Genomic DNA, 114,717 nt, shown 5'->3' on the forward strand with positions numbered 1-114,717 from the left:
CTCCGTGCCCGAGACCAGGCCCCGATCGGCCAGGTACCGGGCGAACACCCGCACCCCGTTGCCGCACATCTCCGCTACGCTTCCGTCGGCGTTGCGGTAGTCCATGAACCACGCGCACTCGGCGGCAGCGGCCGCCGGGCCGGTCAGCGCCTCGCCCAGGGCGGCGGTGCGCACGACCCGCAGCACCCCGTCGGCCCCGATGCCGGCGCGGCGGTCGCACAGCGCCGCCACCGCGGCGGGGTCCAGGTCCAGCACCCCGTCGGGGTCGGGGATGATCACGAAGTCGTTCTCGGTGCCGTGCCCCTTGGCGAATCGCATGGATCTCATCCTACGGCGGCCCGAGCAGGGCGCGGAGCGCATCGCCCTCGACCGCTGCCACACTGGAAGCGGAACCCGCCGGCACCGGCCGGCGGCGCAGTCGGCGACCGCGCGAGGAGGAACAGGCAGTGGAGGGGCGGCAGCACGGTGCCCGCGACCCGGTGATCGCCGTCGTCGGCGCCACCGCCGCCGGCAAGTCCGACCTCGCCGTGGAGCTGGCGCTGCGCCTCGGGGCGGCCTCCGGCGGCGCCGAGATCGTCAACGCCGACTCCATGCAGCTCTACCGCGGCATGGACACCGGCACCGCCAAGCTCACCCCCGGCGAGCGCCGCGGCGTGCCCCACCACCTGCTCGACATCTGGGACGTCACCCGCACCGCCAACGTCGCCGAGTACCAGGAACTGGCGCGCGCCCGCATCGACGAGCTGCGGGACCGCGGCGCGGCGCCCGTCCTGGTGGGCGGGTCCGGGCTGTACGTGCGCGCCGCGCTGGACGAACTGGACTTCCCCGGCACCGACCCGGTGATCCGCGCCCGGCTGGAGGCCGAACTGGCCGAACGCGGCCCGGCGCCGCTGCACGCGCGCCTGGCCGAGCACGATCCCCGCGCAGCCGAGGCGATCCTGCCCGGCAACGGCCGACGTATCGTGCGCGCGCTGGAGGTCGTCGAGCTGACCGGGCGGCCCTTCACCGCCACCCTGCCGGAGCACACCTCGCGCTATCCCTGCGTGCAGATCGGCGTGCACGTCCCCCGCCCCGAACTCGACGCCCGCATCGAGATGCGCGTGGACCGGATGTGGCGCGCCGGCCTGGTCGAGGAGGTGCGCGCCCTGCGCGACCGCGGGCTCGCCGAGGGCCGTACCGCGTCGCGGGCGCTGGGCTACGCCCAGGTGCTGCGCTACCTGCAGGGCGAGTGGGACGAAGAGGAGGCCCGCGTGCAGACGGTGCGCGCCACCCGCCGCTTCGCCCGGCGCCAGGAGTCCTGGTTCCGCCGCGACCCGCGCGTGCACTGGCTCGACCACGACGACCCCGACCTCACCGGGCGCGCGCTGGAACTGGTCCGCGCCGCCCCCTCCGCACCGCAGCCCGGCTGATGCGCCCTCCGGCCGCCGAACCGGTCCGCCCGGCCGCCACCGGCCCCGCGGCCCCGCCGGCGCGGAGTTCGGCCTGTGGCAGGCGGGCACACTGCGCGGCTGCGCGGCGTCCGGGCCCGGAACGCCGGTTCGGAGCGACGTCGCCAGTTCCGACATCCCGGCCACCGGCGCGTTTCTGACCCGGGTTCGGCTACGCGGCCGATCGGGCGGCCGGCTGCGACCACCTCACCCTCAACGGCCGGGATCAGGTCCACAGCGCCGCGAAATAGCCCACACCGTAGGGCGTCTCGTATGCCAGCAGGTCGCCGCGCAGCCCAGCGCCCGCGGCCCCGCCCGCCAGCACCTGCCAGGCCGCCCGTCCCCCGCACATGAGGTCCGCGGCCAGTTCCGGAGCGATCCGCTCCAGCGCCGCCGTGTCGGCAGCGGCCAGCGCCCGCGCCACCGCGGCGTCGAAGCCGGGGGCGCGCTCGTCGGCGGTGCCCGGCGCGTGCTCGCCGTTGCGAGCGCTGCCGTCGCCCATGACCAGCAGCGCCACCCGGTCGGCGGCCGCGGCCAGTTCGGCGCCGCGCCGACCGCACTCCCGGGTTGCGGCCGCGGCCGCAACCTCCGCGTAGCGGTCGGGGCGCAGGCCGACCCGTTCGCACAACCACCGCCCCACCGTCAGCGACAGCGGGAGTTGCGGCGGCCCCGAACCGACCCGCACGGGCACGCCGTAGTCCTGCAGGCTTCCGGCGCTGCCCGGTCCGTGCTCCCGGTCGGCGTCGCCGCATCCCACCACCGCGACGGTGTCGGCGCCGCCGACGGCCAGACCCGCCACGGCCCGCTCACAGGCCGCCCGCAGGCCGGCGATCTCACCGGCGGCGCCCTGGGCGGCCTGCGGCAGGAGCAGAGGCGGATGGGGGCATACGGCCGCGGCGATCAGCACACGCGCGAGGGTACCGCCCGCCGGGGCCGGGTCTGGGCGGATTCTCCGCGCCGAGCGTCCTTGCGGGGCCCCGGTGCGGCGGCTACCGTACGAACATGACTGTGTGACCGGATTTCGAATCCGGTCACACAGTCACCGACAAGCGCCCGTGAGACCAGGAGCAGTACGACGTGCCCCAGCCCGACCGCACCGCGGCCGCCCCGCACGCCCCCGGCGCCGAACGCGACGCGCGCGCCGAGCGCATCCTCGACGCCACGGGCGAGCTCCTCGTCTCCCGGGGCTACCGCCGCGTCACGGTCGATGACGTCGCCAAGCGCGCCGACGTCGGCAAAGGAACCGTCTACCTGCACTTCCACACCAAGGAACTGCTGTTCCTGACCGTGCTGATGCGCGCCCAGGCGGCCATGCTCGAACGGCTCATCCAGGGGTTCCGCGCCGATCCCGAACGGATCCGGCCCAGCGCAGTAGCGCGCACCCACTACCTCATGGTCGCCGACGACCCTGTCGCCCGGGCCATGCTCGTCGGCGACAGCGAAACCCTCGGATCCCTGATCACCAGCGGCGTCCGCGAACTGGGCGCGTTCATGCGGGTCCGCATCACCGTGATGACCGAGTACTTCCACACGCTGCACGAACACGGCCTCCTCCAGCCGGGAACGCCGCCGGACCGGCACATGAGCGCCTACTTCCGGATCCTCTTCGGCTACATCGCCGCCGAACCCGCCACCGACTCCATGCTCACCGGAACCGGCACCGAGGGCGACGCCGCCATGATCGCCCACATCGTCCGCGCCTCCCTGGAAGCCTCCGAGCCCGGCCCCGCCGCGGTCCGCGCGGCCGCACCGCAGGTCGTCGGCCAGTTCGAACACCTCCTCACCCGCCTCCACGAAGAGATCGCCGAACAGAAGCGGACTTGACGCCCCAAGGAGGGCCCAGCCATGAGTACATCCTCCGGCCACGACTCCGCCGCCACCGCCGACGACATCCGCCTGACCGACCCGGCCGTACTCGCCGACCCCTTCACCGCGTTCAACCGGCTGCGCGAAACCGCACCGGTAGCCCGCAGCAGCAACGTCGACGGCACACTCCTGTGGGTCGCCACCCGCCACGACGACGTCCGCACGGTCCTCGACGATCCGCGGCGCTTCGCCAACGATCCGCTGTCCGTACCGGGCAACGACACCGACAAACGCGCCGAACTGCTGGTCGGCTTGGGCCTGCCCGAGGATTACGTCGGCTACGTCGCCGACACCGTCCTCGACACCGACCCGCCCGACCACACCCGCCTGCGCAAGCTGGTCTCCCGCGCCTTCACCGTGCGGCGCGTCAACGGAATGCGGCCCCGCGTCGAGCGGATCACCGCCGACCTGCTCGACGCCCTGCCCGACCACGCCGGCGACGACGGCACCGTCGACCTGATCGAGCACTTCGCCTACCCGCTGCCCATCACCGTCATCTGCGAGATGGTCGGAGTCGACGAACGGGACCGGCCGCTGTGGCGCCGTTGGAGCGACGACCTGGTTCAACTGGAGTCCGCCGAGCGGATGCGCGACGCGCTCGTGGAGATGGTCGACCACATCCGGGGGATGATCGCGCAGCGGCGCGCGGAGCCCGGATCCGACCTGATCGACGCCCTCATCGCCGTCCGCGAGGAGGACGGCGACCGGCTCACCGAACAGGAACTCGTCACGATGGTGCTCACACTGGTGATCGCCGGCCACGAGACCACGGCCAATCTCATCGGCAACGGCACCGCCGCCCTGCTCACCCATCCTGACCAGCTCGCCCGGCTGCGCGGCGACCCCGAACTGGCGCCGCGCGCCGTACACGAGCTGATGCGCTGGTGCGGCCCGGTGCAGTCCACCCGGATCCGGTGGGCGACCGAGGACACCGACCTCGGCGGGCAGCACATCGCCCAAGGCGAGCCGGTCATGGCGATGCCCGTCGGCGCCAACCGCGACCCGCGCCGGTTCGACGACCCCGACCGGCTCGACATCACCCGCACGTACCCGACCCGCGGAGAGCAGCACACCGGGTTCGGCCACGGCATGCACTACTGCCTGGGCGCCGCCCTGGCCCGCCAAGAAGGCGAGGTCGCCTTCACCCGGCTCTTCGAGCGCTACCCCGATCTGACCCTGGCCGCAGCCGAAGACGAGCTGGAGTGGATACCGCGGCCGGGACTGCGGCGGTTGGTGCGGCTGCCGCTGCGCCTCGGCGGCGCCTGAACCGCCGGGCGGCCGCGCCACAGGGGGTGCGTGCGGCGGCCCCGTACCGCGGGGCGGCCCGTACGGCGCCGCGCCCGCGGCCTCAGCCGATTCCGCACCCTCCAGAGGCGGCCGGCTGGGGATCGGCGGGCGCACCGACGGTGGGCATGCCCAGCAGCACATCCGGCTGGGCCGGCTCCCGGCCGTTGCGCGCCGCCCAGGCGTCGCCCGCCGGCGACGGCCGGACCGCGCGCACACCCGAGTCGGCCACCAAGTGGTGCGGTGCGCCGTAAGTCACGCCGACCGTGACGAAATCGCCCGGGCGCAACCGCTCGGCCGTCGCATCGTCCACCGCGAAGTGCACCAGCCGGTTGTCGGGAGCACGCCCCGACAGCCGGCGCCGCTCGCCGTTCTTGCGGCCCTCGCCCTCCGACACCAGCAGCTCGACTTCGCGGCCGACCAGCTTGCGGTTCTCCTCGGCGGCGATCTCCTCCTGCAGCCGGACCAGGCGCTCGTAGCGCTCCTGGATGACCTCCTTGGGCAGGTGGCCCTCCATCTCGGCCGCCGGAGTCCCCGGCCGCTTGGAGTACTGGAACGTGAACGCGTTGGCGAAGCGGGCTTCGCGCACCACGTTCAGGGTCTCCTCGAAGTCCTCCTCGGTCTCGCCGGGGAAGCCCACGATGATGTCGGTGGTGATCGCGGCCTCGGGCATCGCCTCGCGCACCTTGCGCACGATGCCCAGGAAGCGCTCCTGGCGGTAGGAGCGCCGCATCGCCTTCAGTACCCGGCTGGACCCCGACTGCAGCGGCATGTGCAGCTGCGGCATGACGTTGGGGGTCTCGGCCATGGCCTCGATGACGTCGTCGGTGAAGTCGCGCGGGTGCGGCGACGTGAACCGTACACGCTCCAGGCCCTCGACCTCGCCGCAGGCCCGCAGCAGCTTCGAGAACGCCTGCCGGTCGCCGAACTCGCTGCCGTAGGCGTTGACGTTCTGCCCCAGCAGGGTCACCTCGGCCACGCCCTCGCCGACCATGGCGCGCACCTCGGCCAGCACGTCGCCGGGACGGCGGTCCTTCTCCTTGCCCCGCAGCGCCGGCACGATGCAGAACGTGCAGGTGTTGTTGCAGCCCACCGAGATCGACACCCAGGCGGCATACGCCGACTCGCGCCGACTGGGCAGGGTGGAGGGGAAGGTCTCCAGCGACTCCTCGATCTCGACCTGCGCCTCGCGCTGCACCCGGGCGCGCTCCAGCAGTACCGGCAGCGAACCGATGTTGTGGGTGCCGAAGACCACGTCCACCCACGGGGCGCGGCGCACGATCTCGCCCCGGTCCTTCTGCGCCAGGCACCCGCCTACCGCGATCTGCATGCCGGGGTTGGCGTCCTTGGCCGGACGCAGGTGCCCGAGGTTGCCGTAGAGGCGGTTGTCGGCGTTCTCCCGGACCGCGCAGGTGTTGAACACGACGACGTCGGCGGAGGTGTCCTCGGCTGCGCGTTCGTAGCCCGCGTCCTCCAGCAGGCCGGACAGGCGCTCGGAGTCGTGGACGTTCATCTGGCAGCCGTAGGTGCGAACTTGGTAGGTACGACTCTGGCTCACACACCCCAGGCTAGTGCCTGTGCCGCCTTGCACCGTCCCGCCCGGGCGAAGGGACCCCGCCCGTGCCGGACACGGGCGGTGCGCGTCGCCCCGCCGTCCGGCGGGGCGACGCGCACCGCCTACACGACCGCGGGGACCTCACGGCTGCCGGAACCGGAACCGCGCCCCGACCGATACTGCCACCCCACTACGGCGGCAGCCACCAGCAGGCCCGCCAGGTCGCTCTCCCACCCCGCGTTCACCATCGCGAGCCCGGCCACACCCACCACCAGGCGCAGCGACCAGTGCAGCCCGGTGCGCACGAAGCCCACCACCGCGATGCCCACCAGCCACACGCCCAGCAGCGCGGTCGCCACCACACCCAGCCCCGACAGCCACGTCACGTCCTGAAGCAGCAGCTGCGGAGAGAACACGAACATGTACGGCACCAGGAACCCCGAGACCGCGATGCGCACCGCATGCCCACCCGTCCGGATCGGATTCCCGCCCGAGACACCCGTCGCCGCATACGCCGCCAAGCACACCGGCGGCGTGATGTCGGCCATCACACCGAAGTAGTACACGAACATGTGCGCCATCAGCAGCACCGCGACCGTGTACTCCCCCGCCTCCGGCTGGAGGATCGCCATGATCGCCGGCGCCGCCAGCGTGGCCGTGATCACGTAGTTCGCCGTGGTCGGCACCCCGATCCCCAGGATCAGGCAGGCCAGCATCGTCAGCACCAGCGTGCACAGCAGCAGCACCGTGTTCGGATCCATCAGGTCGAACGTGGCCGTCTGCAGCGCGGGAGCCAGCACCGACTCGGCCACACCCACCAGGCCGTCGCTGAGCTTCTGCCCCAGCCCCGTGAGCGTGATCACGCCCGCGATCATGCCCGCCGCCGCACACGCCACGATGATCGGCAGCGCCACCCGCGCCGCGTCGACCAGGCCGTCCAACAGGCTCCACAGCGTCAGCCGGTCCTCCATACCGCGCCAGCGCCGCAGCGCCGCCAGCACCAGCTGGGTGACCAGGTTGACCGCCACCGTCAGTCCGATCGCGCCCATCGCCGAGAAGATCGGCGAATACCCCATCGACAGCAGCGCGAACAAGCCGGCGACGGGCACCAGCAGATACCCCCGGGTGGCCATCAGCAACCGCACGTTCGGCAGCACCCCGCGCGGCATGCCGCGCACGCCCAACCGCTTGGCGTCGTAGTGCACCACCACGAACTGCGCCACGAAGAACAGCACCGCGGGGATGATCGCCGCCTGCAGGATCTGCAGGTACGGGATCCCGGTGAACTCGATCATGATGAACGCCGCAGCGCCCATGATCGGCGGCGCGATCTGGCCGCCGGTCGACGAAGCCGCCTCCACCGCACCCGCGTAGTTGGCCGGATACCCCGACCGCTTCATCATCGGGATCGTGAACGCCCCGTTGCTGACGGTGTTCGCCACCGAGCTTCCCGTGATCGTCCCCGAAAACGCGCTGGTGACGATGCCGACCTTGGCCGTACCGCCCGTCGCGCCGCCGGTCAGCCCCAGCGCCAGATCCGTGAAGAACCGCTCCATCCCCGTACGCGTCAGCATCGCCGCGAAGATCAGAAACAGGAAGATGAACGTCGACGAGATCCCCAGCGGCGTGCCGAACACGCCCTCGGTCCCGACGAACAGCTCCACCACGATCCGGTCGATGGAATAGCCCGAATGGTGCAGGAAACCCGGCAGCCACGGCCCGTAGAAGGCATACGCCACCATCAGCCCCGACAGCACCACCAGCGCCGGACCCAGCGTCCGCTGCGCCGCCACCAGCACCAGCAGGATCCCCACCGTGCCCACCGCCACCTGGGCGGGGTCGATGATCCCCTGGACACTGACGACGTCCTCGTAGAACACGAACAGGTACAGCCCCGAACCCGCGCCCAGCAGCGCCAGCACCACATCGGCCAACGGGATGCCCAGCGGCCGCACCGGCACATACCGCGCCGCCTGCACCAGGACCAGTACCGCGATCGCCGGAGCCAGCACATACCACTCGGCGATGCCCTCGACGATCGTGTAGACCACCGTGCCGATCCCGCCGGCCGTCAGCGCCAACCCGTACATCCGCTGCCGGGGCGTCTCCTGCGGCGTGTGCGGATACAGCAGGAACACCATGCCCAGCCCCAGCGCCAAGTGGAACGAGCGCTGCTGCAGACCCGGCAGCGTCCCGAAATACCCGGTGTAGAGGTGGAACAGGCTCAGCGCCAACCCCACGCCGAAAACCACCCAGCGCCACAGCGGACGCAGCTCGCGCCGGGTCCCCGCCGCCTCGGCGGCGACGTTGTGCCCTTCGAGCTCGGCGACTTCCTTCTGCGCCTCGACGTCCTCGAAACCGGCGCCCTCACCCGGCGGCGCCGCCGGCGGAGAGTCGCTCGTCATCGCCCATCCCCTTACGTCATCGATCGGGCGGCGCTCCCCTCGGTGCGCGCCGCCGGCGTCAGGGCCAGGCCCCCGGCCCGCCCTCCACGCCCAACTCCACCCGTGTGCCGTACTCGGCGAGATCCAGCAGGCGCACCCGCCTACCGTCCGGAAGGAGCAGAACCTGGCCCGAACGGGAGCTGTTGACCATCAGACCGACACGGCCCAGCGGCCGCCCGTGGTGCAGCACCCGGTAACCGTCGCGTTCACGCAGGAACGTGGTCCTCGTCGAACCGATGCGCTCCGACCCCGCCGGCAGATTCGCCCCGAAGGTGTCGAACCGCATCTCCTGCATGCGCAACCCGCCCTCAGCACCGACCGAGAACTCCTCCTCGACCGGGCGCTTGCTCACCGAGTGGGTATAGCGCAGCGTCACCGGGGCACCGGCGGCCACCGGAGCCGACAGCACCACACGGCCGCGGTCCGCGTCGGCGACCACAAAACGCAGCTGGCGCCCCGCCGGCTGCGGCACGGCCGCGAGCCCGCCCAACAGGCCCGCAGCGAGTACTCCGCCTCCCGCACGCACGGCGCGGCGGCGCGCGAGCACCGGCCCGCGCGCCGCCGCGTCCCGTCGCCGCCGGGGCTGCCGGACGCTCCTACTCGAGAACGCCCTCTTCCTCGTAGAAGCGCTGCGCACCCGGGTGGATCTCGACAGACCCGCTGCCGTCGGTCGCCTTCTCCAGGTCGATCTGGCTGCCGACGTCGTGGCCGATGTCGCCGGCACGCTCGTACATCTCCTTCACCAGGCTGTAAGCCGTGTCCTCAGCCAACTCCGACGTTCCGTACAGCGTCGCCCAGTTCGTGACCGTCTCGGCCGGCTCGTCCTGGCCGCTGTAGGTGCCCGCGTCGATCGTCAGCGGACTGTAGCTGGGGTTGTCCGCGGTGAGCTGCTCCAAGCCGTCACCGGTGATGTCGACCAGCCGGACGTCGGTGCTGGTGGCCACCTGCTCGATGCTGCCCGCCGGCAGCGCCAGAATCGCGAACGCCGCATCGGTCTGGCCGTCGCTCAGCTTGGATGCGGCGTCCTCGAACGTCCCGTTGAACGTCTCGACGTCGTCCGTGCTCATCCCGTAGGCCTCGAGAACCGCCTCGGCCGCCACGGCCGTACCGCTGCCGGGCGGACCGATGTCCACCCGCTTGCCCTCCAAGTCCCCGATCGTCTCGATCCCCGAATCCGCGGTCGCCACGATCTGCAGCACCTCGGGATAGACGTTGCCCAGCGTGCGCACCGCGTCCGGGTCCGACAGCGGCTCGTCGGCGAAGTCCGCGCTGCCCCCGACCGCGTTGGCCGCCACCCCGTTGATCGCCATGACCAACTCGTTCTCACCCTGGTCGAGCAGGCGCATGTTCTCCACCGACGCACCGCTCGACTGGGTGCTGACGTCGACGCCCTCGACGTTGTCCGACCAGATCTGAGCGATCTCGCTGCCGAGGGGATAGTACGTACCACCCGTGCTGCCGGTCGCCATGGTCAACTCTCCGCCGGCACCGCCCGAGCCGGAGTCGGAATCGCCGACCCCGCAGCCGGCAAGCGCGATGACCCCGGCGGCGGCGGTCGCGGTGGCGCCCGCCAGTCGCCCGGTCCGAAGTCCCGTCCTCATTGCGCGAGTCCTCCTCGAAGAGTCCGCTGCGACGGTGCTGTAGCACCGGCGCGAGCCCCTGAAACGCCTAGTCTGGTTACCGGCCTTGAAACGCTGGCCCGGACTATAGACAGCACCCGGCCACACAGTCGCGCCCGGCCGATTACAACTGGGGAACGAATGGGCCCGACGGCGAACCCGACCGCCGCACCGTGCGGCACCGCGCACCCGACGCCCCGCCGGAACGGACCGCTCCGACTGCGCCACAGGCCGTGTACCACTAAGGTCGACATGTCATCCATCGACAGACCACCGAGTGCGAAGTGTCCACATGACCGACCGTGTGACGGCCCCCTACGGCGCCTGGCCATCGCCGATCGCAGCCAGTGACGTCGCCCGAGGAGAGCGGCGGATGGCCCACCCCAGCGTCGCCGCCGACGGCATCCGCTGGGAGGAGTCCCGCCCCGACGAAGGCGGACGCACCACCGTGATGCACCGCGACCCCGGCGGCACCCCGACCGAGCTCCTCGGCCCCGCTTGGGACGCGGGCACCCGCGTGCACGAATACGGCGGACGCTCCTACCTGCCCGTCCCCCGCAGCGACGACCAGAATCCCACCCGCCACGGCATCGTCTTCGCCAATCGCGCCGACCAGCGCCTCTACCTGCTGGAGCACGGCGCCGACACCCCGGTGCCGCTCACCCCCGAGCCCGAACACCCCTGTGCCCTGCGCTACGCCGACCTCGCCCTCACCCCCGACGGCGAGCACATCGTCTGCGTCCGGGAACGCCACCCCGCCCCCGGCGACGAGGAACCCGGCCCCGACGACCGCCGCCCCGTCCGCTCGATCGTCTCGCTGCCGCTGTCCGGCCGCGCCGCCGACGACCCCGACGCCGTCACCGAACTGGTCTCCGGCTCCGACTTCTACGCCTCCCCCGTCCCCGCACCCGACGGGCGCCACCTCGCCTGGACCTGCTGGAACCACCCCCGCATGCCCTGGGACGGCACCGAACTGCGCGTGGGCACCCTCGACGGCCCCGACGGCGCTCTCACCGACACCTACACCCTCAAAGGCGGCGTCGCCGAGTCCGTGCTCTCGCCTACCTGGCGCGACGCGAACACCCTGGTCTTCCTCACCGACTGGTCGGGCTGGTGGAACCTCTACGAGATCGGGCTCACCGGGCCGGCCATGCCCCTCCATCCCGCCGAAGAGGAATTCACCCACGGCTTCTTCCCCGGCCTGCAGCCCTACCACGGCCTCGACGACGGACGCACGGTCGCCCTGCACGGCCGCACCGACCTCACCCCCGGCGTCTACACCTCCGCGACCGCGGAGTTCGCCCCCCTCGACACCGGATTCGACTCCTGGACCGCCCTCGCCGGAGACGGCACGACCGTCGTGGGCCTGGCCGCCGGCCACCACACCCCCCAGAGCCTGGTCCGGCTCGACACCGCCACCGGCCGCACCGACGTGCTACGGCGCTCCCGCGACGACGTCCCCGCAACCGACTACCTGCCCGTCCCCCGCCACACCGAGGTCAGCGGGCGCTACGGCCGCACCGTGCACACCACCGTCTACCCGCCCGCCAACCCCGACGCCGCCGCCGACGGCCCCGCCCCCTACATCGTGTGGGTGCACGGCGGCCCGGTCGCCAAGGCCCTGAGCTCCCTCGACCTCGCCAAGGCCTACTTCACCAGCCGCGGCATCGGCGTCGTCGACGTCAACCACGGCGGCTCCACCGGATTCGGACGCGCCTACCGCGAACGCCTCCAAGGCCAGTGGGGCGTCGTCGACGTGGAAGACGCCACCGCCGCCGCCCGCGCCCTGGTCGACGAGGGCGCCGCCGACCCCGAGCGCCTCGCCGTGCGCGGCGGCAGCGCCGGAGGCCTCACCACCCTGCTCGCGCTGTGCGGCGACACCTTCGCCTGCGGCACCTCCTCCTGGGGCGTCACCGACCTCCTGCGACTGGCCGCCGAGACCCACGACTTCGAATCCCGCTACCTCGACGGCCTCGTGGGACCGCTGCCGGGCTATGCCGCCACCTACCGCGAACGCTCCCCCATCAACCGCGCCGCCGACGTCACCGCCCCGGTCCTGATCCTGCAGGGCACCGACGACCCCGTCGTCCCGCCCAATCAGGCCCGCGCGCTGGCGGCAGGCCTGAGCGAGCACGCGGTCCGCCACGCGCTGCTGGAATTCGACGGCGAGGGGCACGGCCTGCGCGCACCCGGCAACCAGCAGCGCGCACTCGAAGCCGAATTGGCCTTCTACGGCGACGTGTTCGGCTTCACCCCGCCCGGCGTGGAACCGATCGAACTGACCACCGAATACACGGGCGACGACCCCCGGACGGGCGACGACGGACAGCAGGCCCGGGACGCATCGGAGGAGCCCGGCACGTCCGCGGAGGGAGCCGAAGGCGACGCGGCAGCGGAACCGCTGCCGCCGCTGGAGGACCGCAGCGCCGCCGACGGCGAACCGGCCGCACAGCAGCCCCGCCGCGCCTGACCGCCGGCTCCGGCCCGGCCCCGCGCACCGAGGGCCGGGCCCTGCCGAGCGAACCCCCGCCGCACGCGGCCGGCGGCACCGCCGTGCCCGCCGCACCGCGCACATGCACAGAACGGAACCCGCGAATGCCTACGACGCGGCTCGTCACCCCCGAGGACGCCCCGGAACTGGCGGAACTGCTGCGCGGCAACCGCGAATTCCTCGCACCCTGGGAACCCGAGCGCGACGACTCCTACTTCACCGCCGCGACCCAGCGCACCCTCCTCGAACGCGCCCGCGCCGAACACGCCGCCGGACGCATGCTCCCCCTCGCCGTCCTCGACGGCACCGACCGCATCGCCGGGCGCATCACCGTCAACGGCATCGTCCGGGGAGCCTTCCTGTCCGCCACCGTCGGCTACTGGGTCAGCCGCTCCCACAACGGCCGCGGTCTGGCCACCGAAGCCGTCGCCGAAACCGTGCGGACCGCCTTCGCCGACCTCGGCCTGCACCGGATCGAAGCCGCGACCCTGCCGCACAACACCGCCTCGCAGCGCGTGCTGCTGCGCAACGGCTTCACCGCCTACGGCCGGGCTCCCCAGTACCTGCGCATCGCCGGCCACTGGCAGGAGCACATCCTCTACCAGGTCCTCAACACGCGGATGTGACCGCCGGCGCCGGAGCCCGCTTCACAGCCCCACGGTGTCGTCCGGCTCGGGATCCCCTTCCTCGCCGACCTCGGGGATCCGCTCGGCCAGCCCTTCGGCGACCCGGGTCGCGGTGCCCAACGGCGCGCCCGACACCGCCGGCTCTCCGTCGTCGAAGGACCGGACACGCACCACCACATTGCGGAGCCGGAAGAACGCGGTGGCGTGGCTGCGGCCGCGCTCGGTCGGGGTCCACTCGCGGTACTCCGTACCCAGCTCCGCCGGCGGCTCGTACAGGGCGACGAACCCGCCGTCGCCGGCCTCGATCTCCTCCACCTCGGCCATGTTGAACGGCCGCTGCTCCTCGGCCCCCGACCGCAGCTGCTCCACGCTCTCGCGGCGACCGGCGATCCGCTCCTCCGCGCCGCTGTAATCCCAGGGTTCCGACCCCGGATCCAGCACCGTGAACACCGCCGACAAGCTGCCGCCCGCGACATCCCCGCACGCGAGTCCGTCCTCCAGGGGCAGCACTCCGGCGTCGCGCTCCAGCTCCTCCACCCGCACCCCGTCCAGGTGCAGCTCCGCCACGAACCCCTCGGTGAACAGGTCCTCGCACTCGCCGACCTCCGCGAACGGCTCACCCGCCATCACAAGCACCGGCAGGATCAGCACCGCAGCCACAGCGGCGACCACCCCGCCCGCGACCGCCGGCGCCGTGTAGCGGCCCGGCCCCGCGCCCGACGACCCCGCCGCCGATCCGCCGGCGGACTCTCCGGCCTCCTGGGGCTCGTGAGAACCCTCGGGCTCCTGGCGCTCCTCGGGCGCATCAGACACGATCCGGCTCCTTCAGGGGGTCGCAAACACGGTTCCGGGACAGCACAGCACCGGGGACCAGTTATATCCCGCTCCGTCTCCGCCACTCCGCCGGACCCCGCCATCACCCGACCGGTACCGGTGCAGCAGGGCCGGCCCGCGAGTACGGTCCGCGCCCGCCGCTAGTCCCCGTCGGGCTCGGGAAGCTCCACCCCGGCCCCCTCGGCTTCCAGCTCCTCGCGGACCACCCGGTAGGCCAAGCCGGCCGAATACCCCTTGCGCGCCAGCATCGCCAGCGCCCGGCGCGCCCGCGCAGCGGAGTCCTGGCGGCGCGACGCGGTGAGCTTGCGCCGCGCCAGCCGACGCGCCGTCTCCTCTTCCTGGTCCGGGCCGAGCTCCTCCACAGCGTCGCGGACCGTGTCCGCATCCACGCCGCGCCGCCGCAGCTCGGCCGCCAGCGCCTTGCGCCCCAGACCGCGCCCGGCGTGCCGGGACTCGACCCAGGCGTCGGCGAAGGCCGCGTCGTCGATCAGCCCGACCTCGCTGAAGCGCCCCAGCACCGACTCGGCCACGTCGTCGTCGACGTCCCGCTGCCGCAGCGCCTGGGCGAGCTGGGCCCGCGTACGCGGAGCCGAGGTCAGCAGGCGCAGACAGACGCCGCGCGCCGCGGCCTCGGGATCCTCCCCGTCCGCGGACCCGCTCACCCCGGAACCGGGCTCGACGTCGGCACCGTCGCCGTCGAGGATCTCGCGCGGATCACGCATCCGCGGGCGGGGTGGGCTCGGTGCCGCTCTGCGCGGCCGAGGAGTCGGCCGAAGAAGCCGCCGCGTCGCCGTCCTTGGCCGCGGAACCGCCGTCCTTGGTCGTCGACGCCTTCGCGCCGGACTTCTTCGCACCCGAGGCCTTGGTCCCGGCCGGCTTGGCGTCGGCGGACTTGGCGTCGGCGGACTTGGCGTCGGTCCCGGTGGACTCCGCGGAGTCGTCGCCGGCACCGGGCACGCCCAGCTTCTCCTTGATCTTCTTCTCGACCTCGTTGGCCATGTCGACGTTCTCACGCAGGAAGTTGCGGGCGTTCTCCTTGCCCTGACCGAGCTGCGTGCCCTCGTAGGTGTACCAGGCGCCCGACTTGCGCACGACGCCCTGCTCCACTCCGAGGTCGATCAGGCCGCCCTCGCGCGAGATGCCGACGCCGTAGAGGATGTCGAACTCCGCCTGCTTGAACGGCGGCGCCACCTTGTTCTTCACGACCTTCGCCCGCGTCCGGTTCCCGACGGCGTCGGTCCCGTCCTTCAGTGTTTCGATCCGCCGGACGTCCAGCCGCACCGAGGAGTAGAACTTCAGCGCCTTACCACCGGTGGTGGTCTCCGGGCTGTTGTGGACCATGACGCCGTCGGCAAAGTAGTTGTGCGAACCCTCCACTTCGATGTCGTAGCGGTGCATGCCGCGGGTGGCGGGTTCGTCGTGGATGTCGAGGATCGGCGCGGCCACAAGCCGCTCCTGCGGCTCGGCGAACTCCGGCTCGACCTCGCACTGGCCGCGGAAGCGCGGCGGCAGCTTGTACTCCATCGACGCGTGCACGTACGGCGCGACGATGCTGTGGAACTCGGTCGTCGCGGCGGTGGCGAAGCGGATGAACGCCGTACGCGCCGACCCGCGGCTGACCAGAGCGACGTCGAGGCCGTGGGTGTCGCGGAGGTATTCGGTGAGCCGCTGCCGCGATCCGGGGCTCATCGCCTCGACGCAGATCTCGATGCGACCGCTGCCGCCCTCGGTGCGGACGTGCCTCCCCTCGGAACGCGGCGTGAAGCAGCCGTCGTCCATGTACCAGACCGCCAGCGCCAACGGCGTCAGCGACTTGAGGAACTCCCATGTGAGGTGTTTCTTGCCGTCTCCGAAGTAGACGACGTCGTGAAGCTCACTCAGTTCGGGGAGCGGCTTGAAGTCGGCGAAGACGGCGCCCTCGGCGTTCGTGGTGCGCGAATAGGAGACGTTGCCCAGCAGCGAGGTCTTCCAGTCGAGATAGCTCTCCTGTTCGCCTCCGCCTCCCATCCGGAACCGCACGCCGGTACGTCCCCCGCGGTCGGGCGCAAGGCTGCCGTCGCCCATCACGGAGCCGTAGACGACCTGGCGCTGCTGCTCGTCGAGGTAATGGGGTTCGCTGGTGAGAACGCGATCGCCCGCCATCAGCTCGCCGGCCTCGCGCCAACCGCCGGGGGTGCGTACCAGATGGTTCGGCGTGACACCGAACCGGGCCCGCCCGTTCTTTCCCGACTTCGCGACGGTGAACTGCAGGAAGAGGTCGGTTTCTCCGTTGTCGAACCAGTTCACCACCCGACGTGGAACCACTTTGTCGAGATCCGGATCATACGAAAGGACTTCGACATCCATCTTCTGGTTCACGATTTTCCCGATGCGTTCACGAGTACCATCGGCCAACGTCACCCACGTATCCCAGGATGCACAGCCGAACATCACACCGACCTTCTCCCTCAGCTGGTTGATGAAAATCGCCGTGGTTCCGGTCTGGTGCAATGCGCCTGCGATTTTCCGCAGGGCCTGGGACATCAGCCGGGCCTGTAGGCCGACGTGGCTGTCGCCCATTTCACCCTCGATCTCGGCGCGCGGCACGAGGGCGGCGACGGAGTCCACGACCAGGACGGAAACGGCCCCGGAGCGGATCAGCATGTCCGTGATCTCCAGCGCCTGCTCGCCCGTGTCGGGCTGGGAAAGCAGCAGATCGTCGGTGTTCACGCCGATCTTCTTCGCGTAATCGGGGTCGAGCGCGTGCTCCGCGTCGATGAATGCGGCGATTCCGCCGGTCTTCTGCGCACTGGCCACGGCGTGCAGAGCGACGGTAGTCTTACCGCTACTCTCCGGCCCGAACACCTCCACGATCCGGCCCCGCGGAATTCCTCCGATCCCCAGGGCGATGTCGAGGGAGATGGATCCACTGGGAAAGGATTCGATCGGTGGGCGGTCGTCATCGCCGAGGCGCATGACGGACCCCTTGCCGAATTGGCGCTCGATCTGTGCGAGCGCGGTTTCGAGAGCCTTCTCTCGATCAGCAGCAGCCACGGGGAACCCCTGTTGGGTCGACGTCTTCTTGTTCATCTTGGGTGTGACGCTACGCGGCGGTGAGGACAAACCTCGACCACGTCGGTGCGCCTGTGGACGCGCGCGGCGTTCGCGGGACGGGCCCGGCGACCGCCGGATGCGTATCCACGCGCAGACGCCCGCCCGAGGGGCGTCGTGGTCCGCCGGAGGCCGATTCGGCACCTGGTCGGCCCCGGATACATCGCAAGCCTACCCGAACCTCTGTTCGACCGCCTGTCGTCCCCCAGAAGCCGGGCGCGCCGCCGGAAGCGGCGCGCGGCGCTACCGCTGCGGGCCGTCCGCTCCGCTCCGCCCCCGGTCGTCGTGGCTGCTCCGGACGCCGCGGACATGGTCAGCGGGCGGTCGCGGGCAGGTCGAAGTCCTCGCAGACGGCTCGCCAGACCTCTTTGGCGCCGATACCGTCGGCGAGCGCCTGTTCGATCGTGCGGGAGCCGAGCGCGTCGATGACGTGGTCGCGGGCGAGGCTTTCGGCGTAGGCCTCGCCGAAGTGCTCGTGCATGCGCTCCCAGAAGTGCGAAAGTCTCATCGCCTCCAGTATCGGCCGCCTCGGGCAGTGCTGTCACCTCCGGCGACGCCGCTCGGGGACGGCACGGGCGGGCGGCACCGGTCGGGGACCGGCCCGGCGCCGGTGCCGGGGGTGCGGGCCGGGTCTGCTGGGTTTCGCCGTCGCCGCGTTGCAGACTGGCCCCATGTCCTCGGTAGGCGGTTCCGGCTCCAGCGGCTCCGGTCCCTCGGGGGGCGACCGGGATCCGCTGGGCCGCTTCTCTCAGGCGACGCGCACGTGGTTCGAGCAGGCGTTCCCGTCGGGGCCGACCCCGGCCCAGACGGGTGCGTGGAACGAGGTCGCGCGGGGCGAGAACACGCTGGTCGTGGCTCCGACAGGATCGGGAAAGACGCTGTCGGCGTTCCTGTGGGCGCTGGACGGCCTGGCGTCGCGGCCCGTTCCCGAGGAGCGGGTGCGGCGGTGCCGGGTGCTGTACGTCTCGCCGCTGAAGGCGCTGGCGGCCGACATCGAGCGCAATCTGCGTGCGCCGCTGTCGGGGATCCGGCGGGCGGCGGAGGCGGCGGGGCTGGACGCGGCGGAGCCGTCGGTGGCGGTGCGTACGGGTGACACTCCGGCGGATCGGCGGCGCCGGTTGGCGGCGTCTCCGCCCGACATCCTGATCACCACGCCGGAGTCGCTGTTTCTGGTGCTGACCTCGCAGGCCCGTGCGGGGCTGGCGGGGGTCGAGACGGTGATCGTGGACGAGGTGCACGCGCTGGCGGGCACGAAGCGCGGTGCGCACTTGGCGCTGAGTCTGGAGCGGTTGGATGCGCTGCTGAAGGCGCCGGCGCAGCGGATCGGGCTGTCGGCGACGGTGCGTCCGCCCGAGGAGGTGGCGGCGTTCCTGGGCGGGCCGCGTCCGGCGTCGGTGGTGGCGCCGCCGCAGGCGCCGTCGCTGGATGTGCGGATCGCGGTGCCGGTCGCGGACATGGCGGAGCCGGAGGCGGCGGTGGCGGCGGAGCGGTCGGACGATCGGGCGTCGAAGGCGCGCACGTCGATCTGGCCGCACGTCGAGGAGCGGGTACTGGATCTGGTGGAGGCGCACCGGTCGTCGATCGTGTTCTGCAATTCCCGGCGGGTGGCCGAGCGGTTGTGCGCGCGGTTGAACGAATTGGCCGACGAGCGGCGTGCGTTCGGCGGGGATGCTGCCGCGTCCGGTGCGTCCGCCTCCCTTCCGGGCGGGTCGTCGGGGGGTTCGCGGTTGTCGCCGGCGGAGGTGATGGCCGAGGCGGGCCAGACCTATGGCGCTGAGGCGGGGGTGGTGGCGCGGGCGCATCACGGATCGGTGTCCAAGGACGAGCGCGCGGTGATCGAGGGGGATCTGAAGGCGGGCCGGCTGCCGTGCGTGGTGGCCACGTCCAGTCTTGAGCTGGGCATCGACATGGGTGCTGTGGACCTGGTGGTGCAGGTGGAGTCGCCGCCGTCGGTGGCGAGCGGTTTGCAGCGGGTGGGGCGTGCGGGCCACAACGTGGGCGACGTTTCGCGGGGGGTGGTGTTTCCGAAGTTCCGGGGGGACCTGCTGGCGGCGTCGGTGGTGGTCGAGCGGATGCGTTCGGGGCGGATCGAGGAGCTGCGCATGCCGCGCAATCCGCTGGATGTGCTGGCGCAGCAGGTGGTGGCGATGGCGGCGATGGACGAGTGGGAGGTGGTGCGGCTGGGGTCGGTGGTGCGGCGGGCGGCGCCGTTCGCGTCCCTTCCGGATTCGTCGTTGTCGGGGGTGCTGGACATGGTGTCGGGGCGCTATCCCTCGGATGAGTTCGCGGAGTTGCGGCCGCGTGTGGTGTGGGATCGCGACGCGGGCGGTGCGGATTCGGGCGGGGCGGTGTCGGGGCGCCCGGGTGCGCAGCGGTTGGCGGTGACCAGCGGCGGGACGATTCCCGATCGGGGCATGTATGCGGTGCATCTGGCGGCGGGCGGCGGCGGTGGGCCGTCGCGGGTGGGTGAGCTGGATGAGGAGATGGTCTACGAGTCGCGGGTGGGCGACGTGTTCGTGCTGGGGGCGAGTGCGTGGCGGATCGAGTCGATCACCGCTGACCGGGTGATGGTTTCGCCTGCGCCGGGGCGGCCGGGGCGGTTGCCGTTCTGGAAGGCCGATGCGCTGGGGCGTCCGGCGGAGTTGGGCCGGGCGATCGGTGCGATGGCGCGGGAGCTTGGGGGGTTGGAGCGGTCTGCGGCGGTGGAGCGGGCGCGCGGAGCGGGTTTGGACGAGTGGGGTGCGGCCAATCTCGTGGATTATCTGGGTGAGCAGGAGGAGTCGACGGGGTGGGTGCCCGACGACCGCACGATCGTGGTGGAGCGGTTCCGCGACGAGTTGGGCGATTGGCGTGCCGTGGTGCATTCGCCGCTGGGTGCGCGGGTGCACGCGCCGTGGGCGCTGGTGGCGGGGGCGCGGTTGCGGGAGCGCTACGGGGTGGATGCGCAGGTGGTGCACGGCGACGACGGGATCGTGGTGCGGCTGCCGGACGTCGAGGAGGACACCGGTGCGGGGGCTGGGCGGCGCCCTCGGGGCGGTGTGGCGGAGTCGCTGATGGTGGCTCCGGACGAGGTGGAGGACGCGGTCACCGCCGAGTTGGGTGGTTCGGCGCTGTTCGCGGCGCGGTTCCGGGAGTGTGCGGCGCGGGCGCTGCTGCTGCCGCGGCGGCATCCGGGGCGGCGGATGCCGTTGTGGCAGCAGCGGCAGCGTTCGGCGCAGTTGCTGTCGGTGGCGGGGCGGTTCGGGTCGTTTCCGATCGTGTCGGAGGCGGCGCGGGAGTGTCTGCGCGACGTGTTCGACGTGGACGGTCTGGCGTCGTTGATGGCCGATGTGCGGGCGCGTCGGGTGCGGGTGGTGGAGGTGGAGACGCAGCGGGCGTCGCCGTTCGCGCAGTCGCTGCTGATGGGGTACACGGCGGCGTTTCTGTACGAGGGGGACGCGCCCGCGGCGGAGGCGCGGGCGCAGGCGCTGACGTTGGATTCGCAACTGCTGGCGGATCTGCTGGGGCATGCGGATCTGCGGGAGTTGCTGGACGGCGGTGTGGTGGCCGAATACGAGTCCGAGTTGCAGCGTCTGGCGCCGCAGCGGCGGGCGGATCCCGCTGCGGGGCGCGAGGGTGCGGCGGATCTGCTGCGTGAGTTGGGGCCGCTGGCGGTGGAGGAGGCGGGTGAGCGCGGTGTCGCCGCGGAGTCCCTGGAGGAGTTGGGGCGTTCCGGGCGGGCGGTTTCGGTGTGTCTGGCCGGCGAGTGGCGGTGGGTGGCGGTCGAGGACGCGGCGCGGTTGCGCGACGGTGCGGGTGTGCGGCTGCCGGAGTGGTTGGCGTCGTCGTCGGGCGGTGCTGCGGGGGTGTTCGCTGGGGCGGCGGAGGCGTTCGCCGCCGGGGTGGAGGATCCGCTGGGGGATCTGGTGTCGCGGTATGCGCGTACGCACGGTCCGTTCACGGCGGGTGCGGTTGCGGCGCGGTTGGGGGTGGATCGCGGTGCCGTGGCGGAGGTGCTGCGGCGCTTGTCGGGGGCGGGGCGTGTCGTCGAGGGGGAGTTCCGGCCGGGCGGCCAGGGCACGGAGTGGTGTGACGCCGATGTGCTGCGGGTGTTGCGGCGGCGGTCGGTGGCGCGGTTGCGGCGCGAGGTCGAGCCGGTGCCGCAGCGGGCCCTGGGGCGGTTCGTGCCCGCGTGGCAGCGTGTGGGTGCGGGGCGGGGGTCGCGTGGTGCCGATGGGGTGTTCGCGGCGGTGGAGTCGCTGCGGGGCGCTCCGGTGCCGGCGTCGGCATTGGAGTCGCTGGTGCTTCCGGCGCGGGTGGAAGGGTATGTGCCGGCGCTGCTGGACGAGTTGACGCATGCGGGTGAGGTGCTGTGGGCGGGTGCGGGGCCGTTGGCGGGCAACGACGGGTGGGTGTGCCTGGTCCCGGCGGACGAGGCCGAGGTGTTGCTGCCGGAGCCCGCGCAGGAGGAGGCCGGGGCCTCGGCGGCGCATGCGGGGGTCGTTGCGGCGCTGCGTGCGGGCGGCGCGTTGTTCTTCCGGGACGTGGCCGATCGTGTGGTGGCGGAACAGGGGGCGGCGTCGGTGTCGGATGCGGCGGTGGTGGCGGCGCTGTGGGATCTGGTGTGGGCGGGTCGGGTCGGCAACGATTCGCTGTCGGGGCTGCGCGCGCTGCTGGGTGCGGGCGGGACGGCGCATCGGCGCCGGTCGCGGCGGCCGGTGCTGCCGAGCCGGGCGGGGCCGCCGACTGCGGCGGGGCGGTGGTGGCTGCTGCCGGAGCGTGAGCCGGAGGCGACGCGGCGGTTGACGGCGGGAGTGTCGGCGCTGCTGGACCGCTATGGGGTCCTGACGCGCGGTTCGGTGGTGGCTGAGCAGGGGCGGCGCGGGGACCGCCGTTCGGGCGGGCGCGGCGCGGGCGGGTTCAGTGCCGTGTATCCGGTGCTGCGGGGGTTCGAGGATGCGGGGCGGGTGCGGCGGGGGTATTTCGTCGAGGGGTTGGGGGCGGCGCAGTTCGCGCTTCCGGGTGCGGTGGACCGGCTGCGGTCGCTGGACGGAGGGGGCGGGGGTGCGAGTGGCCGGGAGGCTCCGGTGGTGCTGGCGGCGGCGGATCCGGCGAACGTCTACGGTGCGGCGCTGCCGTGGCCGGCGGGTCCGGAGCCGGCGGGGCGGCCGGGGCGCAAGGCGGGTGCGCTGGTGGTGGTGGACGACGGTGCGCTGACGCTGTATCTGGAGCGGGGCGGGCGTTCGGCGCTGACGTTCGGTTCGGGCGGCGCGGAGTTGGAGCGGGCTGCGGGGGCGTTGGCGGAGACGGTGCGCGGGGGAGGTGTGGAGTCGCTGACGGTGCAGCGGTGCGACGGCGGCGAGGTGTTCGGTACGCCGTTGGAGGCGGCGCTGCTGGGTGCGGGTTTCCATGCCACGCCGAAGGCGCTGCGGCTGCGGCGGTGAGCGGTGGGACCGGGGCCGCGGTCTGCGGCTCGGAGGGTGTTTCGGGACGCGCCCGCGGCCCTCGCGGCGCCTCGCCGTGGCGGGGAATATCGACTCGCGCGGCGGATCGGCCGGGGAGCAGGATGGGGCCCGGACATCTGCCGCCGATTCCGCCTGTTGTGAGGTCCGCCGATGCCTGCCGACGCCGCTGCCGTGCCGATCCGGGTGATGCGTGAGGAGGATGTCGGCGCCGCCGCCGCGGTGAGCCTGGCGGCCGGCGGTATGTTCGCCGAGGCGGGGCTGGTGCTGCCGCCGGACGACCCGCGGGAAACGCTGGGACAGGCGCGCTGGGTGCTTTTGGCGGACGGGCCGGTGCGCGGGTTGGCTGCGGTGGGGGTGCTGGACGGGGCGGCGCACCTGGAGGAGCTGGCGGTTCATCCCGAGCACGGGCGGCGCGGTGTGGGCGGCGCACTGCTGGAGGCGGCCTGCGACCGGGCGGGCGCAGAGGGGTTCGCGGTGCTGACGCTGACGACGTTCCGCGATGTGGCCTGGAACGCGCCCTGGTATGCGCGGCGCGGCTTCCGCCCGTTCGCGCCGACCGGGTGGGGGCCGCAGCTGCGTGGGCAGTGGCGTCGCGAAGAGGAGGCGGGGATCGCGGTGGCGCCGCGGATCGCGATGGTCCGCCGCCTGGACGGGGAGTGCCCGACCGCCGCGTCGCGCGGTTGCGGCACGGATGCGTCGCCGCCGGGCGGTGCGGGTCGGTGCTGATGCGCCCCGACCGGGCCGGGGCGGTCGGGGCGCCCGGCCGTCAGGTGCCGGTGGCGTGCTTGGAGCGTTTGCACTTTCCGCACATCGGGTCGCTCATGGGGGTGGCCGTGCCGCAGTAGGTGCAGTGCCACTCGTCGGCGTTGTAGCGCCCTGACCGGATGTCGTCGAGCAGGGCCCATTCCACGTGCAGCTCCGTGCGCGAGTTGAAGCGCGTGGGCAGTGGTTTTCCGCAGTTCCAGCAGTCGGCGAGGAATCCCCGGTCCGCGTTCACCGTCGCCTGGCAGTCGGGGCAGTGGGCGAACCAGAGCAGGGCGTGGCCGTCGTCGCCGGCCGGCACGGCGACCCGGACTCCGTGGGCCGATCTGCCTTGCTCAACGTTGTCCATGGCCCTCCAGGCTACACTTCGCGATGCCCGGCCGCCGGGTGGTCGCCGATCCGTTGCGGGCTTGCGGGCTCCGCGGCGTCCGGCCTTCGGAGGAGCCCGCGGCGGACGGCCGGGCCGTCCCGCGGAATCGCGCCGGGCCGCCGGTGCGGTGTGCCGATCCGCCCCGCAGGCCCGGCGCTCGGCGCCGTCCGGCCGCTCGTGTCGCGCCTCTCCCCCTGTCGGCGCTTACTCCACGGTGGATTCGAAGACGTCTTCGCGGGCGTGCTGCAGGGCCGAGAGGAGGGCGCCGCGCAGGACGGGCGATTGGACGCGGCCGACACTGACCCGGGGTGCGTTGGGTCCGATGCGATCGGTGGCGCGGGCGACGCGGCGGGCGAGGTCGTCGCCGCCGCTTTCGGCGACTTCGCCGCCGAGGACGACGAGTCCGGGGTCGAGGACGACGCATACGGCGGCGACGCCGCGGGCGATGCGGTCGGCGAGTTCGTCGAGGAAGCCGTCGCCGGCGTCGTGGGCTTCGGCCGCGGCGGTGAGGATGTCGCCGACGGCCGTGCCGGTGAATCCGTGGGATTCGCCGAGGGTGATGATCTCCTGGGCGCCGACGAGGGCTTGGAAGCCGTGGGCGATGGTGGGTTTATCGCCGGTGCAGCGCAGCGACTGGTAGCCGCCGGGCAGGCCGACGTCTCCAGGCAGGGGTGCGCCGGGGACGGGCAGGTAGCCGATTTCGCCGGCGCCGCCGGTGGTGCCCCAGTGGATGCGGTCGTCGATGACGACGGCCATGCCGACGCCGCCGCCTCCGCCGAGCCAGATGAGGGCGAAGTCTGAGGCGTCCTCACCGGCGCCTTCGGCGTGCTCGGCGAGGGCGGCGAGGTTGACGTCGTTTTCGATGCGGACTGTGGGGCCGAGGTCGTTGCGCAGGGTGTGGAAGGCGTCTTCGAGCCAGCTGTGCAGGTCGAAGGAGAAGCGCACGGCGCCGGTGCGGGGGTCGACGACGCCGGGGGTGCCGATGGTGCAGGCGCTGAGGTGGTCGAGGGGGACTTCGCAGGTGCGCAGGAGGCGCTGTACAGCGCCGCTGACCTGGTCGACGGGGTCGCCGGTGTCGGTGGGGTCGAGGGTGAACTCGCCGGTGACCTGGCCGGTGATGTCGGCGAGGGCGCCGGTGACCTCGGAGGCGCGGATGTCGAGGGCGAGGGCGTAGGCGCTGGAGGGCACGACGGCGTAGAGGGCGGCGTTGGGGCCGCGTCCGCCGGCTTGGCTGCCGACGACGTGGACGAGCTGGCGTTCTTCGAGGCGGGCGAGCAGCTGGGAGGCGGTGACCTTGGACAGGCCGGTCTCCTGGCCGAGTTGGGTGCGGGTGAGAGGGCCCGACGAGAGCAGGAGCTCCAGGGCGGCCCGGTCGTTGAGCTGGCGCAGTAGGCGCGGAGTCCCCGGACGTCGAGACATAACCGTGACACCCCGTTCTCTATCCATTAGGAAAGTTTCTTGTTAGTTTAACGCCCAATCCGCGAAAGGCGCGCACCGGGCGCCTTCCGCAGTCCCTGCCGGGCCCGACGCCCGGCAGGGCGGGGGTTCGCACACCCGCTATCCCAGCACACTCCGAACGACGACGAAGCCCGCATCGCGCTTGCAGCCGACCCAGAGATGTCCGGGGGCGTCTTCTCGACGCAACGTCGCGCGCGGCAACGCGTGGAGGGAGAAACCAGCATGAGATCCCTGAAGACCGCAGCCTTTTCGACGGCGGTCCTGCTCGCCGCCACCGCCTGTGGCGGAGGCGGTTCCGAAAGCGGTGGCTCCGAGGCTCCCGACAGCCTGTCCGTGTGGGTCATGGGTACCGCCCAGGACTCGCTCCAGAAGTACTTCGACGACATCGAGAAGCGCTACCAGGAGGACTACCCCGACACCTCGGTGGAGGTGGAGTTCGTCCCGTGGGCCGACGCCCAGCAGTCCATCACCAACGCGCTGGCGGGCGGCGACGCCCCCGACGTGCTGGAGGTCGGCAACGACCAGGTCGCCAACTGGGCCTCCCAGGGCGCGGTCATGGACATCAGTTCCCGCACCGAGGGGTGGGACGCGGTCGCCGACATGGACCAGGCCGCGGTCGAATACGGCACCTATGACGGCGCCCAGTACGGAATCCCGTGGTTCTCCGGCGTGCGCACCCTCTACTACCGCTCCGACTGGCTCGACGACCTCGGCATGGACGCGCCCCGGAACTGGGACGAGCTGACCGAGGTCGCCACAGCGATCGAGGACGAGCGCGACGTGCCCGGCTTCGCCGCCCCCACCGACTTCACCAACGGCATCGCCAGCTTCATCTGGAGCAACGGCGGCGAGATCGCGGTGCAGGAGGGCGGCGAGTGGCAGGGCCGGCTCACCTCGGCCGAGACCCGGGAGGCCATCGAGTTCTACGCCGGGCTGACCTCCGAGGAGAACATCTCCCCGCAGGCCTACGTGGGCGAGAACGAGCTGGTGCCGCTGGCCGACATGGCCAACGGCGAAGTCGGCATGTACATCGACGGCGGCTGGGCGCTGACCTCCATGGAGGAGCAGGCCGAGGACCCCGCCGTGCTGGAGGAGATCCAGGCGGCGCCCATCCCCGGCGCCGACGGCACCGCCCCGGCCTTCGCCGGCGGTTCGGCCCTGACGCTGTTCTCCACCACCGAGCACCCCGACGCCGCCTGGGACCTGCTGACGACGATGGGCGACAAGACCGGCGGCAAGGACTACGCCGACGCGGGCGGCTTCTTCCCGGCCTACCCGGAGATGCTCGACAACGAGGAGTACCAGTCCGACCCGCTGAAGGCGGCCGCCGCCGAGCAGATGAAGAACACCAAGTTCTTCCCGGCCACCCCGAACTGGAACGCCGCCGACCAGGACGGCAAGATCCTGCCCGGCGCGATGCTGGACATCGTCAAGGGCGAGGACCCCGAAACGGTCCTGGAAGAGGCGAACAAGGAGCTGACCGAGACGCTGAACGAACCGGTCGCCTGACCCGTTTCCGGCCCTCTCGGTGAGCGCCGGGGCGGCGGCCTGCCCCCTCCCGCCGCCCCGGCCCCGACCTGATTGCGAAATCCCATGGCACCAACCGCCGAAGCGGTGCGGGAGCAGAGCCCGCCTGAGCCGCCGCCCCCCGGCGGCGGGCCCAAGCCGCGCCGCCGCCGCTCCCTGTCCACGCCCTACCTGCTGATCGGCCCCGCCCTGGCCATCCTGGTCCTGGTGCTCGTCTGGCCGATCGTGCAGATGGTGTGGAACTCCCTGCACGACTACACCGTCCGCAACCTGCTGCCCAACGCTCCGGCACCGGAGTGGAACGGCTTCGCGCACTACCGCCGGCTGCTGACCGACCCGGAGTTCTGGGCCATCCTGCGCAACACCGTGGTGGTGTGCGTGCTCATGGTGGGCGGCACGATGGCGCTGGGCACGCTGATCGGCATCCTGCTGCACAAGCTGCCGCGCTGGTTCTCCGTGACGGTGTCGGTGGGCATGATGCTGGCCTGGGCCACTCCGGCCATCAGCGCCTCGCTGGTGTTCCGCTGGCTGTTCCTGCCCGAGCGCGGCCTGGTCAACGTGGCGCTGGACGGGCTGCCCGACTGGCTCGTGGGCAGCGGCTGGCTGAACTACAACTGGTTCCTCGAACCGGTCCCGCTGTTCAGCGTGCTGATCGCGGTCATCGTGTGGCAGTCGTTCCCGTTCATCGCCGTGTCGGTGCTGGCCGGGCTCAAAAGCATCCCGCACGAGCTGTACGAAGCCGTCCGGGTCGACGGCGCCGGCGGGTGGCGCTCCTTCTGGAACGTCACCTTCCCGATGCTGCGCCCGCTGTTCGCGCTGCTGCTGGTACTGCAGATCATCTGGGACCTGCGGGTGTTCACCCAGCTCTACATCCTGGCCAACAGCTTCCAGAACAAGTCGGTCTACCTGCTCTCGTACTACATCTACCAGCAGGGGTTCTCGGCCAGCCCGGCCAACTACGGCATGGGCTCGGCGATCGCCGTGGTGATGACCGTGATGATCCTCGTCGTCACCGCCTACTACCTGCGCATCATGATCCGCCAGGGGGAGACCCGATGACCGCGACCGCCTCCGCGACCCCGCGCCGCCGGCGCCGCGCCCCCGTGGGGGTACTGGTGCGCAGGACCGGCCTGTACGCCGCCGGCGTCGCCGTATTCCTGTTCTCGGTGTTTCCCGTCTACTGGATGGTGGCCACCGCGTTCAAACCCGTCGGCGAGATCTTCTCCAAGGACGTGCGGCTGTTCCCGGCGACGCTGACGCTGGAGCACTTCGACCGGGTGCTCAACGACGAGCTGATCCCCGGGGTGAACTTCTGGGAGTTCCTGGTCAACAGCCTGATCGTGACGCTGGGGTCGGTGGCGGCGGGCGCGGTGCTGTCGCTGCTGGCGGCGGTGGCGGTGGCGCGGTTCCGCTTCCGGATGCGCAGCGCCTTCATCATCCTGCTGCTGGTGATCCAGATGGTGCCCGCCGAGGCGCTGATCATCTCGGTCTTCATCAACTTCCGCCGGTTCCAGGACGCCACCGGCGTGCAGATGCTGGGCAACCTCACGGGCATCCTCGTGGTCTACACGGCGGTCGCGCTGCCGATCACCATCATGATGCTGCGCGGATTCGTGGCGTCGGTGCCGCGCGAGTTGGAGGAGGCCGCCGCCATCGACGGCGCGAGCCCGTGGACGGTGTTCTGGCGGATCCTGATGCCGCTGGTGGCGCCGGGCCTGGTGGCCGCCAGCATCTTCGCGTTCATCACCGCGTGGAACGAGTTCATCGTCGCGCTGACGTTCCTGGGCCGCAGCACCGAGGAGTACACGCTGCCGCTGTCGCTGTCCTACTACTTCGGACGCTACGGCACCGAGTGGGGAGCCATCATGGCGGCCTCCACGCTGCTGACCCTGCCGGTGATGGCGTTCTTCCTGTTCGCCCAGCGCCGCATGGTGTCGGGGCTGACCCTGGGAGCGGTCAAGGGCTGACCCCGCCCCTCCCCCTCCCGGCACGGTCCGGCGCCGCCCCGGCGGCGCGGCGCCGGACCGCCGCGCGCCCGCACCGCACACCCCTTCCTTCGTGAACGGAGCACCCATGCCCGCAGATCCGCACTTGGATCGCCTCGCCAACGCCACACTGCTGGTTCCCTTCGAGTCCTACGACGCGCCGCGGTGGGTACTGGAGGGGCTCGCGGACGGGATGGCCGGTGTCTGCCTGTTCCACAACAACATCGCCGATCCCGAGCAGGTGGCGCGGCTCAACTCCCACCTGGCCGAGGCGGCCGAGGCGCCGCTGATCTCGCTGGACGAGGAGGGGGGCGACGTCACCCGCATCGGGCAGCGCAGCGGCAGCGGCTATCCGGGCAACGCGGCCCTGGGAGCGGTCGACGACGCCGACCTGACCCGGGCGGTGCACCGGTCGCTGGGCGCGCAGCTGCGCGAGCTGGGTTTCAGCCTGGACCTGGCGCCGTCGGCCGACGTCAACACCGTGGCCGAGAACCCCGGGATCGGTACGCGCTCCTTCGGCGCCGACGCCGCCCTGGTCGCCCGCCACACCGCGGCCGCGGTCACCGGGCTGCAGGAAGGCGGCGTGGCGGCCTGCGCCAAGCACTTCCCCGGCCACGGCGCCACCCGCCAGGACTCCCACGTGGAGCTTCCGGTGGTGGAAGCCGGCCGCGAACTGCTGTTCGAGCGGGAGCTGCGGCCGTTCCGGGCGGCCGTGGAGGCCGGTGTGCAGAGCATACTGACCGCCCACATCCGGCTTCCGGAGCTGGGGCTGACGGGGCCGGCGACGCTGGCGCCCAGTGTGGTGTCGGGACTGCTGCGCACCGACCTGGGGTTCGAGGGCACCGTGATCACCGACGCGATCGAGATGGAGGGGGTCAGCGCCCGTATCGGCATGCCCGAGGCGGCGGTGCAGGCGCTGATCGCCGGGTGCGACCTGCTGTGCCTGGGCCGGTTCGTCTACGCCGATCAGGTAGCGGCCATCCGCGAGGCCGTCACCGCCGCGGTGGCGCAGGGGCGGTTGGGCGGTGAGCGGCTGGAGGAGGCGGCGGCGCGCACCGCGCGGCTGCGTTCGTGGACGGCCGGCCGGCCCGCCTCCGCGTCCGCGGAGGGTGTCGGTCTGGATTCGGCGCGGCGGGCGGTGCGTGTCGACGGCGACCTGGGAGCCCTGAACGACCCGGTGGTGGTCGAGATCGACGCGCCCGCCGGCATCGCGGCGGGCGAGGTGCCGTGGGGGCTGTCGCCGTGGTTCGCCGGAACGCGGCGGCTGAACCCGGCGTCCGCGCGCCCGCAGGAGGTGCTGGAGGCGGCACGGGGCCGCGACCTGGTCGTGGTGGTACGCGACGCCCATCGCCACGCCGACACCCGGGCGCTGGTGGCAGAGCTGTGCCGGCAGCGCCCGGAACTCGTGGTGGTGGAGATGGGCCTGCCGGTGTGGCGGCCGCAGTGCCGGGCCCACATCAGCACCTACGGGGCGGGGCGCGTCAACGGGCAGAGCGCCGCCGAGGTACTGGGGGCGCCCGCCGCGGCGTCGGTAGGCTGAAGGGGGCGGGCGCGGGTTCCGCACCCGCGGACGGGGCGCCGCAGGGCGCTCCGCGGTCGAGTTCCGCCGAGGAGACATATCAGATGCAGCTCATCGCCGCTTCCCCGCCACACCCGGTCCCCGATGGCGCGCCGGCGCCGGGTCTCGCGGCATAATCGCAGCATGCGCCTTTCTGCCCGGGTCGACTACGCGTTGCGTGCCGCAGCCGAGCTCGCCGCCGCCAGCGGCGGCCCGGTGACGGCCGAACAGCTGGCGCGCTCCCAGGCCATCCCCGGAAAGTTCCTGGAGAACATCCTCACGCAGCTGCGCCGCGCGGGTCTGGTCCGCAGCCAGCGGGGACCGGTGGGCGGGTACTGGCTGGGCCGCTCCCCCGCCGACATCTCGCTGGCCGATGTGATCCGGGCGGTGGACGGCCCGCTGGCCAACGTCCGCGGGGAGCGCCCCGAACACGTCGACTACGACGGCGCCGCGCGCAGCCTGCAGCAGGTGTGGATCGCGCTGCGGGCCAGCGAGCGCTCCATCCTGGAGAGCGTGACGCTGGAGGACGTGTCCACGGGCCGGCTTCCGCCGACGGTGCGGACGCTGTCGGAGGACCCCGACGCCTGGGCCAGTTGAGGCCGCCCGGGCCGGCCCCGCTGCGGTGCGGCGGGGCCGGCCCGGGCGGCGCCGCCTCAGCGCATCGCTTCGAACATCCAGTGCTGCTGCTCGATCTCCTCGGCCGCGGCGATGAGCTGGTCCTGGGTGACCTCGTCGGATTCCCCGGCGGTGGCGATCCGTTCGCGGAAACGCGAAACCACCCTGGTCAGCACGTCGGCGATCAGGGCGATCACCTTGTCGTCCTGGAGATGGCCGGGGTCGGGCTGGGTGTTCTCGGTGTCGCCGGCGACCTTGGCCGAACGGCCGTCGGGAGTGACGCCGATCGCGGCAGCCCGCTCGGCGAGCACGTCGGTGTGCCTGCGTGCGACGTCGACGAGTTCGTCCAGCTGCAGGTGGACCGAGCGGAAGGAGCGCCCGACCACGTTCCAGTGGCACTGCTTGGCCAGCAGCGAGAGGTCGATCAGGTCCACGACCGATGCCTGCAGCACCTCGCCTGTGGTCGTGCGGGCGCCGTCCTCAAGCGGTCCGTGAATCTTGGGCATGTCGCTCAACCCCCGATGCGGCGTTCGGTTCCTGGTTCCTTGCCGGGGTCCGCTGCCCTGCGGGGCGGAGAGGGAAACGCCGATGCGGCGGTCGCCCCGTGCCCCGGCCCGTGACCGCAGACGGCGCGGTCGGGGCGCGCGGTGCCGTGCCCTGCCGCGAGGCCGCGGAGACACGAAAAGGCGCCGACCGCGGGGTCCGCGATCGGCGCCTTCGCCGGTTGCGCGCCGTGGGGCCACGGTGCGGTGGGTTCAGGGGTCAGGCGGGTGTCACACACCCACCATCTCGACGACATCGGGAACACGGTCGGGTACCGGGTCGATGCCGAGGCGCTCGGGGGAGGGCACGGACTCGGCCGGAACCGATCCGCTGAGCAGCGCGGCTTCCTGCAGCTCGGCGAGAGCGAGCTGGTCCGCGACGTCGCGCAACACCTGGGAGAGCGGCACACCCAGGGCACCGCAGATCGACGAGAGCAGTTCGGAGGAGGCCTCCTTCTGACCGCGTTCGACCTCGGAGAGATACCCCAATGACACTCGAGCATCGGCCGACACCTCGCGGAGGGTGCGGCCCTGTCGCTGCCTCAATCGCCGTAGCACGTCACCAGTCAGGTGACGAAGCAGGACCATCATTCGCGCTCCCTCCCACCGGTAGCGACCTTCATGAAAAACACCGTACCTGCCTCTGGCCCGATCGTCGCACCTCACGGCTTCCTGTTCGCTGCAGGGATAACACGATCTTGATGACGGTTTGTTCCCTGGAATCGGGCCTTGGAACTGCCCGAGTGCCGTTATCTGCCCGTAATAGCCGACACTTCGGCGCCGAGCAGACGAAGCGCCTGCTCAACGGTGCGGGCCCGGATCCGGGCCCGGTCGCCGGAGAACGAGAGACCGCTCACCCGCGCACCTCCCCGGGGGCCGCTGACGGCGGCGAAAACGGTGCCGGCGCTGCGGCCGTCCTGGGGATCGGGTCCGGCCACTCCGGTGACGGCGAGCCCGTAGTCGGCCGCCATCCGGTGGCGGGCGCCCTCGGCCATCGCGCCGGCGACGTCGGGGTCGACGGCGCCACGCTCGGCGAGCAGGTCGCGGGGTACGTCCAGCAGCCGGGCTTTGAGGTCGGTGGCGTAGGCGACGGCGCCGCCGCGGTAGACGGCCGAAGCACCGGGGACGCCGGTGACCGCCGCCGAGATCAGTCCGCCGGTCAGCGACTCGGCGGTGGCCAGGGTGGCGCCGGCCGCCTCCAGCGCCCGCAGCGCCTCGGCGGCCGCCTGCGCACCCGGGAGGGCGCCGCCGCCGTCGCCGCTCATCGGGATGCGGTGCCCCGGCTGCGGCCGCCGCGCGTCCGCAGCACCTGGTACACGTAGTCGCCGCCGGTCCACAGGGTCACCGCCAGGGCGGCGCCCATGGCGACATGGGCGAGCAGGTGCAGCGGATCGGGCAAGGGGAAGAGGTAGATCGCGATCGCCACGACCTGCAGCACGGTCTTGAGCTTGCCGCCGCGGCTGGCGGGGATCACGCCGTGGCGGATCACGGCGAAGCGCAGCACGGTGACGCCCAGTTCCCGCACCAGGACGGCGGCGGTGACCCACCACCACAGTTCGCCGAGCATGGACAGCACGATCAGCGCGGCGCCGGTCAGCGCCTTGTCGGCGATGGGGTCGGCGACCTTGCCGAAGTCGGTGACGAGATTGTGCCGCCGGGCGAGTTCGCCGTCGATGCGGTCGGTGACGGCGGCGCCGACGAACAGCGCGAAGGCGGCGAACCGCCAGGCCGGGTGGTCCAGGAACATGAACAGCACGAACAGCGGGACCATCACCAGCCGACTGGCGGTGAGGATGTTGGCGATGTTCCACAGCGGCACACCGCCCTGCGCGGGCGTGGGGGCGGAGTCGTCGGTGCTCATCGCGTTTCCGCGGGGTCGGCGGCCGCGGCGACCAGGTCGACGCCGGTGGCCTCGGTGACGGTTGCGGTGACGACGTCGCCGACGGCCAGGCCCGAGCCGTGTACGACGGTGCTGCCGTCGACCTCGGGCGCCTGGTGGGCGGCGCGGCCCTCGTAGGCGCCGTCGCCCAGCTCGGACTCGATGAGGACCCGCACGGTGGAGCCGACGCGCTCCTCGGCCCGTTGCGCCATCAGCTCCTCCGCGAGCCGGTTGAGCCCGTCGACCCGTTCGGCGACGGTGTCCTCGTCGAGTTTTCCGTCGTGTTGGGCGGCCTCGGTGCCGTCTTCGTCGGAGTAGGCGAAGACGCCGACGGCGTCCAGCCGCGCCTCCTCCAGGAAGGCGGTGAGCTCGGCGACGTCGTCCTCGGTCTCGCCGGGGAACCCGACGATGAAGTTGGAGCGCACTCCGGCCTCGGGTGCGCGCTCGCGCACGGTGGCCAGCAGCTCCAGGAACCGCTCGCGCGAGCCGAAGCGGCGCATCCGCCGCAGCAGCGGACCGCTGGCGTGCTGGAAGGACAGATCGAAGTAGGGCACCACCGCGGGGGTGGAGGCCAGCACGTCGATGAGCTCGGGCCGCATCTCGGCGGGCTGCAGGTAGCTGACGCGCACCAGCTCGATGCCGTCGACCGCGGCGAGGCGGGGCAGCAGCCCTTCCAGGGCGCGCAGGTCCCCGAGGTCCTTGCCGTAGGACGTGGAGTTCTCACTGACCAGGAACAGTTCGCGCACGCCCTGGCCCGCCAGCCATTGGGCTTCGGCGACGACGTCGTCGGGGCGGCGGGAGATGTAGGCGCCGCGGAATGCGGGGATGGCGCAGAAGGTGCAGCGGCGGTCGCACCCCGAGGCGATCTTGAGGTTGGCGACCGGTCCCCCGGTGAGCCGCCGGCGCGGGATGTGCGGGCCCGAAGCCGGGGCGATTCCGTCGGGCAGCGGCTCGACGGTGTCGAAGGGGGCGTGGCCGGGCACGTGGGCTTCCTGGCCCTCGGGCCGTTCGGCCGGCGAGATCGGGAGGAGGGTACGGCGGTCGCGGGGCTCGTGCGGAGTCAGGCCGCGGCCGGCGACGACGTCGTCGAGGCGGTCGGAGATCCCGTCGTAGTCGTCGAACCCGATGACCTCGGCTTCGGGCAGCGCCTCGGACAGCTCGGAGCCGTAGCGCTCGGCCATGCAGCCGGCGGCGACCACCTTGGTGCCGTCTTCGGCCGAAGCGAGCAGCGTGTTGATGGAGTCCTGCTTGGCTGCGTCGATGAAACCGCAGGTGTTGACGACTACGACGTCGGCCTGCTCACCACCGGAGGAGTCGACGAGGTCCCACCCCCCGGATTCGAGGCGTCCGGCGAGCTCTTCTGAGTCGACCTCGTTCCTGGCACAGCCGAGGGTGACGAGCGAGACTTTGCGGCGCGATGACATGGCTTCCAAGGTTAGGGGAGCGGTTCACGGGCGGCGGAACTCCCCGCCCCTCCCAGGGTAGGTCCTTTCGTCCGGGGGTTGGCCCGCCGCGCAGCCGCCGACCCCTCCGGTCGGGCCCGCCGCCCCCGGACACACGCGGGAGAACGGTCGCGCCGGGCGTCGCTCCCGCGTATCGCGGGGCCGCCCACCGGATCCCCGCTCCCCGGCCCCTCGCGGATGTCTGCAGCGGATTCCAAGCACGGGACACTAGGCCAGGTCGGTGGCGGAGAAGGTGTAGCGGTCCACGCGGGCGGCGGTGTCGGGCCTGCCGATGTGCTCGTCATTGACGGTGATGCGCACCGCGGAAGCCTTGCCCACGTGCAGCTCCAGCTCGTCGGGGTGGGTCCAGGCGCGCACGTCGCCCTCCTCCAGGACTCCGGAGAAGCGGTTGTGGCCGTCGCCGTCGATGATGCGCACCCACACGCGGTCGAGCGCGCTGACGGTGAGGTGGACCTGTTCGGCCTTGCGCTCGCTGGTGGTGACCCCGCTCAGGCCGGCGCCCAGGCCGGCCGTGGCGGGGGTGGGGGCGGGCTCGGCCCGCTCCTCGCGCTGGGCGGGGACCGGCACCGCGTCGCCCCTCTCGCCGTCGCCGTCGCCCTCGCCGGGGCGACGGTCGCCCGCGGCCTCCTCGCGCTCCCCGAGGAGACCGTCGCCCGCGGCGTCCTCCCGCTCCACGAAGCGGCCCGCGCCCGCGCTCTGGCCGTCGCGGTCCCCGGGCCAGGCGATCAGGGCGGTGACCACGGCCGCGCCGGCGATGGCGACGAACACCAGCAGTGGCCAGGAACGGCGCGCCGCGGCGATGGTGGCCGCCAGCAGGGAGGGCTTGCGCCCGCGCCGCGGTTCGGGAACGTCGCCGCCATCGGCGGTTCCGGCCGCAGCGGCGGCAGCGGTGGGCGCCCCTTCGTCGGAACGCTCCCGTTCGGATCCGCTGCGCCGGGCATGGCGGGCCGAGTGCGCGCCGCCCGCCGCCGCGCCGCCCGCCGCCTCGGACGGCGGCGCGTCGCCGCTGCCGCCCCGCCGCTCGCGGCCGGTCCCGTCGGCACCGGCCGGTGCAGGCGCCCGACCGGCCTGCTGCGCGGCTCCTGCGGCGGCGTGTGCGTCCGCTGGGCGCTGCGCCGGGGGTGCGGCACCGGAATCCTCCGTTCGGGCACCGGGGATCCCCTCAGCGCCGCTTGCGGCCTCCGGGCGCGCCGTGGCGCCGGAGCCGCGCTCGCCGGAATCCCGCTCGTCCGGGTCCGCGCGCCCGGCGACCGGCCGTCCGGTGAAGGCCGGAACCGTCCGCTCCTGGGCGTGCTCGCGGTCGTAGTGCTCGACCAGTCCGCCCGAGTCGATCCCCAGTTCGCGGCAGACGGACCGGATGTGTCCGCGGGCGTAGAAGTCGCCGCCGCAGGCGCGGAAGTCGTCTCGTTCGATGCCGTCCAGAACCGTGCGGCGGATACAGGTCCGAGCGCTCAGGTCGGCGAGGGTGAAGCCGGCGTTCTCGCGAGCGGCGGCGATGGTCCGGCCGATCGTGCTCATGTCCGCCCCTTCCCAGGGTGGGGGTCCGGTCGCGGTGCCTCGCCCGCCGGGCGACGCGACCCTCGGCCCCGCTCCGGCGCGCGGTCGCGCCCGACTGCGCCGCACCGCAGAGTAGGTCTCTCACCACTCTGCGTACCCACTGCCGGAATGGCACGCTGACACACCCCATGAAGCGGTTAAAACTACGTCAACGGGTCAGAGACGCCGCAGAGCGGGCCCTCCCGGCGGAAGGAACATCCCCGCTGCCCCCGGCCCCGCCGGCGCGCAGGCGCCGGCTCACTCCTCGGGCGTGTCGCCGCGGACCTGCGCCAGGACGCCGGGCAGGCCGTCGGGCTGGACCAGAACGTCGCGCGCCTTGGAGCCCTCGCTGGGGCCGACCACGTCGCGGCTCTCCATCAGGTCCATCAGCCGCCCGGCCTTGGCGAAGCCCACCCGCAGCTTGCGCTGCAGCATCGAGGTCGACCCGAACTGGGTGGTCACCACGAGTTCGATGGCCTGCAGCAGCAGGTCGAGGTCCTCGCCGACCTCTTCGTCGATCTCCTTCTTCTTGGCCTCGGCGGTGCCCACGTCGTCGCGGTAGCTGGGCCCGGCCTGCTGCTTGCAGTGGTCGACGATCCCGCGGATCTCTTTCTCGGTGACCCACGCGTTCTGCAGCCGGATGGGCTTTCCGGCACCCATCGGCAGGAACAGCGCGTCGCCCTTGCCGACGAGCTTCTCGGCGCCGGGCTGGTCGAGGATGACGCGGCTGTCGGAGAGGCTGGAGGTGGCGAAGGCCAGCCGTGAGGGCACGTTGGCCTTGATCAGCCCGGTGACCACGTCGACGCTGGGGCGCTGGGTGGCCAGGACCAGGTGGATGCCCGCGGCGCGGGCGAGCTGGGTGATGCGCACGATGGCGTCTTCGACGTCGCGCGGGGCGACCATCATCAGGTCGGCCAGCTCGTCGACGATGACGACCATGTAGGGGTAGGGCTCGTAGACGCGCTCGCTGCCGGGCGGGGCCGTCAGCTCGCCGGCGCGCACCGCGGCGTTGAAGTCGTCGATGTGGCGGAACCCCGAGGCGGCCAGGTCGTCGTAGCGGCGGTCCATTTCGCCCACGACCCACTGCAGGGCGTCGGCGGCCTTCTTGGGGCTCGTGATGATCGGCGTGATCAGGTGGGGGATGCCCTCGTACATGGTCAGTTCGACCCGCTTGGGGTCGACCAGGATCAACCGGACCTCGTCGGGGGTGGCCCGCATCATGACCGAGGTGATCAGTCCGTTGATGCAGGTCGACTTGCCCGCTCCGGTGGCGCCGGCCACCAGCACGTGGGGCATCTTGGCGAGGTTGGCCACCACGTTGGCGCCCTCGATGTCCTTGCCCAGGCCCACGACCAGCGGGTGCTCGTCGGCGGTGGCCACCGACGAGCGCAGGATGTCGCCGAGGCTGACGATGTCCTTGTCGGCGTTGGGGATCTCCACACCGATGGCCGACTTGCCCGGGATGGGCGACTGGATGCGCACGTCGGCGCTCTTGACGGCCAGGGAGATGTTCTTGGTGAGCGCGGTGACCTTCTCGACCTTCACGGCCGGGCCCAGCTCGATCTCGTAGCGGGTGACCGTCGGCCCGCGGGCGAACCCGGTGATCTCGGCGTCGATGTTGAACTGGTCCATGACGCCGTTGAGCGCTTCGACCACGGTGTCGTTGGCCTGGGTCCGCGGTTTGGGCGGGGTTCCCGGATCGAGCATCGGCGGCGGGGGCAGCTCGTAGTCGCCGTCGACGACGCGCGGCGGCAGGGACAGCTGCTCGGCGGCCTCGGGAGGAGGGGTGTGGTCGGGGACGGACGCGTGGCCGTCCTTGGCCTCCACCACCGGGGTGTCGTAGGGGCGCTCGTTGGCGCCGGCCGCGCCGGCGCCGTTCTCCGCCGCGCGGGGGGCGTCCTCGCGCGGCTTGCGCTTGCGCTTGGGTTTTTCGGCCGTGCCCCCGGTGTCCTTGGGCGTGTCGAGGATGTCCGTCCCGGCGTCGGGGCCGCCCTCGCGCTCCATCAGACCGCCGAAGAGGGCGCTCAGGCGCTCCGGGATCCGGTGCACGGGGGTGGCGGTGACCACCAGCAGCCCGAACAGCAGGACCAGCCCCAGCAGCAGCCCGGTGATCCACGGGGTGATCAGCAGACTGAGGGGGCCGGAGGCGGCGAAGCCGATGATGCCGCCGGCGCGGCGCACCTCTTCGGCTCCGTCGGAGGGCCAGGGGATCCCGTGGCCGATGTGGATGAGCCCGAGCAGGCCCACCAGCAGCGCGGTGGAGCCGATGAACAACCGGCCGACGTCGGTCTCGCCGGAGCCGGGTGTGCGCATCAGCCGCCAGGCGAACGGCAGGAACAGCAGCGGCAGCACCGGGGAGAAAGCGCCGAAGGCGCCGACGACGACGGTGCGGGTGGCTTCGGGCAGCGGACCTTCGGTCTCCCACCACACCGCGGCGGCGATGAGCAGGCCCAGCGCCAGCAGCACCAGGCCCAGCCCGTCGCGGCGCAGGTCGGGGTCCAGTTCGCGGGCGCTGCGGCCGATGGCGCGGGCCAGCCCGCCGACCGTGTGGGCCATCAGCCGCCAGACCAGCAGCAGACCGCGCCCGGTCCACACGAACAGCAGCGAGATGGGGCCGTCGGCGCCGGCCGGAGGGCGCTTGGCCGCGGCGGAGCGGGAGCGCTGGGCGGAGGCCCTCGACGAGGTCGTGCGCGCCGGCGCCTTCTTCTTCGTGCCGCCGCCCCGGGACGCTCCGCCGCCGGATCCTTGGGGGGTCTTGGGCGCACGGGTGGCCATAGTGGGCAGCTTACAGCCGCGCGGCCCGCCGGTCGCCACCCCCCGGACCGGTGTGTCGCCGCCGCCGGGCCGCGACGCTCATGCGGGCGGCCGGCGGGCCGCGGCCGGCGGGCGGACCGCCGACCCGGCCGAGGGCCGACGGGTCAGATCTCCACGATCACCGGGACGATCATCGGCCGGCGGCGGTAGGTCTCGTTGACCCAGCGCCCGACCCCGCGCCGCACGAGCTGGCGCAGCTGGTGGGGGTCGGTGATGCCGTCGGAGGCCGCCTGCTCCAGCGAATCCTGGATCTTGGGGATGATCTCGTCGTAGGCCTCGACGTCGATACCGGCGCCCCGGGTATGGATCTCGGGCTCACCGACGATCTTTCCGGAGGTGGAGTCGACGGCCACGATGACCGATATGAACCCCTCCTCGCCGAGGATGCGCCGGTCCTTGAGCGCGGATTCGGTGACGTCGCCGACCGAGGTGCCGTCGACGTAGACGTAGCCCGCCCGCACCTTGCCGGTGATGCTCGCCCGGCCCTTGTGCAGGTCGACGACCACGCCGTCCTCGGCCAGGCAGATGCGGTCCCGGTCGAGCCCGACGCTCTCGGCGATGCGGGCGTGGGCGCGCATGTGCCGCCACTCGCCGTGCACCGGCATGAAGTTGCGCGGCCGCACCATGTTGTGCACGTACAGCAGTTCGCCCGCGGGGGCGTGGCCGGAGACGTGCACCAGCGCGTTGCCCTTGTGCACCACTTTCGCGCCCCAGCGGGTCAGGCCGTTGATGACGCGGTTGACGGAGTTCTCGTTGCCCGGGATCAGCGAGGAGGCCAGCAGGACGGTGTCGCCCTCGGTGATGCGGATCTGGTGGTCGCGGTTGGCCATCCGGGTCAGCGCCGACATCGGTTCGCCCTGGGAACCGGTGGAGACCAGCACGGCCTCGTTCGGGCGCAGGTCGTCGAGTTGTTTGACGTCGACGAGCAGGTCCTCGGGCACGGTCAGATAGCCCAGATCGCGCGCGATGTTCATGTTGCGCACCATCGAGCGGCCGACGAAGGCGACCTTGCGGCCGTGCGCCTTGGCCGAGTCGAGCACCTGCTGGACGCGGTGCACGTGCGAGGCGAAGCAGGCGACGATGATGCGCTGGTCGGCGTCGTCGAAGACCTTGTCGACGACCGGAGCGATGTCGCGCTCGCTGGTGACGAACCCGGGGACTTCGGCGTTGGTGGAGTCGGCCAGCAGCAGGTCGACGCCTTCGCTGCCCACGCGGGCGAATCCGGCCAGGTCGGTCAGCCGCCCGTCCAGCGGGAGCTGGTCCATCTTGAAGTCGCCGGTGTGCAGCATGGTGCCGGCCTCGGTGCGGATCGCCACGGCGAGCGCATCGGGGATGGAGTGGTTGACCGCGAGGAATTCCAGATCGAAAGGCCCGAAGGAGCGGCGTTCGTCCTCGCCCACCTGCACGGTTTCGGGCTTGATCCGGTGCTCGCCGAGCTTGGCCGACAGCAGCGCCAGCGTCAGGCGCGACCCCACCAGCGGGATGTCGGGGCGCTCGCGCAGCAGGAACGGCACAGCACCGATGTGGTCCTCGTGGCCGTGGGTGAGCACGATGGCCTCGACGTCGTCGAGCCGGTCGCGGACGAAGTCGAAATCGGGCAGGATCAGGTCGACTCCGGGCTGCTCCTCCTCGGGGAAGAGCACGCCGCAGTCGACGATCAGCAGTTTCCCGCGGTACTCGAAGACCGTCATGTTGCGGCCGATCTCGCCCAGGCCGCCCAGCGGAACGACGCGCAGGTCGTCGTCGTTCAGCGGCGGCGGATGGCCGAGTTCGGGATGTGGATGGCTCATGCGGATCCTTCCGTCAGCCGTTCGACGCCGACCACGCTGCCCGGCACCTCCTGGTGGGGCGCCAGTCCGATCGGGCCCTTGACGCCGGCCGCGGCGAGGTCTTCGCGCAGCAGCGCCTGGAGCTCGGGCGAGGCGTCGGCCAGCGGAGTGCGCACCGGGCCGCCGGGGAGGCCGAACATGTTCAGCACGGCCTTGGTGGTGATGACGCCCTGGGTGCGGAAGATCCCGGTGTAGACCGGGGTCAGGCGCCGGTGGATGGCCAGAGCGTGAGCGACGTCGCCCTCCTGGTAGGCGTCGAGCATGTCGTGCAGGTCGGAGCCGACGATGTGGCCCACGACGCTGACGAATCCGGACGCGCCCACCGACAGCAGCGGCAGGTTGAGGATGTCGGAACCGCAGTAGAAGGCCATGTCGGTGCGCTCCATCACCCAGGAGCTGGCGCCGAGGTCGTCCTTGGCGTCCTTGTTGGCCACGATGCGGGGGTTCTCGGCCAGCCGCACCAGGGTCTCGGACGCGATCGGGGTACCGGTGCGCTGGGGGATGTCGTACAGCATCGCCGGCAGCTCGGTGGCGTCGGCGATCGCGGTGAAATGCCGGAGCAGCCCCTCCTGCGGGGGCTTGTTGTAGTACGGGGTGACCAGGAGCAGACCGTGCGCGCCGGCCCGTTCGGCGCTTTGGGCCAGCCTGATGCTGTGCCGGGTGTCGTTGGTTCCGACGCCCGCCACGACCACGGCCCGGTCGCCGACGGCATCCAGCACGGCGCGCAGCAACCGGTCCTTCTCCTCGTCACTGGTGGTCGGCGACTCTCCAGTGGTACCGCTGATGATGAGGCCGTCATTGCGCTGCTCATCGACCAGGTAGGTAGCGAGGCGGGCGGCGCCGTCGTAGTCGACGTCGCCGTCCTCCTGCATGGGTGTGACCATCGCGGTCAACATCTGGCCGAAAGGCGCGCTCGGCGAAGTGCTGCCTGACATAGGGAAAACGTATCGCGCCGCGGCGCCACCTGCGCCCATGCGACCTTCCCCGAAGCTGGATTTTCCGTCTCTTTCACCCATGACCCGACCTGTTGGGCGCCGGGTGCGGCGGGGACCGGAACGCGGCGCTCTCCGGCTCATCAGGCCTGCCGCCCGTACTTCCGCCATAGGGATCCGGCCGGTATCCGCAGCGCAGTGGGCAGCGCCGCCCCGGATCAGCGGCGCCGGGCCGCGCCGGGTACACGGGTTCGCCGCTGTGCATCACCGCCGTGCGCCGACCGCCGGGCGGCCATAGGAAGCGGTGGCCCGGGACGCGTCCCGGGCCACCGCTGTGGACGGTGCAGAGCCGCGGTCGGTCAGTCGTCGTCACCGGGCAGCACGAGGCTGAGCACCCAGCTGACCACGGCCACGACGATCGCGCCGAGCACGGCCGGGACGAACCCGTCGATGGTGAACGACAGGCCCAGCACTCCGGCGATCCATGCGGTCAGCAACAGCAGCAGTGCGTTGACGACCAGGGAGATCAGGCCCAGGGTCAGGATGTAGAAGGCGCATCCGACCGTTTTGACGATCGGCTTGATCACTCCGTTGACCACGCCGAAGATGATGGCGAGGACCAGGTAGACCACGGCCGTCTCGCCCATGGACGCGGTGTCGACGTTGAGCCCGTCGATCAGGTAGACCGCCGCGCCGAGGGCGACGGCGTTGATGAGGATTCTGATGATGATGCTCACCCGCACGATGCTGCCATGCTCGCGGCGCACGGTGAACGCAGCCGCGTCGTAGTGCGGGCAGATCCCGGGTTTTCCCTGAGGCCGGAACGGGGTCCCGGCTTTGCCGGGGGCCGCGACCGGCTGAAAGCATGCGTGGCGCGCCGCCTGCCTGGCCGGGGCGCGCCGACCGGTGGAACGCGAACGAATCGAGGGCGTAGCGGTGTCGACGGAGCGCTTTGTCAGGTCCGCACGGGAGGCGGACGTCGACACCGTGGTCGACGTGCAGGTCGCCGCGTGGCAGGCGATGTACGGGCCGCTGCTGCCGGAACCGGTGCGCCGCGAGATCGGCAGCGACGAGGCCGCCGCACGCTTCCGCGAGCAGTGGCAGGCCGCTCTGACCTCCCCGCCGACTTCCCGGCACCGGCTGCTGGTCGCCACCGACAAGCGCGCCGTGGTGGGATTCGCCGCGATCGGCCCGGCCGCCGACGACGACTGCTGGCCGGGCACCGACGCCGAGGTCTATGCGCTGCACGTGCACCCCGACCACACCCGCCAGGGCAACGGCAGCCGGCTGCTGAACGCCGCGGTGGACCACCTGATCGACGACGGCTTCCACGCCGCGCTGCTGTGGGTGCTGGAGCGGGACAACCCGCTGCGCACCTTCGCCGAAGCGGCCGGATGGCGCGCCGACGGCACCACGCGGGACCTGAACCTGGGGGTGCCGCTTCCTATGGTGCGGATGCACGCCTCCATCAGCGCCTGACCGGGCGTCGTCGGGCACGTCCTGCGTTTCCGCGGTCTCCGGCGGCGCTAACGTGGATCCCCGGCCTCGGGCGCACCGCTCGGGGCGGCCGGTGCGAGGAGGAAGAGCCGACGGTGGCCACGGTCAGCGAATGGGTTGCGGGTGCGCGTCCCCGCACGTTGCCGAATTCGATCGTCCCCGTGGCGGTGGGTACCGGCGCGGCGGTGGGTGCCGGCGGCGCCGTGTGGTGGAAGGCGCTGCTGGCGGCGGGCGTGGCTCTGGCGCTGCAGGTGGGCGTGAACTACGCCAACGATTACAGCGACGGGATCCGCGGCACCGACACCGAGGAGCGGGTGGGCCCCACCCGGCTGACGGCCGCGCGGCTGGCGGCGCCTCGGCGCGTGCTGTCGGCCGCGTGGGCGTGTTTCGCGGCGGCGGCGGTGCTGGGGCTGGTGCTTGCGGTGACCACGGCATGGTGGCTGCTGCTGGTGGGCGCTGTGGCGATCGTGGCGGCGTGGTTCTACACCGGCGGCCGGCGCCCGTACGGGTACCGGGCGCTGGGCGAGCTGTCGGTGTTCGTCTTCTTCGGCCTGGTGGCGGTGGTGGGCACGGTGTTCGTGCAGCTGGAAACGGTTCCGTGGCAGGGGTGGGTGGCGGCGGTCCCGGTGGGGCTGCTGTCGTGCTCGGTGCTGGTGATCAACAACGTGCGCGATCTGGACACCGACGCGCAGACGGGCAAGTACACGCTGGCGGTGCGTCTGGGCGATGCGGGAACGCGCCGGTTGTACGCGGGGTGCGTCGCGGGCGCCTTCGCGGGCGGCCTCGCGACGGCGGCCGCGACCTGGTGGGCGGCGCTGGTGCTGCTGGCCCTGCCGGCGGCGGTGCCGCCGGTGCGCCGGGTACTCGGCGGGCAGGAAGGGGCCGGCCTGGTGGCGGGCCTGGGTGAGACCGGCCGGCTGCAACTGGTGTTCGGAGCCCTGTTCACGGCGGGCCTGGCGTTGGGCGCACTCGGCTGAACCGCGCAGCAGCTGCGCGCGGGGCGCCGCGGCCCGACGCCCCGCGGCGATCCGTCCGTTTACCGCGGGCCGCGAACGGAAATGCCTAGTACGCCCCGGCCTCCGCGGTCCCCGGCACCACCGCCGCCACGACCATTGACATGGAATGTGACTTGAATCACACTCTGTGCAGCGTTCCGCACCGACCCCGGAGTGCGGGCCCACCGCGGCCGCGGGAGGCGACCACACCGCCCGCAGCCGGTTCCGCGTCCCACCCGGCCGCGGCGGCGTCACGGCGGAGGTCATCATGGTGTATCTGGCCGAGTTCGTCGGAACGGCGATCCTGACGCTGCTGGGGTGCGGCGTCGTCGCCGGTGTCACACTGCCGCGTTCCAAGGCCGCCGGCGGCGGCTGGATCGTGGTCACGTTCGGGTGGGGCCTCGCGGTGGCCATGGCCGTCTACACCGTCGGACAGTACAGCGGCGCCCACATCAACCCGGCCGTCACCCTGGGCATGGCCTCCATCGGCGAGCTGCCCTGGAGCCTGGTGCCCGGCTACTTCGCGGCGCAGATCGCCGGCGGCTGCTTCGGCTCGGTGGTGGTCTACCTCTCCTACCTTCCGCACTGGCGCGATACCGACGACGCCGGGGCCAAACTCGGCGTCTTCAGCACGATTCCCGCGGTGCGCAGCATCCCGGCCAACTTCATCACCGAGGTCGTCGGCACCTTCATGCTGATCTTCGGGATCCTGGGCATCAACGCCAACATGAACCCGCTGGGCGCATCCGGCGACGGCACCCTCGCCGACCTGTTCGGGACCGGGGTGGCTCCCCTGCTGGTCGGTTTCCTGGTGCTGGCGATCGGGCTGTCGCTGGGCGGACCGACCGGCTACGCCATCAACCCCGCCCGCGACCTGGGGCCGCGCATCGCGCACCAGCTGCTGCCCATCCCCGGCAAGGGCGGTTCGGACTGGTCCTATGCATGGGTGCCCATCGTGGCGCCGCTCCTCGGCGGGGTGCTGGCCGCCCAGACCTTCGTGCTGCTGGGTTTCGCGGTGTAGACCCCGCTGCCGCGGCCGGGCGGGGCGCCCGGCCGCCGGCTCCGCGGGTTCCTAGTCCAGGCCGAGCAACGGCTCCAACCCCACGGTCACCCGCTCGGGCAGGTCGGCGACCCGGCGGACACCCAGCAGCACACCCGGCATGAACGACTCGCGGTTCATGGAGTCGTGCCGGATGCGCAGCGTCTCGCCGTGGGTGCCGAAGACGACCTCCTGGTGGGCGATCATCCCGGTCATGCGCAGCGCGTGCACCGGCACTCCCGCGACCTCGGCGCCGCGGGCGCCGGCGATCTCGGAGGCGGTGGCGTCGGGCATCGGCTCGGCGCCGGCCCGCTCCCGCGCCTGGGCGACCATCTCGGCGGTGCGGTAGGCGGTCCCGCTGGGCGCGTCGGCCTTGTTGGGATGGTGCAGCTCGACGATCTCGGTGGACTCGAAGTAGGGCGCCGCCTTGGCGGCGAAGTTCATCATCAGCACGGCGGCGATGCCGAAGTTGGGCGCGATCAGCACGTTGGGGCCGGGGTTGGCGGCCAGTGCCTCGCGCACCTCGGCCAGGCGCGCGTCGTCGAAGCCGCTGGTGCCCACGACGGCGTGGATGCCGTTCTCGGCGAGCCAGCGGACGTTGGCCAGGACCTCGCCGGGGTGGGTGAAGTCGACGACGACGTCGGCGCCGCGGACATCGCCGCGTTCGGACGGGTCGTCGACCGCGGCGACCAGCTCGGTGTCGGCCGCCGCTTCGACCGCCTTGACGACTTCGGATCCCATGCGCCCGCGGGCGCCGAACACTCCTACCTTGATCACGGGGATACCGTACCGGAGCCCGCGCCGCCCCGGTCCGCCCGGCGCGCCCCGCCGCCCGGGCCGGGGCCCGGCGCAGCGAGCGGGGCGGGCCGGGGCGGCGCGGGCGCCCTACGGCCGCGCCAGCAGCAGGGCGTAGTCCCCGGCGCTGTCGGTCCACCACCGCTGCAGGGCGAACCCGGCGGCGCCGAGTTCGGCCTCGATGCGCTCGCGGCGGAACTTCGCGGAGATCTCGGTGCGCATCTCCTCGCCCGCGGCGAAGCCGACGGTCAGATCGAGTGCGGCGACGCGGACGCTGTGCCGGGCGCGCGAGCGCAACCGCATCTCGATCCACTCGGCGCCGGGGTCCCACACGGCGACGTGGTCGAAGCCGTCCGGGGCGAAGTCGGCGTCCAGCTCGCGGTCGAGCACGCGCAGGACGTTGCGGTTGAACTCGGCGGTGACGCCGCCGGGGTCGTCGTAGGCGGCGACCAGGCGCGCGGGGTCCTTGACGAGGTCCACCCCCAGCAGCAGGGTGTCGCCTTCGGTGCATCCGCTGTGCAGGTCGCCGAGAAAGGACACCCGGGCTGCGGGCGGCTGGTTGCCCAGGGTGGACCCCAGGACGGCGACCAGCCGCCGGCCGCCGGAGGGCAACAGGTGCAGGTGGCGTTCGAAGTCGGCGACGGCGGCGTGCACCTCCAGGCCCGGGTAGGAACCGCCGATCGCGGCGGCGGCCGCGCCGAGGAATTCGCCGCTGACGTCGACGGGGACGAACCGGCGCAGAGTACCGGCGCCGTCGAGGGCGTCCAGCAGCAGCCGGGTCTTGTCTCCCGACCCCGCTCCCAGTTCCACCAGCGTGTCGGCGCCGGATGCGGCGGCGATCTCGCCGGCGCGCTCGTGCAGGATCCGGCTCTCGGCCCGGGTCGGGTAGTACTCGGCGAGCCGGGTGATCTCCTCGAAGAGTTCGCTTCCGCGCTCGTCGTAGAACCATTTGGGCGGCAGCGACTTGGGACTGGAGGTCAGCCCTTCGGCCGCGTCGCTCCGCAGCGCTTTCGCGAGGTCGTCGGCGGTCAGGTGGTGGTCGATGCGCAGCATGGACCCTCCGTCCTCAGGTGGCTGCGGTGATCGGGCGGGTGTGCAGGCCGCCCCGGTCGGCGGTGACCAGGCAGCCGTCGGGGATCTCCTGCCAGGCGGGATCGTCGTCGAGGGGTTCGGAGGCCAGCCACACGCCGTCGGCGCCGTGGCGGGCGTAGAGGGTGTCGCCGTCGGCCGTCGCGGCCAGGCGGTCGCCGTCGGAGGCGAGCAGGTTGTAGCGCCCGGCCGAGCAGGCGCGGGCCTGGACGACCACCCGTGCCAGGGCCGGCCCCAGGCCGGCGCCGGCGCGCCAGTGGCGCAGCGCCGCAGCGAACAGCGGCGCGGAGTCCACGGGTGTGCGGGCGTCGAGGGCGCCCGGCGGTGCGGGGGTTCCGAGGCCGGCGGCGAGGGCTTCGTCGTCCTCGGCGGCGCCGTTGTGGGAGAACAGCCACGTGTCGCCGCGGAAGGGCTGGGCGCAGGATTCGTCGCTGCCGAATCCGGGGGTGGCGTCGCGTACCGCCGCCACCGCGCAGGCGGCGGTGACGGCGCGGGAGGCGTCGGCGAAGGACGCGTCGGCCCAGATCGGCATCGCGCGGCGGTAGCGCAGCGGCTCGGCGCGGTCCGGGGTGTACCAGCCGGCGCCGAACCCGTCGGCGTTGACGGTGCCGTGGTGCTGCTTGCGCGGCGCGTAGGACTGGGCGTGCAGCGCGTTCGGGTCGGTGTAGAGCAGCGTGTACAGGGTGCGGGGCGCGCCGAGATAGGCGAGGTGGCGGCACATCAGTCCTCCCGGTTTCCGGTGCCGCCTCCGGCGTCGCGGGCGCAGCGGAATCCGGTGAAGATCTGGCGCCGGACGGGGTGGTCCCAGTTGCGGAAGGTGGTGCGCACAGCGGTGGGGTGGGTGGCCCAGGAGCCGCCGCGCAGCACCTTGTAGTCGCCGCCGAAGAACACTTCGGAGTACTCGCGGTAGGGGAAGGCCGCGAATCCGGGGTAGCCCGTGAAGTCGGAGGAGGTCCACTCCCACACGTCGCCGAGCATCTGCAGCGCGCCGCAGGGGGCGGCCCCGGCCGGGTGGGTTCCGGCCGGGGCGGGCCGCAGCAGGCGCTGGCCGAGGTTGGCGTGGCGGGCCTCAGGCTCGTCGGGGCCCCAGGGGAAGCGGCGGCAGTCGCCGGTGGCGGGGTCGAAGCGTGCGGCCTTCTCCCACTCCGCTTCGGTGGGCAGGCGCTTGCCGGCCCAGCGGGAGTAGGCCTCGGCCTCGTAGAAGCTCACGTGCTGCACCGGCTCGTCCAGGGGCAGCGGTTCCACGCGGCCCAGCCGGCGCCGCACCCGGGCGCCGCCGTCGCGGGCCCAGAAGGCGGGCGCGCTCGTGCCCGAACCGGTGCGCCAGTCCCAGCCGCGCTCGCTCCACCAGCGGGGGTCGTCGTAGCCGCCGTCGGCGACGAACTCCAGGTACTGGGCGTTGGTGACGGCGCGGGCGTCGATCCAGAACGGCGGCAGGTCGACGGTATGGGCGGGGCGTTCGTTGTCGTAGGCCCAGGGGTCGGCGGTGGTGCCCATGGTGAAGGGCCCGGCGTCGACGAGCACCTCGCCGGGGCCGGTGTAGGCGCCCGGCGCGGGCGGTGCGGGCGGGTCCTGCAGCGCCGGGGCTCCGCCGCGCAACTGGTGGGTGGCGAGCATGGTCTCGTCGTGCTGGTGCTCGTGCTGGATGACCATGTGGTAGACGAATCCGCCGCCCAGCAGCGGGTCGTCGGAGTGGAGGGCGGCGCGGTCCAGGCTGTCGAGCACGCGGTCGCGCACGCGGGCGTTGTAGTCCTCGGCTTCGCTGGGCGAGAGCAGGGGGAGGGCGACGCGTTCGGCGCGCGGGTTCTCGAACGCGTCGTAGAGGACGTCGATGTCGGGGCGCAGCGCCCGGCCGCCGGCGGCGGCGCGCAGCAGCCACTGCTCCTCGTAGTTGCCGACGTGGGCGAGGTCCCATACCAGCGGTGACATCAGAGGCGAGTGCTGGGTGACGAGCTCGGCCTCGTCGAGGGCCTCCAGGGTGAGGCCGACGCTGCGGGCGCGTCCGGTGTCGAGTTCGGCGGCGATGCGGCTGCGCAGATCCTCGGCTGCGGCACGCTCGGCGGTGGGGTCGGCGGTCATGGCGGTCTCCTCCCTGCCGCGGGCGGCGCCCGGCGCGTCCGGTCCGGGCGCTGGGCGCAGGTCCCGCGGCGGCGGTCGAGATGCGGCGTGGGAATGCGGTGCGGAGAGCGGTGCGGAAACCGGTGTCACGAAGGCGGTGTCAGGCGGCCATGTCCAGGCGCTGCGCGTCGGCGGGACAGCGCCCGCGCTCGATGAAGCGCTCGCGGTACTCGTCGACGACGCCGACCAGGTCGGCTGCGTCCATCCGCCCCAGCGCCTCGGACGCGGCGGCGAAGCAGGTGCGTGCGCATTCGGCGAGGGCGGGATCGGTCAGTGCGGCGCGCGCGGCCCGTTCCCACAGCCGGCGGCCGGGGTCGGCGCCCCCGCCGAGGCGGTCGACGGCTTCAGCGGCGGTCCGGGCGGCCCCCGGATCGTCCAGCAGCGCCGCGGCTACGGCGATGGGCACCGGCCACCAGCGGGCGGGCGGCGCGTCGATCATCCGCAGTTCCAGCCATCCCCGCGGCCGTACCGGCGGGAACAGGGTGCTGAGGTGGTGGACGAGGTCGTCGTGCGTGGGCGGGCGGGGCCGGTGCCGGGCCAGCCATTCGCCGAAGGCGATGCCGGGGTCGACGACCCAGGACCCGGTGTCGTCGCGGATCGACATGATCCGGGCGCGCATGGCGTAGCCGGTCCAGGCGGCGACGGGGTCGCCGGAGGCGACGGGGCTGGTGCGGGTGGGGTCGATGGCGTCCCAGATGGCCCAGCGGGTGGAGCGCCAGCCGGTCGCGCGGCCGCGGTGGATGGGCGAATTGGCGAAGGCCGCGACGAACAGCGGCCCGAGCCGGTTGGCCAGCCGCCAGCGGTGTGCGGCGTCGGCGGTGTCGGCGCCGATGTCCAGGCAGACCTGCAGCGATGCGGTGCTGCACATCATCAGCGGGCCGGTGGCGCATCCGGCGGAGTGGAAGTAGTCCTCCATCGCGGTGTAGCGCGGGAGGGTGAGCTGGCGGACCGGGGGCCGCCGCGGATCCAGGCCGTTTCCGTCGAGGACCAGGCCGGCGGCGTGCAGCCGCGTGCGGATCAGAGCGAGGTCGCGCGCCAGGGCGGTGTGGGCGGCCCCGGGGCCGCGGAGGGGCGGCGAGCTGAGCTCAAGCTGCCCTCCGGGTTCGAAGGTGACGGTGCTGTTGCCGGGGAGTGTCCCGATCGCCTCGACCAGGGACGACAGCCGGGCCAGTGGTACGGGTTCGCGGGGGCGCAGCGGGTCGCGGACGAGCCATTCGGTTTCGGCTCCGACGCGTCCGGGCGGGCCGGTTTTGAAGCAGATGCCGTGGATGTAGTTCTGCACGTCGTTCGCGGTGATGTAGGACATGGCGCATCCTCCGTGTCTCGGACGTGGCACTATCCCTGCCCCCGGTGCGCCGGTTTTCAACATCGCCGGCTCCGCGACGTGTCCGGGCGGGGCCGGTGCGGCGCCGGCCCGGTACCGCACCGGCACGTCGGCCCGCCTCCCCCGCCCTCGGCGGATCCGCACCCGGCGGCCGCTGCGGCACGACGGTCGGAGGCGGTCCACCGGCCGGGCGCGGCGGACTCCCGCTAGAGCGACGCCTGGTAGCGCTCGGAGGCCAGGGTGAGGCCGGAGCGCCACAGGAACGCCTGTTTGGGCGAGTCGTGGCCGCCGGCCTCGACGACGATGCGGGCCGCGCCCAGTGCCCTGAGCCGGGGGCGGGCCTCTTCCAGGAGCGCGGCGCCCGCGCCCCACCAGTCGGCGGGATCGGCGACCCAGAAGTCGTCGATACGGGCGAGTTCGCCGCCGGGGGCGTAGACGTCGGCGGCCGGGCCCAGCACCGCCAGCAGGCACCCGGCCGGCTCCGACCCGCGCGTGGCCACCAGGGCCAGTCCGCTCCGGCGGTCGGCGACGATCGCGCCGACACGGGCGCGGTGGCGTTCGCGGGCGTCGGGGGCAGGGTCCCGGAATCCGGGGGCGTGGCGCCGGTAATCGCGGCGCCACCGGTCGGCGAGGTCGACGATGGCTTCGATGTGGGAGGCGTCGGCCTGTTCCACGTCCGGACGCTGCTGGGTCTCCATCCGCACACCCCCTCGTTCCGACGGCGCCGGACCGCGCGGCCCGGCGCGCCGTGCTCGTCGCCGCCGCATCCGCCGCCCGTCCGGACGCCGGTGCGTCCCGCACACGGGCGGAGAAGGATGATTTCCACGTGGTTCCTACCTTTCCCTCGGGAAGCGGGTTCTACGACATCCCGCCGCATCTTCGTGCGAATCGCCCGACGACGGCGGTGCGCCGCCTGCGCCGGCGGCGGCGTGGCGTGGTACGACGGTGCGGGAGGCCCACGGGCCTCGACCGGCCGCGGAAGGGGGCCCCATGACCGACGCCGACGCACTCACCGGCGACCCCGCGCAGCTGCGCGCCCTGCTGGACGGGCGCTGGCGGCGCGTGCGCGAGCTGGCGCGCGAACGGCTGCGCGGCGAGCGGTTCCGCCCCGTAGCGGGAATGGGCGTGGAGGAGCACCGCGAGCGCGTGCTGGACCAGATCACCGCGATCGCCGGCGGGAAGATGTCGGGCTACGGGTTCTCGGCCGAGTACGGCGGCTCCGACGACGTCGGCGGATCGGTGGTCGCCTTCGAGATGCTGGTGTGCGACCTGTCCCTGATGGTCAAGGTCGGTGTGCAGTGGGGGCTGTTCGGCGGGGCGATCCAGGCGCTGGGCACCGCCCGCCACCATGCCGCCTACCTCCCGCGGGTGATGTCGCTGGATCTTCCGGGCTGCTTCGCCATGACCGAAACCGGACACGGTTCCGACGTTCAGGGGCTGCGCACCACGGCCGAGTACGACCCGGCCACCGAGGAGTTCGTCGTCACCACGCCCGACGACGCCGCCCGCAAGGACTACATCGGCAACGCGGCCCGCGACGGGCGCATGGCCGTCGTCTTCGCCCAGTTGATCACCGAGGGCCGCAGCCACGGCGTGCACGCGCTCCTGGTGCCCATCCGCGACGCCGGCGGCGCTGTGACGCCCGGTGTGCGCATCGGCGACTGCGGCCCCAAGGCCGGACTCAACGGCGTGGACAACGGCCGGCTGTGGTTCGACGGCGTGCGCGTTCCCCGCGAAGCGCTGCTCAACCGCTACGGCGACGTCGCCGCCGACGGCACCTACTCCAGCCCCATCGACAGCGACAACCGCCGCTTCTTCACGATGCTCGGCACGCTGGTGCGCGGCCGCATCAGCGTCGCGGGGGGCGCGGGCAGCGCCACCAAGGCGGCGCTGGAGATCGCGGTCCGGTACGGCGACGTCCGCCGCCAGTTCGACCGGCCCGACACCGGCGAGGAGGTCGCGCTGCTGGACTACCGGGCCCATCAGCGGAGGCTGCTTCCGGCGCTGGCGCGCACCTACGCCCTGCACTTCGCCCAGGAGGAGCTGGTGGGCGCCCTGCACGAACGCCACGGCGGCGGGGCCGGCGACGACGAGCGCGGCCAGCGCGAACTGGAGGCGCGTGCCGCCGGGATCAAGGCGCTGTCGACCTGGCACGCCACCCGCACGATCCAGACCTGCCGTGAGGCCTGCGGCGGCGCGGGCTACCTCCAGGAGAACCGGATCCCCCAGCTCAAGGCCGACACCGACGTCTTCACCACCTTCGAGGGCGACAACACGGTGCTGCTGCAGCTGGTCGCCAAGGGCCTGCTGACCGACTACCGCCAGGAGTTCGGCGAGCTGGACCCGCTGGGCGTGGCGCGTTTCGCCGCCGGGCGGTTCCTGGGTGCGGTGATCGAGCGCACCGCCGCCCGTTCGCTGATCGAGCGGCTGGTCAACGCCGCGCCCGGCCGCGGCGACGAATCCGACCTGTACGACCGCGGGTGGCAGCTGCGGCTGCTGGAAGACCGGGAGAAGCACACCCTGGACGGGCTCGCGCGGCGGCTGCGCCGGGCCGGGCCGTCGTCGGACCCGCAGGCCTGGGAGGTGTTCAACGAGGCCCAGGACCACGTGCTGTCGGCCGCCCGGGCGCACATGGAGCGCGTGGTGCTGGAGGCCTTCGTCGCCGCGATCGACCGGTGCCCCGACGCGTCCACCCGCGAACTGCTGAACGCGGTGTGCGACCTGTTCGTGCTCTCGGCGGTCGAGGAGGACCGCGCCTGGTTCCTGGAGCACGAGCGGCTGACCGCCGCCCGCGCCAAGGCCCTCACCCAGCAGGTCGACCGGCTGTGTGCGCGCCTGCGCCCGCACGCGCAGACGCTCGTGGAGGCGTTCGGGTTCCCCGACGAGTGGCTGGCGGCGCCCATCGCGCTGGGCGAGGAGGAGCGCCGCCAGCGCGAGCAGCGCGAGCGCACCGCGGCCGCGCAGGGCTGAGAGGCACCCGGGCCGGAGCCGGCGCACCGGGGGCGGCGACCGGCCGACAGCAACCCGCGTACGCACGGACGAGGACATCCATACGTAATCGCCCGACCACGTGTCGTTGACACGATCATGGTACTCCCGTGCGTTTCCGAGCACTGGAAAGCGCTTCCCATATCCGTGACGACGGAGATCCGGCCCGCCGGTCGTCAGCTGCGCCCGGCGCGGCCCCCTGGGGACACCCTGCCCGGGGTCACCTGAGGACGGTTCCATCCGAACCGGAACCGGCACGTCCCGCCCGAGCGATCGGGCCGTTCCTCTCCCGCTAGGAGACCCGAAGAATGGAACAGCACCGGGAAACACCGCCCTACCCGCACGCGGGTGCTCACCTCCGCGGGCGCATTCGTCGCCCTCGGCGCGGGCGCCGCGCTGATCGCGGGCACCCTGGCCGCCGGCGACACCGGAACCGAGACCGCGGCGCCCGTGGCGGACACGGCGCAGGCGGCCGATGCGCCGGTGGGGTGGGCGACGGAGAACGGCGGTACGACCGGCGCCGACGACATCCCCGGCATCGTCACCGACGGCGCCGGGCCCGGAAACCTGTAACCGCGTCCCCGCGGAGCGCTCCCCCACGGCGCTCCCGCACTGAGCGCCCGCCCGCGTCACGCGGCACCGCGCCCGCCGGAGCTTCCGGCGGGCGCGGTCGTGTCCGCAGCGGCGCCCGATCCGGCGGGGGCGTCGGGACCCGCCGGATGCCGGTCAGTCCTCGGGGCGCACCACCGGGCGGTGGACGACCTCGTCGATGACCGTGAGGGTCTGGGTGGCGGTGACGCCCGGAAGCGCCTGCAGCCGGGTAAGGATCAGATCGCGCAGCTGGTCGGTGTCGGCCACGCGCACGAGGAGCACGATATCGGCCGATCCCACCACGTACCAGCAGTACTCGACCTCGGGGTAGGAGGAGAGTACTTCGCGGTTGGCCCGCCAGTCGGGCTGACTGCCGGAGATGAGTACCAGCGCGGTGACGCCCAGGCCCATCCGGGCGTGGTCGGCCACCACGGAGTATCCGCGGATGACGCCGTCGTCGGTGAGCCGTTTGATGCGGTTGTAGGCGGTCGCGCGCGACACGTTGGCCATGCCCGCGATCTCGGTGATGCCGGTGCGGGCGTCGTCGGCGAGCGCGCCGATGATGATCTCGTCGGTGGCGTCGGGAAGCCGCCGGGAGCGGCGCCGGGTGCGCTCGCCGTCCGCGCCCGCCGACGAGGGCCGCAGGGACTTCGTGCGTCGGGATTCCGCGGCGTCCTGCGGGCGCCCGCTCTCCTGCGACTGCTGGCCGTCGGCCATTCCCTCAACAACTCCTGGGGTTTCGCCTTGAGCGACGGCCGGGCGGGCGACCATCGGCTTCCCGTCGTTTCCGGTCAATTGTCGCCAACCTCGGGGCGGTTCGGCCACCCTGGCCGCGCGTTCGGTACTCGGCCGCAGAAGGCGGCGCACGTACCATGGTGACAGGACGCGCGGCGTGCGCGCGCGCTGACCGCTAGGAGGCGCCATGCCCATCTCGCCCGAGGTCCGCGAGCGCGCACGGGGCTTCCTGCCGGCCGGTGCCCGCATCCGCTACATCTTCCCCGCGTCGTGGAACGAATCGAGTTTCTTCGTGGTGGTGGTGACCGACTCCGCGGTGACCGTGCTGGTGAACCGGCTGTGGAGCCGGAACCGCCCGAAGGGCGTCTGGCGCGTGTTCCCGCGCCAGGTGCGCATCGGCCCGGTCGACACCCACCTCATTCCCACGTTCCACCTCGGCGGCAGCACGTTCGAGGTCGACGACGAGTACGTCTCGGTCGTCAACGCCTGCGACGCCGAACTGGACGGCGCGGCCGCGCTTCCGCAGGACCCGCTGCCCGACCTGTGACCCGGCGCGGCCGCGGGGCACGCGGGCCGCGCGGACCGTCCCCGCAGGGGCTTCTCGGCACGTCTCGGCGGGGTCCGACTGCGCTCCGCTTGGTTAGACGTATGCGTACGTTGATGCCAAAATAGTCCGCTTCTGTATCCATTTTTCGCGCAAGTCTGGCGCAACTGTCGATGTTCGAAGCACAATCAAGATCGTCGATACCACCGGGGCGCCCCGCCCCGGCACCGCACCAGGGAGGCGCCGCACATGCTGACCCGCGAGGATCCCCCTCGGCTGGACGGCCCCGCGCTGCCGGCCGAGCTGTCGCGCCGCCTGTACCGGACGATGCTCACCGCACGGCTGCTGGACACCGAAGCCGTGGCCCTGCAGCGCCAGGGCGTCTTTCCCGCCTACGTCTCGCTGCGCGGCCAGGAGGCCGCCCAGGTGGGCAGCGCGGCCGCCATGGACCCCCGCCGCGACTTCGCGTTCCCCACCTACCGCGAGATGGCCGTCGCGCTGGCGCTGGGCGTGGACATGGCCGGCTACATGGCCAGCCACCGCGCGCTGTGGCACGGCGGCCTGTACGACCCCGCGGCTTCGCGCTTCGCGCCGGTCAACGCCGTCGTCGGCGGCCCCGTCCCGCACGCCGTGGGCTGGGCGCTGGGCGAGAAGCTGGCCGGGCGCACCGGCTGCGCGGTGTCCTACTTCGGCGACGGCGCCAGCTCCGAGGGCGACGTGCACGAGGCGATGAACCTCGCCGGCGTCATGAGCGCACCCGTGGTGTTCGTGTGCCAGAACAACCGGTGGGCCCTGTCGGTGCCCAACGAGCACCAGATCGCGGGCGGGTCGGTGGCCGCGCGCGCCGCCGGCTACGGCATGCCCGGCACCGCCGTCGACGGCGACGACGCCGCGGCGGTCTACACCGCCGTGCGCGAGGCGCTGGACCGCGCCCGCGCCGGCGGCGGGCCCAGCCTGGTCGAGGCGCTGACCTACCGGGCCGCACCGCACTCCACCTCCGACGACACCTCCCGCTACCGCGACCCCGGCGAAGAGCGCGCCGGAGAGCGGCGCGACCCGCTGCCCCGTGCGCGCGCCGCGCTGGAGGCGGCCGGGCAAGCCGACGCCGCGTTCTTCGAGCGGGCCGAGGCCGAGGGCCGCGCCGAGGCCGAGCGCATCCGCGACGCCGTCAGCACGACTCCCGAGCCGGACGGTTCGGACCTGTTCACCCACGTCTACCGCGAACCCACCGAGGAGCTGGCCCGCCAGCGCCGCGTCTGGCAGGAGGAAGTCGCATGAGCCCGACCGCCGCCGTCGCGTCCGGAGCCGCCGAGGCGCCCGCCGCACCGGCCACCATGCGCGAGGCGCTGAACCTGGCGCTGGACGAAGCGCTGACCGAGGACCCGGCGACCCTGGTCTTCGGCGAGGACGTGGGCCGGCTCGGCGGCGTCTTCCGCGTGACCGAGGGGCTCCAGCGGCGCCACGGCGAGCACCGCGTCTTCGACACCCCGCTGTCCGAGGCGGCGATCGCGGGGATGGCCGTCGGGCTGGCGATGAACGGCCGGCGCCCCGTACCCGAGCTGCAGTTCGACGGGTTCGCTTACCCGGCCATGGATCAGATCGTCAATCAGATCGCGCGGATGAACTACCGCTCGCGCGGTGCCGCCCCGATGCCGATCACGCTGCGGATTCCGAGCTTCGGGGGCATCCAGGCGCCCGAGCACCACGGCGAGAGCCTGGAGGCGGCCTTCGCCCACGTACCCGGGCTGAAGGTGGCCGCGCCCTCCGACGCACCCGACGCCTACCGCCTGCTGCTGCAGTCGGTGCGCAGTGACGACCCGGTGGTGTTCCTGGAACCCAAGGCACGCTACTGGGACCGCAGCCCGGCCCCCGCCGGCGCGGACTCCGGCGGGGACCCGGCGGTGGGCACCGCCCGTGTGGTGCGCTCGGGCCGCCACGCCACGCTGGTCGCCTGGGGTGCGATGGTGCACCGCTGCCTGCAGGCGGCCGAAGCCGCCGCCGAGGACGGTGTGCAGCTGGAGGTTGTGGACCTGCGCTGGCTCAAGCCGATCGACGCGGCCGGTCTGGCGGAGTCGGTGCGCCGCACCCGGCGCGCGGTGGTGGTCCACGAGGCCCCGCTGACGGCGGGTCTGGGCGGCGAGGTCAGCGCGCTGATCACCGAAGGGGCGTTCGCGCGGCTGGCCGCTCCGGTGCAGCGGGTCGCCGGGTTCGACGTGGTCTACCCCGCGGGCCCGCTGGAACCGCAGTACCTGCCCACGGTGGACCGCATCCTGTCGGCGGTGCAGCGGACTTTCGGCTGAGGGGGATTCGAGCGATGACGACGAGCGAGACGACGTTCCACCTTCCCGACCTGGGCGAAGGGCTGGTCGAGGCGACCGTGCTGGAGTGGCTGGTCGGGCCCGGCGAGCGGGTGGAGCGCAACGGGCCGCTGGTGGAGGTCGAGACCACCAAGTCGGCGGCGGAGATCCCTTCTCCGCACAGCGGCGTGGTCGCGCGCCTGCACGCCGAGGAGGGCGAAACGGTGGCCGTGGGGGCGCCGCTGGTCACCTTCGAGATCGAGGAGGAGGCGGCGGGGATCGTCGGCACGGTGCCCGGCGAAGAGGCGCCGGCGCGCCGGCGCGTCCGGCTCACACCGCCCGAGGACGAGCCGGGATCGTGATCCCGCCGCCGACCGAGACGCCCGCCCGGGACCGCGCGCACGCCGCGCCGGCCGCCCGGGGAGACCTGCGAAGGGACCGCCCATGACCCGGCACACGCTGCAGCGCGAGGTTCCGCTGCGCTACACCCCTCCCCCGCCGGACGCCTCGGGCGTGCCGGTGCTGCTGGTGCACGGGTTCGGCTCGGACTACCGGCTGAACTGGGAGAGCACCGGTTGGACGCGCGCGCTGGAAGGCCTGCCGGTCTTCGGCTGCGATCTGCGCGGGCACGGTGGCAGCGGAAAGCCGCACGACCCGGCGGCCTACTCCCTCGACGCCTTCGTCGGCGACCTGGAGGCCCTGCTGGACGCGCTGGGCATGGCCCGCGCCGATGTCGTGGGCTACTCGCTGGGCGCGCGGCTGGCCTGGGAGCTGGCGGTGCGCCGGCCGCAGCGGGTGCGCCGCGCGGTGCTGGCCGGGTTCGGGCCCCGCGACGCGTTCGCCGGCGCCGACCTGGACGATCCGGAGTCCGACACGTCGCCGTTCGGGCAGGTCTATCGCGCCGCGGCCGCACTGCCCGGAGGCGACGCGGCGGCGCTGGCGGCGTGTGCGCGCGGGCAGGCCGCCCGCCCGTTCTCCGCCGCGCCGGCGCCCGCGGGGATCCCGGCGCTGCTGCTGGCCGGCGAACGCGACGAGTTCGCCGACGGCGCCGAGGACCTCGCCCGCGCGGTGGGCGGGACGGCGCTGCGGGCGCCCGGGCGCGACCACCGCACCGCCGTGGCGGCCCGGCGCCTCAAGAACGCCGCGGTGGACTTCCTCGGCGCCGAAGCGGGTGCGCCGTCCCGGACGCCGACGTGACCCGGCCCCGACGGGCCGGGATTCCCGGCCGGATCCGCCGTGGACGTGCCGGCGGCGGCACCGACGCGCCGTCACCCTCGGCGACCGGACAGATGCGGCGGCGTTGGGCAACAATTGCCCGTGCGTACCAGCGGCCGTCCTGGTGACACGGGGAGGGGGCCACAGCAGACCGGCGAATCGGTAACGTCCGTTTCGCTTCGCTCTCGCCTTCATAACAACCGTTCCCTGGTGATTGGTGACATTTCACGGAACGTATATCGTCCGGCAGCAGAACCCGGCGGCTCCCGCGTGGGCCGCTTCAGGGCTGAAGGGGAGTGAAGAGTGAACAAGCGAGCCGCCAAGCTCGCCTCCGCTACCGCGGCAGGCGTGCTGACCCTGGCCTTGACGGCCTGTGACAACCCCGAAGGCGGGGACGCCCAGGGCGACGGCGGAGGCGGAGGCGACGACGGGATCCGCGTCGGCCTCGCTTACGACGTCGGCGGTCGGGGCGACAAGTCGTTCAACGACTCGGCCTACCGGGGCCTGCAGCAGGTCGAGGAGGAGCTGGGCATCAGCTCCGACAACATCCAGGATTTCGAGCCCAGCGAGGGCGAGTCGGACGTCGACAAGGAAGAACGCCTCAAGAACATGGCCGACCAGGGCTTCGATGTGATCATCGGGGTGGGCTTCGCCTACACCCAGCCGATGATCAACGTGGCCGGCGAGGACGCCTACTCCGACGTCGACTTCGCCATCGTCGACTCCGAGATCACCGACCAGGACAACGTCACCAGCCTGGTCTTCGCCGAAGAGGAGGCCTCCTACCTGGTCGGCGCGGCAGCCGCGCTGAAGACCGAGGAGGACCACATCGGCTTCGTCGGCGGTGTCGAGACCCCGCTGATCCACAAGTTCGAGGCCGGATACGTGGCCGGGGCGCAAGAGATCAACCCCGATGTCGAGATCGAGACCGCCTACCTCACCCAGCCGCCGGACATGAGCGGCTTCTCCGACCCGGCGACGGGCCGCAGCACCGCCCAGGGCCAGCTGGACCAGGGCGCCGACGTCATCTACCACGCGGCGGGCGCCTCCGGTAACGGCGTGCTCGAAGCGGTGGCCGGCGCCGAGAAGATGTTCATCGGCGTCGACAGCGACCAGTACAAGACGGCCCCCGAGGATCAGAAGCAGTACGTGATCACCTCGGCGGTCAAGCGCGTGGACACCGCGGTGTTCGAGTTCGTGGAGTCGGTGCAGAACGGCGAGGCGCAGTCGGGTATCCAGCGCTTCGACCTCGCCAGCGGCGGCGTCGGCTACTCCACGTCCAACGAGGACGCGATCTCCGACGTGCAGGACCGTCTCGACGAGCTCAAGCAGCAGATCGTCGACGGCGAGATCGAGGTCCCGAGCGAGCCCTGAGGCGCGAAGGCTAAGGTGGTCCCGCACAGCCGGGCCCGCCCGGCCGCAGACGCCCCGTCACCGGGGTCCGGAAAGGTTTCCGGGCCCCGGTGACGCGATCCACACCTCCCCCAGCTCCGCCGCCGGCGGCCGCGCGTTCGCGCGCAACGGCCGCCGGCGGCCTGATTTTCGCCAGCTAGGAGTCGGATGAGCAGCGCACCGTCCGGCGGCGGGGAGGAACCTCCCGCCGTCGAGCTGCGTGGGATAACCAAGAGGTTCCCGGGGGTCGTGGCCAACCACGACATCGATATCGCCGTGGGCTCCGGAACGGTCCACGCCATCGTGGGTGAGAACGGCGCCGGCAAGTCCACGCTGATGAAGACCCTCTACGGCATGCACCGGCCGGACGAGGGCACCATCGCCGTCCAAGGCGCGGAGGTGCGGCTGGGCTCCCCGTCCGAGGCCATCAAGCACGGCATCGGCATGGTGCACCAGCACTTCATGCTCGCCGACAACCTCACCGTGCTGGAGAACGTGGTGCTGGGCGCCGAGCGCCGCAGCGGCATCGGCCAGGGCGCGCGGGCCCGCATCGGGGCTCTGTCCGAGCAGTACGGGCTGGGTGTGGAGCCCGACCGGCTGATGGAGGAACTGGGGGTCGGCCAGCGCCAGCGCGTCGAGATCCTCAAGGTGCTCTACCGCGGCGCCGGCATCGTCATCCTGGACGAGCCCACCGCGGTGCTGGTGCCCCAGGAGGTCGACGAGCTGTTCGACAACCTGCGCGAGCTCAAGCGGGAGGGCCTGACGGTCATCTTCATCTCGCACAAGCTCGACGAGGTGCTGTCGGTGGCCGACACCATCACCGTCATCCGCCGCGGGACCACGGTGGCCACCGTCGACCCGGGCGGCACGACCGCCCGCGAGCTGGCCACTCTGATGGTCGGCGGCGAGCTCCCCGTGCCCGAGCTGCGCGATTCCACGGTCACCGACCGACCGATGCTGGAGGTCGGCGGCCTGCGGGTGGGCGACCCCGGCGGCCGGCCGGTCGTCGACGACGTGTCGCTGAACATCCGCGAAGGCGAGATCGTGGGCATCGCGGGGGTCGAGGGCAACGGCCAGTCCGAACTGATCGAGGCCGTCATGGGCATGCTGCCGGTGGAGGCCGGGAGCGTGCGGCTGGACGGCGGCGACATCACCGGTTGGGACACGCTGGCGATCCGCGAGGCGGGGGTCGGCTACATCCCCGAGGACCGGACCCGCCACGGGATGCTGCTGGAATCCCCCCTGTGGGAGAACCGCATCCTCGGCCATCAGGGCGAGCGCCCCAACTCCCGCGGCATCTGGGTCGACCGCGCCGGCGCGCGCGCCGACACCGAGCGGATCGTGGCCGACTACGACGTGCGCACCCCCGGCATCGACGTCATCGCCGAGGCGCTCAGCGGCGGCAACCAGCAGAAACTGATCGTGGGGCGCGAGATGAGCGGCGGCCCCAAGGTGCTGGTGGCGGCCCATCCCACCCGGGGCGTGGACGTGGGGGCCCAGGCGGCGATCTGGGAGCACCTGCGGCGGGCGCGCGGCGACGGGCTCGCCGTGCTGCTGGTCTCGGCGGATCTGGACGAGCTGATCGGCATGTCCGACACGCTGCACGTCATTCTGCGCGGCCGACTGGTGGCGGAGGCCGACCCGATGACGGTGACGCCCGAAGAACTGGGTGCGGCGATGACCGGTGCCGGTCTGCGCGACGACGCCGGCGGTACCGGCGGTGAAGGCGAGGGCGGCGAATGAGGATCCCCTACGGCCCGCCGGCGGTTGCCGGTGCGGCGGCCGTGGTCGGCGCGGGCGTCACCGCGGCCGCCGATACGGGCCTGCTCGCGCCCGCTGCGGCGGCACTGGGCGTGGCGGCGGCCTTCGCCGTTGCGGTGCTGACGACCCGGCCCACCACCGACGATGCCGACACGCGCATGCACCGGTTGCTGGTCGCCCCCATCGCGCTGGTACTGGCCGTGGTCCTCGGCCTGCTGGCGGGCGGGATCGTCGACTGGTGGCTGATCGAGCCGGCCGCCTACCCGCTGGGCGGGGCGATCGGCTCGGTGGCGGCGTTCCTGCTGTACCGGCGGCTGTCGACCACGCTGGCGCTGTCGTTCGGTGCCGTGGTGGCGGCCGGCGTGCTGGCGCTGGCGGTGACCGCGCTGGTGCTCCGGATCAGCGGCGTCGCGCCGTTCCACGCGTTCAGCCGGATGCTGGAGTTCGGGCTGCGGCCCGACAGCCTGGTCATCATGGTCAACTCCGGCACGACCTTCTACCTGTCGGCGGTGGCGGTGGCGATCGGCTTCAAGATGAAGCTGTTCAACATCGGCGTGGACGGCCAGTACCGGCTGGCGGCGCTGATGGCCGCGGCGGTGGGCGGCTACTGGGTGATGCCGCCGGTCGTGCACCAGATCGTGGTCATGGCGGTCGCGGTGGCCGTCGGCGGCGTCTGGGCGGGCATCGCCGGATACCTGAAGGTGGCCCGCGGCGTCTCCGAGGTGATCTCCACGATCATGCTGAACTCGGTGGCTACCGGCATCACCGCCTACATGCTCAACACCGACCGGCTGGCCGTGCAGATCAGCACCAACAACATCGGCACACCCGAGATCCCGGAGTCGGGGTGGATCCCCGGCATTCCCGCCGGGTTCATGGGCGCCGACCGCGACATCTTCGGGCTGGTGGTGCTGGCGGCCCTGGTGGGTGTCGGCTACTGGCTCATGCTCAACCGCACCCGGTTCGGCTTCGACCTGCGCGCCACCGGTCAGTCGCCCACCGCGGCACGGGCCAGCGGCATCGACATCAAGCGCATGGTGCTGCTGTCGATGGTCATCTCCGGGATGATCGCCGGGCTGGTGGGCATGCCCCAGCTGCTCGGCCAGTCCCACTACTACGCCCTGGACTTCCCCACCGGCATCGGGTTCACCGGCATCGCGATCGCGCTGCTGGGGCGCAACCACCCGGTGGGCATCGCGTTCGCCGCACTGTTCTGGGCGTTTCTGGACCAGTCCAGCCAGATCCTGGACTTCGAGGGCATTCCCAAGGAGATCGCCGTGGTCACCCAGGCCACCATCGTGCTGACCGTGGTCGTGGTGTACGAGGTCGTGCACCGCTGGGGTCTGCGCTACCAGCAGCAGCAGGTCGGCCGGGAACTGGCCCGCGGCGAGCGTGAGGAGGCGGCGGCGTCATGAGCCAGGATCTGACGGTCACCGAGGCCCCCGCGGCCGCCGGCGGCCGGCGCGGCGGCCGGTCGCGGTGGCGCTTCGTCAGCGTCGCCCTCGCGGCGTTCGTCGCGCTGGCGGGGGTGCGTGCCATCGCCGACCAGCCGATGCTGACCAGCCCCGGCACCATCCAAGCGACGCTGGCGTTCGCGGTGCCGATCGGGTTGGCCGGGCTGGGCGGGGTGTGGGCCGAACGCGCCGGGATCATCAACATCGGCCTCGAAGGCATGATGGTGCTGGGCACCTGGTTCGGCGCCTACTTCGCCTTCACCTTCGACGACCCGTGGGCGGGGCTGGTCGCCGGCGTGCTGGGCGGCATGGCCGGCGGGCTGATCCACGCGGTGGCCACGGTGACGTTCGGCGTGGACCACATCGTCTCGGGCGTGGCGATCAACATCCTCGCCGTGGGCGCGATGCGCTACCTGTCGCTGCTGTTCTTCGTCGACACCCCCGGCGGGGGCGCGGCCCAATCGCCGCAGCTTCCGGAGTTCCCGCAGGTGGGGCTGCCGTTCGTGGCCGATGCGCTGGCACCGGTGCGCGATTCGGGCGTCTTCCTGCTGGCCGACACCGCCTCGCTGGTCACCGGGCTGACGACGGGCATGTCGGTGGTGACGCTGCTGGCGATCCTGCTGGCGCCGCTGACGTTCGCGGTACTGTGGCACACCCCGTTCGGGCTGCGGCTGCGTTCGTGCGGGGAGAACCCTGACGCCGCCGAGTCGCTGGGTGTTCCGGTCTACGCCTACAAGTTCACCGCGGTGGTGTTCTCCGGCGGGTTCGCCGGCATGGGCGGGGTCTTCCTCGCGATGGTGGCCTCGTCGGTGTACCAGGAGGGCCAGACCGGCGGGCGCGGCTACATCGGCCTCGCCGCCATGATCTTCGGCAACTGGCGGCCGGGCGGGCTGGCGATGGGCGCCGGGCTGTTCGGGTTCACCGACGCGCTCCAGGTGCGCGGCGGCGGTGGCGCGGTGCACGCGCTGCTGCTGCTGATCGCGCTGGCGCTGCTGGCGGGCGCGGCCGCCGTGCTGGCGGCGGCGGCCTGGCGCACGCGCGGCACCGCCGGCTTCGCCCGCGTGGCCGGCGTCGGCGGCGTGTTCGCCGCGGGCACCGCGCTCGCCGCGGTCGGCGGCGCGGCGGCGGCCACCGGCGCCGCCTGGTGGTGGGCCGCCGCGGCACTGGGCGCGGCCGCGGGTGCGGCCGCGGCGGTGCGGGCGCTGCGCGCATGGCCCGCGGCGGCCGGCAAACCGCCGGTGTCGGCGGTGGCCGCGGCGGCCGCGGGCGTCCTGGTACTGGTGTGGTACTTCGCCACCGACGCGCTGCCCGGCCAACTGGTCACCTACAGCCCGCACATCGCGACGCTGCTGGTGCTGGCGCTGGCGTCCCAGCGCCTGCGCCCGCCGGCGAACGTGGGCCGGCAGTGGCGCAAGGGGCGCGCGTGAGCCGCGGGCGCCCGGCCGCGCGCGGCCGGATCGGCGGCGCACGCCGCGTCGCCGGCGCCGGCTCGGCGCGGCGCTGCCGCGGGGTGCGGTAGGGGTACAGGAGCGGCTGCGCCTGCGGCCGGCGCGCAAGCGGCCCGGAACGGGCGGGCACGGAAGGTGGCGACGATGGCCGAGCACACGCCCGGCGGCGGTACCGGGGCGGCGCAGGTCGACTGGCCGCGACTGCGTACGGTGGCCGCGCGGGCGCAAGAGCGCGCCTACGCACCCTATTCGGGGTTCCCGGTGGGGGCGGCGGCGCTGGTCGACGACGGCCGGACGGTCTCGGGCTGCAACGTCGAGAACGCTTCCTACGGGCTGGGACTGTGCGCCGAGTGCGGCCTGGTTTCGGCCCTGCACGCCACCGGCGGCGGCCGGCTGCGCGCCTTCGCCTGCGTGGGCCCCTCCCCCGACCCGCTGATGCCGTGCGGCCGGTGCCGCCAGCTGCTCTACGAGCACGGCGGCGCGGGTCTGCTGGTGGACACCCCGCGCGGTGTGCTGGCGCTGGGCGAACTACTGCCCCAGGCGTTCGGCCCCGACGACCTGGACGGGTAGCCGGGCGGCCGCCCTCGCGCGGCCGCCGCCCGCCGGGCCGGGCACCGGCGACCCGCCCCGACCACCGACACCCCACGGGAGGATCCGATGGAGGCCATCGACGTCATCGCCGCCAAGCGCGACGGCGGCGAACTGACCCGCGAGCAGATCGACTGGGTCGTCGACGCCTACACCCGCGGCGCGGTGGCCGAAGAGCAGATGGCGGCGCTGTGCATGGCCGTGGTGTGGCGGGGCATGACCCGCGCCGAGACCGGCGCGTGGACCCGGGCGATGCTGGACTCCGGCGAACGGCTCGATTTCTCCGGGCTCGGCCGGCCCACCACCGACAAGCACTCCACCGGCGGCGTCGGCGACAAGATCACGCTGGCGCTGACTCCGACGGTCGCCGCCTGCGGTGCGGCCGTGCCGCAGCTGTCGGGGCGCGGGCTCGGCCACACCGGCGGCACCCTGGACAAGCTGGAATCGATCCCGGGCTGGCACGCCGGCCTCACCCCCGAAGGGATGCGCCGCCGGCTCGGCGAGACGGGCGCCGTGGTGTGCGCGGCGGGGCCCGGCCTGGCGCCCGCCGACCGCAAGCTCTACGCGCTGCGCGACGTGACCGCGACCGTGGAGTCGATCCCGCTGATCGCCGCGTCGATCATGTCCAAGAAGCTCGCCGAAGGCACCGGTTCGCTGGTCCTGGACGTCAAGGTCGGATCGGGCGCGTTCATGAAGGACGTCGCCTCGGCGCGCGAACTCGCCGAGACGATGGTGGCCATCGGCACCGACCACGGCGTGCGCACCCGGGCGCTGCTGACCGCGATGGACGCCCCGCTGGGCCGCCGCGTGGGCAACGCGCTGGAGGTCGCCGAAGCGGTGGAGGTGCTGGCCGGCGGCGGCCCCGGCGACGTCGTGGAGCTGACGGTCGAGCTGGCCCGGGAGATGCTGCAGGCGGCCGGCCTCCACGACGCCCGTGATCCCGCCGAGGCGCTGCGCGACGGCTCGGCGATGGACTCCTGGCGGCGGATGATCGCCGCACAGGGCGGCGATCCCGACGCCCCGACGCCGGTCGCCGCCGAACAGCGCGACGTCCTCGCTCCGGCGACGGGGACGCTGACGCGTCTGGACGCCTACGGGGTGGGCGTGGCCGCGTGGCGGCTGGGCGCGGGCCGGGCCCGCAAGGAGGACCCGGTCTCCGCCGGCGCCGGGGTCGAGCTGCACGCCGCCCCGGGCGAGGAGGTCCGTGCCGGACGGCCGCTGTTCACTCTGCACACCGACGGCCCCGACCGCTTCGGGCGCGCCGCCGAAGCTCTCGCCGACGCGTTCACGATCGACGGCCCGCCCGACCGCTTCCCCCTGATCCTCGACCGGGTGGGATGACCCGCCCGGCCGGCCGGAGCCGCGCGGTGGCCCGGACACCTCACCGAGCGCGAGGTTTTAACCGGCACAGGTCCGTGGGTTCCCGGGGTGGGTGCAACACCGCGCTCGTTTTCGGTGGACCCGACACAACGGGCACACCCGCCCCGTGTCCGGGCACGGACCGGCCCTCGGCCTCGGGCGGGCGCTCGCTGAACCGGGCCGGCGTCGCCTGATGCGGCACTAGGCCTCCTGCGGGAACAGGGCGCGTACCGCGCGGTCCAGGGCGTCGAGGCGGGTTTCGGCGTCGGCGCGGACGGCGGCGGGGTCCCCCTCCACCGGTAGGATGACCTCCACGTAGGCCTTCAGCTTGGGTTCGGTCCCCGACGGACGCAGGGTGAGGCGTCCTCGCACCGGTCCCCCGAGCCGGTAGCGCAGCGCATCGGTGGCGGGCAGACCGCCCAGGCCCGCGGAGAAGTCCTCGACCGCTTCCACCGCCAGCGGGCCGAACGCGCGGGGGGCCTCGGCGCGCAGGCCGCGCATGGTTCCGGCGAGCAGGCCGAGGTCGGCGACCCGCACCGACACCTGCCGGGTGGCGTGCAGCCCGTAGCGGCGCGCCTGGTCGTCGAGCAGGCCGAGCAGGGTGGTGCCGTCGCGTTTGGCTTCGGCCGCCAGAGCGGCCACCGCCAGCGCCGCGCTGATGCCGTCCTTGTCGGCCACCGGCAGGCCGGCGTCGCCGGCCAGGCAGTAGCCCAGGGCCTCCTCGTAGGCGAACACGCACCGTTCGCCGGGGCCGGCGGATCGGGCCAGCCACTTGAAGCCCGTCAGTGTCTCCGTGCAGCCCACCCCGTGCGCGGCGGCGATCTTGGGCAGCAGCCCGGCGGAGACGATGGTGGTCGCCACCATCCGGTCCCCGCCCGAGGTGCGGCGCAGCACGTACTCCGCCAGCAGCCCGCCGACCTGGTCGCCGGTCAGCAGCCCGTGCCCGGGCACGGCCACCGCCAGCCGGTCGGCGTCGGGGTCGTTGGCCAGGACGAGGTCGGTGCCGTCGTCGCGTGCGGCGGTCAGGGCGAGGTCCATGGCGCCGGGCTCTTCGGGATTGGGGAACCGCACCGTGGGGAAGTCGGGGTCGGGGCGGCCCTGCTCGGCCACCACGCGCGGCCGGGGGAACCCCGCCCGATCGAAAGCGGTCAGCAGCGTCGGCCCGCCGACGCCGTGCAACGGGGTGTAGGTCGTGGTGACGTCCCGGTCGCGTCCCAGCGGCAGCCGGCACACACCGGCGAGGTAGCGTTCCACGGCCTCCTCGCCCAGGACCCGCCACTCCTGCGACAGCGGGAGGGTGTCGACCGGGCCCGCCGCGTCGATGGCCGCGGAGATGTCGGTGTCGGCCGGCGGGACGATCTGGCTTCCGGCGTCCTCGCCCGTGCCGCCGGTGTAGACCTTGTAGCCGTTGTCCTCGGGCGGGTTGTGGCTGGCGGTGACCATGATCCCGGCGTCGGCGCCGAGGTCGCGGACCGTGAAGGCCAGCACCGGGGTGGGCAGCGGGCGCGGCAGCAGCAGCGCGGTGCAGCCCGCGCCGGCCAGCACGGCGGCGGAGTCGCGGGCGAAGTCGGCGGAGCGGTGGCGGGCGTCGTAGCCGATCACCACGGTGGCGCCCGATCCGGCCCACTGCGCGACGCCGGCTGCCGCGCGCATGACCGTCACCCGGTTCATCCGGTTGGGTCCGGCGCCGAGTCTCCCGCGCAGCCCGGCGGTGCCGAACTCCAGGCGGGCGACGAAGCGGTCGGCCAGCTCCGTGTCGTCGCCGGCCTCCAGGAGCGCGGTCAGCTCCGCCCGCGTGGCCGGGTCGGGGTCCTGGGCCAGCCAGGCCCGCGCACGCGCGCGGTGGGACTCGTCGGCATCGCCCATGGTCGGCGCCCCTTTCGTGTCGTGGCGTGCTACCGCCTGCTCGCGGCGCGCTACCGCCCTGCGTCCGGCCGGTCGCGCCGGGAATCCAGCCGCTGGACGACGGAGGACAGCACGGCGCCCACGTCGGTGGCGGAGTCGCGACCGGTCGCCAGCACCTCCTCGTGGTCCAGCGGCTGGCCGGACAGGCCGGCGGCGACATTGGTGACCAGGGACAGCGCCAGCACCGACGCGCCCGCTTCGCGGGCGGCGATCGCCTCCAGGACGGTGGACATGCCGACCAGGTCGGCGCCCATCGCCCGCAGCATGCGGATCTCGGCGGGGGTTTCGAAGTGCGGCCCGCGCATGGCGGCGTAGACGCCTTCGGCCAGGGACGGGTCCGCCTCGCGGGCGGTCGCGCGCAGCCGGGCCGAGTAGGTTTCGGTGAGGTCGACGAAGTTCGCGCCGCGCAGCGGCGACTGCCCGGTGAGGTTGATGTGGTCGGCGACGAGCACCGGAGAGCCCACGGTCAGGGCGGGGTTGAGCGAGCCCGCGGCGTTGGTGAGCACGATCGTCGAGGCCCCGGCGGCGACGGCGGTGCGCACGCCGTGGGCCACGGCCTGCGGGCCGTGCCCCTCGTAGAGGTGGGTGCGTCCGAGGAACACCAGCAGGTCGCTGTCGCCGCTGCGCACGCTTCGGACGGCACCGCTGTGCCCCTCCACGGCCGGGGGCACGAACCCCGTCAGCTCGCTGGTGCGCAGCTCGGTTCCGCCGGTGCCGAGCTCGTCGGCGGCGGGCGCCCAGCCCGACCCCATGACGAGGGCGACGTCGTAGGAGTCGACGCCGGTGCGGGAACGCAGCTCCTCTGCCGCCTGCGCGGCTGCGGTGTGCTGATCGGTGGTCACGGGAGCTTACCTCCAGGGTCATGGCTGTCGCGGTCGGCCCGCGCAGCGATCTTGGCGCGCCGCGCCCCGGCCTGGCAACGTCGAACCGCCATCGGGCGGGGAAACCTCGCCGGGGCGGCGCCGCGGGTCAGGCCACCGGCTTGCGCATGACGGTCCGCACCCCGCCGGCCGGGTCGCGCGGGCGGGTGGCGACGGGGGCGAAACCCGCGGCGGCGTAGGCCCGCTCCGCGGCACGGTTGCCCTCGTCGACGAAGACGAACACCTCGGCGGCACCGGGGTGGACGTCGCGCACCAGGGGGTCGATGCCGGCGCAGGCCCGCCGCCCGACGCCGCGCCCCTGCCACTCGGGCGCGAGGTAGAAGGCGCGCAGCAGCACGGCGCGTGCCGTGTCGGCGGCGACACCGGAGACCTCGGCCAGTGCGCCGCCCCGGTCGATGATGCCGAACCCGGCGGGTTCGCCGCCGACCAGTACCGCGAAGGGTGTGCGGCGGGGGTCGGCGTCGGCGCGCGGCAGCGTCTCGACGGCTTCGGTCACGAAACCGCGCTGGCCGGGCGCCACCCGGATGCGCAGGACGGCCGCGCGCAGCCGCTGCACTTCGGCGCCGGCCCCGTCCAGGCGCACGAGGTCGGCCCCCGCGCCCGCGGGGCGCGCCGGGCACGCGGCTCCGGTCGCCTCGGCCACCCCGATCACCTCCTGTACTCGCCGCCGGTGCGGGTCAGACGCCGACGGGGTGCCAGACGGTCTTGGTCTCCAGGAACGGTGTCATCCGGGAGATCCCGGGGGCGGCGAGCCAGTCCTCGCGGCCGCCCGGGCGCAGGACGCGCTTGAGGGTCTCGGCGGCGCTGCGTTCGAGGTCGGCGGCGGCCTCAGGGCCGGCTCCGGTGAGGTCCAGACCGTTCACGTCGGCGTGGGAGGCCAGGTGCGGGGCGATCTCGCCGGTGCGTCCGGTGAGGATGTTGACCACACCCCCCGGCAAGTCGGAGGTGGCCAGCGCCTCCGCAAGCGTCAGGGCGGGCAGGGGTGCGCGCTCGCTCGCCACGACTACGGCGGTGTTGCCGGTGGCGATCACCGGGGCCACCGCCGACACCAGGCCCAGCAGCGGCGCCGCCGGGGGCGCGAGGACCGCCACGACCCCGGTGGGTTCGGGCCGGGACAGGTTGAAGTAGGGGCCCGAGACCGGGTTCGCGGCGCCGAGGACCTGGCCGATCTTGTCGGGCCAGCCGGCGTAGTACACCCACCGGTCCACGGCCGCGGATACGAGCTCGCGGGCGCGTTCGGCGCCGATGCCGTCGGCTTCGGCGATCTCGGCGGCGAACTGGGCGCTGCGGCCCTCCATCATCTCGGCGACGCGGTACAGGATCTGGCCGCGGTTGTAGGCGGTGCGTCCGGACCAGCCGGGAAAGGCCGAGCGGGCGGCCGTGACGGCGTCGCGGGCGTCCTTGCGGGAAGCGAGCGCGGCGTTGGCGAGGTGGGCGCCGTCGGATCCGGTCACGGGGTAGCACCTGCCTGACTCGGAGCGGGGGAAAGCCCCTCCCGTGTAGAGCTTGTAGGTCTTGCGCACCGGGATGCGGCCCGCGGCAGGGGCGTGCGCCGGGGCGCCGGAGTGTGCGGCGCCGGCCGGATCGGCGAGTTCGGCGGCTTCGGCGTGCACCTCGGGTCCGCCGGAGGAGGATCCGGGGGTGTCAGGCGTGGACAAGGTATGCCTCCAGTCCGTGGCGGCCGCCCTCCCGGCCGTAGCCGGATTCCTTGTACCCGCCGAAAGGGCTGGCCGGGTCGAACTTGTTGAACGTGTTGGACCAGACGACGCCCGCGCGCAGCCGTTCGGCGGTCCAGAGCATGCGCGAGCCCTTCTCGGTCCACACCCCCGCCGAGAGCCCGTAGGGCGTGTTGTTGGCCTTGGCCACGGCCTCGTCGGGAGTGCGGAAGGTCAGCACCGACAGCACCGGCCCGAAGATCTCCTCGCGGGCGACGCGGTGGGCCTGGGTGACTCCGGTGAACACGGTGGGCGCGAACCAGTAGCCCTTCTCGGGCAGCGGGCACTGCGGCGACCAGCTTTCGGCGCCTTCGGCGGCGCCGGCCCGGACCAGCTCGCGGATGCGCTCCAGCTGCTCGGCGGAGTTGATGGCGCCGATGTCGGTGTTCTTGTCCAGCGGGTCGCCCAGGCGCAGTTGCTCGATGCGGGCGCGCAGCCGCTCCAGCACCTCGTCGGCGACCGACTCCTGCACCAGCAGCCGCGACCCGGCGCAGCACACGTGCCCCTGGTTGAAGAAGATGCCGGAGACGATGCCCTCGACGGCCTGGTCGAGGGCCGCGTCGTCGTAGACGATGTTGGCGCCTTTGCCGCCCAGCTCCAGTGTGAGGCGCTTGTCGGTGCCGGCGACCGAGCGCGCGATCTCGCGGCCGACCGCGGTGGATCCGGTGAAGGCGACCTTGTCGGCGCCGGGGTGGGAGACCAGGCTCCGCCCCGTCGCGCCGGCGCCGGTGACGATGTTGACGGCGCCGGGCGGAAGGCCGGCCTCCTGGCAGATCTCGGCGAAGACCAGTGCCGACAGCGGCGTGGTCTCGGCGGGTTTGAGTACGACGGTGTTGCCGGCCGCCAGCGCCGGCGCGATCTTCCACGCCAGCATCAGCAGGGGGAAGTTCCACGGGACGACCTGGGCGGCGACGCCGACGGGCCGCGGCGCGGGCCCCGCGCCGGCGTAGTCGAGCTTGTCCGCCCACCCGGCGTGGTAGAAGAAGTACGCGGCGACCAGCGGCAGGTCGACGTCGCGGGTCTCCTTGACGGGTTTGCCGTTGTCCAGGGTCTCCAGCACGGCGAGTTCGCGGGCGCGCTCCTGCAGGATGCGGGCGATGCGGAACAGGTACTTGCCGCGTTCGGCACCGGGCATCGCCCCCCACGCGCCGTCGAACGCGCGCCGGGCCGCGGCCATGGCGCGGTCCACGTCGGGATCGCCGGCGACCGCCACCTCGGCGAGGCGCTCCTCGTCGGCGGGGTTGAGGGTGCCCATGCGTTCGCCGGACGCGGGCGGCGTGAACGCGCCGTCGATGAACAGCTCGTAGCTGGAGCGCAGCCGGACGGCGTCGCGGGATTCGGGCGCCGGTGCGTACTCGAAGATCCGGTCGGCCTGTTCTTCCACTGCTCGGCCTCTCAGTCCAGGGTGTAGTAGTCGGGGCCGGGGTAGGTGCCCGTGGACAACCGGGTGCGCTGCATCAGCAGGTCGTTGAGCAGGCTGGAGGCGCCGAGGCGGAAGAGGCCGGGGTCCAGCCAGGCGTCGCCGGCGACCTCGTTGACCAGGACCAGGTTCTTCAGCGCGTCCTTGGTGGTGCGGATGCCTCCGGCGGGTTTGACGCCCACGCGGCGGCCCGTGGCGGCGTAGTGGTCGCGCACCGCCTCCAGCATGACCAGGGTGACGGGCAGCGTCGCCGACGGCGCGACCTTGCCGGTGGAGGTCTTGATGAAGTCGGCGCCGGCCAGGATCGCCAGCCACGAGGCGCGCCGGACGTTGTCGTAGGTGGCGAGTTCGCCGGTTTCGAGGATGACCTTGAGGTGGGCGCCGCCGCAGGCCTCTCGGACCGCGGTGATCTCGTCGTAGACCTTGCGGTAGTCGCCGGCGAGGAACGCGCCGCGGTCGATGACCATGTCGATCTCGGCGGCGCCGTCGGCGACGGCGAGCCGGGTGTCGGCGAGTTTGGCCTCCAGCGGCGCCCGGCCCGACGGGAACGCGGTGGCCACCGAGGCCACCTTGACGGCGGAGCGGGCCAGCGCCTCGGCGGCGTCGGCGACGCGGTCGGAGTAGACGCACACGGCCGCGACCGACGGCACGGTGGGATCTGCGGGGTCGGGACGCAGGGCCTTGGCCGCGAGGGCGCGCACCTTGCCGGGGGTGTCGGCGCCCTCCAGCGTGGTGAGGTCGATCATCCGGACGGCGAGGTCGACGGCTCGCGCCTTGGCGCCGGTCTTGACGGAGCGTGTGGACAGGTCGGCGGCGCGCTCCTTCGCGCCGACCTCGTCGACGCCGGGCAGTCCGTGCAGCAGCGCCCGCAGCGACGCGTTCGACGCCGCCGGATCGGGTGGAAGGACGGTCTCGGGCACGGCCACCTCACGCGTGTCGCGGGTCACGGACGTTGTGCCGGACGCTTGTGGCACCGGCGGGTTCGCCCCCATAGTGCCACGCCGCCGCGGCGCGGCGGTGGCGGGCGAGCGGGGCTGTGGACGGCCGGTGCGCAGCTCCCCCGGCGCGGGTCGGGCATGATGGGGGTGCAGAGGTACCGCGACAGGGGCGACCGCGCGGCCGGCGCGGAGCCCGCGGGGGAAGGCGGCGAGTGTGGCCGAGTTTCGCATCAGCTCCGACGACAGCGGCGATCTGGACATGCGCCGGTTGGCGGCCGATCTCGTGGAGTCCCAGGGGTGGCCGCGCGACCAGGTCAGCATCTGGCAGAACCGCGGCGGCGGCGACGTGGTGGTGACCGTGGAGCCCGCGCTGCTGGAGCGGCGCGCGCCGGACCCGCTGGCGGCTTCGGTGCACACGCGCAGCGACGTGCACCGCGCCTGCGAGACGCTGCGCCGCAGCGACCCGTCGCTGCGCGGGGTGGATTTCGCGCAGCTGCGCGACGAGGCGGCGCGCTTCTTCTCCGCGGGCTGGACCCTGGGCGATCTGCTGCACGCGCTGGGCCACCGCCACGACGGAACGGCCTGGCCCCAGGGCGAGGGCTACGAGGGCGTCGAGTGGCTGCAGCACCGGCTGCGCAACTGGAAGTCGGAGTCGGGCGACATCCGCCCGTCGGTGTCGCAGGAAGGGGCCCAGATGCGTGTCGTCGGCCGGATCGGGTTGCCCGACGATCTGGGTGCGGGCGCCGGCGAAACCTCGGCGGCGCCGCAGCGTGCGGCCTCGCCGGCGACGGCGCGGGCCGCCGCCGACGACGCGCGGCGCCTGATGCGCGCCCAGTCGCACACCACCAGCGACGCACTGGAGCACCGCGACCGCACGGCCTCCCACATCACCCGCCGCCGGCACTGACGCGCGTGCGGCGGGCCCCGGTTCGCCCGGTGGCGGACCACGGCGGGCGGGGACCGCCGCGGCGCGGTTTCAGAAGAACTCGACGAGCCGCCCGAACGGGGCGACCTCGCGGAAGCGCTCGTGGGGCTCGGGCGGGTCCGCGTGTTCCAGCACCCAGGTTGCCGGGTGGGGCACCAGCACCGCGCCCATGCCCGCTTCCAGCGCGGGCAGCACGTCCGAGCGCACCGAGTTGCCGATCATCCAGGTGTGCTCGGGGTCGATCCCGTGCGCGCGCCCGAAGCCGCGGTAGGCGCCGGGGTCTTTCTCGGGGACGATCCCGGTACCCGCGAACAGCGGCGCCAGCCCCGAACCGTCGATCTTGTTCTGCTGGTCCTGGCGGTGGCCCTTGGTCAGCAGGTAGAGGGTGTGCCGCCGGCGCAGGGTGTGCAGGGTCTCCAGCACGCCCTCCAGCAGCAGGACCTCGCCTTCGACGATGCGGGCGCACAGCCGGTGCAGGAAGGCCCGGTCGTCGTCGCCGGGCGGGGCGCCGGGCCGCAGCCGGGCCAGGCAATCGCCGAGGCTGCGTTCGAAGACCCGGGCGCCGTATCCGTAGGCGGCGCTGTTCGCGCGTTCGATCTCGGTCAGCTCGGCGCGGATCCGGGCGCGGGACAGCTCGGGGTGGGCGACGTAGTCGATGAACTCCTCGATCGCCTGCTCGAAGAGGACGTTGCACTCCCAGAGCGTGTCGTCGGCGTCGAAGATCAGGTTCATCCCAGGCGGCATGGAGTCCTCCCGCAGCGCGGCGACCGTTTCGCCGTTTTCCGTCCCGAGAGCGTACCGGGGCGCGCGGATCGGCCGCCGCCGTCGGCAGGTCCCTGCCCCGCCTTCGTCGATCGTGCATGCGTGCGCCGCTGCGCGGGCATATCCCGACAGCGCACACGGCGACCCCTGCCCTCACCACCGGGAGGATCCCATGGCGGAAGCGTCGCTTTCGCAGCTGCTGCCCCAGGACGCGATCGCCGCCGGTATCGAGGCCGCCGACTGGCGCGCGGCGATCCGGGCAGCCGGTGATCTCCTGGTCGCCACGGGGGCGGCCACCGCCGACTACATCGGCGAGATGCACACGGCGGTGGAGGCGTACGGGCCCTACATCGTGATCGCTCCCGGGATCGCGCTGGCCCATTCCCGGCCCTCCCCCGCCGTGCTGCACACGGGCTTGTCCTGGGCCGGGATGAGGACCCCCGTGGAGTTCGGCCACAGCACGAACGATCCCGTCCGGCTGGTGATCGGGCTCGCCGCCGTCGACCACGACGGGCACTCCTCGGCGCTGTCGCGGCTGGCGCGGATGCTGTCCGATCCCGGCCGGCTGGCGCGGCTGACCGAGGCCACCGACCCCGCAGAGATCCACCGGACCATCAGCGAATACGAATCGAGCGAAGCGACATGAAGATCCTCGCGGTATGCGGTATGGGCATCGGCACGAGCATCATGCTCAAAAGCAACGCGGAGAAGGCCGCCGCGAGTCTGGGGCTGGACGCCGATGTGGAGGTCGCCGACATCGGCACCGCCCGCGGCGCCGCCGCCACCGCCGACGTGGTACTGACCTCCGGCGAGCTGGCCGCCGAGATCGGCGACGTGGGTATCCCGGTCGTCGTCGTGGACAGCTTCATCGACGGCGACGAGGTCCGCGAGAAGTTGAGCACCGCGCTCGGCAGCTGAGGACCCTGCGGCGCCGGATCGGCGCCGCATGCCGTCCGCCCCGGCACGGGGCCGCGCACGCGCACCGCGGCCGGAGCCCGAGGGTTCCGGCCTGCCCAACGGTCGAGACGAGTTCCCAGGAGCGGCTTTATGGACTGGCTTGTGGCTGTCGCACAGTTCATCGTCAACGAAGTCCTGAGCGTGCCGGCCTACATGGTCGGCCTGATCACCGCGGTAGGGCTGATCGCGCTGCGCCGGTCGACGGGCCAGATCATCGGCGGCGGGCTCAAAGCGGTGCTGGGTTTCCTGCTGATCGGGGCCGGCGCCGACATCGTCGTCGCGGCCTTGGACCCGCTGGGGCGGATGATCCAGGGAGCGGCCGGCGCCCAGGGCGTCGTGCCCACCAACGAGGCGATCGTGGCCATCGCCCAGGATCGCTTCGGCGCTCAGGTCGCCTGGATCATGATCGCCGGCTTCGTGCTGAGCCTGGTGCTGGCGCGCATCACGACCCTGCACTACGTGTTCCTGACCGGCCATCACATCCTGTTCATGGCCACGCTGCTGACTATGGTGCTGGCCACGACGGCGCTGCCCACGTGGCTGGCGGTGGTGCTGGGCGCCGTGCTGCTGGCGGTGGTGATGGTGTCGCTGCCGGCGCTGGCCCAACCCTGGACCCGCCGGGTCGGCGGCGACGGCAAGATCGCCATCGGGCACTTCGGCACGCTGGGCTATGTGGCCTCGGGCGCCACCGGCCAGCTCGTGGGACGCACCAGCCGCAGCACCGAGGACTTGAAGCTGCCCGAAGGGCTGCGGTTCCTGCGCGACTCGATGGTGGCCACGGCGCTGTCGATGGTGATCATCTACATCGCGGTCGCGCTGGTTTTCTGGGCGCGCCAGGGCACCGCCGCCGCGCTGGACATGTTCCCGCCCGCCGAGGGGCTGGACCCCACCGTCGGGCACTTCCTCATGCAGGCGCTGATGCAGGGGCTGCAGTTCGGTATCGGCGTCGCGGTGATCCTCTACGGTGTGCGCACCATCCTGGGCGAGCTGGTGCCCGCCTTCCAGGGCATCGCCGACCGTGTGGTTCCGGGCGCGGTCCCGGCCCTGGACGCCCCGATCGTCTTCCCCTACGCGCAGAACGCGGTGCTGGTGGGCTTCCTGTCCAGCTTCGTCGGCGGCTTGGCCACACTGGCGGTGATGGCGTCGGTGTTCAACCCCGCGTTCGGCTTGGCGCTGATCCTGCCGGGGCTGGTGCCGCACTTCTTCACCGGCGGCGCGGCGGGCGTCTTCGGCAACGCCACCGGCGGCCGGCGCGGCGCGGTGGCGGGCGCGTTCGTCAACGGAGTGGTGATCACGCTGCTGCCGGCGTTCCTGCTGGGCGTGCTGGGCGACTTCGGCACCGCCAACACCACCTTCGGCGACGCGGACTTCGGCTGGTTCGGCATCGTGATCGGCTACGCCTTCCGCGCGGGCGACGTCGGCGGCGTGGTGATCGCGCTGGTGGTGGCGGCGCTGCTGCTGACCGGTGCGATGGCGGTCCAGAAGCGCGCCGTCCAAGGGGGCTGGGACCCCGGTGCCCGCCACGAGAAGGCCCTGGCCGAACGCGCCGAGGGAGCCCGTGCCGAGCAGGAGGCGCAGAAGTCCGCGGAGGAGGGGGCCTCCCGTCAGGACGGCGGGTCGGCGGCCTCCGGCGAGGACGCCCACGGGCCCGAGCGGTAGGGACCGCGGGCCGCGCTGTCCGCGGCCCGCCCCGCGGTCCCCCGCTCTTCGCCGTCGGCCCACGCACACGGCATCCGGGAGGAGTCCGATGAGCGCCGGCGGGTGACGAGGGCCGCCGGCGGAACGCAGACCCGGCGGTGCGGGTCGCGGGCGGGGGACACGCTGCCGCGGCCGTCCGACGGTTCGCCGGCGCGGCCCCGCCCGGGCGGGGCCGCGCCGGTCGCCTCACGACTCGACGATGCGCCATCCCCCGACGTCGGTGTAGGCCGAGTCGTAGTAGCAGTCCGAGCCGTCGCCCGGCTTGAAGTCGTGGTAGTGCAGGTTCCCGCCCCAATACCGCAGGATGCGGCCCGACTCCCGGGCGGCGTCTCCGCCGAACGCGTCCTCGCCCATCTCGACGTCCAGCACGAACTTCACCGCGCACCTCCTCGGCACCGTTGCGGGCGTGCGGCGGCCGCAGCACCGCGGCCGCCGCTCTCACCTTCAACGATCTCCGTGATGTCCTTTCAGGGACTTTTCTCGCGTGAGACCCCGGTCGGTGCGCCGTCGCCGGCCGCACCCGCGAATCGGGGTCATCGTGCCGAGCGTGGAGCCAGAACGCGTTGGAGCAGGATGAACACCAGCAGGAGCGCTCCCGCGACGATCTTGGTCCACCAGGAGCTGAGGGTGCCCTCGAAGACCAGGATCGTCTGGATGGTGCCCAGGGTCAGCACGCCCACGACGCTGCCCAGGACGTAGCCGAACCCGCCGGTGAGGAGCGTCCCGCCGATGACCACGGCGGCGATCGCGTCGAGCTCCATGCCCAGGCCGTGCAGGCTGTTCCCGGAGGCGATGTAGAGGGTGTAGAGCACGCCTCCCAGCGCCGCGCAGAATCCGCTGACCGTGTAGACGCCCACCTTCACGCGGCCCACGGCCAGGCCCATGAGCATCGCCGAGGACTCGCTCCCGCCGACCGCGTACACGCTGCGGCCGAACCGGGTGCGGTGCAGCACGTAGGCCGCCACACCCGCGATCGCCAGCGCGACCGCTGCGCCGAGGCTCAGCGAGGTACCGCCCGGCAGCGGGATCCGCGTCTGGGACAGGGCGCCGAACAGCGGGTCGGTGATCGGGATCGACTCGGTGCTGATGAGGTAGCACAGCCCACGGGCGAAGAACATACCGCCGAGCGTGGCGATGAACGGCTGCACCCCGTAGAAGTGGATCATGCAGCCCTGGGCGAGACCGATGGCGGTTCCCGCCAGCAGCGCGACGGGGATCACCAGCAACGGCGGCCACCCCTCGCGCAGCAGCCAGGCGCAGATCATCGTCGACAGCGCCAGCACCGCCCCGGTGGACAGGTCGATGCCGCCGGACAGGATCACGAACGTCACCCCCACCGCCAGCACGATGAGGAAGGAGTTGTTCACCAGCAGGTTCAGCGCGACCTGCGGTTCCAGGAACCCGGTGTAGCGCGCGGAGCCGGCGGCGAACAGCAGCACGAGCACGAGCCCGGCCATGGTCACGGGGATGAACCGGCGCCGGCTCTCCACCGCCTCCCGCGTGCGGGACACGGCCGCGGACAGATCGGGCAGGGTGGACGGCGGGGTCATCGCGGCACCTCCTGGCGGCCCGGATCGTCGGTATCGGCGTCGGCGGGTGTCACGTCGTCCTCCTCGCTCGGCCGGGGGCCGGGATCGGCCGGCGCCCGCCGCGGCGGTCGGGCGCGCCGGATGGGCGCCGCGAGCTGTGCGCGGAACCGCGGCGACTGCAGCAGGCACACCAGGAACACCACGAGCGCCTTGAACACCAGGGAGCTCTCCGGCGGGACACCCATGGTGTAGACCGTCGTGGACAGGGTCTGCACGATGACCGCGCCCAGCACGGTCCCGGCGATCGAGAACCGCCCGCCGCTGAGCATCGTCCCGCCGATGACGACGGCGAGGATGGCGTCCAGCTCGATCCACAGTCCGGCGTTGTTGCCGTCGGCGCTGCCGGTGTTGGCGCTGATGAGGATCCCGGCGAGTCCCGCGCACAGCCCGCAGAAGGCGTAGGCGGCCACGGACATGCCCCGCGCGCGGATCCCCGACAGGCGCCCGGCCTCGGCATTGCCGCCGATCGCCTCGATGAGCAGGCCGAGCGCGGTGCGGCGCACCACCAGCCACATCCCCAGCACCGTCGCGGCCGCGACGACCACGGTGACCGGGATCGCAGCCACGTCGCCGCCGGCGATCAGCCGGTAGGGCTCGCTGCGGACCGTGGTGATCTGGCCGCCGGTGATCAGCTGGGCGACGCCGCGGCCGGCGATCATGAGGATCAGCGTCGCCACGATCGGCTGGATCCGCAGCACCGCGACCAGGAACCCGTTCCACAGGCCCAGCAGGGCCGAGGCCCCCAGGGCGGCGGCGACCGCCGCGGCCACCGTCCCCGGCGACCCCGGGTCGTCGGCCGCGGCGATCATCTCGCAGGCCAGGGCCCCGGACACGGCCACGACGGCGCCCACCGACAGGTCGATGCCGCGCAGCGCGATCACCATGGTCATGCCCAGTGAGATGAGCAGCAGGGGCGTGCCGAAGTGCAGGATGTCGACGACGCTGCCGTAGAGCCGCCCGTCCTGGACGCTGATCTCGAAGAACCCCGGTGTGGCGGCCACGTTGGCGGCCAGCAGCCCCGCGAGCACCAGCAGCGGCCACATGAGCCGCCGCATCTGCGCCGACGTCACGGCGCACCCCCTTCCGCGATCTCGGCGAGCACCCGGTCGACGTCCAGGCCCTCTTCGTTGTCCAGCGCGTTGACCACGCGCCGGTCGCGCAGCACCACCACCCGGTGGCTCAGCCGCAGCACCTCCTCCAGCTCGGAGGAGATGAACAGCACCGCGGTACCCTCCTGCGCCTGGGCGGCCACCAGCCGCTGCACCTCGGCCTTGGCGCCGATGTCGATGCCGCGGGTGGGTTCGTCGAGGATGAGCAGCCGGGGCTGCATGATCAGCCACCGGCCCAGCAGCACCTTCTGCTGGTTGCCGCCGCTGAGCGATCCCGCGGGGGTGTCCGGTGCGGACGGGCGGATGCGCAGCGCGGCGATGTAGCGTTCGACCAGGTCGGAGCGGGTCCGGGCGGGCAGCGGCCGCATCCAGCCGCGGGCGGCCTGCATAGCCAGCAGCAGGTTGTCGGCGACCGACAGGTCGGCGACCAGCCCTTCGGCTTTGCGGTCCTCGGAGCAGTAGGCCAGGCCCGCGGCGATCGGCGCGCGGGGCGTGCGCAGCGGCACCGTCCGCCCGTCGACCTCCACGCTTCCGGTGTCGGGGCGGTCGGCGCCGAACAGCAGCCGCGCGGCCTCGGTCCTGCCGGAGCCCAGCAGCCCCGCCAGGCCCACGATCCGGCCCGGGGCGATGTCCAGGTCGTAGGGGGCGATGCCCCCCGAACGGCCCAGCCCGCGGGCCTGCAGCAGCGGAGCCGCGTCCGGCTGAAGGGCGCCGCTGTGGGCGTGCTCCTCCACCCGCTCCAGCTCGCCGGCCTGTTCGCCGAGCATGTGCCCGATCAGATCGCGCTGGCTCAGCTCCGCCGTGGTGAACTCCCCGACCAGGCGCCCGTTGCGCAGCACGGTCATGCGCTGGCACAGCTCGTAGACCTGGTCGAGGAAGTGGGTGACGAACAGGATCGCCACGCCGCGCGAGCGCAGCCGCTCGACCAGGTCGAACAGGATGCGCACCTCGTCGCGGTCCAGGCTGGAGGTGGGTTCGTCCAGCACGAGCACCCGGGCGTCGAGGTCGACGGCCCGCAGGATGGACACGAGCTGCTGGACGGCGATGGGGTAGTCGCCCAGGGCGCGCGTGACGTCGAGGTCGAGTTCCATCCCGCGGGCCAGCTCGGCCGCGCGGCGGTTCATGCGCCGCGGAGAGATCCCGAACCGTCCGCGCGGCTCACGGCCCAGCAGGATGTTCTCCGCCACCGACAGGTTCGGACACAGGTTCACCTCCTGGTAGACGGTGGCGATGCCGTGGCGTTCGGCGTCGAGGGGGCCGGCGATGTCGGCCGGCGCTCCCTGGACGCTGATGCTGCCGCCGTCCGGGCGGTGCACCCCGGTCAGGATCTTGATCAGGGTGGATTTGCCGGCCCCGTTCTCTCCCAGCAGCGCGTGGACTTCGCCGGGGTCGAGCCGCAGGCCGGCGCCGTCCAGGGCCCGGACGCCGGGGAATTCCTTCACGATCCCGCTCATGTGCACGGCGGGCTCGGCCGTGGTTGCCACGGCCCCTCCTTCGTGTCGGTGGCGGACGGATCAGTACTTGCGGTTGGGGAGCGCTTCCTCGGCCTCGTCCTGGGTGTAGACGTCTTCCTCGACCTTGATGCGCTCCTCGACGTCCTCACCGGCGTGGACCTTCTCGACGAGGTCCATCAGCTGGGGGCCGATCAGCGGGTTGCATTCCACGACCAGGTTGATCTTGCCGTCGGCCATCGCCTGGAAGGCGTCCTTGATCCCGTCGATGGAGATGACGGTGATGTCCTCGCCCGGTTCGAGGCCCGCGGATTCGATGGACTCGATGGCGCCCAGCGCCATGTCGTCGTTGTGGGCGTAGAGGACGTCGATCTCGTCGTGGGAGCTGAGGAAGGCCTGCATGACCTCCTGGCCGCCCGAGCGAGTGAAGTCGCCGTCCTGGGACGCGACGATCTCGAACGTGTCGTGCTCGGAGATGATCTCGGTGAAGCCCTCCTTGCGGTCGACCGCCGGAGCGGATCCGGTGGTGCCCTGCAGCTCGACGATGTCGACGCCGTCGTCGGAGTCGGCGTACTCCTCGACCAGCCACCGGCCGGCCTTGCGGCCCTCTTCGACGAAGTCGGAGCCGAGGAAGGTCTCGTAGACGTCCTCCTGGTCCGTGTCGACCGCCCGGTCGGTCAGCACGACGGGGATGCCGGCGGACTTGGCTTCGGCGAGGACGGTGTCCCAGCCGGACTCCACGACGGGCGAGAAGGCGATCACGTCGACGCCCTGCTGGATGAAGTTGCGGATCGCCTGGATCTGGTTCTCCTGCTGCTGCTGGGCGTCGGAGAACTTCAGCTCGATGCCGGCATCCTGCGCGGCCTGCTTGATGGATTCGGTGTTGGCGGTGCGCCAGCCGCTTTCGGCGCCCACCTGGGAGAAGCCCATGACGATGGCGTCGTCGCCGCCGCCCTGGCCCTGGCTTTCGCCGCCGCCTCCGGAGCACGCGGTCGCCGCCGCGGCGAGTGCGACGGCGGCCGCAGCTGTCGAGAGTGTCTTGTTCATGGGGACTCCTTTGCGCGGTCTCGGCCGCTCCGACCGATTGTTAGCGCTAACAAAACCTGGTGAATCCGCCAGGGGGCGGAATCCTGAAATTGCACGGGGACCGGTGATGGATATAGGGATCGACGCCGGCACAGCCTGCCGGTGACGCATGCCACAACTGTTAGCGCTAACATCCCGCGTGTCAAGGCACGTTTACCGCTCTGATACCTCGGCGCCCGCTTCGGGGCGCCCGCCTCGGGGCGCCGGCGGCGGATCGCCGCCCGCCGCCGACCGATCACGACGACCGGTCGGCGCCGCCCCTGCGCTGCACGGCCGCAGCGGCGTAGCGTCGGGTTATGAGCGATGAACCCGTTCTCGTCGAACACGACGGCGCCGTGGCCACGATCACGATGAACCGCCCCCGGCGCCGCAACGCCCTGTCCCTGGACCAGATGCACCGGCTCATCGCGGCCTTCGAGGAGGTCGGCGGCTCCGACGCCACCGGCGTCGTCCTGGCCGGCAACGGCCCCGTCTTCAGCGCCGGACACGACTTCGCCGACGTGGCCGAAGCCGACCTCGCCGGCGCGCGGGAGCTGCTGGGCACCTGCGTGCGCCTGATGGAGACCGTCCAGTCCGTTCCGCAGGTGGTTCTGGCCCGGGTGCACGGGCTCGCCACCGCCGCCGGATGCCAGCTGGTCGCCGACTGCGACCTGGCCGTCGCCGGACACAGCGCCGGCGACCGGTCCCTGAACTCGTGGCTAGTTGTATGAGGGCCGGACGTTGGTTACAGCCGTACGGATACGTGAGGCCGGGGGCAGGCCGCCGGCAGCGCTGTGGGGCCGATGATAGTTGTAATGGATGTTCCAGGTCGCCAGGGCCGCGGCGCGCTCCTCCTCGCTGTCATAGGGCCGGGCGTAGAGGACCTCCTCAGCCATGATCCGCTGGTAGCGCTCGACCTTGCCGTTGTGCCGGGGCGTGAACGGCTTCGTCCGGCGATGCTTCGTACGGGCGGTGACGACGCGGCTGAAGGCGGCCGATCGGTAACAGGCCCCGTTGTCGGTGACCACACGGTGGATGTGGGCGATGCCGTGAGCGGCGAAGAAGACCTTGGCGCGGGCCAGGAAGGCGGCCGCGGTGGCGCCCTTCTCGTCGCCCAGCGCCTCGGTGTAGGCCAGGCGGGAGAACCCGTCCACGGCGGAGTGGAGGTAGACGTAGCCGCCCGCCGCCCCGGTGTTCTTGGCCCGCTGCGCGGTGCGGGCCTGGCCGGAGTCGCGGCCGTGGACGCGCCATCCCCCGCCCTGGGGGATGCGGCCGACCTTCTTTACATCCAGGTGGACCATGTGGCCCGGCCAGCGCGCCACGATGCGGCCCGGGACGCGGTTGGTGCCGCCGGCGGGGTCGATGAAGCGGCGCCGTGCGAGTCCGAGGCGGGCCAGGTGGCGGGTGACGGTGCGCCGGTCGAGCACGATGCCCCCGGCGGCGAGTTCTGCGGTGATCCGGGCCGCGGACCACGTGTGCTCGCGCCGCCAGATCTCGATCGTGGCGACGGTCTCGCCTGCGGCGGCCCGGGGGCTGCGGTGCGGGGTGGAGGAGCGCTCGTGCAGGCCGGTCTCGCCGTGGCGGCGGTACCGGTTCACCCATTTGGAGGCACACGCCCGCGAGATGCCCATCTCGGCGGCGACGTGGGAGATCGGGCGCCTCTGGCAGCGCTCGATCAGGCGGCGACGGCCCTCGAAGGACAGCGGCGCATTACGGTGGGACACGAGAGCAGGTCCTTTCCGGTGGCTCGATGAGTGGTTGGCGCTTCTCATCATCGCCGCCGGGGGCCTGCTCTCCTCATGTCACCCCCGCCTCAGCGTCAACAACCTCCCACCCCGCAACAGCTAGTCGCCGTAGTGCGCAGGGCCGCCGGGCCCCAGAAAGAAGCGGAGCGAACTCCGCCGATGCGCGGCTCCGAGAATGGGCTGACCCCGCCCTGAAGTACGGGGCCTACGCTCAAGAACTCGGCCAACCGGGCGGTTCCCGACGCGGAGCTGGAGTCGGCGTCGCTGGATCTGCTGAAGCGCGCCACACGCGGAGCGCCGCGCAGCAGCGCACTGGGAAAACAGACCCTCTACGCCCAGTTCGACCGGCCCGAGCACGACGCCTACGGCCACGCCGTGGAGGTCATGGCGGCCGGCAGCCAGACGCCGGAAGCCCGCGAAGGCATCGCCGCGTTCCTGGAAAAGCGCACACCGGAGTGGCCCACCCGGTGACCCGGCCGTCCCCGGCACGGGGATTCCCCGTGGATTCGGACCCCGCTGAACAGGTGCGGCGCGGCCGCTCAGCCGCCGGGGCGCCGCCCCGTGCCGTCCGCACCCGGCGGCCCGGCGGCGACGGTCAGCTCGGCGACCGCGTCGCCCGCCGCCCCCAGCGCCCGCTCCAGCGGCCCCCGTCCCAGGAACATGCGCCACAGGGTGGCCGCGACCAGCGCACCGGCCACGAACGCCTCCACCCGGAACGGCGCCGCGCCGGTCAAGGAGTACCCCAGCGCGGCGATGACCAGGATGTGGCCGGCGTAGACGGTCAGCGCCATGGATCCGGCCGCGGCCAGCGGATACAGCGGCGCGGCCGCGATGTCGGCCGCGGCCATGCAGGCCACCAGCACCAGCAGCGCGGTGCCCACGGCTCCGGCGATCTCGAAGCCGGTGCCGCTGTGCGGGGTGGCCACCGCCAGGTACCAGAGGGTATCGGTGGGCACCTGGCCGTGCAGGTCGTTCAGCTCGGCGGCGACGTCGGCGCGCAACGACCCCAGAAGTGCCGGATCGACGGAGGAGACATCGACCTCCGAGCCCACCCGGGCCCCCACCAGCCGGTCGATGCCGCCCAGCGGGTACAGCAGCAGCCGGGACCCTCCGTAGCCCAGCAGCACGAGCCCGGCCCCGCCCGCCGCCAGGGCGGCACGGACGCGCGGCGCCGCGAGGTCGAGCCGCCCCACCGCCATACCGGCGACGACGAAGGCCATGAACGCGGCGGCGGGGTAGTAGCCGGTCAGCAGGAAGTCGCCGATGCCGCCGATGGAGCCCGCGCGGGGCGCGGGTTCGCCCATCAGATCGCGGATCGCGTACGAGGCCGCCGGGCCCGCCACGGCCACGGCGGCGGCGACGGCGCCCAGCGCGGGGGCGCGCAACCGCACCAGGGGCAGCGCGAGCAGGAAGAACCCGCCGTAGTAGGTGAGGATGACGGCGACCGGCGCGCCCGTCAGGTCCAGCAGGACGCCGAGCAGCGCCAATACCAGGGCGCGGACCAGGATGCGGGCGCGCGCACGCTGCAGGTCCATGCCGTCCGCCGGCCGGGTGCGACCGGTCATCAGCGCCAGCGAGACACCGGCCAGGAAGGCGAACAGCGCAGAGGAGCGGCCCCGGGCGAGCTGGTGCAGGGTCTCGGAGGCGGACTCGCCGAAGGCGTCACCGCCGAAGACGCCGATGGACCCGACACCGAGGTGGACGGCGAACATGCCGAACACCGCGAGCGCGCGGGCCACGTCGATGCCGACGATCCGCCCGCCCCGGGCGTCGGGCGAGCTGTGGACCCCGGGCCGGGGAATCTGCTGCGACACGGGGTCCAGACTAGGCGGGTTGCCGCGTGTTCGTTCCTTCGTGGGCGTGCGCCCCGGTCCCCGGCCCCGCGGATCCGAGGGCCGGGGCGCGCGCCGCCGCAGGTCAGGCGCCGTCGGAGCGCTCGTCGGCCAACCGGGTGAAGAAGTCCAGGGCCGCGGGATCGGCCAGGGAGTCGCGGCTGGCGACCCGCTCGGCCGGCTCGCCCGCCAGAATGCGCTTGACCGGAACTTCCAGGATCTTTCCGGAGAGGGTGCGCGGCACCTGCCCGACGGCGCGCACGGCGTCGGGGACGTGGCGGGGTGAGCAGTCCTCGCGGATGCGGCGGGCCAGGCGGCGGGTCAGGTCGTCGTCGAGGGCGGCGCCCTCGCGCACGACCACGAACAGCTCGATGCGGGAACCGCCGTCGCCGTGGGGCACGTCGACGACGAGGGCGTCGGTGACCTCCTCCAGCGCCAGCACCGCGCGGTAGATCTCGCTGGTGCCCATGCGGATGCCGCCGCGGTTGATGGTCGAGTCGGAGCGCCCGTAGATGACGGCGGTGCCGCGCTCGGTGATCTCGATCCAGTCGCCGTGGCGCCACACGCCGGGATAGGTGGAGAAGTAGCTGTCGCGCAGCCGCTCGCCGTCGGGGTCGTTCCAGAAGTAGATCGGCATGGACGGGGCCGGCCGGGTCACGACCAGTTCGCCGACCTCGCCGATCAGCTCGTTGCCGTCGGGGTCCCAGGCGGCCACGGCCATGCCCAGGGAGCGGGCCTGGATCTCGCCCTCGTAGACGGGCAGGGTGGGCACGCCGCCGACCAGGCAGCTGCAGACGTCGGTGCCGCCGCTGGTGGAGAACAGCCACAGGTCGCGGCCGAGTTCGCTGTAGCACCACTCGAAGCCCTCGGGACTGAGCGGTGAGCCGGTGGAGCCGACCGCGTGCAACCGGGACAGGTCGCGCCCGTCGGCGGGGTGGACGCCCTCCTTCATGCAGGAGGACAGGAATCCGGCGCTGGTGCCGAAGACCGTGACCCCGCCGCGTTCGGCGAGGTCCCACAGCGCCCCCAGATCGGGCTCGGCGGGGCTGCCGTCGTAGAGGACGATCGAGGCGTCGGTCAGCAGCACGCTGACCAAGAAGTTCCACATCATCCAGCCGGTGGTGGTGTACCAGAACACGCGGTCGCCGGCCTGGGCGTCCAGATGGAGGTTCAGGTTCTTGAGCTGTTCCAGCAGGATGCCGCCGTGCCCGTGGACGATGGGCTTGGGCAGGCCGGTGGTGCCCGAGGAGTACAGCACCCACAGCGGGTGGTCGAAAGGCAGCTCGGCGAAGGCGAGCTCGGCGCCGGCGCCGGCCGACTCCAGTTCTTCCCAGGACAGGGCGCCGTCGACGGGCGTGTCGCGCAGGTGGTTCAGCACGACGGTGTGCTCGACGGTGGGCAGTCGCTCGCGCAGTTCGGCGATGGTCCCGGCGCGGTCGAAGTCCTTGCCGCCGTAGCGGTAGCCGTCGACGGCCAGCAGCACCTTCGGTTCGATCTGGGCGAAGCGGTCGACGACGCTGCGCACGCCGAAGTCGGGCGAGCAGGAGGACCACACGGCGCCGATGGAGGCGCAGGCGTAGAAGGCGGCCGCGGTCTCGGCGGTGTTGGGGAGGTAGGCCGCGACGCGGTCGCCGGGTCCGACACCGAGGTGACGCAGGCCCCGGGCGATGGCCGCGGTGCGTTCACGCAGCTCACCCCAGGTCCACTCGCCCATCATGCGCAGCTCCGATGCGTGGCGGATGGCCACGGCGTCATCGTCGCGCCCGGCGAAGATGTGGCGGGCGTAGTTCAGCCGCGCGCCGGGGAACCAGGAGGCGCCGGGCATGGAGTCGTCGGCGAGCACCCGCTCGTAGGGGGTTTCGGCGGTGACGCCGTAGTACTCCCAGATCGCCGACCAGAAACCGCCGAGGTCGGTGACCGACCACCGCCACAGTGCGTCGTAGTCGGCGGCCTCGACACCGCGGTGCTCACGCACCCACCGGGTGAAGGGGGTGATGTTGGCGCGCTCGCGCCGCTGCTCGTCCGGCTTCCACAGCATCGGGGGCGCTGTCGGCATGTCCGGCTTCCTCCTTCGTGGTGCGCGCCGGAGCGCGGGCTCCGGCCCGGCTGGTGTGACGCCCCTCATCTAACAACAGACGCCGCAGGTGACACGCGGGCGGGGCGGCGGCGGGTCCCCGCATTCGCCGCCCGCCGCGGGGGTGAGTGCCGACGCCGCCGCGGCGGCGAACGCGCGGGGGCACAGCGCGGCCGCGCCTTCGGGCAGCGCCCCCAGCAGCGGCAGCCCCGAGACGTCGGCGATGTCGGCGAGGTTGCAGCGGGCGGCCGGGTCGGGGCGGGCGGGCCATCTGCCGATGACGGTGCCCGTGCAGCGCAGACCGCGGGCGGCGATCGCTTCGGCGGCCAGGGCGGTGTCGTTGAGGGTTCCCAGGCCGGCGCGGGCGACCAGCAGCAGCGGGGCGTCCAGCTCGGCGGCGACGTCGGCGAGCGTGTCGCCGCCGGCGTGCAGGCGCACGAGCAGGCCGCCGGCGCCCTCGACGAGCACGAGGCCGTGGTCGCGAGCCAGGGCGCGGGCGGCGCGGGCGGTGCCGGCGGCGCCGACGCCCGGCCGGCCCGCCCGCGCCGCGGCCGTGGCGGGTGCGAGGGGGTCGGGGTAGCGCTCCAGTTCGCACACGGCCGTGCCGGGGACCAGGCGGGCGACGGTGTCGGCGTCGCCGTCCTCGCCGGGCACCACCCCGGTCTGGGCGGGTTTGAGCATTGCCGCCCGGCCGGGGTGCAGCGCGGCCAGCGCGGCGGTGACCACGGTCTTTCCGACGCCGGTTCCGGTACCGGCCACGACGAGGATCACGTCCGCCCCCCGGCCAGGCTCGCGCGGGCGGCGGCGAGCACGCCCGCGGTGATCCGGGCGGTGTCGTCGCTGCTGCAGACGTAGGGCGGCATGGTGTAGATCAGGTCGCCGAAGGGACGCAGCCAGACTCCGGCGTCGAGCGCCGCGGCGGTGGCGGCTGCGGTGTCGACGGGCCGGTCGAGCTCGACGACGCCGATCGCGCCGAGCACACGCACGCCGGCGACGCCCGGCAGCTCGCGGGCGGGAGCGAGGCCGTCGGCGAGTTCGCCGGAGATGCGGGCGACCCGCCCGCGCCAGTCGCCGTCGGCGAGCAGCCCGACGGAGGCGGCCGCCACCGCGCACGCCAGGGGGTTGGCCATGAAGGTGGGGCCGTGGGCGAGGACGGGGACCTCGCCCCGGGCGATGCCCTGGGCGAGGCCGGCGGTGCACAGCGTGGCGGCCAGGGTCATGTACCCCCCGGTCAGCGCTTTGCCCAGGCACAGTACGTCGGGGACGACGCCGGCGTGGTCGGCGGCGAACAGTTCGCCGGTGCGGCCCAATCCGGTCGCGATCTCGTCGAAGACCAGCAGGACGCCGTGCCGTTCGGTGATGCGGCGCAGGTCGGCGAGGTAGGCGGGGTTGTGGAAGCGCATGCCGCCGGCGCCCTGCACGACGGGTTCGACGATGACGGCGGCGAGCTCGTCGGCGTGGTCGGCGATCAGCGCCTCCAGCCGGGCGGTGTAGCCGGGGTCGGGTGCGGTGCCGAAGCCGTCGGGCGGGCGTTCGGCGAAAACCTGGCGGGGCAGCACGTCGCCCCACAGGGTGTGCATGCCGCCGTCGGGGTCGCACACCGACATGGCGTGGAAGGTGTCGCCGTGGTACCCGCCGCGCCAGGTGAGCACGCGCCGCTTCTCCGGTCGGCCCGCCGACCGCTGGTACTGCAGGCACATCTTCAGTGCCACCTCCACCGACACCGAACCGGAGTCGGCGAGGAAGACGTGGCGCAGCGGTTCAGGCGTGATCCCGACCAGCGCCGCGGCGAGGCGGGCGGCGGGCTCGTGGGTGAGCCCGCCGAACATGACGTGGCTGAAGGCCGCGGTCTGGGTGCGCACCGCCTCGTCCAGGACGGGGTGGGCGTAGCCGTGGATCGCCGACCACCAGGACGACATGGCGTCGACGGCGTCGTACTCGGCGCCGGTCCGGGAGTCGGCCAGGCGCAGCCGGGTGCCGGCGGCGTCCAGCACGACGCGGGGCGTCTCGGCCGGGTCGATCGCGGAGTAGGGGTGCCACAGGTGCGCGCGGTCGACGCGTCCGATCCAGTCGACTCCGGTGCCGGGTTCGGGCACCGGAGCCGGTTGCGGGGCCGGGGGTCCGGGGGGCGGGCTGCGGTCGGTCATAGTCGGCGATGGTGCCGGGGACCCGCGGCGCGGCGGAAGGCGGATCGGTCCAGATTCCGGCGGCGGTTCTTTGTCGTTTTCCGCAGGTGACCACGGTGGCGCGTGCGTGTGACGGTGGCGTGGGCCCTCACACGGGCGGCCCGGCAGCCGGCCGGGCCGGTGCGGGCAGGAGGCGCGCCTGCCGCACAGGGCCGGAATCTGCGCAGCCCGGCCGCCGCGCCGACGGTGCCGCGGCAGCCGGGCGTGCGCGAGCGGGAATCCACAGCGAGGACGGCATGGGCGAGCACGACCCTTTCGCGCGGCTCCGCGCGGCGGCCGGCGAACGCGCCGCCGCGGGCCTGACACGGCGGCTGCGCCCCCGCGGTCCGCGGTCAGCGCCGCAGGCGGTGGATCTGGCCGGCAACGACTACCTCGGCTTCGCGGGCCACCCTGCGGTGGCCGAGGCCGCGGCCGCGGCTGCACGGCGCTGGGGCGCGGGCGCGACCGGGTCGCGCCTGGTCACCGGCGACACGCTGCTGCACCGCGAGCTGGAGGAGGAGCTGGCCGACTTCTGCGGTACCGAGTCCGCCCTGGTGTTCTCCTCGGGCTACACCGCCAACCTGGGCGTGGTCGCCGCGCTCGCCGACGGCTCGGCGGCGCTGGTGTGCGACCGCCGCAACCACGCCTCCCTCATCGACGCGGCGCGCCTGGCCAAGGCAAGCGGCGCACAGGTGCTGCTGTTCGACCACGCCGACACCGCCATGGCCGGGGCCGCCCTGTCCGGGGCCGCGCGTGAGCACCGGATCCTGCTCAGCGACACGGTGTTCTCGGTGGACGGCGACCTGGCCGACACCGCCGCACTGGCCCGGGTCTGCGCCGAGCACGGCGCCGCGCTGCTGGTCGACGACGCCCACGGCCTCGGTGTGGTGGGCGAAGGCGGCACGGGTGCGTTGACTGCGGCCGGCCTGGGCGGGGCTCCGGGGACGGCCGCGACGGTGACGCTGTCGAAGGCGCTGGGCGCCCAGGGCGGGGCGGTGCTGGGTCCGCAGCCGCTGATCCGCCACCTCGTCGAGACCGCGCGCACGTTCATCTTCGACACCGGGTTGGCGCCGCCCGCCGCCGGGGCGGCGCTGGAGGCGCTGCGGCTGCTGCGCGCCGAACCCGACCGGCCCCGCCGACTGCGCGCCCTGGCGCGGCGGATCTCGGCGGAGCTGTCGGGAGCCGGGTTGGCGGCGACCGCCCCGGACGCGGCGGTGGTGTCGGTCCTGGCGGACTCGCGCCGGCAGGCGGTCGCCTGGGCCGAGGCCTGCCGCGCCGCGGGGGTGGCCGTGGGGTGCTTCCGGCCGCCGTCGGTGCCCGACGGCCGGTCGCGGCTGCGGCTGACGGTGCGCGCCGATCTCACCGACGCGCAGGTGGACCGGGCGCTGCAGACCGTCGTCGATTCCCGGCCCCGCGGTCCGGGCGGACCGGACCTGCCGAGAGCGGACCGCTCCGGGTAGCCTTCGTGCTGTGGACAGCGGGCCGCCGCGCCGAGCGCCCAGTGCCGGGGGCCGGGCGGCCGCGGACACGCTGGGAACGGAAGGCAGAGCAAGCGGTGCGGATCCCCGAATCGACGTCCTCCCCACGGCTGAAGCCGGGGGATTCCAACCGGCGCGTGCACCGACCGGATCGGTGCTGCCTCGCGGGTTCCCGCCGGTTCCCGCTTCACAAACCGGCCGACGCACGACGTCTCCGCAGGCGGACACGGCATGGACCGCCGCGTTTCGCCGCTACGCGACCGCACGCCCGACTCCGCGGAGAAGCCCCGAAGCTCGGCTGCCGCAACACGCTCCGCCGCACCGGAAACACGTACGGTACCACGGAAAGTGATCGATGCGACGCACGCGGCTGACCCCATGGCTGAACCCTGGGAACTGCGCCGCTAGAAAGCCGATCAGCAGGCGGACGTGGATCGCCGGCGCAGGGGCTGCGGCCGTCGTGCTGGTGTGCGTCGCCGCCCTGCTGGTTCCGGCCACACGCGAAACCCTGCAGGACACCTGGTGTGCGCTCACCGGCCGGGGCTGCTCGCGGCTGGAGGACCCCAGCCGCCGCGACGCCGCCGAAGGTTCGGGCTGGCGCCGGCAGATCTCCCCCGCCGAGGCGGCGGCCTGGGGCAACTACGTCGCCCTGGGCGACTCCTACTCCTCGGGCGAGGGCGCCGGCGACTACATCGAGGGGACCGGCGACGAGGACGGCTGCCGCCGCTCGTCCCACGCCTATCCGGAACGTGTGGCCGACACCTTCGACTTCACCGGCGCGCTGGGCTTCTACGCCTGCAGCCGCCAGCGCGGCGCGTCGATGCTGGAGTCGCTGGAGGAGGCCGACTCGCAGATCGGGCAGGTGCGCCCGCACACGTCCCTGGTGACCCTCGGCATCGGCGGCAACGACCTCGGGTTCACCAAGGTGCTGCGGGCGTGCATGGTGCGGGTCCCGCTGATGGAGGCGACGGCCTGCCGCGACCAGGAGGAGGACGTCGCCGCGCGCATGGCCGAGTTCGACTCGACCCTCGACGACATCCTCCGCGAGGTCCGCGACCGCGCCCCGGACGCGCGCATCCTGGTGGTGGGCTACCCGCGGATCTTCCCTGCCGACCCGTCGGGGATGTACTACACGCTGGCCCCCGGCGACCAGGAATGGCTCAACGAGACGCTGCGGGACTTCAACACCCGCGTGCGTGAGAAGGTCGCCGACCTGGACGCCGAAATCGTCGAGGACGCCCAGACCGGCAGCGTCGAGTACGTGCGGATGGCGACGGCGATCGAGGGCCACGAGGTGGGCACCGACGAGCCGTGGCTCAACGGCGTGCTTCTGGGCGGGTTCGCCGAGGGGGTGGAGGTCGACCACGGGACGTTCCATCCCAACGCGCGCGGGCACGAGGCGTTCGCCCAGCGCGTCCTGCACCGGCTGAACGCGGGCCCCGACCGCAGGCTCTACGTCGCCGAGCAGACGCTGGACGAGGCCGGCGCCGAGATACTGGCCGACGAACTGGACTGACCGCCGCCGGGGGCCGGCCCCGCTCCCGGCGCACGGGTACGGGGCCGGCCGCCGGGCCGGATCGGGGCCCACGGGGGTCAGGACCGGGTCGCGCCCAGATCGGTCAGCACCGCCGCGACCTGGTCCAGGGCCCATTCCACGTCGTCGTCGGAGACCACCAGCGGCGGCGACAGCCGGAGCGTGGAGCCGTGCGTGTCCTTGACCAGGACCCCGCGCCGGGCGAGCAGTTCGCACAACCGCCGTCCGCTCGCCAGCTGCGGGGACACGTCGATGCCGGCCCACAGGCCGATGGAGCGCGTGGCGACCGCGCCCCGGCCCTCCAACTCCTTCAGCCGGGTGCGCAGCAGCTCGCCCAGCCGCCGGGCGTCGTCCAGATAGGGGCCTTCACGCAGCATGCGCACCACGGTGCCGCCGATCGCGCACGCCATGGGGTTGCCGCCGAAGGTGCTGCCGTGCTGGCCCGGGTGGACCACGCCCAGCACGTCCTCGTCGGCGACCATCGCCGACACGGGCATGATGCCGCCGCCCAGGGCCTTTCCGAACAGGTAGGCGTCGGGCACCACGCCGGAGTGTTCGCAGGCCCGCACCGTTCCGGTCCGACCCAGGCCCGACTGGACCTCGTCGGCGATCAGCAGCACGCGGTTGCGGTCGCACAGCTCGCGCAGGCGCGGCAGGTAGTCCGGCGGCGGGACGATCACTCCGGCCTCGCCCTGCACGGGTTCGACCAGCACGGCGGCGGTGGTGGAGTCGACGGCCGCCGCCGCCGCGTCGGCGTCGCCGTAGGGGACGGTGCGGAACCCGGGCGTGTAGGGCCCGTAGCCGCCGTAGGCGTCGGGGTCGTCGGAGAAGGAGACGATGGTGGTGGTGCGGCCGTGGAAGTTGCCGCCGGCCACGACGATGGTCGCCTCGCCGTCGGCGACGCCTTTCACGTCGTAGGCCCAGCGGCGGGCGACCTTGACAGCGGTCTCGACCGCTTCGGCGCCGGAGTTCATGGGGAGCACGCTGTCCTTGCCGGCGAGGGCGGCCAGGTCCGCGACGAAGGGGGCGAAGCGGTCGTGGTAGAAGGCGCGGCTGGTCAGGGTGACGCGATCCAGCTGCTGCTGCGCGACCGCGGCGAGCTCGGGATTGCGGTGGCCGAAGTTGACGGCGGAGTATCCGGCCAGGCAGTCGAGGTAGCGTCGCCCCTCGACGTCGGTCACCCATGCGCCCTCGCCTTCGGCGACGACGACGGGCAGGGGGTTGTAGTTGCGGGCGGAGTGGGCCTCGGCCAGCCGAATGTGCTCGGCGGTCGATGCGGCGGCGCCGGCGGGGTCTCCGCCGGCCTGCGGTCCCTGAGCGCGGGTCTCGCTCATCCAGGTTCCTCCGATCACCCTTGATCGATTAGCCGCTTCGTGGATACCCGTTCCCCTGCAGCGCGAAGCGCCCGATCCGGTGCCCGTGCGCCCCGAGAGGCGCGCGGGGCACCGGGCACCGCCCCTAAACCGACCCCGGCCTGCTGTGGCGCGCCCCATACGGGCATCATCGGTCGCCATGGCATTTCTCGGGTAGACCGCCGCTGGGGGAGCCACCGATGGAGACAGCCGAGCGCACAGAGCGCACAGTACGAGCCCGCCGCGCCGCGGCCGGTCCGAGCGGCCGCGCGCGGGCCGACGCCCGCCGCGACGGCGACCGCCGCCTCACGCTCGCGGGCCTGCTGCACGCCGTATCCGGGGCCGTGCCCGAGCGCACGGCGCTGGTCGCGGGCGGCCGCCGCACGACCTACGCCGAACTCGGCGCCCGCGCCGACCGCCTCGCCGCGCACCTGGCGGCGCGGGGGACGGCGCCGGGCGACCGCGTCGCCGTTCTCAGCCGCAACCGGGTGGAGTGGCTGGAAGCGTTCTTCGGCGTCCTGCGCGCCGGGGCGGTGCCGGTCAACCTGAACCAGCGCTACATCCGCGCCGAGCTGGAGCAGGTCCTGGACGACTCCGGCTGCACGGCGCTGATCGCCGAACGCTCGCACGCCGCCCGGCTGCTGGACGGCGGTCCGCGGCCGCCGCATCTGCGCCACGCCGTCCTCCTCGACGACGGCGCCCCGCCCGCCGCGTGGGAGAGCGGTTCCGGGGCCGCGCCGAGCTCCGCCGACTACACCCGGGCGCTCGCCGCGGGCGGCCCCGCGCCCGACCACACGCCCGACTCCGCCGACGACGCGCCGTACCTGCTCTACACCGGCGGAACGACCGGGCAGCCCAAAGGCGTGCTCTGGCGCCAAGCCGACCTGTTCCGCGCCGCGCTGGAGTGGCGCGGCCGCGGCCACCCGCGCGCCTCGGGGCCCGAGGAGGTCGCCCAGCGGGCGCGGGACCGCTCCGCGCGGCGGCTGCTCGTGCTGGGGCCGCTGATGCACGCCGCCGGGCAGTGGAACGCCCTGTCGGTGCTGTTCTCGGGCGGTACCGTGGTGCTGTCGGCCGACGCCGCGTTCGACGCCGAACGGGCCGTGGAACTTGCCGAAGCGGAACGGGTGCACGCCGTCCAGGTCGTCGGGGACACGATGGCGCGCCCGCTGGCCGAGCGCCTGTCCCGCCGGCCCGGCCGCTGCCCCGACCTGACCACCCTGACCTCCGGCGGCACCCCGCTGACCCCCGCCGTGCGGCGGATGTGGCGCGACTGGCGGTCCGACGTCGTGATCAAGGACAGCTACGGCGGCTCGGAGACCGGCGTGTGCGGCGCCGCCGGCGGTACGGGCGCGACCCGCTTCGCGATGGGCGCGAGCGTAGCGGTTCTCGACGAGGACCTGCGGCCGCTGCCGCCCGGTTCCGGACGCGTGGGCCGCATCGCCCGCACCGGCCGCATCCCGCTGGGCTACTACAACGACCCCGAAGCGACGGCCCGCGTCTTTCCCGTCGACCCCGACGGGCGGCGCTGGGTGCTCTCCGGCGACTACGGAACCGTCGACGAGGACGGCGCCGTCACCCTGCTGGGCCGCGGTTCCGCGGTCGTCAACACCGGAGGCGAGAAGGTGTTCGCCGAAGAGGTGGAGTCGGTGGTCAAATCCCACCCCGGCGTCGCCGACGCCGTCGTCGTGGGCGCGCCCGACACGGTCCTGGGCCGGCGCGTCGCGGCCGTGGTGGGCCCGGCCGAGGAGGGCGCCCCCGACGCCGCGCAGCTGCAGGCGTACTGCCGCGAGCACCTGGCGGGCTTCAAAGTGCCCCGGACCGTCCGCTTCGTCGACCGGGTGCAGCGCACAGCGGTGGGAAAGCAGGACTACCGCTGGGCGGCCGACGTCGTCGGAGGCGCCGCCGGCCCGCCGCGGGACGGCGGCGCGGCGGGGGCCGCCGAGACGCGGCCGTGACCGTATCCGAGAGGTGATGCCCGCGGGATCCCGAGCACCGCGCGGCGACGCTAGGGTCGGTGGGCATGGCTCCCCCGAAACTCGCTGACCGCTATCGGCTGCTTGAGCCGATCGGGCACGGCGGCATGGGCACCGTGTGGCGCGCTGAGGACGGCCTGCTGAACCGCCCCGTCGCGATCAAAGAAGTGCGCGTCGCTCCCGATCTGGAGCCCGAGAAGCGCGATGAACTGCTCGCCCGGACCATGCGCGAAGCCCGCATCTGCGCCGGTCTGAGTACGCATCCGGGGATCGTCACCATCCACGACATCGTCCAGGAGGGCGAGCGCCCCTGGATCGTGCTGGAGCTGGTCTCCGGGCGCGGGCTGGACCGGGTGGTGGCCGAAGAGGGCCCCCTCTCCCCTCGGCGCACGGCCGAGATCGGACGCCAGGTCTTCGCCGCTCTCGACACGGCCCACCGGGACGGTGTGGTGCACCGCGACGTCAAACCCGCCAACGTGCTGCTGCTGCCCGACGGGCGGGCGATGCTCTCCGATTTCGGCATCGCGGTCTCCGACGCCGAGGACACGCTCACGCTGACGGGCCGGCTGCCCGGCTCCCCCGGATACGTCTCGCCCGAGCGGCTGCGCGCCAACACCATGTCGCCTGCGGCCGACGTGTGGTCGCTGGGGGCGACGCTGTACTTCGCGGTCGAGGGCCGCTCGGCGTTCGAGCGCCCGACCGGAGCCGCGCGGCTGACCGCGCCGCTGGAGGAGCCGCCCGACCCGCCGCGGCGCGCCGGTGGGCTGCGGCCCGTCCTCAACGGGATGCTGCAGTCCGACCCCGAGCACCGGCTGGGCGGATCCGCGCTGGACGCGGCGCTGGCACGGGTGGTGGACACGTCGGATCCGGGCGATCCCGCCCCCACCCAGCTCGACGTTTCGGGCGGGCTGCCGGCGGTCGGCGGCGCCGGCCCGGCCGGTTCCGGCGCTCCCGCGGCAGGACCGGCGCGGGCGGCGCCGATGCCGCCCCCTTCCGCAGCGGCGCAGCCGAGTGTCGCCGCCCTCGGTCGGCGCGGCTGGACCCGGTTGCTGCTGTCGGTCGCGATCGGCCTGACCAGCCTGATCCTGGCGCCGTTACTGGTGGAGTTCCTGGCCAGCGTCCTCATCGGGGACTAGGCCGGCCGCCGGGCGGTGGCGGCCCCGCCCCGGCTGGACTCTCCCGGACCGGCCGGGGCGGCGCGTCCGCATCCCGCGAACCCTAGACTCAAGGCACTCCTCGCACCGGCCCCCGGGCCCTCCGGGTGCGGCCGGGCCCCGAACCACCCTTCCCGACCAGACGGAACCGGAGTCATGGCCAAGACAGTCGGCACGCACATAGTCAACGGTGTCCGCGGCGCCCTGATCGGCACGGCCGAAGCGGTGCCCGGTGTCAGCGGCGGCACCATCGCACTGATCGTGGGCATCTACGAAACGCTGATCACCTCGGCGGGCCATGTCGTCAGCGCGGTGCGCATCGGGGCCGTGGACCTGGCCAAGGGGCGGGGGCTGCGGCGCGCCGGCGCCGAGGCCGCCAAGGCCGAATGGGCCGCGGTCGTGGCGGTGCTGATCGGCATGGTCTGCGCCGTGCTGCTGGCTGCGTCGTTCCTGGCCCCGCTGGTCGAGCGGGAGGAGCAGCGCGCCTTCGGGTTCTTCTTCGGCCTGGTTCTGGCGTCGCTGGTGGTGCCCTACACCGCGTCCGGGCGCCCTTGGCGGGCCCGGCACTACCTGATGGCGCTGGCCGCCGCCGCGGTCGCGTTCGTGCTGACGGGCATGCCGCCCGCTCACGTCGACCCCCACCCGCTGGTCGTCATGGCGTCGGCCGCCGTGGCCATCTGCGCGCTGGTGCTGCCCGGCGTCTCGGGGTCGTTCATCCTGCTGACGCTCGGCCTCTACACCTCGACGATGGGGGCCGTCCACGACCGGGACCTCGGCTACCTCGGCATCTTCCTCGTCGGCGCGGTCATCGGACTGTCGCTGTTCGTCAAGCTGCTGCAGACACTGCTGGAGCGCCACCACCAGATCACCCTCGTGGTGCTGACCGGGCTGCTGGCCGGGTCGCTGCGGGCGCTGTGGCCCTGGCAGGACGGCGACCGCGCGCTCATGGCGCCCGAAGGCGACGTTCCGGTGACCGCGGCGCTCGCCGCAGCGGGCTTCGCGGTGGTCGCCGTGGTGATGCTGGCCGAGCGGCTGCTGCGCGGCGGCAGCGGGACCGGGCCCGCCGAGCCGTCCGGCGGGCCCGACCCGGCGCCGGCAGGCGACCCGGCCGAGCGCCGTTGACGCCGCACCGCCCGCCGCACCCGGCGGCGCCCCGGCCCGCCCGGGGCCGCCGGCGCCGTTCGTGACCTGTTCGGGGCCGGTTCGCCGCGAACACGGAATGTGGAAGGGCGCCCCGGCGGGTACGACGGCAACCGGGGGCCCGGCCCGCGCGCCGTGCCCCCGGCCGCCTCCGCCGGTCCGCCGTGCCCCGCACGTCCCGGCTCCCCGCGGAGGCCCGCGTCCCGACCGGCCCGCAGCAGCGAAGGAACGCACGTGAGGACCTGCAACATCCTGTCCATCGCCGGCAGCGACCCCAGCGGCGGCGCCGGCGTCCAGGCGGACCTGAAGACGTTCTCGGCCCTCGGCGGCTACGGCATGGCCGTCGTCACCGCGCTGACGGCCCAGTCGACGGCGGGTGTGGCGGGCGTGCAGGAGGTCCCGTCGGAGTTCGTCAGCAGCCAGCTCGACACGCTGCTGAACGACGCCCGAGTGGACGCGGTCAAGATCGGCATGCTGGCCGACACGGGCGTGATCCGCGCTGTGGTCAAGGCGCTGGACACCCACGAGCTGCCGCACGTCGTACTGGACCCGGTGATGGTGGCCAAGAGCGGCGACCGGCTGCTGTCGCCCGACGCGATCGAGGCCGTGCGCGCCGACCTGGTGCCGCGCGCCGACCTGATCACCCCCAATCTGCCCGAGGCCGCCGAGCTGCTCGGCGAGGAGGAGCGCCACGACCTCTCGGCGATGCGGGAGCAGGCCGGGCGGCTGGTGGAGCTGGGCGCCACCCGCGTGCTGCTCAAGGGCGGCCACCTCAGCGGGCAGAGCAGCACCGACCTGCTGGTCTCCCCCGACGGCGTGAGCGAGACGTTCTCGGCCGAGCGCATCGCCACCCGCAACACCCACGGCACCGGCTGCACCCTGTCCTCGGCGATCGCGGCGCTGCGACCGCAGCGGCGCGGCTTCTCCGAGGCGGTGCGCGAAGCCAAGGACTACCTCACCGAGGCGCTGCGCCACGCCGACGAGCTGGACGCGGGGCGCGGCAAGGGGCCGGTCCACCACTTCCACCGCTGGTGGCCCGCTGCCGAACGGCCCTGACCCTGTTCCACGGGCGCCGCGGCGGCCCTGCTCCACGGGCTCCGCGAAGGGCCCCGCTCCCGCGCCGCCGCGGGAACCCCGTGCGGCGGACGGCCGCTGCACGAGCCGAGGGGCGCCCCGCCGCTGCGGCGGGGCGCCCCTCGTATGTGCCTGCGGCGGCGGGGCCGGCGGTGTCGTGCCGGCCCCGCCGCGTGGCGTCAGGCGTCGTCGTAGACCTTGGGCATCGGGGCCTCGGGGTCCTTCCAGTTCGGGTTGTCGAAGTAGCGCCGGGTCTCGGCGGCGACCACACCGGACAGCAGCAGCAGCCCGATGAGGTTGGGCAGGGCCATCAGGCCGTTGGCGACGTCGCTGAAGGTCCAGATGAGGTCCAGCGGCACCGTGGCGCCCACGTAGACGACCGCTACGAAGACGATGCGGAAGGGCAGCACGCCCTTGCGGCCGACGAGGAAGTCGATGCAGCGCTCACCGTAGTAGGACCAGCCCACGATGGTGGTGAAGGCGAAGACCGCCACGGCGACGGCGACGCCGTAGGTGCCGATCGGCGCCAGCGACGGCGACAGTGTCGACAGCCCGTCGGCCAGCGCCTGGGAGGTCAGCAGCGATCCGTCCTCGGCGTCCTCGGCCTTCCAGGCACCGGTGACGATGATGACCATGCAGGTCATGGTGACCACGATGATGGTGTCGATGAAGGTCTGCGTCATCGACACCATGCCCTGGCGCACGGGCTGGTCGGTCTTGGCCGAGGCGGCGGCGATACCGCCGGTGCCCAGGCCGGACTCGTTGGAGAAGATGCCGCGGGCCACGCCCTGCTGGATGGCGAACAGCAGCGCCGAGCCGAGCAGGCCGCCGCTGGCCGAAGCGCCGGTGAAGGCGTCGGTGAAGACCAGCGCCAGGGCGCCGGGCAGGTCGCCGATGTTGATCACCAGCACCAGCAGGGACAGCGCGATGTAGAGCACGACCATGAGGGGCACCACCGCGGCGGCGAACCGGCCGATGCTCTTGATGCCGCCGATGATGACGGCGCCGGCGAGCACGACCAGGACGATGCCGGTGACCGGCTCGGGAACGTTCCACACGTCGCCCAGCTGCTGGGAGACGGTGTTGGCCTGGGTTCCGTTTCCGATGCCGAACGAGGCGATGGCGCCGAAGACCGCGAACGCGCCGCCCAGGACCAGGCCCAGCCCGCCGGGCAGGCCGCGGCGCAGGTAGAACATGGGGCCGCCGCTCTGCTCGCCGTGGGCGTCCTGGCGGCGGTACTTCACACCCAGCAGCGCCTCGCTGTACTTGGTGGCCATGCCGACGAGGCCGACGAGCCACATCCAGAACAGCGCGCCCGGGCCGCCGACGCCGATCGCCAGCGCGGCGCCCGCGATGTTGCCGACGCCCACCGTGGCGGCCAGTGCCGTGCTCAGCGCCTGGTAGTGGGAGATGTCGCCCTCGACCGAGTGGTGCTCCTTGCGGCGGAACAGCGCCAGCCACAGCGCGTGGAACAGCACCCGGAACTGCAGCAGCCGCAGCCGTACCGTCAGGAAGATGCCGGTGAAGAGCAAGAGGGGGATGAGGACGAACGGTCCCCACACCACGCTGGATATCTCACCGAGGATGTCCTCGAGTGCGGTCATGGACGACTCCCTGTCGTTCGGATCCGGGATTCCTGCCGACCGGCGCCTGCCTGCGTCGTGTGCGGTGCGGCCGGTCGGCAGCGAAGCGCGGCGCGTAGGTGCAGACGCGTGCCGACGCATGGACAGGGTCACACCGTCGCGTCACACCGCAATCACGGTTCCTCCACACACCGGTTGCGCCTGCGCGCACCCCGACTGATGTGACCTGCGTGTTTCAGGCGCCGTCCGCGCTACCGGAGGCCTGTTCGAGGGCCAGTGCCGACAACGCCGAGGCCGCCTCGGCGGGGTCGGCGCCCCGGCCGACGGCGATTCCCAGCAGGTAGGCGGTCACGGGCGCGGCGGGGCGCGCCACGGAATGCGCCGCGTCCTTGGCGAGGTCGAGGATGCGGTCGACGTCGGCCGTGCCGACCTCGTCGGTGAGCTCCAGTTCGGCGCAGACCTCCTGCGCCCATTCGACCAGTGTCATCGCGGCTCCTTCGCCGGCGGGACGGAATGCGGCAGAGGCCGATCATACGGGCGCGGGCGGGACCGGCGCAGGATCGGACGGGCGCCGGAGCACGGCGCGTCGCGTGCTGGGCGGCGCGGCGTCGACGGGGTGTGGGGCTGCGGTCCGCGCGGGTTCACACGGCGTGCCTAGCGTGGTGCTCAGGAGCAGTCGCGACGAACCGGAGAACCGCATGCGCCCGCTGCCTTCATCCCCCCGATCCCCGGCCCCCGACCCGGCCGTCGGCCCCGCCGACCTCCCCTCCCCCGGCGGCGACCGCCCGCTGCGCGTGGCGATCGTGACCGAGTCCTTCCTTCCGCAGGTGAACGGTGTCACCAACTCCGTGTGCCGGGTGGCCGAACATCTGCGCGCCCGCGGCCACGAAGCGCTCATCCTGGCGCCCGGGGCCGGCCCGACCTCCTACGCCGGGTTCCCGGTGGTGCGGCTGCCGAGCGTGCCGCTGCCGGTGTACCGCTCGTTCGCGCTGGGGCTGCCGGCGCCCCGGCTGCTGACGGCGGCCCTGCGCGCCTTCGCGCCCGATGTGGTGCACCTGGCTTCGCCGGCGGTGCTGGGCGGCGCGGCCGTGGACGCCGCCCGCCCGCTGGCCCTGCCGACGGTGGCCGTCTACCAGACCGACCTGCCCGGCTTCGCCGGCCGCTACGGCCTGCCGGGCGCGGAGGCGCTGTGGCCGATGCTGCGCCGGGTCCACGCGGCCGTGGACCGCACCCTCGTGCCGTCCTCGGCGACGCGGGCCGCGCTGGCCGAGCACGGGTTCCCCCGGCTGGGTCTGTGGCGGCGCGGCGTGGACGCCGAACGGTTCCACCCGCGCCACCGCGATCCCGCCTTGCGCCGCCGCCTGGCGCCGCAGGGCGGGGTTCTGGTCGGCTACGTCGGGCGGCTCTCCAAGGACAAGCGGGTGGATCTGCTCGCCCACGCGGCGCGGCTGCGCGGCGCGCGGCTGGTGGTGGTCGGCGACGGCCCCGAGCGGGAGCGGCTGCGCCGCAGGATCCCGTCGGCGGTGTTCGTCGGCCAGCGCACGGGCGAGGACCTGTCGCGCCTGTACGCGTCGCTGGACGTGTTCGTGCACACCGGCGCCGACGAGACGTTCTGCCAGACGGTGCAGGAGGCGCTGGCCTCGGGTGTCCCGGTGGCGGCGCCGGCGGCGGGCGGGCCGCTGGACCTCGTCGATCCCGAAACCAACGGTCTGCTCTACGCCGCGGACTCGGTGCGCGAGCTGCGCGTAGCGCTGGGGCGGATGATCCGCAACCCCGACCTGCGGGACCGCCTGGCGGCGGCCGCTCGGCCGTCGGTCGAGGCGCGGACCTGGGAGTCCGTGGGCGACGAGCTGCTCGGCCACTACCGCTCGGTGATCGGTCCCGCGGCCGCGTCGGCGCCCCGTGTTGCGCTGCGCGGCTGAATCGGGGTTACGCTGGCCCGCGGCGGGGTGCGGACTCGGCCCTTCCGCAATGACCGGTGATCCGCTCCCCGCCGACCGCCATGCCGCGGCGGCCCCGGACCGTCCGCGCGTCCGGGGCCGCGGCGCGGCCGGTTTCAGGCGGTGCGGGCGCGGAGGGCGGCCGCGTCGGACGGGCCGTCGGCGGCGTCGCCGGGTCCCACGTCTTCCAGGACGTCGCTGAGCCGGTCGAGCTGGTCGGCGATCCAGGGAAGTTCCAGGGGGTCGTCGGCGTCCAGCGCGGCGGCGCGCCGGTCCTCGGTGTCGCCGTAGAGCAGGCTGGTGGCGACGCGCATGCGCAGCGCGTCCGAGGCGTCGCCGAATTCCGATCCCGGCAGCACGCCCATCCCGTAGTGCTCCAGCAGCAGCGCGGTCAGCTCGGCCCCGGTGGTCACTCCGTGCTCGCGGGCGAGGTGGCCGCGCCAGGCTTCCAGGTCGGGGTAGCAGTAGAAGGCCGCCTGCGGCGCGGCCGCTACGGCCCCGGCTTTGACGAACCGGCCGGCGGCCTCGCGGGCGACGATGCCGTGCAGGCGCGCGCTGCGGCGGATGCGCTCGGTGAGTTCGTCGGGTTCGGTGAAGGCGTAGGCGCCGGCCTGCTGGATGGGCGCGGCCGGGCTGGACCAGATCTCGCTGGCGACTCCGAGCAGCCCGGCGCGCAGGGCGCGGCCTCGGGCGCTGTCGGGTAGCCGGACGACGCCCAGTCGCCAGCCGCCCAGGGCGAGGTTCTTGCTGAGTCCGGTGGTGACCACGGTGCGCTCGGGCGCGTATTCGGCGGCGCTGTGGACCTGGGCGGCGTCGTCGTGCACGAGGTCGCGGTAGATCTCGTCGGAGATGACGACGAGGCCGAGTTCGCGGGCGGTATCGGCGAGGCGGCGCAGTGTGGCGGCGGAGGCGACCGTGCCGGTGGGGTTGTCGGGGGCCGTGACGACGACCGAGCGGACGTCGCGGCCGCGGGCGCGGGCGCTGCGTACCGCCGCGGCCAGCAGGTCGGGCTCGGGGACGCCGCCCTGGGCCGGGGCGGTGGGAATCTGCAGGCATTCGGCTCGCGCCAGGTGCGCTTGGGCGGCGTAGCTGACCCAGCTGGGCGCCGCCGCGGCGGTGTCGCCGCCGATGGTCAGCAGCAGGCTGTAGAGCAGCGGTTTGCTTCCGGGGCCGGCGACGACGAGGTCGGGGTCGGTGGGCAGACCGCGGCGCTGCCAGTACCCCGCTGCGGCGTCGCGGAGCTCGGCGGCGCCGGCGACCGGCCCGTAGGCGTTGTTTCCGCCTCCCGCGATGAGGGCGTCGCGCATGGCGGGGTGGACGGGTAATCCCGCTTCGCCGAATCCCAGCGGAAGAACGGGGAGCCCGCGGCGCCGCCTCTCGGCAAGTGCCTCGTTGACGGCGAGGGTCGCGGACAGGGTGACAGGCATGGAGAGATCAGCTCCGCGGATCGACGAAAGTGCAGCGGGGGTGCGTGCCGGCCGCTCCCCTCCCCGTCAAGCCTGCCCGCTGCCCCCCATCAGGACAAGCGACTCTTTTCGATGCATAGCGTAAGCTGAACTTATGCTTGATATTCGGCGGCTGCAGCTGCTCAAGGAGTTCGCCGACCGGGGGTCCATCGCGGGCGCGGCCGAGACCCTGGGCTACACCCCCTCGGCGGTCTCGCAGCAACTGTCGGCGCTGGAGCGCGAAGCGGGCACGCAGCTGCTGGACCGCACCGCGCGCAGCGCCGAACTGACCGACGGCGGGCGGTTGCTGGCCGAGCACGCCGAGCAGATCCTGGCCATGGTCGAGGCGGCGGAGTCGGTGCTGGCCCAGCAGGCCGGCGCCGTGCTGGGGCCGGTCACCGTCACCGCCTTCCCCACCGCCGCCGTGGCGCTGGCGCCTCTGCTGGCCCAGCGCCTGCACCAGCAGGAGGGCTTGCAGCTGGTGCTGCGCCAGAGCGTGGGCGCGGCCGGGGTGCGCCAGGTCTCCTCGGCCGAGGTCGACATCGCGGTCATCGACGACTGGTCGGGGCTTCCGCCCGACAGCGGTACGGGCAAGCTGCGCCACGTGCACCTGCTGCACGACCCGCTGGTACTGGCGCTGCCGTCCGACCATCCCCTGGCCGACACGAGCCGCCCGGTCGAGCTGGCCCGGCTGCTGGAGGAGTCCTGGATCCACGCCCCCCGGGGCGAGCCCTCCCGGGAGGGCACCGACCGGCTGTTCGCGCGTGTGGGCGGCGCGCCGTCGACCGCCTGGGAGTTCCAGGGCCAGGGCACCATCCTCAACCTGGTCGCGCGCGGAATCGGCATCGCGGCGGTGCCGGCGCTCGCGCTGGCGTCGGGCACGTCGGGGCTGGCTTTCCGGCTGCTGCCGCAGGCGCCGACGCGCCATGCCTACGCGGTGGTGCGGGCCACCCGGATGCGCCGGCCGGCGATCGAACTGACGCTGCGGGCGCTGCGCCGCTCCGCCGAGGAGGTGCAGGCGACACTCGACACCGAGCTGCACGGCACCGGCGCGCAGTGAGGTGCGCCGCCGCCGGGCCGGCGGCCCGCGGGTCTATCCGCCGGCCCAGCTCTCGGAGGGGCGGATCCGGCGCTGCAGCCGCTGCAGGCGCCGGTGCAGCCGCCGCGAGACGTGGCGGGCGCGGTCGCGCTGCTCGCGGGTGACCCAGAAGCGCTCGAAGGCTTCCATGCGCTGCCGGCGGAGCTCGTCGGCGCGCTGCTCGGCTTCTTCGACCTGGCGCTGGAGCTCGCCGTGGGCGCGCTCCAGCTCGGCGAGTGCCTCGTCGCACTCGTCGGCCTCACGCTGGACCCGCCTCAAACGGGCGGCCACACCGTGGATGTGCGCCGCCGCGTTCGGCCGGCCCGTCCCTACGAACCACACACCTGGAGATCTATCCGCCGACCGCAGCGGTATCACCGTTATGTGGTGCAAAGAATGCGGAAAGCCACCGACGCCGCGAATCTGACGCTTTGCGCGAATCATCGACTCAAGAGCGCTTTACTACGAACACCGCATGTGCGGCGTTATGTCGGAGTTCGCGGCGCCGGTGCCCGCGTCGGAGCCCCGTCCCGAGGCGCTCAGGCGGCGATCACCTGGCGGCGCAGCCGCGGGCGCGCCCCCTGCAGCGGCGTGCGGGAACGGCGCAGCCCCGCGAAGCGGCGCGGCCGCACCTCACCGTAGATCTCGGCGAACCGGTCCAGCGAGCGCCGGTGGTCGTGGCGGCAGGCGGCCTCGCGGCTGGCCGCGCCCATCTCGGCGCGCGCACGCTCGGGCTCCAGCACCGCCAGCAGGTTCTCGGCCAGCGTACCGACGTCGCCGGGCCGGTACAGGTAGCCGTTGCGGCCGTGGGCCACCAGGTGCGGAAGCGCCAGCGCGTCGGCGGCCACCACCGGCAGCCCCGTCGACATCGCCTCCAAAGTGGCGATGCTCTGCAGCTCGGCGACGCTGCCGATGGCGAACATGTCGGCGGCGACATAGACCTGCGGAAGGTCGGCGTCGGGCACGAACCCCAGGAAATGCACCCGGTCGGCCACACCGAGCTCGGCGGCCAGCCCGCGCAGCTCCTGCTCGCGCTGGCCGACCCCGGCCAGCGCCAACTGCGCGTCGCGCCCCTCCAGCACCCGCGGCAGCGCCCGGATCAGATCGTCGATGCGCTTCTCCTCGTCGAGCCGCCCGACGAAGGCGATCGTGTCCCGGTCGGGCAGGCCGAAGCGTTCCCGCGCGGCGGCTCGCTCGGCCGGACGCGGGTGGAACCGCTCCAGGTCGATGCCGCAGGACACCGGCTCCACGGCCCGGCCGAAGCCCTTCTCGGCCAGCAGCACCGCCGCGCGCTCGGTGGGCGTGGTGACGAAGTCGGACCGGTAGGCCACCCGCACCATGTCGCGCCAGGCCAGCGCACCGGCGGCGCCGTGCAACCGTTCGGGGATGTGGGCGTGGCCGAACAGGTTGTCGGGCATGAAGTGGTTGGTCAGCACCACCGGAACCCCCGCCGACCGGGCCCGGCCGATCGCCGCCCGGCTGGTGGTGAAGTGGCTCTGGGCGTGCACGACATGGGGATCCAGCCGCTCGATCAGCCGGTCCAGGTGGCCGCCGATGCCCGCCGGCACCGTGGTGCGCATCGTGTCGTGCACCAGCACCGATACCGACCGCAGCTGGTGCAGGGTCACCCCCGAGTGGACCTCGATACCCGGCAGACCGGTGGGAGAGGGGCAGGCCACGTGCACGTCGTGCCCGCGCGCCGCCAGACCGGTGGCCAGACGGTGGGTGAAGTAGGCCGCGCCGTTGACGTCGGGCGGGTAGGTGTCGCCCGTGATCAGCACGCGCAGCCGGTCGTACCCGCCGCCGTCCTCCCCGGCTCCGGTGCGCGCTCGGGGGTGTTCGGTCAGGGTGGTCATCGGGACTCTCCTGAGGTCGTGGTCGATCGCGTGCCCGACGAAGCGGGATCGGGCTCGGGTGTATTCGGGGCGGCACCGGCCCGTTCGGAGCCGCCCGCCTCGGGATTGCGGTTGCGTGCCAAGGCGAGCACGACGGTGCCGGCGATCGCCAGCAGCGCCGCGCCCGCGGCCAGCCCCCGGTCCAACGGCGTGGCCGGCAGGCCCTCGCCCAGCACCAGCGCGCCGATGCCCGCACCGACGACGGGGTCGACCACCAGCAGCGTCGCGTAGGCGGCAGCGAAGTGGCCGGTGCGGTAGGCGTTCTGCTGGAACAGCCCGCCCAGCAGGGCCGACGCCACGGCCAGCGGGGTCAGCCACGTGAGCACCGCGGTCCAGTCGGCGGCCGCGTTGGCGGCCACCACACGGGACAGCGCCGACGTGGTCCCCAGCGCCGCGCCGCCGACCGTAGCCAGCAGCAGCGCCCGCGGACCGGGCGCCACCCAGTGGGCGGCCACGTAGACAGCCGCACCCAGCACCGCGATACCGCCGGTGAGCGCCAGGGCGGTGAGCAACGGCAACTGCGGGGTCCGGGCGGCGTGCGGAAACAGCGACAGCAGCCCGACCAGCCCCACCGTCACGGCCGCGCCCGCGGCGATCTCGCCGGTCCGCACCCGGCGCCGGTTGAACAGCGCTGTCAGCGCGATGGCGAACACCAGTCCGCTGACGCCGATGGGCTGGATGATGGTCAGCGGCGCGCCGCTGAGCGCGATCAGGTGCAGTACGACGCCCGCGCCGGCGCCGGCGGTGCCCGCCAGCCAGCGGGGGCGCCCGGCCAGATGCACGAGGAAACCCGCCGACGCCACGGTGCGGCCGGGTGCCCGCACCGCATCGCGCTCCTGCAGCGCCGATCCCAGAGCCATGCAGAACGCGCCCGCGAGGGCGGTCAGCACGGACGCGACGATCACGTTCGCTCGTCCTCCCCTCGTCGCCGGCGGCGGCTGCGGATCCGTTCGGGTGCCCCGGTCTCCCCACCACCAGCCAAGTACATCCACCGCGGCCGATCGATGCCGTCACCACCCGGATCCGGGTAGTGCCTGCCCCACTGCGCCACGGGGCCACGCGCTCCCGCACCGCTCCGACGCGGCCGCAGACCGCCTGCGACCTGGATACCGGATCGACCTGTCCGGTTCCCGGCAGTCCGGGTAACCGGGCGAAGCATCCGGTCAAGAGTCGGTGACCGCGAGCGGCCCCTCCCCCATCGCTACCCGCCGCAACGGCCCGGCACGTGCACGGCGCGACCCGGCCGCGCCCGAGGAAGCGGCGCCCGTAGCCGCGCACGTCGCGGCGGCCGCGCGCACGCTGGCCCACCGGGTGCTGCCCGTACCGGCCGACACCCTGCGCCACACGTCCTGGATCTCCCCCCGCCGCAACGTCGCGCCCGCGGGCGCGCGGGCGCGGCGCAAACGCGTGCGGGCGCTGGCCGAGGCGCTGACGGCGTCGGTCGAGCCCGTCCGCCGGCACGGCGAGGCCGTTTCGCTGTCGCTCACCGGCGGCCGCGACAGCAGGCTGGTTGCGGCGGTGCTGCACGCGCCGGGATCCCGTTCCGGGCGACCACCCGCGGCTTCGACGGCCATCCCGACGTCGTCCTGGCGCGGCGGATCTGCGCGCGCCTGGGCGTGACCGACCACCGGGTGAGCGCGCCCCGGCGCGACGGCGACGACGCCGTACTCGTCGAGCACCCGCTGCCGCGCACCCCGCAGGTCTGGCACCTCTACCCGGTGGCGGTGCTGCTGTCCGGCGAGTGGCTGGCGCCCACCCCGCCTCCGGGTGAGCACGGCGAGCACATCAGGGTGGCGATCCGGTAGGCGCGCGGCCGGTTCCGGGCGCCGGGGACCGGGGCCGCCGGTTCCGGAGCGTTCCGGGTCATGGCACCATGGGTCGACGATTGGTCTAGACCGGATGGGAGCACCTTCCGTGCCCGCTGACTCGCTGGTGCCGCGACCGGCCGAACTGTCGACCGGCGACTACGACGGCCTCGTGCTGACCCCCTCGACGCGGATCGACGCCGATCACGCCTCCCGCGGCACCGAAGCCTGGCTGCGGACGGAGCTGGGAGCCGCCACCGGCCTGCCGCTGCAGCGCGGCGACGGCCAGAACGCCCAGATCCGGCTGAGTGTCGACCCGAAGGCGGGACTGGGCGGCGAGGGCTACCGCCTCATCGTCGACGCCGCGGGCGCGCTGGTGGTCGGCAACGATCCCGCGGGCGTCTTCTACGGCGCCCAGACCCTGCGCCAGCTGCTGCCCGCGGCCGCCTACCGCCGGGCGCCGGCGGATCCGGCCGCGCGGTGGACGCTGCCGAGCGTGCGCATCACCGACCGGCCGCGCTTCGGCTGGCGGGGGTGCATGCTCGACGTAGCGCGGCACTTCATGCCCAAGCACGACGTGCTGCGGTTCGTCGACCTGCTGGCGATGCACAAACTCAACGTGCTGCACCTGCACCTGACCGAGGACCAGGGGTGGCGCGTGGAGATCAAGCGCTACCCGCGGTTGACCGATACCGCCTCCTGGCGCACCGAGAGCCAGGTCGGCGCCGACAGCCCGCCGGCCTTCGACGGCCGTCCGCACGGGGGCTTCTACACCCAGGACGACATCCGCGAGATCGTCGCCTACGCCGCCGCGCGGCACATCACCGTGGTGCCCGAAATCGACGTCCCCGGCCACTCCCAGGCCGCGATCGCCGCCTACCCCGAGCTCGGCGAAGGCGAGCCGGTGGGTGTGGCGCGGCACTGGGGCATCATCGACAACGTCCTCAACGTCAGCGACACCACGCTGGAGTTCTACCGCGGCGTCTTCGACGAGCTGCTGGACCTGTTCCCGAGCCCCTACGTATGCGTGGGCGGCGACGAGTGCCCCAAGGAGCAGTGGCGCCGCAGCGAAACCGCCCAGCGGCGCATCCGCGAGGAAGGGCTCGCCGACGAGGACGAGCTGCAGAGCTGGTTCATCCGGCAGTTCGACACCTACCTCGCCGATCGCGGCCGGCGCCTGCTGGGCTGGGACGAGATCCTGGAGGGCGGCCTGGCGCCGGGCGCCACGGTGATGTCCTGGCGCGGCACCGAAGGCGGCGTCGCCGCCGCGCAGGCGGGCCACGACGTGGTGATGTGCCCGACCGGCACGTCCTACCTGGATTACCGCCAGTCCGCAGACGACGGCGAACCCGTGCCCGTCGGAACCGTGCTGTCCGCGGCCGACGTGTACACGGCCGAGCGGGTGCCGGCCGAACTGTCCGACGAGGAGGCCGAGCGGGTCCTGGGCGTGCAGGTCAACATCTGGAGCGAGCACCTCGACAGCCCGCGCACCGTCGACTACATGGCCTTCCCCCGCCTGTCGGCCTTCGCCGAGGCGGCGTGGTCCCACGGAACGCGGGACTACACCGAGTTCCAGCCGCGCCTGGAGCGCCACCTGAAGCGCCTGGACGCGTGCGGCGTGGAGTACCGCCCCCTGTCCGGCCCCCGTCCCTGGCAGCGCCGCCCCGGAGTCCCCGGGCGCCCCCGGTAGGACGCGCCCTTTCAGCGGGAGGCGACGCCGCGAGCCTCCCGGGCCCCGGGGAACCCGGAGAACCCGAAAAGCCCGCCGCCCGTGCGCACGCCCGGAAGCGTGCGCACGGGCACGCGGGCACACCGGTGCCCGCGTCCGGGATCAGCGGACCGGGGCGGCGCCTGCCGCCTCTTCGGCGATCACCTCTCGGGCGACGTCGGGGCGGTCGGTGATGAGGCCGTCCACCCCGGCGGCGATGGCCGTGCGCATGTCGCCGGGATCGTTGACGGTGTAGGTGTGCACCTGCATACCGGCGCCGTGCACCGCGTCCACGTAGTCGGCGCCGAACGCGGTGTGGGCGGGGTTGATCTGGTCGGCCCAGACGTAGTCGCCGATCTCCTCTTCGGGGACCGTGCCCAGCAGCCCGTGGGGAACGGACGGCAGCAGGTCGCGGGAGCGGCGCACGGATTCCCAGTCGAAGCTCTGGATCACGAGCCGGGGCGGGCGCCACGACGGCGTCGGAGCGAACCACGCCGGACGGCCGCCGAAGGTGTCGGCGATGTCGGCCTCGATGCCCGGGTACAGCTCCGGCGACTTGATCTCCAACAGCAGGTTCAGCCGGTGGCGGTGCAGCCGCTTGAGCGCCTCCTCCAACGTGGGGACCGGCTCACCGGCGAATTCGGCGCCGAACCACGATCCGGCGTCGAGCCGCCGCAGCTCGGCGAGGGTGAAGTCGGCGACGGCGTAGGACGCGCGGCCGGGGAACACCTTTTCGGCGTCGGTGGTGCGCTCCAGGTCCGTGTCGTGCACGATCACAAGCTCGCCGTCGGCGCTGCGCTGCACGTCCAGCTCGACCGTGGTGGCGTCGAGCCGGTGGGCGGCGTCGATCGCCGCCAGTGTGTTCTCCGGCGCGTAAGCGGATGCGCCGCGGTGGGCGATGTCGAGCACGGAGGGCGCGTGGCGCCCGGGGCCGCCGGCGCCGTCGGGGCGGGGGGTGGACGCGGGCGCGGCTGCGGCGGCGCCTGCGCTGCCCGCCACGGCCAATGCCAGGGCCGCCGCTGCGAACCCGAACCGTCGGATCATGTCTCTCCCTCGGTCAGAGGTGGATCACTGACCGCCCAAGCCTGGCTTCGGGGAGTTTCCGCCGGGTGTCACCGAAGCGATCGCGCCGTGCCGCGTCCGCGAACCCTCGTCCGGCGCGGCCCTCGGCGCGTGCGGCGGCCGCCTGTGCGCCCATGGTGGCGCGCCGCGCGTGCGTACCGGGGGCCGCCGCGCCGAGGGGACGGCCCCCGGTGCGGGGCCGTCCGCCGTCGGCCGGAAGGGTGCGGCCGGGTCTAGGAGCTTTCTGCCGTGCTCATCGGCATGGGGTAGGCCAACCGGATGCCGGCGCGGTCGAAATCGCGCTTGAGGTGGCCGCGCAGCCGGCGGTCCAGCGACCACTGCTCGCCGGGCTTGGTCTTGGCCATGATCCGGAAGACCACGGCGCCGTTGGAGATGCCGACCACACCCTCGGCGGTGGGGCGCTCCAGGAGCTGCTGGGCGGGTTCGGGCAGTTCGGCGAAGGTGTCCAGGCTGCTCTCGACGACCTCGGTGGCATTGGCGACGTCCACGCGGGCGTCCAGCGGGATCTCGACGACGGCGCGCGCCCAGCCCTGGTTCATATTGCACACGCGCACGATCTCGCCGTTGCGCACGTACCACAGGCCGCCGCTGAGGTCGCGGATCTTGGTCACGCGCAGGGTGACCTCCTCGACGGTGCCCACGGCGTCGCCCACGTCCACGACGTCGCCGACGCCGTACTGGTCCTCGATCAGCATGAACACGCCGGACAGGAAGTCCTGCACCAGGCTCTGGGCGCCGAAGCCGATGGCGAGGCCGAGCACGCCGGCGCTCATCAGGATGGGGCCGAGGTTGATCCCGAGTTCGCCCAGGATCATGACGACCGCGATACCGACGATCACGACCGAGGCGACGCTGCGCAGCACCGAGCTGATGGTTTCGGTCCGCTGCTCCTGGCGCTCGTTCTTGTGCCCTTCGCCCTTGGCCAGGACCCCGTTGGCGAGCTTGCCGTTGCCGATGCGCTGGTGGGAGGCCGCCATCCGCTTGACGGCCTGGCTGACGAGGCGGCCGGCGATCGCGCGCAGGACCAGAGCGATGATCAGGATCAGCGCGATCTTGATCGCGCCG

General features: G+C 73.2%; 98 protein-coding genes and 4 pseudogenes (2 of these 102 cut by a window edge). 45 read left to right on the forward strand and 57 right to left on the reverse strand.

The genetic code is table 11. From position 1 onward, the window contains the following. Positions 1 to 318, reverse strand: the start of a protein-coding gene (gene dapF, locus HNR25_RS04660) for a diaminopimelate epimerase (RefSeq protein ID WP_184633493.1). 507 nt of this gene lie to the left of the window's left edge; the window shows 318 of its 825 coding nt (coding positions 1–318); its start codon is at positions 316 to 318; its stop codon lies beyond the left edge, outside the window. A 161-nt stretch (positions 319 to 479) separates the two neighbouring features. On the opposite strand from dapF, the gene miaA reads away from it, so the two are divergent. Then, positions 480 to 1,409, forward strand: coding sequence for a tRNA (adenosine(37)-N6)-dimethylallyltransferase MiaA (miaA, locus tag HNR25_RS04665; RefSeq protein WP_184638830.1), 930 nt, complete (start codon positions 480 to 482; stop codon positions 1,407 to 1,409). Positions 1,410 to 1,653: 244 nt separating this feature from the next. On the opposite strand, the gene HNR25_RS04670 is transcribed toward miaA, so the two are convergent. Then, positions 1,654 to 2,334 (reverse strand): class III extradiol ring-cleavage dioxygenase family protein, encoded by a 681-nt coding sequence (locus tag HNR25_RS04670; RefSeq protein WP_184633494.1) that lies wholly within the window; start codon positions 2,332 to 2,334, stop codon positions 1,654 to 1,656. A gap of 170 nt (positions 2,335 to 2,504) precedes the next feature. On the opposite strand from HNR25_RS04670, the gene HNR25_RS04675 reads away from it, so the two are divergent. Beyond that, positions 2,505 to 3,251 carry a TetR/AcrR family transcriptional regulator gene (locus HNR25_RS04675; RefSeq protein ID WP_184633495.1) on the forward strand — a complete coding sequence of 249 codons (747 nt, stop codon included), beginning with the start codon at positions 2,505 to 2,507 and terminating at the stop codon, positions 3,249 to 3,251. Between the two features lie 21 nt (positions 3,252 to 3,272). Further along, entirely contained in the window at positions 3,273 to 4,559 is a 1,287-nt protein-coding gene (locus HNR25_RS04680; protein ID WP_184633496.1) for a cytochrome P450 family protein, read from the forward strand. A gap of 82 nt (positions 4,560 to 4,641) precedes the next feature. Here the strand turns inward: HNR25_RS04680 and miaB are convergent, their stop codons facing one another. The 4 genes from miaB to HNR25_RS04700 all read right to left on the reverse strand — a co-directional run bounded on the left by miaB (position 4,642) and on the right by HNR25_RS04700 (position 10,177). Beyond that, positions 4,642 to 6,135, reverse strand: a complete 1,494-nt coding sequence (miaB, locus tag HNR25_RS04685) for a tRNA (N6-isopentenyl adenosine(37)-C2)-methylthiotransferase MiaB (protein WP_184633497.1) — start codon at positions 6,133 to 6,135, stop codon at positions 4,642 to 4,644. A 119-nt stretch (positions 6,136 to 6,254) separates the two neighbouring features. Beyond that, complete coding sequence (locus tag HNR25_RS04690; protein WP_184633498.1) at positions 6,255 to 8,537, reverse strand: TRAP transporter permease; 2,283 nt, start codon at positions 8,535 to 8,537, stop codon at positions 6,255 to 6,257. Between the two features lie 58 nt (positions 8,538 to 8,595). Beyond that, a complete protein-coding gene (locus tag HNR25_RS04695) occupies positions 8,596 to 9,123 on the reverse strand; it encodes a DUF1850 domain-containing protein (protein ID WP_312862358.1) in 528 nt (175 codons plus the stop codon). 49 nt (positions 9,124 to 9,172) lie between these two features. Then, positions 9,173 to 10,177, reverse strand: a complete 1,005-nt coding sequence (locus HNR25_RS04700; protein WP_184633499.1) for a TAXI family TRAP transporter solute-binding subunit — start codon at positions 10,175 to 10,177, stop codon at positions 9,173 to 9,175. A 310-nt stretch (positions 10,178 to 10,487) separates the two neighbouring features. On the opposite strand from HNR25_RS04700, the gene HNR25_RS04705 reads away from it, so the two are divergent. Further along, a complete protein-coding gene (locus HNR25_RS04705; protein ID WP_184633500.1) occupies positions 10,488 to 12,665 on the forward strand; it encodes a S9 family peptidase in 2,178 nt (725 codons plus the stop codon). A gap of 125 nt (positions 12,666 to 12,790) precedes the next feature. Further along, positions 12,791 to 13,312, forward strand: a complete 522-nt coding sequence (locus HNR25_RS04710) for a GNAT family N-acetyltransferase (RefSeq protein ID WP_184633501.1) — start codon at positions 12,791 to 12,793, stop codon at positions 13,310 to 13,312. A 21-nt stretch (positions 13,313 to 13,333) separates the two neighbouring features. Here HNR25_RS04710 and HNR25_RS04715 read toward each other — a convergent pair whose 3' ends face one another. From HNR25_RS04715 to HNR25_RS04730, 6 genes and pseudogenes are all read right to left on the reverse strand, one after another. Then, a complete protein-coding gene (locus HNR25_RS04715) occupies positions 13,334 to 14,125 on the reverse strand; it encodes a hypothetical protein (RefSeq protein ID WP_184633502.1) in 792 nt (263 codons plus the stop codon). A 161-nt stretch (positions 14,126 to 14,286) separates the two neighbouring features. Next, positions 14,287 to 14,868 (reverse strand): regulatory protein RecX, encoded by a 582-nt coding sequence (locus tag HNR25_RS04720; protein WP_184633503.1) that lies wholly within the window; start codon positions 14,866 to 14,868, stop codon positions 14,287 to 14,289. Next, positions 14,861 to 15,493 (reverse strand): annotated as a pseudogene (locus tag HNR25_RS26395) (recombinase RecA family protein); the annotation flags it as partial. The gene HNR25_RS04720 and the pseudogene HNR25_RS26395, both read right to left, overlap by 8 nt. A 222-nt stretch (positions 15,494 to 15,715) precedes the next feature. After that, positions 15,716 to 16,576 (reverse strand): annotated as a pseudogene (locus HNR25_RS26400) (LAGLIDADG endonuclease); the annotation flags it as partial. Further along, positions 16,564 to 17,179: pseudogene (recA, locus tag HNR25_RS26405) on the reverse strand (recombinase RecA); the annotation flags it as partial. The pseudogenes recA and HNR25_RS26400, both read right to left, overlap by 13 nt. Before the next feature lie 370 nt (positions 17,180 to 17,549). Continuing rightward, positions 17,550 to 17,744, reverse strand: coding sequence for a DUF3046 domain-containing protein (locus tag HNR25_RS04730; RefSeq protein ID WP_184633505.1), 195 nt, complete (start codon positions 17,742 to 17,744; stop codon positions 17,550 to 17,552). A 163-nt stretch (positions 17,745 to 17,907) separates the two neighbouring features. On the opposite strand from HNR25_RS04730, the gene HNR25_RS04735 reads away from it, so the two are divergent. Next, complete coding sequence (locus tag HNR25_RS04735; protein ID WP_184633506.1) at positions 17,908 to 22,659, forward strand: ATP-dependent helicase; 4,752 nt, start codon at positions 17,908 to 17,910, stop codon at positions 22,657 to 22,659. Positions 22,660 to 22,830: 171 nt separating this feature from the next. After that, entirely contained in the window at positions 22,831 to 23,406 is a 576-nt protein-coding gene (locus HNR25_RS04740) for a GNAT family N-acetyltransferase (protein WP_312862359.1), read from the forward strand. Between the two features lie 40 nt (positions 23,407 to 23,446). Here HNR25_RS04740 and HNR25_RS04745 read toward each other — a convergent pair whose 3' ends face one another. Together HNR25_RS04745 and HNR25_RS04750 are read right to left on the reverse strand one after the other, a co-directional pair. Then, complete coding sequence (locus HNR25_RS04745) at positions 23,447 to 23,791, reverse strand: hypothetical protein (protein ID WP_184633507.1); 345 nt, start codon at positions 23,789 to 23,791, stop codon at positions 23,447 to 23,449. A gap of 225 nt (positions 23,792 to 24,016) precedes the next feature. Continuing rightward, the gene (locus tag HNR25_RS04750) at positions 24,017 to 25,231 is read right to left on the reverse strand and encodes an ROK family transcriptional regulator (protein WP_184633508.1); all 1,215 of its coding nucleotides are present in this window, start codon (positions 25,229 to 25,231) and stop codon (positions 24,017 to 24,019) included. A 261-nt stretch (positions 25,232 to 25,492) separates the two neighbouring features. Between HNR25_RS04750 and HNR25_RS04755 the strand changes: the two genes are divergently transcribed. The 5 genes from HNR25_RS04755 to HNR25_RS04775 all read left to right on the forward strand — a co-directional run bounded on the left by HNR25_RS04755 (position 25,493) and on the right by HNR25_RS04775 (position 30,937). Then, positions 25,493 to 26,779, forward strand: a complete 1,287-nt coding sequence (locus HNR25_RS04755; RefSeq protein WP_184633509.1) for an extracellular solute-binding protein — start codon at positions 25,493 to 25,495, stop codon at positions 26,777 to 26,779. Positions 26,780 to 26,863: 84 nt separating this feature from the next. Beyond that, positions 26,864 to 27,856 carry a carbohydrate ABC transporter permease gene (locus tag HNR25_RS04760; RefSeq protein WP_184633510.1) on the forward strand — a complete coding sequence of 331 codons (993 nt, stop codon included), beginning with the start codon at positions 26,864 to 26,866 and terminating at the stop codon, positions 27,854 to 27,856. After that, positions 27,853 to 28,764, forward strand: a complete 912-nt coding sequence (locus tag HNR25_RS04765; protein WP_184633511.1) for a carbohydrate ABC transporter permease — start codon at positions 27,853 to 27,855, stop codon at positions 28,762 to 28,764. The genes HNR25_RS04760 and HNR25_RS04765 overlap by 4 nt, the downstream gene beginning before the upstream one ends. 106 nt (positions 28,765 to 28,870) lie before the next feature. Continuing rightward, complete coding sequence (locus HNR25_RS04770) at positions 28,871 to 30,322, forward strand: glycoside hydrolase family 3 protein (protein WP_184633512.1); 1,452 nt, start codon at positions 28,871 to 28,873, stop codon at positions 30,320 to 30,322. 162 nt (positions 30,323 to 30,484) lie between these two features. Beyond that, complete coding sequence (locus HNR25_RS04775; protein WP_184633513.1) at positions 30,485 to 30,937, forward strand: RrF2 family transcriptional regulator; 453 nt, start codon at positions 30,485 to 30,487, stop codon at positions 30,935 to 30,937. A gap of 56 nt (positions 30,938 to 30,993) precedes the next feature. Here the strand turns inward: HNR25_RS04775 and HNR25_RS04780 are convergent, their stop codons facing one another. The 10 genes from HNR25_RS04780 to HNR25_RS25650 form a co-directional block, all read right to left on the reverse strand. Beyond that, positions 30,994 to 31,461: a Dps family protein gene (locus HNR25_RS04780; RefSeq protein WP_184633514.1), complete on the reverse strand. Its 468-nt coding sequence runs from the start codon at positions 31,459 to 31,461 to the stop codon at positions 30,994 to 30,996. Positions 31,462 to 31,728: 267 nt separating this feature from the next. After that, the gene (locus HNR25_RS04785; RefSeq protein ID WP_184633515.1) at positions 31,729 to 32,088 is read right to left on the reverse strand and encodes a helix-turn-helix domain-containing protein; all 360 of its coding nucleotides are present in this window, start codon (positions 32,086 to 32,088) and stop codon (positions 31,729 to 31,731) included. A 158-nt stretch (positions 32,089 to 32,246) separates the two neighbouring features. Continuing rightward, positions 32,247 to 32,762, reverse strand: a complete 516-nt coding sequence (locus tag HNR25_RS04790; RefSeq protein ID WP_184633516.1) for a CinA family protein — start codon at positions 32,760 to 32,762, stop codon at positions 32,247 to 32,249. Next, positions 32,759 to 33,358, reverse strand: coding sequence for a CDP-diacylglycerol--glycerol-3-phosphate 3-phosphatidyltransferase (gene pgsA, locus HNR25_RS04795; RefSeq protein WP_184633517.1), 600 nt, complete (start codon positions 33,356 to 33,358; stop codon positions 32,759 to 32,761). The genes HNR25_RS04790 and pgsA overlap by 4 nt, the downstream gene beginning before the upstream one ends. After that, positions 33,355 to 34,800 (reverse strand): 30S ribosomal protein S12 methylthiotransferase RimO, encoded by a 1,446-nt coding sequence (rimO, locus tag HNR25_RS04800; protein WP_184633518.1) that lies wholly within the window; start codon positions 34,798 to 34,800, stop codon positions 33,355 to 33,357. Before rimO ends, pgsA begins: the two co-directional genes overlap by 4 nt. 246 nt (positions 34,801 to 35,046) lie before the next feature. Continuing rightward, a complete protein-coding gene (locus tag HNR25_RS04805; protein WP_184633519.1) occupies positions 35,047 to 36,357 on the reverse strand; it encodes a helix-turn-helix domain-containing protein in 1,311 nt (436 codons plus the stop codon). 276 nt (positions 36,358 to 36,633) lie between these two features. Then, positions 36,634 to 39,150 (reverse strand): DNA translocase FtsK, encoded by a 2,517-nt coding sequence (locus tag HNR25_RS04810; RefSeq protein ID WP_184633520.1) that lies wholly within the window; start codon positions 39,148 to 39,150, stop codon positions 36,634 to 36,636. 143 nt (positions 39,151 to 39,293) lie between these two features. Further along, entirely contained in the window at positions 39,294 to 40,979 is a 1,686-nt protein-coding gene (locus tag HNR25_RS04815; RefSeq protein WP_184633521.1) for a ribonuclease J, read from the reverse strand. Further along, a complete protein-coding gene (dapA, locus tag HNR25_RS04820; RefSeq protein ID WP_184633522.1) occupies positions 40,976 to 41,953 on the reverse strand; it encodes a 4-hydroxy-tetrahydrodipicolinate synthase in 978 nt (325 codons plus the stop codon). Before dapA ends, HNR25_RS04815 begins: the two co-directional genes overlap by 4 nt. A 356-nt stretch (positions 41,954 to 42,309) precedes the next feature. Then, entirely contained in the window at positions 42,310 to 42,687 is a 378-nt protein-coding gene (locus tag HNR25_RS25650) for a phage holin family protein (protein WP_184633523.1), read from the reverse strand. 199 nt (positions 42,688 to 42,886) lie between these two features. Between HNR25_RS25650 and HNR25_RS04830 the strand changes: the two genes are divergently transcribed. The 3 genes from HNR25_RS04830 (at position 42,887) to HNR25_RS04840 (ending at position 45,463) form a co-directional block, all read left to right on the forward strand. After that, positions 42,887 to 43,429, forward strand: coding sequence for a GNAT family N-acetyltransferase (locus HNR25_RS04830; RefSeq protein WP_184638836.1), 543 nt, complete (start codon positions 42,887 to 42,889; stop codon positions 43,427 to 43,429). A 113-nt stretch (positions 43,430 to 43,542) separates the two neighbouring features. Then, a complete protein-coding gene (locus HNR25_RS04835) occupies positions 43,543 to 44,424 on the forward strand; it encodes a 1,4-dihydroxy-2-naphthoate polyprenyltransferase (protein ID WP_184633524.1) in 882 nt (293 codons plus the stop codon). A 286-nt stretch (positions 44,425 to 44,710) separates the two neighbouring features. Continuing rightward, complete coding sequence (locus tag HNR25_RS04840; protein WP_184638838.1) at positions 44,711 to 45,463, forward strand: MIP/aquaporin family protein; 753 nt, start codon at positions 44,711 to 44,713, stop codon at positions 45,461 to 45,463. 51 nt (positions 45,464 to 45,514) lie between these two features. Here HNR25_RS04840 and dapB read toward each other — a convergent pair whose 3' ends face one another. The 6 genes from dapB to HNR25_RS04870 all read right to left on the reverse strand — a co-directional run bounded on the left by dapB (position 45,515) and on the right by HNR25_RS04870 (position 51,505). Then, positions 45,515 to 46,258: a 4-hydroxy-tetrahydrodipicolinate reductase gene (gene dapB, locus HNR25_RS04845; protein ID WP_184633525.1), complete on the reverse strand. Its 744-nt coding sequence runs from the start codon at positions 46,256 to 46,258 to the stop codon at positions 45,515 to 45,517. Between the two features lie 108 nt (positions 46,259 to 46,366). Further along, a complete protein-coding gene (gene egtD, locus HNR25_RS04850) occupies positions 46,367 to 47,329 on the reverse strand; it encodes an L-histidine N(alpha)-methyltransferase (protein ID WP_184633526.1) in 963 nt (320 codons plus the stop codon). A 13-nt stretch (positions 47,330 to 47,342) separates the two neighbouring features. Then, a complete protein-coding gene (gene egtC / locus HNR25_RS04855) occupies positions 47,343 to 48,086 on the reverse strand; it encodes an ergothioneine biosynthesis protein EgtC (RefSeq protein ID WP_184633527.1) in 744 nt (247 codons plus the stop codon). After that, positions 48,086 to 49,444, reverse strand: a complete 1,359-nt coding sequence (gene egtB, locus HNR25_RS04860) for an ergothioneine biosynthesis protein EgtB (protein WP_184633528.1) — start codon at positions 49,442 to 49,444, stop codon at positions 48,086 to 48,088. The genes egtC and egtB overlap by 1 nt, the downstream gene beginning before the upstream one ends. A gap of 139 nt (positions 49,445 to 49,583) precedes the next feature. After that, entirely contained in the window at positions 49,584 to 50,789 is a 1,206-nt protein-coding gene (gene egtA / locus HNR25_RS04865) for an ergothioneine biosynthesis glutamate--cysteine ligase EgtA (protein WP_184633529.1), read from the reverse strand. A 224-nt stretch (positions 50,790 to 51,013) separates the two neighbouring features. Next, entirely contained in the window at positions 51,014 to 51,505 is a 492-nt protein-coding gene (locus tag HNR25_RS04870) for a GNAT family N-acetyltransferase (protein WP_184633530.1), read from the reverse strand. A 292-nt stretch (positions 51,506 to 51,797) separates the two neighbouring features. On the opposite strand from HNR25_RS04870, the gene HNR25_RS04875 reads away from it, so the two are divergent. Further along, positions 51,798 to 53,777, forward strand: a complete 1,980-nt coding sequence (locus HNR25_RS04875; protein ID WP_184633531.1) for an acyl-CoA dehydrogenase family protein — start codon at positions 51,798 to 51,800, stop codon at positions 53,775 to 53,777. Positions 53,778 to 54,143: 366 nt separating this feature from the next. Beyond that, complete coding sequence (locus tag HNR25_RS04880; RefSeq protein ID WP_184633532.1) at positions 54,144 to 54,368, forward strand: hypothetical protein; 225 nt, start codon at positions 54,144 to 54,146, stop codon at positions 54,366 to 54,368. A gap of 153 nt (positions 54,369 to 54,521) precedes the next feature. On the opposite strand, the gene HNR25_RS04885 is transcribed toward HNR25_RS04880, so the two are convergent. Next, the gene (locus HNR25_RS04885; RefSeq protein ID WP_376767536.1) at positions 54,522 to 55,103 is read right to left on the reverse strand and encodes an Lrp/AsnC family transcriptional regulator; all 582 of its coding nucleotides are present in this window, start codon (positions 55,101 to 55,103) and stop codon (positions 54,522 to 54,524) included. Between the two features lie 205 nt (positions 55,104 to 55,308). Here HNR25_RS04885 and HNR25_RS04890 point away from each other — a divergent pair, with 205 nt between their 5' ends. The 11 genes from HNR25_RS04890 to HNR25_RS04940 all read left to right on the forward strand — a co-directional run bounded on the left by HNR25_RS04890 (position 55,309) and on the right by HNR25_RS04940 (position 67,161). Beyond that, positions 55,309 to 55,668, forward strand: a complete 360-nt coding sequence (locus HNR25_RS04890) for a hypothetical protein (protein WP_184633533.1) — start codon at positions 55,309 to 55,311, stop codon at positions 55,666 to 55,668. Between the two features lie 246 nt (positions 55,669 to 55,914). Beyond that, on the forward strand, positions 55,915 to 56,943 hold the full coding sequence (locus tag HNR25_RS04895; protein ID WP_184633534.1) for a thiamine pyrophosphate-dependent enzyme: 1,029 nt from the start codon (positions 55,915 to 55,917) through the stop codon (positions 56,941 to 56,943). A gap of 56 nt (positions 56,944 to 56,999) precedes the next feature. Next, on the forward strand, positions 57,000 to 57,965 hold the full coding sequence (locus HNR25_RS04900; protein ID WP_376767537.1) for an alpha-ketoacid dehydrogenase subunit beta: 966 nt from the start codon (positions 57,000 to 57,002) through the stop codon (positions 57,963 to 57,965). A gap of 14 nt (positions 57,966 to 57,979) precedes the next feature. Then, positions 57,980 to 58,324 carry a biotin/lipoyl-containing protein gene (locus HNR25_RS04905; protein ID WP_184633536.1) on the forward strand — a complete coding sequence of 115 codons (345 nt, stop codon included), beginning with the start codon at positions 57,980 to 57,982 and terminating at the stop codon, positions 58,322 to 58,324. A gap of 82 nt (positions 58,325 to 58,406) precedes the next feature. After that, a complete protein-coding gene (locus tag HNR25_RS04910; RefSeq protein ID WP_184633537.1) occupies positions 58,407 to 59,159 on the forward strand; it encodes an alpha/beta fold hydrolase in 753 nt (250 codons plus the stop codon). Between the two features lie 321 nt (positions 59,160 to 59,480). Next, positions 59,481 to 60,551: a BMP family lipoprotein gene (locus tag HNR25_RS04915; protein WP_184633538.1), complete on the forward strand. Its 1,071-nt coding sequence runs from the start codon at positions 59,481 to 59,483 to the stop codon at positions 60,549 to 60,551. 186 nt (positions 60,552 to 60,737) lie between these two features. Continuing rightward, positions 60,738 to 62,312, forward strand: coding sequence for an ABC transporter ATP-binding protein (locus tag HNR25_RS04920; RefSeq protein ID WP_184633539.1), 1,575 nt, complete (start codon positions 60,738 to 60,740; stop codon positions 62,310 to 62,312). After that, complete coding sequence (locus HNR25_RS04925; protein WP_184633540.1) at positions 62,309 to 63,745, forward strand: ABC transporter permease; 1,437 nt, start codon at positions 62,309 to 62,311, stop codon at positions 63,743 to 63,745. The genes HNR25_RS04920 and HNR25_RS04925 overlap by 4 nt, the downstream gene beginning before the upstream one ends. Next, entirely contained in the window at positions 63,742 to 65,211 is a 1,470-nt protein-coding gene (locus tag HNR25_RS04930; RefSeq protein WP_184633541.1) for an ABC transporter permease, read from the forward strand. The genes HNR25_RS04925 and HNR25_RS04930 overlap by 4 nt, the downstream gene beginning before the upstream one ends. Before the next feature lie 165 nt (positions 65,212 to 65,376). Then, entirely contained in the window at positions 65,377 to 65,802 is a 426-nt protein-coding gene (locus HNR25_RS04935; protein WP_184633542.1) for a cytidine deaminase, read from the forward strand. A gap of 87 nt (positions 65,803 to 65,889) precedes the next feature. After that, complete coding sequence (locus HNR25_RS04940; RefSeq protein WP_184633543.1) at positions 65,890 to 67,161, forward strand: thymidine phosphorylase; 1,272 nt, start codon at positions 65,890 to 65,892, stop codon at positions 67,159 to 67,161. A 219-nt stretch (positions 67,162 to 67,380) separates the two neighbouring features. On the opposite strand, the gene HNR25_RS04945 is transcribed toward HNR25_RS04940, so the two are convergent. The 6 genes from HNR25_RS04945 to deoC all read right to left on the reverse strand — a co-directional run bounded on the left by HNR25_RS04945 (position 67,381) and on the right by deoC (position 74,026). Continuing rightward, positions 67,381 to 69,045, reverse strand: a complete 1,665-nt coding sequence (locus HNR25_RS04945) for a phospho-sugar mutase (protein WP_184633544.1) — start codon at positions 69,043 to 69,045, stop codon at positions 67,381 to 67,383. 50 nt (positions 69,046 to 69,095) lie between these two features. Beyond that, entirely contained in the window at positions 69,096 to 69,926 is an 831-nt protein-coding gene (locus HNR25_RS04950; protein ID WP_184633545.1) for a purine-nucleoside phosphorylase, read from the reverse strand. A 127-nt stretch (positions 69,927 to 70,053) separates the two neighbouring features. Next, a complete protein-coding gene (locus HNR25_RS04955; RefSeq protein WP_184633546.1) occupies positions 70,054 to 70,608 on the reverse strand; it encodes a GNAT family N-acetyltransferase in 555 nt (184 codons plus the stop codon). 34 nt (positions 70,609 to 70,642) lie between these two features. Next, positions 70,643 to 71,494: an aldehyde dehydrogenase family protein gene (locus tag HNR25_RS04960; RefSeq protein WP_312862710.1), complete on the reverse strand. Its 852-nt coding sequence runs from the start codon at positions 71,492 to 71,494 to the stop codon at positions 70,643 to 70,645. 115 nt (positions 71,495 to 71,609) lie between these two features. Next, on the reverse strand, positions 71,610 to 73,064 hold the full coding sequence (locus tag HNR25_RS04965; protein ID WP_312862362.1) for an aldehyde dehydrogenase family protein: 1,455 nt from the start codon (positions 73,062 to 73,064) through the stop codon (positions 71,610 to 71,612). Positions 73,065 to 73,075: 11 nt separating this feature from the next. After that, positions 73,076 to 74,026, reverse strand: coding sequence for a deoxyribose-phosphate aldolase (deoC, locus tag HNR25_RS04970; protein WP_376767538.1), 951 nt, complete (start codon positions 74,024 to 74,026; stop codon positions 73,076 to 73,078). 226 nt (positions 74,027 to 74,252) lie between these two features. Here deoC and HNR25_RS04975 point away from each other — a divergent pair, with 226 nt between their 5' ends. Further along, positions 74,253 to 74,945 (forward strand): hypothetical protein, encoded by a 693-nt coding sequence (locus HNR25_RS04975; protein WP_184633548.1) that lies wholly within the window; start codon positions 74,253 to 74,255, stop codon positions 74,943 to 74,945. Positions 74,946 to 75,014: 69 nt separating this feature from the next. Here the strand turns inward: HNR25_RS04975 and HNR25_RS04980 are convergent, their stop codons facing one another. After that, the gene (locus HNR25_RS04980; RefSeq protein WP_184633549.1) at positions 75,015 to 75,707 is read right to left on the reverse strand and encodes an HAD family hydrolase; all 693 of its coding nucleotides are present in this window, start codon (positions 75,705 to 75,707) and stop codon (positions 75,015 to 75,017) included. A gap of 190 nt (positions 75,708 to 75,897) precedes the next feature. Here HNR25_RS04980 and HNR25_RS04985 point away from each other — a divergent pair, with 190 nt between their 5' ends. The 3 genes from HNR25_RS04985 to ulaA all read left to right on the forward strand — a co-directional run bounded on the left by HNR25_RS04985 (position 75,898) and on the right by ulaA (position 78,341). Continuing rightward, complete coding sequence (locus HNR25_RS04985; RefSeq protein ID WP_184633550.1) at positions 75,898 to 76,371, forward strand: PTS sugar transporter subunit IIA; 474 nt, start codon at positions 75,898 to 75,900, stop codon at positions 76,369 to 76,371. Continuing rightward, on the forward strand, positions 76,368 to 76,643 hold the full coding sequence (locus HNR25_RS04990) for a PTS sugar transporter subunit IIB (RefSeq protein WP_184633551.1): 276 nt from the start codon (positions 76,368 to 76,370) through the stop codon (positions 76,641 to 76,643). Before HNR25_RS04985 ends, HNR25_RS04990 begins: the two co-directional genes overlap by 4 nt. A 129-nt stretch (positions 76,644 to 76,772) precedes the next feature. Continuing rightward, positions 76,773 to 78,341 (forward strand): PTS ascorbate transporter subunit IIC, encoded by a 1,569-nt coding sequence (gene ulaA / locus HNR25_RS04995; RefSeq protein ID WP_184633552.1) that lies wholly within the window; start codon positions 76,773 to 76,775, stop codon positions 78,339 to 78,341. Positions 78,342 to 78,566: 225 nt separating this feature from the next. Here the strand turns inward: ulaA and HNR25_RS05000 are convergent, their stop codons facing one another. The 5 genes from HNR25_RS05000 to HNR25_RS05020 form a co-directional block, all read right to left on the reverse strand. Next, positions 78,567 to 78,758 (reverse strand): hypothetical protein, encoded by a 192-nt coding sequence (locus HNR25_RS05000; protein WP_184633553.1) that lies wholly within the window; start codon positions 78,756 to 78,758, stop codon positions 78,567 to 78,569. Positions 78,759 to 78,913: 155 nt separating this feature from the next. Further along, positions 78,914 to 79,930 (reverse strand): galactofuranose ABC transporter, permease protein YjfF, encoded by a 1,017-nt coding sequence (gene yjfF / locus HNR25_RS05005; protein ID WP_184633554.1) that lies wholly within the window; start codon positions 79,928 to 79,930, stop codon positions 78,914 to 78,916. Further along, complete coding sequence (locus tag HNR25_RS05010; RefSeq protein ID WP_312862364.1) at positions 79,927 to 81,039, reverse strand: ABC transporter permease; 1,113 nt, start codon at positions 81,037 to 81,039, stop codon at positions 79,927 to 79,929. The genes yjfF and HNR25_RS05010 overlap by 4 nt, the downstream gene beginning before the upstream one ends. Then, positions 81,036 to 82,562 (reverse strand): sugar ABC transporter ATP-binding protein, encoded by a 1,527-nt coding sequence (locus tag HNR25_RS05015; protein WP_312862365.1) that lies wholly within the window; start codon positions 82,560 to 82,562, stop codon positions 81,036 to 81,038. Before HNR25_RS05015 ends, HNR25_RS05010 begins: the two co-directional genes overlap by 4 nt. A 30-nt stretch (positions 82,563 to 82,592) precedes the next feature. Next, on the reverse strand, positions 82,593 to 83,576 hold the full coding sequence (locus tag HNR25_RS05020; protein ID WP_184633555.1) for an ABC transporter substrate-binding protein: 984 nt from the start codon (positions 83,574 to 83,576) through the stop codon (positions 82,593 to 82,595). A 335-nt stretch (positions 83,577 to 83,911) separates the two neighbouring features. Here HNR25_RS05020 and HNR25_RS05025 point away from each other — a divergent pair, with 335 nt between their 5' ends. Then, positions 83,912 to 84,325: an enoyl-CoA hydratase-related protein gene (locus HNR25_RS05025; protein ID WP_184633556.1), complete on the forward strand. Its 414-nt coding sequence runs from the start codon at positions 83,912 to 83,914 to the stop codon at positions 84,323 to 84,325. Here HNR25_RS05025 and HNR25_RS05030 read toward each other — a convergent pair. Then, a complete protein-coding gene (locus HNR25_RS05030) occupies positions 84,314 to 85,318 on the reverse strand; it encodes an IS481 family transposase (RefSeq protein ID WP_184633557.1) in 1,005 nt (334 codons plus the stop codon). The genes HNR25_RS05025 and HNR25_RS05030 overlap by 12 nt on opposite strands. 258 nt (positions 85,319 to 85,576) lie before the next feature. Here HNR25_RS05030 and HNR25_RS05035 point away from each other — a divergent pair. Further along, a pseudogene (locus HNR25_RS05035) lies at positions 85,577 to 85,810 on the forward strand (enoyl-CoA hydratase); the annotation flags it as partial. A 68-nt stretch (positions 85,811 to 85,878) separates the two neighbouring features. Here the strand turns inward: HNR25_RS05035 and HNR25_RS05040 are convergent. The 4 genes from HNR25_RS05040 to HNR25_RS05055 form a co-directional block, all read right to left on the reverse strand. Next, entirely contained in the window at positions 85,879 to 87,162 is a 1,284-nt protein-coding gene (locus tag HNR25_RS05040) for a heparan-alpha-glucosaminide N-acetyltransferase domain-containing protein (protein WP_281387663.1), read from the reverse strand. Between the two features lie 94 nt (positions 87,163 to 87,256). Continuing rightward, positions 87,257 to 89,209, reverse strand: coding sequence for an acetoacetate--CoA ligase (locus HNR25_RS05045; protein WP_184638854.1), 1,953 nt, complete (start codon positions 89,207 to 89,209; stop codon positions 87,257 to 87,259). 87 nt (positions 89,210 to 89,296) lie between these two features. Further along, positions 89,297 to 90,013 (reverse strand): dethiobiotin synthase, encoded by a 717-nt coding sequence (bioD, locus tag HNR25_RS05050; protein ID WP_184638856.1) that lies wholly within the window; start codon positions 90,011 to 90,013, stop codon positions 89,297 to 89,299. Next, positions 90,013 to 91,392, reverse strand: coding sequence for an adenosylmethionine--8-amino-7-oxononanoate transaminase (locus tag HNR25_RS05055; protein ID WP_184633558.1), 1,380 nt, complete (start codon positions 91,390 to 91,392; stop codon positions 90,013 to 90,015). The genes bioD and HNR25_RS05055 overlap by 1 nt, the downstream gene beginning before the upstream one ends. A gap of 275 nt (positions 91,393 to 91,667) precedes the next feature. Between HNR25_RS05055 and HNR25_RS05060 the strand changes: the two genes are divergently transcribed. Together HNR25_RS05060 and HNR25_RS05065 are read left to right on the forward strand one after the other, a co-directional pair. Then, positions 91,668 to 92,870 carry an aminotransferase class I/II-fold pyridoxal phosphate-dependent enzyme gene (locus HNR25_RS05060; protein WP_246463520.1) on the forward strand — a complete coding sequence of 401 codons (1,203 nt, stop codon included), beginning with the start codon at positions 91,668 to 91,670 and terminating at the stop codon, positions 92,868 to 92,870. A 373-nt stretch (positions 92,871 to 93,243) separates the two neighbouring features. After that, on the forward strand, positions 93,244 to 94,404 hold the full coding sequence (locus tag HNR25_RS05065; RefSeq protein WP_184633560.1) for an SGNH/GDSL hydrolase family protein: 1,161 nt from the start codon (positions 93,244 to 93,246) through the stop codon (positions 94,402 to 94,404). 77 nt (positions 94,405 to 94,481) lie between these two features. Here the strand turns inward: HNR25_RS05065 and rocD are convergent, their stop codons facing one another. Then, positions 94,482 to 95,756, reverse strand: a complete 1,275-nt coding sequence (gene rocD, locus HNR25_RS05070) for an ornithine--oxo-acid transaminase (protein WP_184633561.1) — start codon at positions 95,754 to 95,756, stop codon at positions 94,482 to 94,484. Positions 95,757 to 95,974: 218 nt separating this feature from the next. Here rocD and HNR25_RS05075 point away from each other — a divergent pair, with 218 nt between their 5' ends. The 4 genes from HNR25_RS05075 (at position 95,975) to thiD (ending at position 101,097) form a co-directional block, all read left to right on the forward strand. Next, positions 95,975 to 97,729: an AMP-binding protein gene (locus HNR25_RS05075; protein WP_184633562.1), complete on the forward strand. Its 1,755-nt coding sequence runs from the start codon at positions 95,975 to 95,977 to the stop codon at positions 97,727 to 97,729. A gap of 65 nt (positions 97,730 to 97,794) precedes the next feature. After that, the gene (locus HNR25_RS05080) at positions 97,795 to 98,883 is read left to right on the forward strand and encodes a serine/threonine-protein kinase (RefSeq protein ID WP_184633563.1); all 1,089 of its coding nucleotides are present in this window, start codon (positions 97,795 to 97,797) and stop codon (positions 98,881 to 98,883) included. A 174-nt stretch (positions 98,884 to 99,057) separates the two neighbouring features. Continuing rightward, positions 99,058 to 100,023, forward strand: a complete 966-nt coding sequence (locus tag HNR25_RS05085; RefSeq protein WP_184633564.1) for a DUF368 domain-containing protein — start codon at positions 99,058 to 99,060, stop codon at positions 100,021 to 100,023. A gap of 252 nt (positions 100,024 to 100,275) precedes the next feature. Next, a complete protein-coding gene (thiD, locus tag HNR25_RS05090) occupies positions 100,276 to 101,097 on the forward strand; it encodes a bifunctional hydroxymethylpyrimidine kinase/phosphomethylpyrimidine kinase (RefSeq protein WP_184633565.1) in 822 nt (273 codons plus the stop codon). A gap of 197 nt (positions 101,098 to 101,294) precedes the next feature. Here thiD and HNR25_RS05095 read toward each other — a convergent pair whose 3' ends face one another. Continuing rightward, the gene (locus HNR25_RS05095) at positions 101,295 to 102,719 is read right to left on the reverse strand and encodes an alanine/glycine:cation symporter family protein (protein WP_184633566.1); all 1,425 of its coding nucleotides are present in this window, start codon (positions 102,717 to 102,719) and stop codon (positions 101,295 to 101,297) included. A 214-nt stretch (positions 102,720 to 102,933) separates the two neighbouring features. Then, the gene (locus HNR25_RS05100; protein WP_184633567.1) at positions 102,934 to 103,185 is read right to left on the reverse strand and encodes a DUF6457 domain-containing protein; all 252 of its coding nucleotides are present in this window, start codon (positions 103,183 to 103,185) and stop codon (positions 102,934 to 102,936) included. Between the two features lie 175 nt (positions 103,186 to 103,360). Between HNR25_RS05100 and HNR25_RS05105 the strand changes: the two genes are divergently transcribed. Then, positions 103,361 to 104,620 (forward strand): glycosyltransferase family 4 protein, encoded by a 1,260-nt coding sequence (locus HNR25_RS05105; protein WP_312862371.1) that lies wholly within the window; start codon positions 103,361 to 103,363, stop codon positions 104,618 to 104,620. A 134-nt stretch (positions 104,621 to 104,754) separates the two neighbouring features. Here the strand turns inward: HNR25_RS05105 and HNR25_RS05110 are convergent, their stop codons facing one another. Further along, a complete protein-coding gene (locus HNR25_RS05110) occupies positions 104,755 to 106,065 on the reverse strand; it encodes a pyridoxal phosphate-dependent aminotransferase (protein ID WP_184633568.1) in 1,311 nt (436 codons plus the stop codon). Between the two features lie 133 nt (positions 106,066 to 106,198). Between HNR25_RS05110 and HNR25_RS05115 the strand changes: the two genes are divergently transcribed. Continuing rightward, entirely contained in the window at positions 106,199 to 107,143 is a 945-nt protein-coding gene (locus HNR25_RS05115) for a LysR family transcriptional regulator (protein WP_184633569.1), read from the forward strand. A 33-nt stretch (positions 107,144 to 107,176) separates the two neighbouring features. Here HNR25_RS05115 and HNR25_RS05120 read toward each other — a convergent pair whose 3' ends face one another. From HNR25_RS05120 to HNR25_RS05130, 3 genes are all read right to left on the reverse strand, one after another. Next, a complete protein-coding gene (locus tag HNR25_RS05120; protein WP_312862372.1) occupies positions 107,177 to 107,452 on the reverse strand; it encodes a hypothetical protein in 276 nt (91 codons plus the stop codon). 248 nt (positions 107,453 to 107,700) lie between these two features. Further along, positions 107,701 to 108,948, reverse strand: coding sequence for a glycosyltransferase (locus HNR25_RS05125; protein WP_246464043.1), 1,248 nt, complete (start codon positions 108,946 to 108,948; stop codon positions 107,701 to 107,703). A 65-nt stretch (positions 108,949 to 109,013) separates the two neighbouring features. Further along, positions 109,014 to 109,958: a DMT family transporter gene (locus HNR25_RS05130; protein WP_376767539.1), complete on the reverse strand. Its 945-nt coding sequence runs from the start codon at positions 109,956 to 109,958 to the stop codon at positions 109,014 to 109,016. Positions 109,959 to 110,229: 271 nt separating this feature from the next. On the opposite strand from HNR25_RS05130, the gene HNR25_RS05135 reads away from it, so the two are divergent. The 3 genes from HNR25_RS05135 (at position 110,230) to HNR25_RS05145 (ending at position 112,551) form a co-directional block, all read left to right on the forward strand. Then, positions 110,230 to 110,676 carry a hypothetical protein gene (locus HNR25_RS05135; protein WP_184633573.1) on the forward strand — a complete coding sequence of 149 codons (447 nt, stop codon included), beginning with the start codon at positions 110,230 to 110,232 and terminating at the stop codon, positions 110,674 to 110,676. Between the two features lie 11 nt (positions 110,677 to 110,687). Next, on the forward strand, positions 110,688 to 110,861 hold the full coding sequence (locus HNR25_RS05140; protein WP_184633574.1) for a hypothetical protein: 174 nt from the start codon (positions 110,688 to 110,690) through the stop codon (positions 110,859 to 110,861). 94 nt (positions 110,862 to 110,955) lie between these two features. After that, entirely contained in the window at positions 110,956 to 112,551 is a 1,596-nt protein-coding gene (locus HNR25_RS05145) for a beta-N-acetylhexosaminidase (RefSeq protein ID WP_184633575.1), read from the forward strand. 141 nt (positions 112,552 to 112,692) lie between these two features. Here HNR25_RS05145 and HNR25_RS05150 read toward each other — a convergent pair whose 3' ends face one another. Both HNR25_RS05150 and HNR25_RS05155 read right to left on the reverse strand, forming a co-directional pair. Further along, positions 112,693 to 113,613, reverse strand: coding sequence for a glycerophosphodiester phosphodiesterase (locus tag HNR25_RS05150; RefSeq protein WP_184633576.1), 921 nt, complete (start codon positions 113,611 to 113,613; stop codon positions 112,693 to 112,695). Positions 113,614 to 113,864: 251 nt separating this feature from the next. Next, a protein-coding gene (locus tag HNR25_RS05155; RefSeq protein ID WP_184633577.1) for a mechanosensitive ion channel family protein crosses the window boundary here: on the reverse strand, positions 113,865 to 114,717 show its 3' portion. It continues 134 nt past the right edge of the window; only the last 853 of its 987 coding nucleotides appear in the window; the start codon falls outside the window, past its right edge; its stop codon occupies positions 113,865 to 113,867.

Origin of the sequence: Streptomonospora salina (assembly GCF_014204715.1) — a bacterium.
GTDB lineage: Bacteria > Actinomycetota > Actinomycetes > Streptosporangiales > Streptosporangiaceae > Streptomonospora > Streptomonospora salina.

Bases quoted from the DNA above. Each gene is read 5' to 3' on its own strand.
- HNR25_RS04680 (WP_184633496.1), top strand. From the start codon at position 3,273: ATGAGTACATCCTCCGGCCACGACTCCGCCGCCACCGCCGACGACATC.
- HNR25_RS04690 (WP_184633498.1), bottom strand. From the start codon at position 8,537: ATGACGAGCGACTCTCCGCCGGCGGCGCCGCCGGGTGAGGGCGCCGGT.
- HNR25_RS04700 (WP_184633499.1), bottom strand. From the start codon at position 10,177: ATGAGGACGGGACTTCGGACCGGGCGACTGGCGGGCGCCACCGCGACC.
- HNR25_RS04705 (WP_184633500.1), top strand. From the start codon at position 10,488: ATGACCGACCGTGTGACGGCCCCCTACGGCGCCTGGCCATCGCCGATC.
- HNR25_RS04710 (WP_184633501.1), top strand. From the start codon at position 12,791: ATGCCTACGACGCGGCTCGTCACCCCCGAGGACGCCCCGGAACTGGCG.
- HNR25_RS04720 (WP_184633503.1), bottom strand. From the start codon at position 14,868: ATGCGTGATCCGCGCGAGATCCTCGACGGCGACGGTGCCGACGTCGAG.
- HNR25_RS04730 (WP_184633505.1), bottom strand. From the start codon at position 17,744: ATGAGACTTTCGCACTTCTGGGAGCGCATGCACGAGCACTTCGGCGAG.
- HNR25_RS04735 (WP_184633506.1), top strand. From the start codon at position 17,908: ATGTCCTCGGTAGGCGGTTCCGGCTCCAGCGGCTCCGGTCCCTCGGGG.
- HNR25_RS04740 (WP_312862359.1), top strand. From the start codon at position 22,831: ATGCCTGCCGACGCCGCTGCCGTGCCGATCCGGGTGATGCGTGAGGAG.
- HNR25_RS04745 (WP_184633507.1), bottom strand. From the start codon at position 23,791: ATGGACAACGTTGAGCAAGGCAGATCGGCCCACGGAGTCCGGGTCGCC.
- HNR25_RS04750 (WP_184633508.1), bottom strand. From the start codon at position 25,231: ATGTCTCGACGTCCGGGGACTCCGCGCCTACTGCGCCAGCTCAACGAC.
- HNR25_RS04755 (WP_184633509.1), top strand. From the start codon at position 25,493: ATGAGATCCCTGAAGACCGCAGCCTTTTCGACGGCGGTCCTGCTCGCC.
- HNR25_RS04760 (WP_184633510.1), top strand. From the start codon at position 26,864: ATGGCACCAACCGCCGAAGCGGTGCGGGAGCAGAGCCCGCCTGAGCCG.
- HNR25_RS04765 (WP_184633511.1), top strand. From the start codon at position 27,853: ATGACCGCGACCGCCTCCGCGACCCCGCGCCGCCGGCGCCGCGCCCCC.
- HNR25_RS04770 (WP_184633512.1), top strand. From the start codon at position 28,871: ATGCCCGCAGATCCGCACTTGGATCGCCTCGCCAACGCCACACTGCTG.
- HNR25_RS04775 (WP_184633513.1), top strand. From the start codon at position 30,485: ATGCGCCTTTCTGCCCGGGTCGACTACGCGTTGCGTGCCGCAGCCGAG.
- HNR25_RS04780 (WP_184633514.1), bottom strand. From the start codon at position 31,461: ATGCCCAAGATTCACGGACCGCTTGAGGACGGCGCCCGCACGACCACA.
- HNR25_RS04785 (WP_184633515.1), bottom strand. From the start codon at position 32,088: ATGATGGTCCTGCTTCGTCACCTGACTGGTGACGTGCTACGGCGATTG.
- HNR25_RS04790 (WP_184633516.1), bottom strand. From the start codon at position 32,762: ATGAGCGGCGACGGCGGCGGCGCCCTCCCGGGTGCGCAGGCGGCCGCC.
- pgsA (WP_184633517.1), bottom strand. From the start codon at position 33,358: ATGAGCACCGACGACTCCGCCCCCACGCCCGCGCAGGGCGGTGTGCCG.
- rimO (WP_184633518.1), bottom strand. From the start codon at position 34,800: ATGTCATCGCGCCGCAAAGTCTCGCTCGTCACCCTCGGCTGTGCCAGG.
- HNR25_RS04805 (WP_184633519.1), bottom strand. From the start codon at position 36,357: ATGAGCACGATCGGCCGGACCATCGCCGCCGCTCGCGAGAACGCCGGC.
- HNR25_RS04810 (WP_184633520.1), bottom strand. From the start codon at position 39,150: ATGGCCACCCGTGCGCCCAAGACCCCCCAAGGATCCGGCGGCGGAGCG.
- HNR25_RS04815 (WP_184633521.1), bottom strand. From the start codon at position 40,979: ATGAGCCATCCACATCCCGAACTCGGCCATCCGCCGCCGCTGAACGAC.
- dapA (WP_184633522.1), bottom strand. From the start codon at position 41,953: ATGTCAGGCAGCACTTCGCCGAGCGCGCCTTTCGGCCAGATGTTGACC.
- HNR25_RS04840 (WP_184638838.1), top strand. From the start codon at position 44,711: ATGGTGTATCTGGCCGAGTTCGTCGGAACGGCGATCCTGACGCTGCTG.
- egtD (WP_184633526.1), bottom strand. From the start codon at position 47,329: ATGCTGCGCATCGACCACCACCTGACCGCCGACGACCTCGCGAAAGCG.
- egtC (WP_184633527.1), bottom strand. From the start codon at position 48,086: ATGTGCCGCCACCTCGCCTATCTCGGCGCGCCCCGCACCCTGTACACG.
- egtB (WP_184633528.1), bottom strand. From the start codon at position 49,444: ATGACCGCCGACCCCACCGCCGAGCGTGCCGCAGCCGAGGATCTGCGC.
- egtA (WP_184633529.1), bottom strand. From the start codon at position 50,789: ATGTCCTACATCACCGCGAACGACGTGCAGAACTACATCCACGGCATC.
- HNR25_RS04870 (WP_184633530.1), bottom strand. From the start codon at position 51,505: ATGGAGACCCAGCAGCGTCCGGACGTGGAACAGGCCGACGCCTCCCAC.
- HNR25_RS04875 (WP_184633531.1), top strand. From the start codon at position 51,798: ATGACCGACGCCGACGCACTCACCGGCGACCCCGCGCAGCTGCGCGCC.
- HNR25_RS04885 (WP_376767536.1), bottom strand. From the start codon at position 55,103: ATGGCCGACGGCCAGCAGTCGCAGGAGAGCGGGCGCCCGCAGGACGCC.
- HNR25_RS04890 (WP_184633533.1), top strand. From the start codon at position 55,309: ATGCCCATCTCGCCCGAGGTCCGCGAGCGCGCACGGGGCTTCCTGCCG.
- HNR25_RS04895 (WP_184633534.1), top strand. From the start codon at position 55,915: ATGCTGACCCGCGAGGATCCCCCTCGGCTGGACGGCCCCGCGCTGCCG.
- HNR25_RS04900 (WP_376767537.1), top strand. From the start codon at position 57,000: ATGCGCGAGGCGCTGAACCTGGCGCTGGACGAAGCGCTGACCGAGGAC.
- HNR25_RS04905 (WP_184633536.1), top strand. From the start codon at position 57,980: ATGACGACGAGCGAGACGACGTTCCACCTTCCCGACCTGGGCGAAGGG.
- HNR25_RS04910 (WP_184633537.1), top strand. From the start codon at position 58,407: ATGACCCGGCACACGCTGCAGCGCGAGGTTCCGCTGCGCTACACCCCT.
- HNR25_RS04920 (WP_184633539.1), top strand. From the start codon at position 60,738: ATGAGCAGCGCACCGTCCGGCGGCGGGGAGGAACCTCCCGCCGTCGAG.
- HNR25_RS04925 (WP_184633540.1), top strand. From the start codon at position 62,309: ATGAGGATCCCCTACGGCCCGCCGGCGGTTGCCGGTGCGGCGGCCGTG.
- HNR25_RS04930 (WP_184633541.1), top strand. From the start codon at position 63,742: ATGAGCCAGGATCTGACGGTCACCGAGGCCCCCGCGGCCGCCGGCGGC.
- HNR25_RS04935 (WP_184633542.1), top strand. From the start codon at position 65,377: ATGGCCGAGCACACGCCCGGCGGCGGTACCGGGGCGGCGCAGGTCGAC.
- HNR25_RS04940 (WP_184633543.1), top strand. From the start codon at position 65,890: ATGGAGGCCATCGACGTCATCGCCGCCAAGCGCGACGGCGGCGAACTG.
- HNR25_RS04945 (WP_184633544.1), bottom strand. From the start codon at position 69,045: ATGGGCGATGCCGACGAGTCCCACCGCGCGCGTGCGCGGGCCTGGCTG.
- HNR25_RS04980 (WP_184633549.1), bottom strand. From the start codon at position 75,707: ATGCCGCCTGGGATGAACCTGATCTTCGACGCCGACGACACGCTCTGG.
- HNR25_RS04985 (WP_184633550.1), top strand. From the start codon at position 75,898: ATGGCGGAAGCGTCGCTTTCGCAGCTGCTGCCCCAGGACGCGATCGCC.
- HNR25_RS04990 (WP_184633551.1), top strand. From the start codon at position 76,368: ATGAAGATCCTCGCGGTATGCGGTATGGGCATCGGCACGAGCATCATG.
- ulaA (WP_184633552.1), top strand. From the start codon at position 76,773: ATGGACTGGCTTGTGGCTGTCGCACAGTTCATCGTCAACGAAGTCCTG.
- yjfF (WP_184633554.1), bottom strand. From the start codon at position 79,930: ATGACCCCGCCGTCCACCCTGCCCGATCTGTCCGCGGCCGTGTCCCGC.
- HNR25_RS05020 (WP_184633555.1), bottom strand. From the start codon at position 83,576: ATGAACAAGACACTCTCGACAGCTGCGGCCGCCGTCGCACTCGCCGCG.
- HNR25_RS05025 (WP_184633556.1), top strand. From the start codon at position 83,912: ATGAGCGATGAACCCGTTCTCGTCGAACACGACGGCGCCGTGGCCACG.
- HNR25_RS05045 (WP_184638854.1), bottom strand. From the start codon at position 89,209: ATGCTGTGGAAGCCGGACGAGCAGCGGCGCGAGCGCGCCAACATCACC.
- HNR25_RS05055 (WP_184633558.1), bottom strand. From the start codon at position 91,392: ATGACCGACCGCAGCCCGCCCCCCGGACCCCCGGCCCCGCAACCGGCT.
- HNR25_RS05060 (WP_246463520.1), top strand. From the start codon at position 91,668: ATGGGCGAGCACGACCCTTTCGCGCGGCTCCGCGCGGCGGCCGGCGAA.
- HNR25_RS05065 (WP_184633560.1), top strand. From the start codon at position 93,244: ATGCGACGCACGCGGCTGACCCCATGGCTGAACCCTGGGAACTGCGCC.
- rocD (WP_184633561.1), bottom strand. From the start codon at position 95,756: ATGAGCGAGACCCGCGCTCAGGGACCGCAGGCCGGCGGAGACCCCGCC.
- HNR25_RS05075 (WP_184633562.1), top strand. From the start codon at position 95,975: ATGGAGACAGCCGAGCGCACAGAGCGCACAGTACGAGCCCGCCGCGCC.
- HNR25_RS05080 (WP_184633563.1), top strand. From the start codon at position 97,795: ATGGCTCCCCCGAAACTCGCTGACCGCTATCGGCTGCTTGAGCCGATC.
- HNR25_RS05085 (WP_184633564.1), top strand. From the start codon at position 99,058: ATGGCCAAGACAGTCGGCACGCACATAGTCAACGGTGTCCGCGGCGCC.
- HNR25_RS05095 (WP_184633566.1), bottom strand. From the start codon at position 102,719: ATGACCGCACTCGAGGACATCCTCGGTGAGATATCCAGCGTGGTGTGG.
- HNR25_RS05100 (WP_184633567.1), bottom strand. From the start codon at position 103,185: ATGACACTGGTCGAATGGGCGCAGGAGGTCTGCGCCGAACTGGAGCTC.
- HNR25_RS05110 (WP_184633568.1), bottom strand. From the start codon at position 106,065: ATGCCTGTCACCCTGTCCGCGACCCTCGCCGTCAACGAGGCACTTGCC.
- HNR25_RS05115 (WP_184633569.1), top strand. From the start codon at position 106,199: ATGCTTGATATTCGGCGGCTGCAGCTGCTCAAGGAGTTCGCCGACCGG.
- HNR25_RS05145 (WP_184633575.1), top strand. From the start codon at position 110,956: ATGGGAGCACCTTCCGTGCCCGCTGACTCGCTGGTGCCGCGACCGGCC.
- HNR25_RS05150 (WP_184633576.1), bottom strand. From the start codon at position 113,613: ATGATCCGACGGTTCGGGTTCGCAGCGGCGGCCCTGGCATTGGCCGTG.